The sequence below is a fragment of the Corynebacterium sp. c25Ua_47 genome (assembly GCF_039907205.1).
Classification (GTDB): domain Bacteria; phylum Actinomycetota; class Actinomycetes; order Mycobacteriales; family Mycobacteriaceae; genus Corynebacterium; species Corynebacterium hiratae.
This window is the reverse complement of the sequence record NZ_JASBOH010000010.1, coordinates 1-110129: the sequence shown is the minus strand read 5'-3', so window position 1 is coordinate 110129 and position 110129 is coordinate 1. Positions and strand designations below refer to the sequence as shown.

At 61.7% G+C, this 110129-nt stretch carries 101 protein-coding genes, 5 tRNA genes and 1 pseudogene; 70 read left to right on the top strand and 37 right to left on the bottom strand.

Annotated elements, in window-relative coordinates; translation table 11 throughout:
* The first annotated feature begins 224 nt into the window (after positions 1-224).
* Positions 225-752 carry a CPBP family intramembrane glutamic endopeptidase gene (locus tag QKE52_RS10300; protein ID WP_071409893.1) on the top strand — a complete coding sequence of 176 codons (528 nt, stop codon included), beginning with the start codon at positions 225-227 and terminating at the stop codon, positions 750-752.
* Here the strand turns inward: QKE52_RS10300 and QKE52_RS10295 are convergent.
* From QKE52_RS10295 to QKE52_RS10280, 4 genes are all read right to left on the bottom strand, one after another.
* Complete coding sequence (locus tag QKE52_RS10295) at positions 749-1048, bottom strand: hypothetical protein (RefSeq protein WP_347948736.1); 300 nt, start codon at positions 1046-1048, stop codon at positions 749-751. The two genes, QKE52_RS10300 and QKE52_RS10295, sit on opposite strands and share 4 nt — an antisense overlap.
* Before the next feature lie 118 nt (positions 1049-1166).
* Entirely contained in the window at positions 1167-2531 is a 1365-nt protein-coding gene (mgtE, locus tag QKE52_RS10290) for a magnesium transporter (protein WP_049157642.1), read from the bottom strand.
* 169 nt (positions 2532-2700) lie between these two features.
* Positions 2701-4215: a phytoene desaturase family protein gene (crtI, locus tag QKE52_RS10285; RefSeq protein ID WP_347948735.1), complete on the bottom strand. Its 1515-nt coding sequence runs from the start codon at positions 4213-4215 to the stop codon at positions 2701-2703.
* Positions 4216-4217: 2 nt separating this feature from the next.
* On the bottom strand, positions 4218-5066 hold the full coding sequence (locus QKE52_RS10280; protein WP_049157645.1) for a phytoene/squalene synthase family protein: 849 nt from the start codon (positions 5064-5066) through the stop codon (positions 4218-4220).
* A gap of 93 nt (positions 5067-5159) precedes the next feature.
* Between QKE52_RS10280 and QKE52_RS10275 the strand changes: the two genes are divergently transcribed.
* Both QKE52_RS10275 and QKE52_RS10270 read left to right on the top strand, forming a co-directional pair.
* Positions 5160-5900: an ABC transporter ATP-binding protein gene (locus tag QKE52_RS10275; RefSeq protein ID WP_070547170.1), complete on the top strand. Its 741-nt coding sequence runs from the start codon at positions 5160-5162 to the stop codon at positions 5898-5900.
* 3 nt (positions 5901-5903) lie between these two features.
* Positions 5904-8450 (top strand): FtsX-like permease family protein, encoded by a 2547-nt coding sequence (locus tag QKE52_RS10270; RefSeq protein ID WP_347948734.1) that lies wholly within the window; start codon positions 5904-5906, stop codon positions 8448-8450.
* A 5-nt stretch (positions 8451-8455) separates the two neighbouring features.
* Here the strand turns inward: QKE52_RS10270 and QKE52_RS10265 are convergent, their stop codons facing one another.
* Both QKE52_RS10265 and QKE52_RS10260 read right to left on the bottom strand, forming a co-directional pair.
* Positions 8456-8815, bottom strand: a complete 360-nt coding sequence (locus QKE52_RS10265) for a CrcB family protein (protein ID WP_347948733.1) — start codon at positions 8813-8815, stop codon at positions 8456-8458.
* Complete coding sequence (locus QKE52_RS10260; protein ID WP_070516125.1) at positions 8812-9129, bottom strand: fluoride efflux transporter family protein; 318 nt, start codon at positions 9127-9129, stop codon at positions 8812-8814. The genes QKE52_RS10265 and QKE52_RS10260 overlap by 4 nt, the downstream gene beginning before the upstream one ends.
* Before the next feature lie 83 nt (positions 9130-9212).
* Between QKE52_RS10260 and pgm the strand changes: the two genes are divergently transcribed.
* The 6 genes and pseudogenes from pgm to QKE52_RS10230 all read left to right on the top strand — a co-directional run bounded on the left by pgm (position 9213) and on the right by QKE52_RS10230 (position 13757).
* On the top strand, positions 9213-10829 hold the full coding sequence (gene pgm / locus QKE52_RS10255; RefSeq protein WP_347948732.1) for a phosphoglucomutase (alpha-D-glucose-1,6-bisphosphate-dependent): 1617 nt from the start codon (positions 9213-9215) through the stop codon (positions 10827-10829).
* A gap of 23 nt (positions 10830-10852) precedes the next feature.
* A complete protein-coding gene (locus tag QKE52_RS10250; RefSeq protein ID WP_049157654.1) occupies positions 10853-11314 on the top strand; it encodes a MauE/DoxX family redox-associated membrane protein in 462 nt (153 codons plus the stop codon).
* Positions 11315-11331: 17 nt separating this feature from the next.
* Positions 11332-11799, top strand: a complete 468-nt coding sequence (locus tag QKE52_RS10245) for a MauE/DoxX family redox-associated membrane protein (RefSeq protein ID WP_347948731.1) — start codon at positions 11332-11334, stop codon at positions 11797-11799.
* A gap of 58 nt (positions 11800-11857) precedes the next feature.
* A complete protein-coding gene (locus tag QKE52_RS10240) occupies positions 11858-12613 on the top strand; it encodes a thioredoxin domain-containing protein (RefSeq protein WP_293776058.1) in 756 nt (251 codons plus the stop codon).
* A 100-nt stretch (positions 12614-12713) separates the two neighbouring features.
* Positions 12714-12786: transfer RNA gene (locus QKE52_RS10235), tRNA-Ala, on the top strand.
* Between the two features lie 175 nt (positions 12787-12961).
* Positions 12962-13757: pseudogene (locus QKE52_RS10230) on the top strand (methyltransferase domain-containing protein).
* Between the two features lie 82 nt (positions 13758-13839).
* Here the strand turns inward: QKE52_RS10230 and QKE52_RS10225 are convergent.
* A complete protein-coding gene (locus tag QKE52_RS10225; protein ID WP_046647394.1) occupies positions 13840-14124 on the bottom strand; it encodes a cupin in 285 nt (94 codons plus the stop codon).
* 211 nt (positions 14125-14335) lie between these two features.
* Between QKE52_RS10225 and QKE52_RS10220 the strand changes: the two genes are divergently transcribed.
* From QKE52_RS10220 to QKE52_RS10205, 4 genes are read left to right on the top strand one after another with little or no spacing between them, the layout of a single operon-like run.
* Positions 14336-15301 carry an ABC transporter substrate-binding protein gene (locus tag QKE52_RS10220; RefSeq protein ID WP_046647393.1) on the top strand — a complete coding sequence of 322 codons (966 nt, stop codon included), beginning with the start codon at positions 14336-14338 and terminating at the stop codon, positions 15299-15301.
* Between the two features lie 6 nt (positions 15302-15307).
* A complete protein-coding gene (locus tag QKE52_RS10215; protein ID WP_080975080.1) occupies positions 15308-16357 on the top strand; it encodes an iron chelate uptake ABC transporter family permease subunit in 1050 nt (349 codons plus the stop codon).
* A 5-nt stretch (positions 16358-16362) separates the two neighbouring features.
* A complete protein-coding gene (locus QKE52_RS10210; RefSeq protein ID WP_046647392.1) occupies positions 16363-17442 on the top strand; it encodes an iron chelate uptake ABC transporter family permease subunit in 1080 nt (359 codons plus the stop codon).
* Positions 17439-18242 (top strand): ABC transporter ATP-binding protein, encoded by an 804-nt coding sequence (locus tag QKE52_RS10205; protein ID WP_046647391.1) that lies wholly within the window; start codon positions 17439-17441, stop codon positions 18240-18242. Before QKE52_RS10210 ends, QKE52_RS10205 begins: the two co-directional genes overlap by 4 nt.
* Here the strand turns inward: QKE52_RS10205 and QKE52_RS10200 are convergent.
* Positions 18231-18605, bottom strand: a complete 375-nt coding sequence (locus QKE52_RS10200; RefSeq protein WP_198525906.1) for an Lrp/AsnC family transcriptional regulator — start codon at positions 18603-18605, stop codon at positions 18231-18233. The two genes, QKE52_RS10205 and QKE52_RS10200, sit on opposite strands and share 12 nt — an antisense overlap.
* A gap of 732 nt (positions 18606-19337) precedes the next feature.
* Here QKE52_RS10200 and QKE52_RS10195 point away from each other — a divergent pair.
* Positions 19338-20063, top strand: a complete 726-nt coding sequence (locus QKE52_RS10195; protein ID WP_347948738.1) for a fructosamine kinase family protein — start codon at positions 19338-19340, stop codon at positions 20061-20063.
* A 16-nt stretch (positions 20064-20079) separates the two neighbouring features.
* On the opposite strand, the gene nadE is transcribed toward QKE52_RS10195, so the two are convergent.
* Entirely contained in the window at positions 20080-20904 is an 825-nt protein-coding gene (nadE, locus tag QKE52_RS10190; protein ID WP_046647421.1) for an ammonia-dependent NAD(+) synthetase, read from the bottom strand.
* A 208-nt stretch (positions 20905-21112) separates the two neighbouring features.
* Between nadE and ykgO the strand changes: the two genes are divergently transcribed.
* The 4 genes from ykgO to nrdE all read left to right on the top strand — a co-directional run bounded on the left by ykgO (position 21113) and on the right by nrdE (position 24570).
* A complete protein-coding gene (gene ykgO, locus QKE52_RS10185; RefSeq protein ID WP_003847162.1) occupies positions 21113-21235 on the top strand; it encodes a type B 50S ribosomal protein L36 in 123 nt (40 codons plus the stop codon).
* Between the two features lie 434 nt (positions 21236-21669).
* On the top strand, positions 21670-21909 hold the full coding sequence (gene nrdH / locus QKE52_RS10180; RefSeq protein ID WP_046647387.1) for a glutaredoxin-like protein NrdH: 240 nt from the start codon (positions 21670-21672) through the stop codon (positions 21907-21909).
* A gap of 9 nt (positions 21910-21918) precedes the next feature.
* The gene (nrdI, locus tag QKE52_RS10175) at positions 21919-22344 is read left to right on the top strand and encodes a class Ib ribonucleoside-diphosphate reductase assembly flavoprotein NrdI (protein WP_046647386.1); all 426 of its coding nucleotides are present in this window, start codon (positions 21919-21921) and stop codon (positions 22342-22344) included.
* Between the two features lie 63 nt (positions 22345-22407).
* On the top strand, positions 22408-24570 hold the full coding sequence (nrdE, locus tag QKE52_RS10170) for a class 1b ribonucleoside-diphosphate reductase subunit alpha (RefSeq protein WP_046647420.1): 2163 nt from the start codon (positions 22408-22410) through the stop codon (positions 24568-24570).
* On the opposite strand, the gene QKE52_RS10165 is transcribed toward nrdE, so the two are convergent.
* Positions 24567-25256: an FCD domain-containing protein gene (locus QKE52_RS10165; RefSeq protein WP_347948730.1), complete on the bottom strand. Its 690-nt coding sequence runs from the start codon at positions 25254-25256 to the stop codon at positions 24567-24569. The two genes, nrdE and QKE52_RS10165, sit on opposite strands and share 4 nt — an antisense overlap.
* A 125-nt stretch (positions 25257-25381) precedes the next feature.
* Here QKE52_RS10165 and nrdF point away from each other — a divergent pair, with 125 nt between their 5' ends.
* The 4 genes from nrdF to QKE52_RS10145 all read left to right on the top strand — a co-directional run bounded on the left by nrdF (position 25382) and on the right by QKE52_RS10145 (position 30427).
* Complete coding sequence (gene nrdF / locus QKE52_RS10160) at positions 25382-26371, top strand: class 1b ribonucleoside-diphosphate reductase subunit beta (RefSeq protein ID WP_046647383.1); 990 nt, start codon at positions 25382-25384, stop codon at positions 26369-26371.
* A gap of 351 nt (positions 26372-26722) precedes the next feature.
* Positions 26723-28414, top strand: a complete 1692-nt coding sequence (gene ctaD, locus QKE52_RS10155; protein WP_347948729.1) for a cytochrome c oxidase subunit I — start codon at positions 26723-26725, stop codon at positions 28412-28414.
* A gap of 101 nt (positions 28415-28515) precedes the next feature.
* Positions 28516-29709 (top strand): phosphoserine phosphatase SerB, encoded by a 1194-nt coding sequence (gene serB, locus QKE52_RS10150; protein ID WP_347948728.1) that lies wholly within the window; start codon positions 28516-28518, stop codon positions 29707-29709.
* Positions 29702-30427, top strand: a complete 726-nt coding sequence (locus QKE52_RS10145) for a peptidyl-tRNA hydrolase (RefSeq protein WP_347948727.1) — start codon at positions 29702-29704, stop codon at positions 30425-30427. Before serB ends, QKE52_RS10145 begins: the two co-directional genes overlap by 8 nt.
* Here the strand turns inward: QKE52_RS10145 and QKE52_RS10140 are convergent.
* From QKE52_RS10140 to QKE52_RS10130, 3 genes are read right to left on the bottom strand one after another with little or no spacing between them, the layout of a single operon-like run.
* A complete protein-coding gene (locus tag QKE52_RS10140; RefSeq protein ID WP_347948726.1) occupies positions 30424-32385 on the bottom strand; it encodes an ATP-dependent DNA helicase in 1962 nt (653 codons plus the stop codon). The two genes, QKE52_RS10145 and QKE52_RS10140, sit on opposite strands and share 4 nt — an antisense overlap.
* Positions 32386-32421: 36 nt before the next feature.
* A complete protein-coding gene (locus QKE52_RS10135; protein WP_080975094.1) occupies positions 32422-33774 on the bottom strand; it encodes a nicotinate phosphoribosyltransferase in 1353 nt (450 codons plus the stop codon).
* Positions 33775-33815: 41 nt separating this feature from the next.
* Positions 33816-34394: a hypothetical protein gene (locus QKE52_RS10130; protein ID WP_049155731.1), complete on the bottom strand. Its 579-nt coding sequence runs from the start codon at positions 34392-34394 to the stop codon at positions 33816-33818.
* Positions 34395-34482: 88 nt separating this feature from the next.
* On the opposite strand from QKE52_RS10130, the gene clpS reads away from it, so the two are divergent.
* From clpS to rdgB, 8 genes are all read left to right on the top strand, one after another.
* Positions 34483-34818 (top strand): ATP-dependent Clp protease adapter ClpS, encoded by a 336-nt coding sequence (gene clpS, locus QKE52_RS10125; RefSeq protein ID WP_049155733.1) that lies wholly within the window; start codon positions 34483-34485, stop codon positions 34816-34818.
* A 3-nt stretch (positions 34819-34821) separates the two neighbouring features.
* On the top strand, positions 34822-35358 hold the full coding sequence (locus QKE52_RS10120) for a DUF2017 domain-containing protein (RefSeq protein ID WP_046647374.1): 537 nt from the start codon (positions 34822-34824) through the stop codon (positions 35356-35358).
* Between the two features lie 22 nt (positions 35359-35380).
* Positions 35381-36325: a P1 family peptidase gene (locus tag QKE52_RS10115; protein ID WP_293777479.1), complete on the top strand. Its 945-nt coding sequence runs from the start codon at positions 35381-35383 to the stop codon at positions 36323-36325.
* 13 nt (positions 36326-36338) lie between these two features.
* A complete protein-coding gene (locus QKE52_RS10110) occupies positions 36339-37061 on the top strand; it encodes a rhomboid family intramembrane serine protease (RefSeq protein ID WP_232751589.1) in 723 nt (240 codons plus the stop codon).
* On the top strand, positions 37061-37837 hold the full coding sequence (murI, locus tag QKE52_RS10105; RefSeq protein WP_347948725.1) for a glutamate racemase: 777 nt from the start codon (positions 37061-37063) through the stop codon (positions 37835-37837). The genes QKE52_RS10110 and murI overlap by 1 nt, the downstream gene beginning before the upstream one ends.
* A 67-nt stretch (positions 37838-37904) precedes the next feature.
* Positions 37905-38672 (top strand): MBL fold metallo-hydrolase, encoded by a 768-nt coding sequence (locus QKE52_RS10100; RefSeq protein WP_046647370.1) that lies wholly within the window; start codon positions 37905-37907, stop codon positions 38670-38672.
* Between the two features lie 22 nt (positions 38673-38694).
* A complete protein-coding gene (gene rph / locus QKE52_RS10095) occupies positions 38695-39423 on the top strand; it encodes a ribonuclease PH (protein WP_046647369.1) in 729 nt (242 codons plus the stop codon).
* The gene (gene rdgB / locus QKE52_RS10090; RefSeq protein WP_070680953.1) at positions 39417-40028 is read left to right on the top strand and encodes an RdgB/HAM1 family non-canonical purine NTP pyrophosphatase; all 612 of its coding nucleotides are present in this window, start codon (positions 39417-39419) and stop codon (positions 40026-40028) included. Before rph ends, rdgB begins: the two co-directional genes overlap by 7 nt.
* 363 nt (positions 40029-40391) lie before the next feature.
* On the opposite strand, the gene QKE52_RS10085 is transcribed toward rdgB, so the two are convergent.
* A tRNA-Leu gene (locus QKE52_RS10085) sits at positions 40392-40473 on the bottom strand.
* 143 nt (positions 40474-40616) lie between these two features.
* Between QKE52_RS10085 and QKE52_RS10080 the strand changes: the two genes are divergently transcribed.
* Positions 40617-41015, top strand: coding sequence for a hypothetical protein (locus QKE52_RS10080; protein WP_347948737.1), 399 nt, complete (start codon positions 40617-40619; stop codon positions 41013-41015).
* On the top strand, positions 41012-41368 hold the full coding sequence (locus tag QKE52_RS10075) for a DUF3817 domain-containing protein (protein ID WP_046647365.1): 357 nt from the start codon (positions 41012-41014) through the stop codon (positions 41366-41368). Before QKE52_RS10080 ends, QKE52_RS10075 begins: the two co-directional genes overlap by 4 nt.
* Here the strand turns inward: QKE52_RS10075 and QKE52_RS10070 are convergent.
* Positions 41365-42135, bottom strand: coding sequence for a DeoR/GlpR family DNA-binding transcription regulator (locus tag QKE52_RS10070; protein WP_046647415.1), 771 nt, complete (start codon positions 42133-42135; stop codon positions 41365-41367). The genes QKE52_RS10075 and QKE52_RS10070 overlap by 4 nt on opposite strands.
* A 143-nt stretch (positions 42136-42278) precedes the next feature.
* On the opposite strand from QKE52_RS10070, the gene QKE52_RS10065 reads away from it, so the two are divergent.
* Both QKE52_RS10065 and QKE52_RS10060 read left to right on the top strand, forming a co-directional pair.
* Positions 42279-42581: a hypothetical protein gene (locus tag QKE52_RS10065; RefSeq protein WP_230308861.1), complete on the top strand. Its 303-nt coding sequence runs from the start codon at positions 42279-42281 to the stop codon at positions 42579-42581.
* Between the two features lie 83 nt (positions 42582-42664).
* Positions 42665-43270 carry a hypothetical protein gene (locus QKE52_RS10060; protein WP_347948724.1) on the top strand — a complete coding sequence of 202 codons (606 nt, stop codon included), beginning with the start codon at positions 42665-42667 and terminating at the stop codon, positions 43268-43270.
* 79 nt (positions 43271-43349) lie between these two features.
* Here the strand turns inward: QKE52_RS10060 and QKE52_RS10055 are convergent, their stop codons facing one another.
* Positions 43350-45272 (bottom strand): solute carrier family 23 protein, encoded by a 1923-nt coding sequence (locus QKE52_RS10055; RefSeq protein ID WP_347948723.1) that lies wholly within the window; start codon positions 45270-45272, stop codon positions 43350-43352.
* 355 nt (positions 45273-45627) lie between these two features.
* Here QKE52_RS10055 and pflB point away from each other — a divergent pair, with 355 nt between their 5' ends.
* The 5 genes from pflB to QKE52_RS10030 all read left to right on the top strand — a co-directional run bounded on the left by pflB (position 45628) and on the right by QKE52_RS10030 (position 51452).
* Positions 45628-47739 (top strand): formate C-acetyltransferase, encoded by a 2112-nt coding sequence (pflB, locus tag QKE52_RS10050; RefSeq protein ID WP_284467126.1) that lies wholly within the window; start codon positions 45628-45630, stop codon positions 47737-47739.
* 35 nt (positions 47740-47774) lie between these two features.
* A complete protein-coding gene (grcA2, locus tag QKE52_RS10045) occupies positions 47775-48026 on the top strand; it encodes an autonomous glycyl radical cofactor GrcA2 (RefSeq protein WP_039676708.1) in 252 nt (83 codons plus the stop codon).
* On the top strand, positions 48027-48896 hold the full coding sequence (pflA, locus tag QKE52_RS10040; protein ID WP_102234070.1) for a pyruvate formate-lyase-activating protein: 870 nt from the start codon (positions 48027-48029) through the stop codon (positions 48894-48896).
* Positions 48897-48900: 4 nt separating this feature from the next.
* Positions 48901-50151, top strand: coding sequence for an alpha/beta fold hydrolase (locus QKE52_RS10035; RefSeq protein WP_347948722.1), 1251 nt, complete (start codon positions 48901-48903; stop codon positions 50149-50151).
* 104 nt (positions 50152-50255) lie between these two features.
* A complete protein-coding gene (locus QKE52_RS10030; protein WP_049155768.1) occupies positions 50256-51452 on the top strand; it encodes an SPFH domain-containing protein in 1197 nt (398 codons plus the stop codon).
* 125 nt (positions 51453-51577) lie between these two features.
* On the opposite strand, the gene QKE52_RS10025 is transcribed toward QKE52_RS10030, so the two are convergent.
* The 5 genes from QKE52_RS10025 to QKE52_RS10005 form a co-directional block, all read right to left on the bottom strand.
* Positions 51578-53287, bottom strand: a complete 1710-nt coding sequence (locus QKE52_RS10025; RefSeq protein WP_049155772.1) for an ABC transporter family substrate-binding protein — start codon at positions 53285-53287, stop codon at positions 51578-51580.
* Between the two features lie 57 nt (positions 53288-53344).
* On the bottom strand, positions 53345-55315 hold the full coding sequence (locus QKE52_RS10020; protein WP_175973395.1) for an ABC transporter ATP-binding protein: 1971 nt from the start codon (positions 55313-55315) through the stop codon (positions 53345-53347).
* Positions 55312-56397, bottom strand: a complete 1086-nt coding sequence (locus QKE52_RS10015) for an ABC transporter permease (protein WP_046647355.1) — start codon at positions 56395-56397, stop codon at positions 55312-55314. Before QKE52_RS10015 ends, QKE52_RS10020 begins: the two co-directional genes overlap by 4 nt.
* Complete coding sequence (locus tag QKE52_RS10010) at positions 56398-57381, bottom strand: ABC transporter permease (protein ID WP_049155780.1); 984 nt, start codon at positions 57379-57381, stop codon at positions 56398-56400.
* A 370-nt stretch (positions 57382-57751) separates the two neighbouring features.
* Positions 57752-58534, bottom strand: a complete 783-nt coding sequence (locus tag QKE52_RS10005; protein WP_347948721.1) for an HNH endonuclease family protein — start codon at positions 58532-58534, stop codon at positions 57752-57754.
* A 37-nt stretch (positions 58535-58571) separates the two neighbouring features.
* On the opposite strand from QKE52_RS10005, the gene QKE52_RS10000 reads away from it, so the two are divergent.
* The 6 genes from QKE52_RS10000 to QKE52_RS09975 all read left to right on the top strand — a co-directional run bounded on the left by QKE52_RS10000 (position 58572) and on the right by QKE52_RS09975 (position 71034).
* Positions 58572-58742 carry a hypothetical protein gene (locus tag QKE52_RS10000; protein ID WP_347948720.1) on the top strand — a complete coding sequence of 57 codons (171 nt, stop codon included), beginning with the start codon at positions 58572-58574 and terminating at the stop codon, positions 58740-58742.
* A gap of 5 nt (positions 58743-58747) precedes the next feature.
* The gene (locus tag QKE52_RS09995) at positions 58748-67669 is read left to right on the top strand and encodes a fatty acid synthase subunit beta domain-containing protein (RefSeq protein WP_347948719.1); all 8922 of its coding nucleotides are present in this window, start codon (positions 58748-58750) and stop codon (positions 67667-67669) included.
* 97 nt (positions 67670-67766) lie between these two features.
* Positions 67767-68762, top strand: a complete 996-nt coding sequence (locus tag QKE52_RS09990; protein ID WP_347948718.1) for a substrate-binding domain-containing protein — start codon at positions 67767-67769, stop codon at positions 68760-68762.
* A complete protein-coding gene (locus QKE52_RS09985) occupies positions 68759-69817 on the top strand; it encodes an ABC transporter permease (protein WP_070702290.1) in 1059 nt (352 codons plus the stop codon). The genes QKE52_RS09990 and QKE52_RS09985 overlap by 4 nt, the downstream gene beginning before the upstream one ends.
* Before the next feature lie 2 nt (positions 69818-69819).
* On the top strand, positions 69820-70572 hold the full coding sequence (locus QKE52_RS09980; RefSeq protein WP_070516075.1) for an ATP-binding cassette domain-containing protein: 753 nt from the start codon (positions 69820-69822) through the stop codon (positions 70570-70572).
* A gap of 36 nt (positions 70573-70608) precedes the next feature.
* Complete coding sequence (locus tag QKE52_RS09975; protein WP_070509785.1) at positions 70609-71034, top strand: holo-ACP synthase; 426 nt, start codon at positions 70609-70611, stop codon at positions 71032-71034.
* Positions 71035-71047: 13 nt separating this feature from the next.
* On the opposite strand, the gene QKE52_RS09970 is transcribed toward QKE52_RS09975, so the two are convergent.
* Positions 71048-71686, bottom strand: a complete 639-nt coding sequence (locus tag QKE52_RS09970) for a TetR family transcriptional regulator (protein WP_046647350.1) — start codon at positions 71684-71686, stop codon at positions 71048-71050.
* A gap of 3 nt (positions 71687-71689) precedes the next feature.
* A complete protein-coding gene (bcp, locus tag QKE52_RS09965) occupies positions 71690-72160 on the bottom strand; it encodes a thioredoxin-dependent thiol peroxidase (protein WP_046647348.1) in 471 nt (156 codons plus the stop codon).
* 198 nt (positions 72161-72358) lie between these two features.
* Between bcp and QKE52_RS09960 the strand changes: the two genes are divergently transcribed.
* From QKE52_RS09960 to QKE52_RS09940, 5 genes are all read left to right on the top strand, one after another.
* On the top strand, positions 72359-72637 hold the full coding sequence (locus QKE52_RS09960) for a DUF3618 domain-containing protein (protein WP_046647347.1): 279 nt from the start codon (positions 72359-72361) through the stop codon (positions 72635-72637).
* A gap of 195 nt (positions 72638-72832) precedes the next feature.
* Positions 72833-74053: an ABC transporter substrate-binding protein gene (locus QKE52_RS09955; RefSeq protein ID WP_347948717.1), complete on the top strand. Its 1221-nt coding sequence runs from the start codon at positions 72833-72835 to the stop codon at positions 74051-74053.
* A gap of 2 nt (positions 74054-74055) precedes the next feature.
* Positions 74056-75171 carry an iron ABC transporter permease gene (locus tag QKE52_RS09950; RefSeq protein ID WP_232745235.1) on the top strand — a complete coding sequence of 372 codons (1116 nt, stop codon included), beginning with the start codon at positions 74056-74058 and terminating at the stop codon, positions 75169-75171.
* Positions 75162-75923, top strand: coding sequence for an ABC transporter ATP-binding protein (locus QKE52_RS09945; protein ID WP_046647345.1), 762 nt, complete (start codon positions 75162-75164; stop codon positions 75921-75923). Before QKE52_RS09950 ends, QKE52_RS09945 begins: the two co-directional genes overlap by 10 nt.
* 11 nt (positions 75924-75934) lie before the next feature.
* A complete protein-coding gene (locus QKE52_RS09940; RefSeq protein ID WP_046647344.1) occupies positions 75935-76441 on the top strand; it encodes a 2'-5' RNA ligase in 507 nt (168 codons plus the stop codon).
* Positions 76442-76528: 87 nt separating this feature from the next.
* On the opposite strand, the gene QKE52_RS09935 is transcribed toward QKE52_RS09940, so the two are convergent.
* Positions 76529-76601: transfer RNA gene (locus QKE52_RS09935), tRNA-Lys, on the bottom strand.
* A 286-nt stretch (positions 76602-76887) separates the two neighbouring features.
* On the opposite strand from QKE52_RS09935, the gene QKE52_RS09930 reads away from it, so the two are divergent.
* The 4 genes from QKE52_RS09930 to sucD all read left to right on the top strand — a co-directional run bounded on the left by QKE52_RS09930 (position 76888) and on the right by sucD (position 81080).
* Entirely contained in the window at positions 76888-78117 is a 1230-nt protein-coding gene (locus QKE52_RS09930; RefSeq protein WP_347948716.1) for an Ig-like domain-containing protein, read from the top strand.
* A 55-nt stretch (positions 78118-78172) separates the two neighbouring features.
* The gene (locus QKE52_RS09925) at positions 78173-78817 is read left to right on the top strand and encodes a hypothetical protein (protein ID WP_347948715.1); all 645 of its coding nucleotides are present in this window, start codon (positions 78173-78175) and stop codon (positions 78815-78817) included.
* A gap of 203 nt (positions 78818-79020) precedes the next feature.
* The gene (gene sucC, locus QKE52_RS09920; RefSeq protein ID WP_198525904.1) at positions 79021-80193 is read left to right on the top strand and encodes an ADP-forming succinate--CoA ligase subunit beta; all 1173 of its coding nucleotides are present in this window, start codon (positions 79021-79023) and stop codon (positions 80191-80193) included.
* A gap of 8 nt (positions 80194-80201) precedes the next feature.
* Positions 80202-81080 (top strand): succinate--CoA ligase subunit alpha, encoded by an 879-nt coding sequence (gene sucD / locus QKE52_RS09915; protein ID WP_347948714.1) that lies wholly within the window; start codon positions 80202-80204, stop codon positions 81078-81080.
* A 48-nt stretch (positions 81081-81128) separates the two neighbouring features.
* Here the strand turns inward: sucD and QKE52_RS09910 are convergent, their stop codons facing one another.
* The 4 genes from QKE52_RS09910 to orn all read right to left on the bottom strand — a co-directional run bounded on the left by QKE52_RS09910 (position 81129) and on the right by orn (position 83473).
* Positions 81129-81674, bottom strand: coding sequence for a DNA-3-methyladenine glycosylase (locus tag QKE52_RS09910; RefSeq protein ID WP_347948713.1), 546 nt, complete (start codon positions 81672-81674; stop codon positions 81129-81131).
* A gap of 27 nt (positions 81675-81701) precedes the next feature.
* Positions 81702-82562 carry a siderophore-interacting protein gene (locus tag QKE52_RS09905; RefSeq protein ID WP_347948712.1) on the bottom strand — a complete coding sequence of 287 codons (861 nt, stop codon included), beginning with the start codon at positions 82560-82562 and terminating at the stop codon, positions 81702-81704.
* Between the two features lie 156 nt (positions 82563-82718).
* Positions 82719-82791: transfer RNA gene (locus QKE52_RS09900), tRNA-His, on the bottom strand.
* A 49-nt stretch (positions 82792-82840) separates the two neighbouring features.
* A complete protein-coding gene (orn, locus tag QKE52_RS09895) occupies positions 82841-83473 on the bottom strand; it encodes an oligoribonuclease (protein ID WP_347948711.1) in 633 nt (210 codons plus the stop codon).
* A gap of 261 nt (positions 83474-83734) precedes the next feature.
* Between orn and QKE52_RS09890 the strand changes: the two genes are divergently transcribed.
* Positions 83735-85276 (top strand): alanine/glycine:cation symporter family protein, encoded by a 1542-nt coding sequence (locus QKE52_RS09890; RefSeq protein WP_347948710.1) that lies wholly within the window; start codon positions 83735-83737, stop codon positions 85274-85276.
* Positions 85277-85323: 47 nt separating this feature from the next.
* On the opposite strand, the gene cmrA is transcribed toward QKE52_RS09890, so the two are convergent.
* On the bottom strand, positions 85324-86136 hold the full coding sequence (gene cmrA, locus QKE52_RS09885; protein ID WP_049155810.1) for a mycolate reductase: 813 nt from the start codon (positions 86134-86136) through the stop codon (positions 85324-85326).
* 129 nt (positions 86137-86265) lie between these two features.
* Between cmrA and QKE52_RS09880 the strand changes: the two genes are divergently transcribed.
* Positions 86266-86451 carry a PspC domain-containing protein gene (locus tag QKE52_RS09880; RefSeq protein WP_347948709.1) on the top strand — a complete coding sequence of 62 codons (186 nt, stop codon included), beginning with the start codon at positions 86266-86268 and terminating at the stop codon, positions 86449-86451.
* On the opposite strand, the gene QKE52_RS09875 is transcribed toward QKE52_RS09880, so the two are convergent.
* From QKE52_RS09875 to QKE52_RS09865, 3 genes are all read right to left on the bottom strand, one after another.
* On the bottom strand, positions 86452-87084 hold the full coding sequence (locus QKE52_RS09875; RefSeq protein WP_347948708.1) for a hypothetical protein: 633 nt from the start codon (positions 87082-87084) through the stop codon (positions 86452-86454). It lies immediately after the preceding gene.
* Positions 87085-87160: 76 nt separating this feature from the next.
* A tRNA-Arg gene (locus QKE52_RS09870) sits at positions 87161-87234 on the bottom strand.
* Between the two features lie 39 nt (positions 87235-87273).
* Positions 87274-88206, bottom strand: coding sequence for a LysR family transcriptional regulator (locus tag QKE52_RS09865; protein WP_347948707.1), 933 nt, complete (start codon positions 88204-88206; stop codon positions 87274-87276).
* A gap of 76 nt (positions 88207-88282) precedes the next feature.
* On the opposite strand from QKE52_RS09865, the gene QKE52_RS09860 reads away from it, so the two are divergent.
* From QKE52_RS09860 to QKE52_RS09840, 5 genes are all read left to right on the top strand, one after another.
* Complete coding sequence (locus QKE52_RS09860) at positions 88283-90355, top strand: cytochrome c oxidase assembly protein (protein ID WP_046647330.1); 2073 nt, start codon at positions 88283-88285, stop codon at positions 90353-90355.
* Positions 90356-90576: 221 nt separating this feature from the next.
* Positions 90577-91167: a single-stranded DNA-binding protein gene (locus tag QKE52_RS09855; protein WP_046647328.1), complete on the top strand. Its 591-nt coding sequence runs from the start codon at positions 90577-90579 to the stop codon at positions 91165-91167.
* An 80-nt stretch (positions 91168-91247) separates the two neighbouring features.
* Positions 91248-92918, top strand: a complete 1671-nt coding sequence (ettA, locus tag QKE52_RS09850; RefSeq protein WP_070516054.1) for an energy-dependent translational throttle protein EttA — start codon at positions 91248-91250, stop codon at positions 92916-92918.
* A 49-nt stretch (positions 92919-92967) separates the two neighbouring features.
* Positions 92968-93441, top strand: a complete 474-nt coding sequence (locus QKE52_RS09845; RefSeq protein WP_046647327.1) for a thioesterase family protein — start codon at positions 92968-92970, stop codon at positions 93439-93441.
* The gene (locus QKE52_RS09840; RefSeq protein WP_070702307.1) at positions 93431-94087 is read left to right on the top strand and encodes a hypothetical protein; all 657 of its coding nucleotides are present in this window, start codon (positions 93431-93433) and stop codon (positions 94085-94087) included. Before QKE52_RS09845 ends, QKE52_RS09840 begins: the two co-directional genes overlap by 11 nt.
* Here QKE52_RS09840 and chrA read toward each other — a convergent pair.
* The gene (chrA, locus tag QKE52_RS09835) at positions 94084-95250 is read right to left on the bottom strand and encodes a chromate efflux transporter (protein WP_347948706.1); all 1167 of its coding nucleotides are present in this window, start codon (positions 95248-95250) and stop codon (positions 94084-94086) included. The genes QKE52_RS09840 and chrA overlap by 4 nt on opposite strands.
* A 128-nt stretch (positions 95251-95378) precedes the next feature.
* Between chrA and ald the strand changes: the two genes are divergently transcribed.
* Positions 95379-96461 carry an alanine dehydrogenase gene (gene ald / locus QKE52_RS09830; protein ID WP_347948705.1) on the top strand — a complete coding sequence of 361 codons (1083 nt, stop codon included), beginning with the start codon at positions 95379-95381 and terminating at the stop codon, positions 96459-96461.
* Here ald and QKE52_RS09825 read toward each other — a convergent pair.
* Positions 96458-96847: a globin gene (locus tag QKE52_RS09825; RefSeq protein ID WP_049155831.1), complete on the bottom strand. Its 390-nt coding sequence runs from the start codon at positions 96845-96847 to the stop codon at positions 96458-96460. The genes ald and QKE52_RS09825 overlap by 4 nt on opposite strands.
* Positions 96848-96849: 2 nt before the next feature.
* A complete protein-coding gene (locus tag QKE52_RS09820; RefSeq protein ID WP_347948704.1) occupies positions 96850-97851 on the bottom strand; it encodes a mechanosensitive ion channel family protein in 1002 nt (333 codons plus the stop codon).
* Positions 97852-97966: 115 nt separating this feature from the next.
* On the opposite strand from QKE52_RS09820, the gene QKE52_RS09815 reads away from it, so the two are divergent.
* Positions 97967-99127: a cystathionine gamma-synthase gene (locus QKE52_RS09815; RefSeq protein WP_347948703.1), complete on the top strand. Its 1161-nt coding sequence runs from the start codon at positions 97967-97969 to the stop codon at positions 99125-99127.
* Positions 99128-99139: 12 nt separating this feature from the next.
* On the opposite strand, the gene QKE52_RS09810 is transcribed toward QKE52_RS09815, so the two are convergent.
* Entirely contained in the window at positions 99140-101020 is a 1881-nt protein-coding gene (locus QKE52_RS09810) for an FAD/NAD(P)-binding protein (RefSeq protein WP_293777899.1), read from the bottom strand.
* 56 nt (positions 101021-101076) lie between these two features.
* Here QKE52_RS09810 and QKE52_RS09805 point away from each other — a divergent pair, with 56 nt between their 5' ends.
* The 7 genes from QKE52_RS09805 to QKE52_RS09775 are packed head-to-tail and all read left to right on the top strand — an operon-like array spanning position 101077 to position 108983.
* Positions 101077-102792 carry a TIGR04028 family ABC transporter substrate-binding protein gene (locus QKE52_RS09805; protein WP_293777896.1) on the top strand — a complete coding sequence of 572 codons (1716 nt, stop codon included), beginning with the start codon at positions 101077-101079 and terminating at the stop codon, positions 102790-102792.
* Entirely contained in the window at positions 102793-103773 is a 981-nt protein-coding gene (locus tag QKE52_RS09800; protein WP_293777893.1) for an ABC transporter permease, read from the top strand.
* A complete protein-coding gene (locus QKE52_RS09795) occupies positions 103770-104624 on the top strand; it encodes an ABC transporter permease (RefSeq protein ID WP_046647321.1) in 855 nt (284 codons plus the stop codon). The genes QKE52_RS09800 and QKE52_RS09795 overlap by 4 nt, the downstream gene beginning before the upstream one ends.
* 1 nt (position 104625) lies before the next feature.
* Entirely contained in the window at positions 104626-106272 is a 1647-nt protein-coding gene (locus tag QKE52_RS09790; protein ID WP_046647320.1) for an ABC transporter ATP-binding protein, read from the top strand.
* 27 nt (positions 106273-106299) lie between these two features.
* Positions 106300-107487 carry an alkylhydroperoxidase domain protein gene (locus QKE52_RS09785; protein WP_347948701.1) on the top strand — a complete coding sequence of 396 codons (1188 nt, stop codon included), beginning with the start codon at positions 106300-106302 and terminating at the stop codon, positions 107485-107487.
* An 18-nt stretch (positions 107488-107505) separates the two neighbouring features.
* Positions 107506-108180 carry an SDR family oxidoreductase gene (locus tag QKE52_RS09780; protein ID WP_347948700.1) on the top strand — a complete coding sequence of 225 codons (675 nt, stop codon included), beginning with the start codon at positions 107506-107508 and terminating at the stop codon, positions 108178-108180.
* Positions 108181-108236: 56 nt separating this feature from the next.
* On the top strand, positions 108237-108983 hold the full coding sequence (locus QKE52_RS09775; protein ID WP_347948699.1) for a GntR family transcriptional regulator: 747 nt from the start codon (positions 108237-108239) through the stop codon (positions 108981-108983).
* A gap of 266 nt (positions 108984-109249) precedes the next feature.
* Here the strand turns inward: QKE52_RS09775 and QKE52_RS09770 are convergent.
* A partial coding sequence (locus QKE52_RS09770; protein ID WP_347948698.1) for an HNH endonuclease signature motif containing protein occupies positions 109250-110129 on the bottom strand: 880 nt, incomplete at its 5' end.

The following is a 110129-nucleotide window of genomic DNA, read 5'->3' as shown; positions in this document are numbered from 1 at the left end:
TTTGTTTTACAACCATTGTGTGTTGCAATTGAAAGTCTATTTCTGATTCCACACGAACCACCCGAGCCGTTGCTTATATCGATACCTGGAGCCAATTTGCTAGGGTGGCATTACTTACCCCACCAATGTTGCTCAGTCCCGTTCTCACAGAGAATCGTAGAATGAGAAGCGCGAGTATTTTAGGGTCGCGTTGGTTCGCCGGTTCGCGTTAAAGGACTAGAAAAATGGTTGAGTTTCTTTTCTTCCTTGCCCCTTCAGTGCTCTATATCCTTGTCCGACGCGGGTCAATCGGGGTGTCTCGAGCTCGGGCAAATGTGGGTTGGCGCTGGGGAAACCTGCAGGCAGCAGCTTTAAGTGTCATCTTGTTCCCTGTGCTGCTTGGATTAGGTTATCTTGGTATCCGTCTTGTATCTACGGATAGTCTCGGCATGCCGGGCGTCGTTTTTGTTCAAGGGGTAAGTGTTGCCGCGATTCTAAGGGCTGTAGGCGAAGAGTTTTTCTTCCGCGGATTTCTCGGGGGTTTACTTCTTCGGCGTTGGGGATTGTGGGCTGGAAACACTTTTCAGGCGGCTCTTTTTCTTTTGCCCCATTTGGTGTTGTTGAGCTTTGATGCTCATCTGTGGCCCGTACTTCCGGTTCAATTCCTCGGTGGGTGGATACTTGGCGCGGTGAGATTTCGCTCCGGTAGCGTCATTGAGTGCTCAGTCTTACATGCTGCCCTTAACATAGGTATCGGATTGCTGGCGGGTTAGGCGAAGGATTGCATGTGGCTGCTCAGGGCGACTATTTGTTGACACTGAGCACAAAGCCGCGTGCCGCAGGCATTTTCTTCGGACGTCAGGCGGGCAACTGCTTCGCGAATGACTTCAGGACGCTTGCAGAAGGCAAGGCGCATCTTGTACTGCCACGGTTCTGGGCCGTCCGTAAAAGCGGCAAGAGAGGTTGCAGCCACACTCTTTGTGGTGGACAGTTGGATGCAGAAATCGATGGTGTTCAGCCCGGTAGAGGAGAGGGGGGTAACCGCATAGCAAGCTCTAGTGTCATGCATGTGGAAGCCCAGCTGCTCTAGGGTGCTAAGGACTTGTTTCCAAGAGGACGATGCGGCTCTAGTACGGCCGCAGGAAGGTCGGCAGGCTGTGCGATGCAGCGCCGACGCTTCTATCGGGCTAGATACCCAGGACGGACTTTGCGATGAAGAAGTAGATAATTAAGCCCGTCGCGTCACAAAACGTGGAAATGAACGGGTTAGAAAAGACAGCGGGATCCGCGCCAACCGTCTTGGCCACAATCGGCATGAGCCCACCAACTGTCGCGGACATTGAGCAGATAAGAAACAGGGTGGAGCCGATCACGATACCGATATCGAGGCCGTAGATCACCGTCGCCAAGACGAGACCAGCTAGTCCCAGTACGGCGCCGAGCAGCATTCCGACGCGCAGCTCGCGCCACATGACGGAAAGGAGGTCGCGCGTTCGGACGTCGCCAAGCGCGAGCGCACGGGTCACAGTAGTCGCTGCCTGGTTTCCAGTATTACCGCCCGTGCCGGTGAGCAGAGGGATGAACAGAGACAGTACGACTGCCTTGGCCAAGGTGTCCTCGAAGGAATCGAGAACCCGCACGGTCAGCAGAGCTGACACAGCGAGCACGAGCAGCCAGAGAATGCGGGAGCGAACGAGCTTGAGCAACGGCGTCGACAGGTATGGCTGTTGGAGTGCCTCCGTACCACCGGAGCGCGCCGAGTCCTCACTGTCCGCCTCTTCCATGATGTCCGTGGCATCGTCCCACGTAAGAAGACCGACGAGGCGGTGTGAATCATCCACAATTGGCAGAGCTAGCATATCGAGGGGCAAGAACCACCGCACGGTCTCCTCGGCGTCAGCTGTTGCCCGTGCATAGACTGGTTCCTTCATGATGTCCTCGATGAGCACGCCCCTCTTCGCAGTGAAGAGATCGCGCAGGCTGACGACGCCCACCAGACGCCGGTCCTTGCGCGTCACCGGAACGGTATAGATGGTCTCCAGTTCATCGGCCGTATCCCGGAGCGTGTACAGGGCATCTTCCATGCTCATTTCCGGGTGAATGTCGGGCACCTCTGGCGACATACGACGCCCGACGGAGCCCTTCGTGTATCCAAGGATCACTCCGGTCACGTCGCGTTGAGTCTGGGTCAGTGAACGGAGGAGGCGATCCGCAATCTCCGCGGGCAGCTCATCCAAGAGCGCCACTCGGTCTTCGGGGTCCAACTCGTCGAAAAACTCGTAGACATCGGCGTTGCCCAGCTCATCAATGATGTCCGCTTGGTGCTTTGCATCGAGTGCGTCGAAGACTGCGATGGACTTTTCCCGCGGCAGCAGGCGGAGGGCTAGCGCAGCGCGGAGAGCATTTTGCCGCTCCACAATCGCGATGAGGTCTTGACGGGGAACGCGGGCTAAGAGCTCCTGGAGACGAGGGGCCTTTTTAGGATCGATAGCGTCTTCTTGCTTCAGCCATGACTCTACGGTCTCGCTGGCCTGCTCAGTAGTTTCTGCCATCGCTTCGCCTTTCCACTCGACGTCAACCTCCTCAGACTACGCTATGCAGCGCTGCACGGCCTTTTCGTGAATTCCATGCCGTGGAGTGGGGACTGAGAACCAAGTTCTGTCACGGGGGTCAGCACTGGGGGAATTCAGCGCGAATTGAGAGTGCACTCGGGCCCAACGTTTAGCGCTGTTCACGCATCCGCGTGAGGACGTTGTGCGCAGAAATAAGGCACATTGGCACTCCCACGCCCGGCACGGTCGTTCCGCCCGCGTAGAACAGGTTCTTCAGTTTTCGCGAGACGTTGCGCCCACGGAAGAACGCGGACTGCTGCAGCGTATGTGCAGGCCCCACCGCTCCACCTGCCCACGCGTTATAGCGCTGCGCAAAATCAGAGGGCCCCACCGTTCGGCGCACGACGATGCGCTCGGCAAAGTCCGGAATGCTAAGCCATGTGCCTAGCTGGTGGATAGCGGCGTCAGCAATCGCGGCGACGCGGGCAGATTCTGTGTCGTTGTAGGCACTTCCGTGGCCAAACGCTTCTTCCGCCGGCACAGGGACGAGCACAAAGAGGTTCTCGCAGCCCTCCGGCGCCACGTCAGGATCCGTCGCGGACGTCTTCGACACGTAGATCGACTCCGAAGCACCCAGCGGGCGCGAGGCCTCCGGGCCGTGGTAGACGGCGCGGAAATCGGGCTCCCAGTCCTTGCTAAACAACAGAGTGTGGTGCTCAAGCTGCGGCAGCTCGCCGCGGACGCCGAGGAACACCAGAACCGTACCCAAACCCGGATCGCGCCGTGCGAAGTAGCTTTCCGGGTAGGTCCGCGCTGCCTCTGGCAGTAACGCGGTTTCGGTGTGGCGCAGGTCCGCCGCCGACACCACGGCCTCTGCAGAAATGAAGCGGCCGTCATCCAGCCGCACGCCAGTTGTGCGCCCGTCCGTGCACTCAATTGCCGTCACCGCGGTACCCATGAGGAAGGTTGCACCCTCCGCTTGGCGCGCAATCGCCGCGACCACCGCGGCGAAGCCCCCCTGCGGGTAGCGCACACCTTCGACCAGGTCGGTGTGGCTCATCAAGGAATACAGGGCCGGCGCGGCCTGAGGCTCGGTCGACAAAAACACCGCCGGATAGGTCAGGACCTGACGCAGGCGATAGTCCTGAAACTGCGCCGCTACCAGCCTGTCCAGCGAACGCGTCAGCAGCATCGCGAGCGTGCCCAGCCGCGTGAGCACCTCCCGTGTCAGCAGCTCAGTAGGGCGCGAAAACGTGGTGTACAAAAAGCTGCTCAGCGCCACCACGTAGACGTCGGAGGAGCGCGCCAAATACGCCCGTACGCGCTCACCCGCGCCCGGCTCAATAGACTCGAATAGGTGCGCGACCTCCTCCACGCCGCTCTCCACATCTAGGAACGCGCCGTCCTCGTTGTACACGCGATACGCAGGCGAGAGGGGGACGAGGTCCAGCTCACGCTCGGTGCTCGTCCCACAGGCCCGGAAAAATTCATCAAAAGCCTCCGGCATGAGATACCACGAAGGCCCCGTATCGAAACGGAAGCCGTCGACTTCTAGGACTCCCGCCCGCCCGCCGACGCTACGCTGCTTCTCGACGACGACCACGTCCCAGCCCTCCCGCAGCATCAACGCCGCGGTGGCAAGCCCCGCGATGCCAGCGCCGATGACGACAACCCGCTTGCCCATGTTTATTTCACCGCCGATGCAGCTGCCCGGCTCACGAGGAAGGCCTTACGCGCTGGTGACACCGACACCCTTGTCGTGAGGATCTCGGCGGCGGGGGTTGCCTCGAGCTGGTCGGTGAGCTCAGTAAAGAGGGCGGTAGCCGCCGCCACGCCCATGCGGGAGCCGCGCGGCAGCAACTCGATGGCACCCTGCGCTACAGACAGGTCCTCGCGAATATCAGCGATGATTGCCGCCTTTTTCCCTTCGTCCAAGCCGGTGGGATCGGGCAGCGCTGGAAAATACGAGCGGCCGAGGTCTGCGGAGTCCTCGCGCAGATCGCGCAAGAAGTTGATCTTCTGAAACGCCGCGCCCAAGCGCCGCGCGCCTTCCTCGATGCCGGCCGGTCGCGCCTGACCGGCGTAGAAGGCATCCAAACACAAGAGCCCAATGACTTCCGCGGAGCCGGACACGTAATTCTCGAAGGAGTCGTGTGTGTGCGTGCTCTGGGTCAGATCGCAGCGCATGGAAGCAAAGAACTCTGCGATGTGCTCGTCCTGGAATCCGCAGCGCCGCGCGGAGAGCGCATACGCGTGCACCACGGGGTCGGCGTGAAAACGCTGGGAGGGGGCGGCGCGGACGGTGGCCTCGTAGGCGTCGAGAAGCACGGCGGCGTCCTGGGGAGCAAGCCCCGCGTCGACGATCTCATCGGCCGTGCGCACCATGGCGTATAAGTTACGGATATCCACGCGCACCCTGGGTGAGAGAAGCCGCGTGGCCAGGGAAAAACTAGTGGAGTAGTGGCGCATGACCTGAGCCGCGGCTGCTTCGGCACAACGGTCGTAATGCTCTAGAGCGGAAAGGGATGCGCGCATGGAGCATATTTTAGACCACACGCGTCACATAACTTACCCAAGGCAAGATAGGGTAGTGACGTTACTTTCCCTATCTATAAGGAGAACACGTCCATGACCACCCCAACGACGACTGCCGCGGCACGCGCCGTTGACCTGTTCAAACAATACGGTCAGGGAGATACCGCAGTCACCGCGTTGGACCACGTCGACGTTGAGTTCGCGCGCAATACCTTCACCGCCATCATGGGCCCGTCGGGCTCCGGCAAATCCACCCTCATGCACACTATGGCGGGCCTCGATTCGGCGACGTCCGGCTCGGCTTTCATCGGTGACACCGATATGTCGCAGCTCAGCGATAAAGACATTACCGCCCTGCGCCGCGACCGCTTGGGTTTCATCTTTCAGTCCTTTAACTTGGTGCCCACGTTGACCGCGGCAGAGAACATCACGCTGCCTACCGATATCGCTGGCAACAAGGTCGATAAGGCGTGGTTTGATGAGGTCACCACGCGTCTTGGTCTGTCCCACCGCCTGTCCCACCGCCCAGCCGAGCTCTCCGGCGGCCAGCAGCAGCGCGTGGCGTGTGCGCGCGCCCTGGTTTCCCGTCCGGAGATCATCTTCGGTGATGAGCCCACCGGCAACCTGGATTCGAACTCCTCCGCCGAGGTGCTCGACATTTTGCGCACCGCCGTGGACAAGGATGGGCAGACCGTGGTTATCGTTACGCACGACGCCAAGGCCGCCTCGTACGCCGACCGCGTGGTCTTCCTCGCCGATGGCCGCCTGGTTAATGAGCTCATGAATCCGACCATGGAGTCCATCCACGCCGTGATGGCAGAAATCGAGGGCTAGAGCATGGCCACAAAGAACACCATGCGCACGGTCTCCGTGCGCAATATTCTCGCGCATAAGCTGCGCCTTGCCCTGACCCTGCTGGCGGTGGTGCTGGGTACCGCGTTTATCTCGGGTTCCTTCATGTTCACCAACTCGCTGTCGAACACCTTCGACTCTGCGGTGTCTACCGCATTTACCGGTGTGGATGCGGCCGTGAGCCAGAAGGAAGGCGGCCCAATCCTCGACCAGAAGATGCGCGATGACATCGCCGCCGACCCCGACGTGCGCGCAGTCAACATGCAAAGCAGCCAGACCGTCGTGGTTGCCAACAAGGATGCCGAGGCCTTTCAAACCGGCGGCGGCACCTCCAGCGTGCAGCCCTACTACCCGGAGGACCAATCCGTCGGTGAGCCCGCCACGCTTGTCGACGGCTCCGAGCCCCACGGGACCGGCGAAGTCCTCATCAACGACTCCGCCGCCGAGAAGTTCGGCATCCACGTCGGCGACACCCTCCTCGTCGTGCACCCGGACCAGCGCGATGAGGTGAAGGTCGTGGGCGTCGTCAAGCCTGTGGTGGACCAGGGCCCCAGTCTGACGTTGCTCATGGAACACGAGGCCTTCGTTGAGCGCTATGGAGACTCTTCCCAGCTGAAGGTCGCTGCGGCCGACGGCGTCGATGCCGATGTGCTCGTGGAGCACCTCAACAACACCTTCGAGGTCGAGGCGGAATCCGGCCAGAAGCTGGCCGATGAGCTGTCGGATCAGATTTCCTCTGCCCTGAAATTCGTCAACTACTTCCTCATCGCCTTTGGCCTCATCGCGCTGCTGGTGGGCACGTTCATTATCGCGAATACCTTCTCCATGATCGTGGCCCAGCGCACCAAGGAGTTCGCGCTCCTGCGTGCGCTCGGTGCTTCCCGCAGCCAGATCACGCGTTCGGTGGTGACGGAGGCCTTCATCGTGGGGCTCGTCGGCTCTGCCGTGGGTGTGGTGGCAGGTATGGGTCTCGTCGCGATCATCAAGGCAGTCTTTGAAGCTAAGGACATGCCCATGGGCGGCGGTCTGGGCCTGAGCGTCAGCGCAGTAGTCGTGCCGCTGCTCTTGGGCGCGGTGGTCACCATCGTGTCCGCGTGGGCGCCGGCGCGCCGCGCGGGTGCGGTAAAGCCGGTGGAAGCCATGCGCACCACCGAGTCTGCTGCCGGTTCTTCGCTCCTCGTGCGCAGCGTGCTGGGTGGACTGTTGCTTGTCGCGGGCATTATCTTCGCGGTCCTCGGCGTGCTTATCGACGCCTCCACGGGCATCCGTGCCTCCCTCGTGGGTCTTGGCGCGCTCAACCTCATCCTCGGCTTCTTCCTGGCTGGACCGGCCATCTCCCTGCCCATCGTTCCGGCGATTGGCCGCGTGATTGGTGCACCGTTTGGTGCGGTGGGCAAGTTGGCGTCGACGAACTCGGCGCGGAACCCGCGCCGTACGGCCGCCACCGCCTTCGCCCTCATGCTGGGCGTGGCGCTGGTGACCTCGATCGGCATGTTGGGTGCGACGATGAAGGCCTCGGTGGCCGACACCGTCGAGCAGGACGCCCGCGCGGACTTCTTGCTGTCCGGCCCGACGTCTGGAAACTTCCCGACGCCGAACGAGACCGTGCAGCGCGCCAGCGATACTGAGGGCGTCGGACAGGTCGTGGCGATGAGTACCGCGCCGTTGCAGGTCGATGGTCAGGCCTCCATGAACTACAGCCCGGAGATGGCGATCAGCCAGGTGGTTGACGGCAACGCCGATGACGTCCTTAACCTCACCCTGGTGGAAGGATCGCTGAAGACGGGCGAGGAGCCGGGCTTCATCGCCGAAGCCGATCTAGCTGCAGAGCAGGGCTGGGAGGTCGGCCAGAGTTATGAGCTGGCGGGCCCGGATCCGTCTCGTACCACGCAGGTGAAGCTCCTCGGCACGTATGAGCCCTTCCAGATGCTCCCGCGCTTAGCTGTCTCCGCCTCCGCGGCAACGGAGGTCGTCGACCCGACTAGCCTCAACGTCATGGTGGTCTCCGTGAACGCGGAGGAAGGCTACGACAAGGAAAAGCTGCGCGCCAACCTGGAGGAGTCCGTCAAGGACCTCGTCGTGGTGCAAGTGCGCACTGGCGAGGAATACGCAGGCGAGGCCGCCGGCATGATTGACCAGATGCTCACCATCCTCTACGCGCTGCTGGCGTTGGCTGTGGTCATCGCGATCCTGGGCATCGTCAATACCCTTACCTTGGGAGTGATTGAACGACGCCAGGAGATCGGTATGCTGCGCGCGGTGGGCACGCAGCGCCGCCAAATTCGCACGATGATCACGGTGGAGTCGGTACAGATTGCGCTCTTCGGCGCGCTCATGGGCATTCTCATGGGGCTGGGGATGGGCTGGTCCTTCATCTCCGTGCTTGCGGACGAAGGCCTCGACTCCACCACGGTGCCGTGGATGATGCTCGTCGTCATGCTCGTCGGCTCCGGCATCGTCGGTGTGCTAGCCGCCCTGTGGCCGGCCCACCGCGCGGCGAAGACTCCGCCGTTGGACGCCATCGCTGACTAACCTGGCTAGGCTAGGAGCGAGCCGACCCACGCCCCGCGCCACGCCAGGACGATGCCCAGGCCCACGGTCCAGAAGAGATACCGCGCCAAGCGCCACCAGCGCTTGGCCTTAATCATGTCGCCGAGCTCCTTGGCCAACGTGGACCATGTCGATAGCCCGCCCGCCACGCCGGCCGCGAGCAGGGGGAGGAAGAACTCGGGGGTGTGCGCGTGCGTGGCGTAGCCATAGGCCACGCCAGCCACCGCAGAGCCGATCAGGTTGGCGGCGAAGGTGCACGTGGGGGAGGGCAGGATGCGGGTTAACAGGTAGCGCCCGCAACCGCCCACAAAACCGCCGACGAGCACGGCCAAGATGGAGAGCATCATGCGCGCCTCCGAGCCTGGAGACGGTCACCGACCAGGTACGCCACGGTGCAGCCCAGGACCGTTGCCAGGACATATGCCCCCGCCTGCGCCGGCCCGAAACCTGAAGTGAGATACGCAAACGCGGCAAAGCTGGTAAAGCCGCCTAAGAAACCCGTGCCCCAAAACGCGGGCGGTTTGGCATAGCCCATCACAGCACTGCCAACAACGTTGATGAGCAACAGCGGCAGCGCGCCGCCCCCGAGAAGTGAAGAAAGGCCAAAGCGGGCCAGCGCCCCGAGCGCGGTCCCGCAGCCCACAAGAAGGATCTGTGGCATAGGCACCATCCTAGTTGGGATGCGAAAACGTCGTGAAGCAGGCAAGCTTGAGGTACATCCACATCCCCAAGGAGGAAACCACCATGGCACACGAGCGCGCCGGCCAACTAGCCCAGCCTTCGGATCTCATCGATATCGCGGAGTTGGTCACCGCGTATTACACCCGCACCCCCGACGCCGATAACCCTGACCAGCAGGTTTCCTTCGGCACCTCTGGGCACCGCGGCTCCGCCTTGGACACCGCCTTCAATGAGGCCCACATCCTGGCCATCACCCAGGCCATCGTGGACTACCGCGCCGAGCAGGGCACCACGGGCGCCATCTTCATCGGCCGTGATACTCACGCCCTGTCCGAACCCGCCATGGTCTCCGCCCTCGAGGTCCTCCTTGCCAATGAACTGGAGGTTCGGGTGGATGACCGCGGCCGCTACACCCCAACGCCAGCTGTTTCCCACGCCATCCTGACCAACCCAGGCACCGATGGCATTGTTATCACCCCGTCTCACAACCCGCCGCGCGATGGTGGATTCAAATACAACCCGCCGACAGGCGGTCCGGCGGATACCGATGCCACCGACTGGATTGCAGCAAAGGCTAACGACTACCTGCGCGCCGGGCTCGAGGGTGTGAAGCGCGCGCCGGTCAACGGCGTGCTGGATGAACGCTGCGTGAAGCACAATTACCTCGACTCCTATGTGTCCGATTTGGCCAACGTCGTGGACATGGCGGCCATCAAGGACGCCGGCGTGCGCATCGGCGCCGACCCGATGGGCGGCGCCTCGGTGGACTACTGGGCGGCAATTGCTGAGCACTACGAGCTGAACATGACCGTGGTGAACCCCGACGTCGACGGCACCTTCCGCTTCATGACGCTGGATACAGATGGCAAGATCCGCATGGATTGCTCCTCCCCGGATGCCATGGCTTCGTTGGTGGATAACCGGTCCAAGTATGACCTGGCTACCGGTAATGATGCTGACGCCGACCGCCACGGCATTGTTACGCCGGATGCTGGGCTGATGAACCCGAACCACTACCTTGCGGTGGCCATCGAGTACCTGTTTAGCCACCGTCCCCAGTGGGGAAATGCGGGTGTGGGCAAGACCTTGGTGTCCTCTTCCATGATCGACCGCGTCGTGGCCAGCCTGGGGCGTGAGCTCGTGGAGGTGCCGGTGGGCTTCAAGTGGTTTGTGCCGGGGCTTGTCGACGGCTCCCTCGGCTTCGGCGGCGAAGAATCCGCCGGTGCTTCCTTCCTGCGCTTCGACGGGAGCGTGTGGTCCACCGACAAGGATGGCATCATCTTGGACTTGTTGGCCGCGGAGATCCTGGCAGTGACGGGTAAGACTCCGTCGCAGCGCTACGCGGAGCTGGCGGAGGACTATGGTGCGCCGGCCTATGCGCGCACCGATGCCCCGGCTACCCGCGAACAGAAGGCCATCCTGAAGAAGCTCTCTCCGGAGCAGGTGACGGCGACGGAGCTGGCGGGCGAGGAGATCGTCGCCAAGCTCACTGAGGCGCCGGGCAACGGCGCGGTGATCGGCGGCCTCAAGGTGACGACGGAGAATGCGTGGTTTGCCGCGCGCCCGTCCGGCACGGAGGATAAGTACAAGATTTACGCCGAGAGCTTCCGTGGCGAAGAACACCTCAAGCAGGTGCAAGAAGAAGCGCAGGCGCTGGTGTCACAGGTTCTCGGAGGTTAGTTCTGCGGCTAGGCTAGTGGTTTATGACATCTCCACAATCCATATCGGTGCCTGACCTCATCAGCGCGCTCGCGCGCTGGGGAATGGCCGCCGTGTGGATTATCGCCGGCATACAGAAACTGGATGCCCGGATGGAGATGACCCAGGCCATTGAGGCCTATGGCATCTTTACCCCGGAGTGGTCCGGATACTTGGCCTACCTCATCGGGCCCCTGGAACTCATGGGTGGGGTGCTGCTGTTGTTGGGGCTGTTCTTGAGGGAGGCGTCGGCAGTCGCTGCAGTGGTCTTGGTCCTGTTCATGGTGGGCATCGCGCAGGCGTGGACGCGGGGGCTCGTCATCGATTGCGGGTGTTTTGGCTACGACCCCGCCGACGTAAGTCAGGGCATGAACTACGCACTGACGCTGCTTCGCGACGCTTTCTTCCTCGCCCTCACCGTCTGGACCATCCGCCGCCCCTACCGCCGCTATGCCCTGCACCCGTAGATTGTTAGGCTAACTCCGTGAACAAAACCAAAATCAGCGCACCTCTCGTGCTCGACATCATTAGTGCATTCGCGCGATTTTATATGGCCTATGTGTGGATCAAGGCGGGGGCGTCGAAGCTGACGGATCAGCTCGCGGTGTCGCAAAGCATCAAGGCATATGAAATCTTTACCCCTGAGTGGTCGCACTACTTGTCCTACCTGATTGGCCCGCTGGAGATATGTGGTGGCCTGCTGCTTTTGATGGGGCTGTTTTTGCGGCCATCGGCGTGGGTTGGGCAGATAGTTCTGGTGCTGTTCATGATCGGCATCGCGCAGGCGTGGGCGCGGGGACTCGGAATTGATTGCGGTTGCTTCTCCGTGAGCCCTGATGAAGACGCGCAAGTGATGAATTACATGATGACACTTCTGCGAGATGTCTTCTATTCTGTCTTAATGGTGTGGACGATCAAGCGTCCTTTCACCAAGTTTGCATTGCACCCTTAACAGCGGTGTGTAGGCTTTTCATCTGTTCGAACTTAAGTCATAAAGGCAAGGTTGTTTCATGAGTACAGTCAAAGACCCCAACTCCAAAGGCAATAGTGGATTCGTCTGGGGCCTCGCTGTTCTGCTGGTTATTATTGCCGTGGTCATCGGCTACATCGTCTACCAAGGGCGAGGCGCACAGACCGATGCGCTGGGGGACTACGCCGCCGAGGATGTCTCCCTGGAGATTTCCCTCGCGGACAATGCGGTAACCCTCAAGTCTGCGGATGCCGCAAAGGACGCAACCGAAGTAGACCTGTACGAGGACTACTCCTGCCCGCACTGTGGTGACCTGGCGAAGGAAACCGACGAGCAGATGAAGGATGCGATTGATGCGGGCGAGCTCGTCGTGCACGTGCGCACCCTCAACTTCCTTGACGGCAGCCCAAACGGCTTGGAGAGCATCAAGTCCAACACGGGCCACTCCTCCAAGGCGGCAGCTGCGATGGAGCAGGTAGCAAAGACCGGTGATGCCAAGCTCTACTGGAACCTGCGTAAGTACCTCATGGAGAATCAGTCCAAGGTGTACAACAAGTGGGAGATGGAAGACTTCGCTGCTGCCGCGAAGGAACTGGGCGCAGATGATGCCACGGTGAAGGCCATTGAAGAAGCCCCGGTTGGTGAAGGAAACCCACTGGTGACCTCGAACTACGAAAAGCTGGAGAGCGAAACCGGAAGCGTGTCCTCGCCGCGCATCATCAAGGACGGCAAGGACATTCCAGAAGACGAGAACACGTCCATCATGGAGTGGGTTGGCCTCGTCCTAGACAAGTAGCCATTGAGAAAATAACGCGCCCCAACTCGCGATTTGGTGAGTGAATGGGGAGCGGATATATTGATACGAGTTGCAATCGTGAAGGTTGTACCTCGTATGAGGGGCTATGGCGCAGTTGGTAGCGCACCACACTGGCAGTGTGGGGGTCACGGGTTCGAATCCCGTTAGCTCCACTTTATACCCTCTTTCCACTGGTCAGAAGGTTTTATTTTTGTCTGGGGAATTCTTTGTTGACGTCTAGTTATGACTGTGTTTAAAGCCAGGTGAAATCCAAGGTTGAGTGCCGGGGACGTGGTCGACGAACTGGTAAAACCGGACTGATTCATTGGGGAGGGCAATCAGGTCCTCATGAGTGAACAAATGATCGGCACATCACGTGCGGATGAATCCATGCAAGGCCACTGGCTTTTGGCCAAATTGGGAAAGTGAGTCCTTTGCCTCGGTGGGCGCAGACTAACAGATGAATTGCTCGAACTATCCGGAATTCCGAACGTTGATGTAGTTGAACCAGCGCCTAGTCTTGGGCGCACGCCGGGTAGGATTCTTGAGCTCACGCCTTCGAGTTATACAGGTGCGGATAGTGATCCGGATGCTGTGGCTGCAGTGCGCCGCGTCTTTGGCCTGCGTGCAAAGCTAATTGAGGCCGACGCCGCTGAAACTGGACTGGCCGATGAGTCGGCTGACCTTGTGATTGGGAAGCGATGCTCACCATGCAGGGTGAGAAGGCTAAGAATGCAATCGTTGCAGAGGCTGCGCGCATCCTACGTCCGGGTGGGCGGTACGCCATTCACGAACTGGGGCTAGTTCCTGAAGAACTAGCAGATGGGGTGAAGGATGAAATCCGTCAAAGCCTTGCGCGCGCAATTAGGGTGAACGCGTGTCCGCTGACCTTGGGCGAATGGACGGCAGTGTTTGAGGCTAATGGCTTTTTAAAGCCGCCAAGGTTGAGACCGCGCCGATGGCTTTGCTGCAGCCGCGTCGAATTCTTTCCGATGAAGGATTCTTAGGCACGCTGTGCTTTGTGAAGAACCTTCGGAATAACTCCGATGCCCGCAAGCGGGTGCTGCAGATGCGAAAAACCTTCAACACGCACAGCGAGCACCTCAACGCCGTGGCAATCGTGGCAACGAAGCCAGAGCGTTAGGAAGCTGGAACGCTATCTAGGCGCGATTGCGCACTACGGTCGGCAGGATTGCTGAGTCTTCCAAGGAGAGCAGTCCATGACGCTACTGAGGCACCACAGCATGCTCATCGGCGCTCAACTCTAGTGAATCGTCGTCTGCGGTAAGCCGAACTTTTCCGCTCAATACGTGCAAGAGTGCCTCGCCAGGGTTCTCGTGCTTAGACAATTCCTTGCCGTCTTTCAGGACAAGCAAGACCTGTAAAAGGGAACCACCAGGCACTGCGCGGAACACGTGGGTTGCACGCCCGCTTTCTGTCCCAGCCGCCTTATTTAGCAGTTCTTCAGCCAGCGCTTTTAGATTAACGCTGACGCTTGGTGTCTCAGCCATTTTCGAAATCTCTTCCAAATGTTAAAGGGGATTGAACTGCGCTAAGCGATGCCAGGTGTAAATGGTTGACCGTCTAGTGTCGAATCTATATCTTTGGTATATCAATCCTTACAATGAATAGTCCTACCTATTGAAAGTTAGGCAACCCTACTCAAGTGGTGTATATTTGCCATGGTTAATTGATCCCTATTCCCAGCAAAGGAAATAACAAGTGAAAAAGACGGCATTGATGGCTTTAAGTGCTGCTGCAGCCCTCGTTCTTGCGGCGTGCTCCACCTCGGGGGAAGAAGCCTCGGGGGAAGATGCAGCGACTGGCGACGGTGAGCAGCTGACTCTGTCCCACCCCAGTATTGAGGGGCTAAACATCGACTTCGAAAACCAGCCAGAAACCATCGTTATGGACTGCTACGCCTATAGCTCTCTGCACGAGTACGGCATTGAGCCGGATGCGTTGTTTGGTTTTGAGTGTGACAACCCAGCGTTGATGGGTGATGCTGACATCGAAGGTATTGAGACCATCGGCCAAGATGCTGAGATCGATCTGGAAAAGCTGGCTGAACTGCGCCCGGATGCCATCATCGGCAACGGTAACGCGAAGGGTTGGTCTTGGTTCGATGAAGACGTCAACGCTCAGTTGCAGCGCGTTGCGCCTTTCGTGCCGCTGCCATCGGAAGGCTCTATTGATCAAAGGATTGCGGATACCCGCGAGATTGCAGAGTTCTTCGGCGCAGACGTAGAAGCTGACAACATCGTGGCGGCAGATGGAGACTTCGCAGCGGCCAAGGAAGCGTTCACCGCAGCAGTAGACGGCAAGGATTACAACTTCCTGCTGACCAGCCCAACCAAGGAAATGCTCTATACCGGCGTGGGCTTCCCGCAGGCGGACATGCTGGAAGAACTTGGCGCAAACATCGCAGGCCCAGACACACCAGCGGAAGGAAACCCGTGGGGTCGAGTGGCGTGGGAAGATGCTTCGACCTACCCTGCTGATGTCATCTTGGTAGAAAACTATGACCCAGAGGCGCCATTTACTGCGGAGCTGTGGGACAACCTTCCAGCTGTCCAGGCAGACCAGGTATCCACGTGGTCTTCCAAGGGTGCGTTGACCAGCCGTAACTATGCCGATTGGCTGCAGGATCTTGCAGACAAGGTAGAGACCTACGACAAGGTGAGCTAGTCTTTTATGCCAGCAAGTTCCACCACCTCCACAGCCCCGAAGGCTGTGGAAAGGCCAGTTGCTCAGGCCAACCGGCTCATTGGTTTCATTATCATTGCGGTCTTATGTGCCGGTGCGCTGGTGTTGAGCATGATGGTGGGCTCACGCAGCATTCCACCGTCGGATATTTTTCATTATCTGATTAACCCGGATCCGGCGGATCCGGTATCGCAGGTGGTCTGGCAGTCTCGCGTTCCACGTACTTTCTTGGTGTTGGTTGCCGGTAGTGCGTTGGGGGTTGCGGGTGGTTTGATGCAGGCTGTGACCAGAAACCCAATGACGGACCCGGGGATTTTGGGCGTTAATGCGGGTGCTTCTCTCATGGTGGTTGTTGGCCTGGCTTTTTTTGGGGTTACAGATATCTCCCAGTACATGTGGTGGTCTTTTGCTGGTGCGATTGTGACCTCGGCGGTGGTCTTCGCCATTGGCAACAGTGGTCCATTGCGTGGCAGTCCGGTGCGCATGACCTTGTCCGGTGTGGCATTGGGGGCGGTGCTGGGCGGTTTTGCATCCGCGGTGTTGCTGACCAATTCAGAAGTTTTGGAACGCATGCGTGGCTGGTCAGCGGGCACCACAGCATCGCAGCCTCTCGATGCCACCTTGTCCATCACCCCATTTATCTTGGTAGGCTTGCTTATTGCGCTGGCCAGCACTCGCGCATTGGATGTGCTTTCACTGGGTGAAGCGGCATCGGTTGCTATGGGCGCGCACCCGCAAAGAACCAGGCTGGTGGTATTGGTAGCAATTGCACTGCTAGCCGGTGGCGCTACTGCGGCGGCGGGGCCCATCGGATTTATTGGGCTGTTGGCACCACATCTATCCCGCATGATCGTGGGCCCACATCAAGGGTGGATTATGGCCTATTCAATCGTCTTGGCCCCAGCGGTTTTGGGCGTGAGTGATGTTATAGGTCGCGTGATTACTGCTGGGGAAGTGCCCGTGGGAGTAGTAACTGCATTCGTTGGCGCACCGCTGTTGATTTACATGGTGCGTAAGTACCGCATTCCGGAGGTTTAAGCGCGATGGTTCACACAACGAATCCGGATACGAAGCAAGAGCTTGAATTCGGGCGAAAGATTTTCCGCATCGGTCCCAAAGAACGCCCGGTGATGCTTATCGGGGTGCGCACAGCTGTCGTCACAGGTGGACTCTTATTGGCGACTGCGCTGATTGCGGTGTACTCCTTGGTTGATGGTTCTGCATCCATCACCGTTGGTGAAGCGTTCCAGGCGTTGACCGGCAACGGTGATTCCTACACCAACATGATTGTGGTGGAATGGCGCGCACCGCGCACGCTTCTGGCAATCCTGCTGGGCGCAACACTGGCCATGAGTGGAGCTATCTTTCAAAACCTCACCGCGAATCCATTGGGCTCACCGGATGTGATTGGTTTTCAGACCGGTTCCTACACTGGCGCGCTCATCGTCATGTTGATTCTCGGCGGTGGCACCACCGCTACGTTGTTGGGGGCTCTCACTGGAGGTATCGCTACCGCGATGGTGGTGTTCTTCCTTGCCTCCAAGCGCGGATTCGCTGGTGGCGTGCGTCTTATCATCGTTGGCATTGCTGTCAGCGCCATGCTGGCCTCGGTCAACGTGTGGATTTTGCTCACTGCCACGGTGGAAGATGCCATCATGGCGAGTTTGTGGGGCGCGGGAAATCTCTCCGGCACCTCCTGGAATTCGCTGCTGCTGGCATTTTGTGGTTCTGCCGTGTTCATCCTGATGGCAGCACTGCTGGCGCGCCCGATGCGTTTGATGCAGATTGGTATTCCTTTCGCGGTTGCGCTGGGGCAAAACGTCCGCAGGGTGCAACTATTGGCAGTTGTTGCCGGCATCGGATTAACGGCGCTGGCAACTGCCACCGCCGGGCCGATTTCCTTCATCGCGCTGGCCTCGCCCCAGATTGCCCGTCGCCTGGTACACGTTGATGGCCTGGCGCTGGCCCCCACCGCAGCCGTGGGGTCTTTCCTGTTAATACTCGCCGATACGGTTGCCCAAAGAATTGACCCTGAATCCCCGCTCCCAGTAGGTATTGTCACCGTATCCATCGGTGGCGTGTACTTCCTGTGGTTGCTCATGAGAGAAGGCCGACGCAAATGACACGACTTCTAGTAGAAAACGCCCAGCTTGGATACGGCGACAAAGTTATCTGCCCAGGCGTGGATCTTCAGATTCCAGATGGCCAGTTCACGGTCATCGTTGGCCCCAATGCCTGCGGCAAGTCCACTTTGCTCAAGAGCTTGACCCGTTTGATTGCGCCGCAAGAGGGGAAGATTCTTTTAGACGGGCAGTCTTTGCACAAAAAGCCCACCAAAGAAGTAGCGCGTGAAGTGGGTCTTCTGCCGCAAGGCCCGGTTGCCCCGGACGGCATTCGCGTCATCGATCTGGTCTCACGAGGACGCTACCCGCACCAGAGTTTGTTCAAGCCTTGGTCGCCCGAGGATGAGCAGGCGGTGAAAGAGGCCATGGAGGCAACCGGAATTAGGGAGCTTTCAGGCAGGCTTGTCGATGAACTCTCGGGCGGTCAACGCCAACGCGTCTGGATGGCGGTGGCGTTGGCGCAGCAGACGCCAATCTTGCTTCTCGATGAACCTACCACATTCTTAGACGTCAGCTACCAGATTGAGTTGCTGGAACTTTGCCGCATGCTCAACCGGAAACGGGACTACACACTGGTCGCCGTATTGCATGACTTGAACCAGGCAGCGCGCTACGCCGATCACATCATCGCCATGAAAGACGGCGAAGTTGTAGCCACCGGCGATCCTGCAACCGTTATTACTGAAGAGCTCGTGCGCACCGTATTTGGTGTGGATTCTAAGATCATCGCTGACCCAGAGTCTGGAGCACCGTTGATGATCCCAACGTGGAGCCACCAAGTATCAAATTCAAACAGATAATTCTGACGTTAATTTTACCTGTTCCATGTGCACCTCAGTTTTCGCGTTGTGGACGCAATCGATGCGGGTGAGATGGTCGATCTGAAATTGACGATAAGCGGTGAGATCGGCCGCCACTATTCGCAGCATGACATCGCATTCACCAGCCATGAGGTGGCATTCCACGGCTTCTGGAAGTGGCTGACTCTCTTGAATGAATCGCTCAACAGTCTCAAGGTCCTGGCTGGTGAGCCAAACTCTGGCATAGGCGGTAAATCCTTTGCCGACCTTTGTGGGAACAAACAGGGCAACGTAACCCCGAATAATTCCAGCGTTCTCCAGTGCATGGACTCGTCGGATACAAGTGGAAGGGGACAGGTGCACGGCATCCGCGAGTTCATTGACGATTCAATCCAAGCGGAAGTCCACGCTTGAAGACCTGGTGAAACGCCTATTTGATCAAGGGCAGCTTAATCGAGTGTGTGAAGCGTCCTGGGTTTAGTTCCTCAGCTAAGGAAGGATTGAACTATGCCTAGAAGGTATTCCGTTGAGTTCAAGGAGAAGGCTGTCATCCGGCGGCGATGGAATTGCCTAGTGCTCTCTTTTGTAATGCTGTCGCTCTCGTTTAGCCAAAGGTCTATTAGCTGTTCCACGGTTGTGCTGTTTGTCAGCTCTAGCTTCTCTTTTTCAGCGGGGGAGATCCATTTAATCCCCGATGCCTCTGCCTTATCGATGTCTGCCTTATTGCGGTTCAACCAACTTTCGGCGTCCTTCTTTTCTTTAAAGGTGATCGGTGCTCTGTGCAAAATGCCTTGGTGTTTGAAACTGGCACGCCACCTATTTTTTCCGCGTTGCTCAATTCGCCCCCACGAACGATGGGGCTTATACTTCGGGCCTTTTTCTTTTCGTTTTCGTTCTGCATATTGGGGAACCTTCGGGGAACTCTAGCGCCGTTTTGTGTCATATAATGATGTTAGAAATTACCTAAAATAAATGCAGGTTAAATAGGCATAATGCCAGCTAGGCAAGGGGTAATATTTAGAAACCGATGGAATCCCGTTAGCTCCACCAGTGGCCGTCTCTGTTATGGAGCCGGCCTTTTCCTATGCTGGGAACATGGATGTTTTCACCAAGACCGTGTCCCGTCCTGATCAAGCTGGTGCCGAGGCTGCTGGGTTGAGATGGCTGGCGCAGGCGCATGGCGACGTCGTCGTGGACGTCGCCGAAGTCACCCCCACATCTATTAGCACTCGGCGGGTTGAGCAGTCGCGACCGAGTGCCCTCGCTGCCCGCGCTTTTGGTGCTGCGCTCCGTACGGTCCATGAAGCAGGAGCGCCCGCTTTCGGCGCGCCGCCGGCGGGCTGGGAGGGCGCGAATTTCATTGGACGCGTGGAACAACGCTGCGAACCATGCGAATCCTGGGGCGAGTTCTACGCCGAGCAGCGGGTGTCGCCTTTTATAGGAGGACTGCCTCAAGAGCTACAGGGGATAGTTCGACAAGCATGCGAGGCTATAAAAGCCGTTGAGTGGGACGTGAAACCGGCGCGAATTCATGGCGACCTGTGGGCAGGAAACGTATTGTTTACTGCCTCGTCGGCCGTGATGATCGACCCAGCCGCACACGGCGGACACCCGTGGACGGATTTGGCCATGCTGGAGCTATTTGGCACGCCGTACTATGGCGAGATACTGCGTGGTTATGGGGTGGGGGAGGAGTATCACCAGTGGGTGCCGGTGCATCAACTACACCCGCTGGCGGTTCATTCGATGACGCATGATCCCGCGTATTATGTACCGCTCGAGCGGGCCGCACGTGCCACGCTCGAAGCGTTGGGCGGATAGTCTTCCTTGTGAGGCGTTAGGCACTAGTGGGTCCTGGCGGCATGGCGCGCTTATGGGCGCCGCGGCGCCAGAGGCTTTCGATGCGCTCGCGGGCGTCGTCAGGCACGGCCTTGCCCTCGAGGTAGTCGTCGATATGGGCATAGGTCACGCCGAGTGCTTCCTCATCAGATAGCTGTGGGCGGTCATCCTCCAAGTCGGCGGTAGGAACCTTCTTCCACGTGGACTCGGGTGCCCCGAGGTGCTCGAGAAGTTGAGCGCCCTGACGCTTGTTGAGTCCGGCGAGCGGGATGACGTCAGCGGCGCCGTCGCCCCACTTGGTAAAGAAAGCCGTGACGTTTTCGGCGGCATGGTCGCTTCCGATAACGAGTGCGCCGACCTCACCAGCCACCGCATATTGGGCGGACATGCGCAGGCGTGCCTTTAGATTTCCACGGTTGAAATCGTCCAAATGCTCCGTGTTGAGTGCGGACGCAACGGCGCCGTCGAGAGCCGCTGTGGCGTCCGCGATGTTGATGGTGAGCCGGTAATCGGGCTGGATGAAATCGAGCGCTACTTGCGCATCGTCCTCGTCCGCTTGCGTGCCATGAGGAAGACGTACGGCCCAAAAGTGAGCGCCATCGACACGCTCGACGGCCAGCTGGGCCAAGCGACCGGCAAGGGTAGAATCCTGACCACCGGAAATGCCGAGGACAAAGCCCTGAGCGCCGGTGTTGCGTAGATACGTGGCGAGAAAGTCGACGCGGCGTTCAACCTCCTCTGCCGGATCAATGGAGGGTTTCGCCCCTAGCGCAGCGATGATCTCTTCCTGAAGCTCCCTGGATGCTTGTGTCATAGCGACCATGGTAGCCATCACGCGCGGCGGTGGTCCGAGGGTCTGCGAGGTTGGTTCGAGGAAAAGTTGGCGTGGCTACTTCTCGATGACGTGAGTGTTTTGGTAATGAGGCGCTCGTGGGGTAATATTTTTCCTCGTGTCATTGCTGGGTGTTTGCCCAGCTGTGCTTTGAACTAATCAATCGCATCAAGATTGCGCATAACGAAAGGAGCGCCCGATGAAGGTTCGCAAGTCGCTTCGGTCGCTGAAGAAGAAGCCGGGCGCCCAGGTTATTCGCCGCCACGGTAAGGTCTTCGTGATCAACAAGAAGGATCCGCGCTTCAAGGCTCGCCAGGGCTAAGAAACAAGTGTCCTTGGTCCGCCGTCCCCGCGTTGTGGGGGCGGCGGATTTTTTTATGCCTCCCTTCACGGCCGGGGGAGGGTGTCGCGGGTGATCTGCTCCCTTTTGTGGACTTTGTCACAAACTGAGTGAACGTTTGGTAAACGTGCAGGGAATATCACCCGTGTAGTTACCGCCGTGGCGGTGGGGGTTGTGGCGGGGTGTCAACATGTGGGGTCGGGCCGAGTTACATCCTGGGAATACCAGCCATGTAACTACTACATATTGTGTTAGTTGCGGGGTGCGGGCACAAAGTATAGTGTCGTTGATGTTGCTCGGGCGGCGGCCCTACATCACCGCTCAGAGCTCGCATGCAGAGCCGCTGAACGCTCTGCTCGTATCGAATTCAACAGTCACTCCGCGTGTAGTGCCGAAGGAAGCTAAAGGAACGTCACATGAGCATCACCCTCTACACCAAGCCAGCTTGTGTCCAGTGCAACGCCACCAAGAAGGCCCTCGACCGTGCTGGCCTCAAATATGAGACGGTGGATATCTCCCTGGATGATGATGCCCGCGACTACGTGATGGCTCTGGGTTACGTCCAAGCACCGGTCGTTGAGGCGCACGGTGAGCACTGGTCCGGCTTCCGTCCTGACCGCATCAAGGCACTCTCTGCGATGGCGGCGAGCGCCTAGGGCAAAACCATGTTGGTCGTGTATTTCTCTTCCGCTACGGAAAACACCCACCGCTTCGTCGAGAAGCTCGGCCTTCCCAGCGTCCGCATCCCGCTGCGCCTCAGTGATGAGCCCCTCACCGTGAATGAACCCTACGTCTTGATTTGTCCGACGTATGGGGGAGGGGCATCGATGAGCGGGCGGAACACGCGGCCTGTCCCCAAGCAAGTCATTCGTTTCCTGAATGACGAACACAACCGCAGTTTCATTCGTGCCGTCGTGGCCGGAGGTAACAGCAACTTCGGCAGTGACTTTGGCAAGGCCGGCGACGTCATCGCCGCCAAGTGTAAGGTTCCTTATGTGTACCGCTTCGAACTTCTCGGAACCGAGGAAGATGTCACAATTTGCCGTGAAGGCCTCTTGGCCAACGCGGCCGCTTTAGGTTTAGCCGCCTAAGGCCTTAATTCCTACCAACCCATCTCTCCATTTCGCCATAGCAAAGAAAGGCCCGTGAAAGTCGTGACCACGCAACTGGGTAAGACCGTCGCTGAACCTGTGAAGCCGGAAGAGCAGCTGGACTACCATGCGCTCAACGCCCTGCTGAACCTGTATGACGAAAACGGCAAGATTCAGTTCGACAAGGACCGCGAGGCCGCGAACCAGTTCTTCCTCCAGCACGTCAACCAGAACACCGTCTACTTCCATGACTTGGAAGAAAAGATGCGCTACCTGGTAGAAAACAAGTACTACGAGCCGGAACTGATCGAGCAGTATGACTTTGAGTTCATCAAGTCCCTGTTTAAGCGCGCCTACGCTTTTAAGTTCCGCTTTAAGACCTTCCTGGGTGCCTACAAGTACTACACCTCCTACACGCTGAAGACTTTCGACGGCCGCCGCTACCTCGAGCGCTTCGAGGACCGTGTATCCATGACTGCCTTGTTCCTGGCTGACGGCGACACGAAGCTGGCGGAGCGCCTCGTCGATGAGATTATGACCGGCCGCTTCCAGCCGGCCACCCCGACGTTCCTCAACGCCGGCAAGGCGCAGCGCGGCGAGCTGGTTTCCTGCTTCCTGCTGCGTATTGAGGACAACATGGAGTCGATTGGTCGCTCCATTAACTCTGCTCTGCAGCTGTCCAAGCGCGGCGGCGGCGTCGCTCTGTTGCTGTCTAATATCCGCGAGTCGGGCGCACCCATCAAGCACATCGAGAACCAGTCTTCCGGCGTCATCCCCGTAATGAAGCTGCTCGAGGACTCCTTCTCCTACGCCAACCAGCTGGGTGCTCGTCAGGGTGCTGGTGCGGTCTACCTCAACGCGCATCACCCGGACATCATGAACTTCCTCGACACCAAGCGCGAGAACGCGGATGAGAAGATCCGTATCAAGACTCTCTCGCTCGGCATCGTGATCCCGGATATTACGTTCGAGCTGGCGAAGAACAACGACGACATGTACCTGTTCAGCCCGTACGATGTTGAGCGCGTCTACGGTAAGGCCTTCGGCGATATTTCCGTCACCGAGCACTACGAAGAGATGGTCGAGGATCCGCGTATTCGCAAGAAGAAGATCAACGCTCGCCACTTCTTCCAGACCGTCGCGGAGCTGCAGTTCGAGTCCGGATACCCGTACATCATGTTCGAGGACACCGTGAACCGTGCCAACCCGGTCAAGACCGGGCGCATCAACATGTCGAACCTCTGCTCGGAGATTCTGCAGGTAAACTCCCCGTCGGAGCTCAATGAGGACCTCACCTACAAGACCTTGGGCAGTGACATTTCCTGCAACCTTGGCTCCCTCAACATTGCCGCGACCATGGATTCTCCGGATTTCGCCCTCACGGTGGAAACGGCCATCCGCGGATTGACCGCTGTGGCAGACAAGACCTCCATCAACTCCGTGCCTTCCGTGCGCAAGGGCAACGATGATTCCCACGCCATTGGCCTGGGGCAGATGAACCTGCACGGTTATCTCGGTCGCGAGCACATCGAGTACGGCTCGGAGGAAGGCCTCGATTTCACCAACGCCTACTTTGCGGCCATCATGTATGCCGCGCTGCGCGCATCTAACAAGCTGGCGCGTGAACGCGGCGAATACTTCACGGAGTTCCCGGAATCTGAATACGCGAGCGGCGAATTCTTCGACCGCTACGATCCGGCCGACTTTGCTCCCCGCACGGAGAAGGTCAAGGAACTCTTCGCTAAGTCGTCCATCCACACCCCGTCGGTAGAGGAGTGGGCGGAGCTGAAGGCGGACGTCGCCAAGCATGGCATTTACAACCGCAACCTGCAGGCGGTGCCGCCGACCGGCTCGATCTCCTACATCAATAACTCGACCTCCTCGATTCACCCGATCGCGTCCAAGATTGAGATTCGTAAGGAAGGCAAGATCGGCCGCGTCTACTACCCAGCGCCGCACATGGACAACGACAATCTGGAGTACTTCAAGGACTCCTACGAGATCGGCTACGAGAAGATCATCGATACCTACGCCGAGGCCACGAAGTATGTTGACCAAGGTCTGTCGCTGACGCTGTTCTTCAAGGACACCGCTACTACCCGCGATATCAACCGCGCCCAGATTTACGCTTGGCGCAAGGGCATTAAGACCCTCTACTACATCCGCCTGCGCCAGATGGCTCTGGAGGGAACTGAGATTGAGGGCTGCGTTTCCTGCATGCTCTAACCCTTATTCGCACGCGCCTCAAGCAAGATGGCGCGTGCGATTTTTTCTGCCTCAGGTGAGTCGCCTCGGTTGATGGCTTCTGCCAAATCGAGGTGAAGCTGGGCGGTACCGGCCGTCGGGTTTCGCTTGCGGGAACCATAGAGCGAACGCCCACGCACCATGGACAGCAGGTAGGGGCTCAGCGCTGAGAACATCTCATTGCCTGAGGCGTGGAGGACCATGGCGTGGAAGCGCAGATCTGTGGCGAGGTGCTCGCCGACGCGCCGCGTGGGCGTGACCTGGAGGCGCTGGGCCAGCCCCAGAATCTCTTCCTTATCTTCAGGGGAAGCGTGCTGTGCGGCTAAGCCCGCAGCGACAGGCTCGATGGCAAGGCGCAGATCATTAAGGGAGGTGCGCTGGCTATCGCGCGCTTTCTCCGAGCCCAGGCGCCACGAAATGATGGCGGGATCGTAGACCGCCCATTCGCTGATGGGGAGCACCGTAATGCCGACGCGGCGCGAGGACGAGACCATTCCCAGTTGCTCCAGTGCGCGCATGGCTTCGCGCGCCACGGTTCGGGAAATGCCGAAGCGTTCGCAGAGGTCGTTGAGCGTAAAACGTTCACCGGCGGGGAGGGCGCCACTGACGATATCAGTGCCCAACGCCTCCAAAACGGTGCTGAGTAGGGGAGCGGAGGGTTCAGTCATTCCATCGAAACTCGGGGTCGTGGGAGTAGGGCTTAAGTATAAAACATGCAGGAATTTTGGCCCCTAGTTTTACCGGGTACGATGGCACCAGACTCACAAATTACTAGTAAGACGAGGTGACGTGCGTGTCTCACGAGTACGACGATTACATAGCCAGCCACGAGGCTCCGGTGAAGGCAATCAACTGGAACACCATTCCAGATGAGAAGGATCTTGAGGTGTGGGATCGTCTAACCGGCAACTTCTGGCTCCCCGAGAAGGTCCCGGTGTCCAACGACATCCAGAGCTGGAAGACGCTCACGGAGAAGGAACAGGAGACCACCATGCGCGTCTTCGCTGGCCTGACATTGCTTGACACTATCCAGGGCACCGTGGGTGCGGTATCGCTGCTTCCCGACGCCGTCACACCCCACGAAGAGGCCGTCTACACCAACATCGCCTTCATGGAGTCGGTGCACGCGAAGTCCTACTCCAATATCTTCATGACGCTAGCGTCGACCCCGATGATCAACGATGCTTTCCGCTGGTCTGAGGAAAATGAGAACCTGCAGCGCAAGGCCAAGATTGTTATGTCCTATTACCAGGGTGACAATCCGCTAAAGAAGAAGGTCGCCTCCACGCTGCTGGAGTCCTTCCTCTTCTACTCCGGTTTCTTCCTGCCGATGCACTTCTCTTCGCGCGCGAAGCTGACGAACACCGCGGATATCATTCGCCTCATCATCCGCGATGAGGCCGTTCACGGCTATTACATCGGCTACAAGTTCCAGCAGGGGTACAAGAAGCTGTCGGGGCCGGAGCAGGAGGAAATGAAGGGCTATGCCTTCGACCTGCTCTACGACCTCTACGAGAACGAGATCGACTACACCGAGGATCTGTATGACGAGCTGGGCTGGACCGAAGATGTGAAGCGCTTCCTTCGCTACAACGCCAACAAGGCTCTGAATAACCTCGGCTTCGAGGGGCTGTTCCCAGCGGATGAGACCCGCGTGTCTCCGGCTATCCTGTCCTCGCTGTCCCCGAACGCGGACGAGAACCACGACTTCTTCTCCGGCTCCGGCTCCTCCTATGTGATTGGTAAGGCAGAGGAAACGACCGATGACGACTGGGACTTCTAGCTAGTTCCTCGCATTTACCTGTCGCCGTACCGCACCTCCTGGCAGGGATCATCCGAAAGGTTGATTCTTTCAGGGGGTGCGTTTTCGGGTTTTGGGGGACGGCACCCCCGCGTTCATGTGTTCTAGATCACCGTGTGCTAGGGCGTGGTGTAGGCAGTTGGCCCCGTACATGGCGTTATCTGCACCAAACGGGGTTAGCAAGGTTGGCGGAAAATAACAGAGCGCTGGAAATTAGGCCCTGAGGTGGCCTAATATAATGCGAGTAAACCTAGGTGTTTGACTACTGAGCGTGTGGCGCGAGAAAACGCGTGATGCCGATGTGGTTAAGCGCTTGTTCTTCAGGAGGATTTTATGACCGCTGTGGCGCCACGGCTCGACGATTACGTCGCGCCTACACGTCCAGAGCCGACTGGTAACGCAAAGACCGGTTCCAAGGCTTGGATGATGCTAACCACCACCGACCACAAGCAGCTGGGCATCATGTACATGATCATGTCCTTCAGCTTCTTCTTCCTCGGTGGCTTCATGGCTCTGCTGCTTCGCGCTGAGCTTTTCACCCCAGGATTGCAGTTCCTGTCCAACGAGCAGTTCAACCAGCTCTTCACCATGCACGGCACCGTCATGCTGCTGCTGTTTGCAACACCAGTGGTGTGGGCATTCGGTAACTATGTTTTGCCCCTGCAGATTGGTGCGCCGGATGTGGCCTTCCCACGTCTGAACGCTTTCGGTTTCTGGATTACCCTGACCGGCGGAATCGTGATGCTCGCGGGTTTCTTGACCCCGGGCGGCGCTGCTGACTTCGGCTGGACCATGTACATGCCGCTGGCTGACTCGGTTCACACCCCGGGCATCGGTGCTGACATGTGGATCGTCGGTGTGGGTGCTACCGGTGTCGGTACCATTGCTTCCGCCATCAACATGATCACCACGGTCCTCACCCTGCGTGCACCGGGCATGACCATGTTCCGTCTGCCGGTCTTCACGTGGGCTGTCTTCACCGCGTCCGTCATCGTACTGATGATCTTCCCGCTGCTGACCGCCGCAGCGCTGGGCGTTCTGTATGACCGCAAGCTGGGCGGCCACATCTATGACTCCGCCAACGGCGGCGCCATCCTGTGGCAGCACCTCTTCTGGTTCTTCGGCCACCCAGAGGTCTACGTCCTCGCACTGCCGTTCTTCGGCATTATCTCTGAGGTTGTGCCGGTCTTCGCCCGCAAGCCGGTCTTCGGCTACATTGGCCTGGTCTTTGCTCTGCTGGCCATCGGAGCGCTGTCCATGGCCGTGTGGGCTCACCACATGTTCGTGACCGGTGCTATTCTGCTGCCGTTCTTCTCCTTCATGACCTTCCTGATTGCGGTTCCGACCGGCGTGAAGTTCTTCAACTGGGTCGGCACCATGTGGAAGGGCCACATCACCTGGGATACCCCGATGATCTTCGTCATGGGCTTCCTGGCAACCTTCCTCTTCGGCGGTATGACCGGTATTATGCTGGCCTCCCCGGCACTGGACTTCCACCTTGCTGAGTCCTACTTCCTGATTGCTCACTTCCACTACACCCTGTTCGGTACCGTGGTGTTCTCTGCCTTCGCTGGCCTGTACTTCTGGTTCCCGAAGATGACCGGACGCATGCTCGATGAGCGCCTGGGCAAGATTCACTTCTGGCTGACCTTCATCGGCTTCCATGGCACCTTCCTTATCCAGCACTGGGTGGGCAACATGGGTATGCCGCGTCGTTACGCCGACTACCTGGAGTCTGATGGCTTCACGGTCTTCAACCAGATTTCCACCATCTTCTCCTTCGTTCTCGGCGCATCGGTTATCCCGCTGGTATGGAACGTCTTCAAGTCCTGGCGCTACGGCGAGATCGTCACTGTGGACGATCCGTGGGGCTACGGCAACTCCCTCGAGTGGGCTACCTCCTGCCCGCCGCCGCGCCACAACTTCGTATCCCTGCCGCGCATCCGTTCCGAGCGTCCAGCCTTCGAGCTGCACTACCCGCACATGGTCAAGCGCATGCGCGAGGAAGCACACGTCGGGCACTAAGCACTCACTAGCTGAGTACTCCTGAAAACGCCGCCTCCCCATCACCGCGATGGGGAGGCGGCGTTTGCCGTAGGTCAGGCAGTGCTGACCAATGTGAGATAATGAGCCCCGTGGATAATCAAAGTGAACAAGTTTTCGCCGTTGTCACCGCCTCAGGTCCTGACAAACCAGGCGTGTCTGCCGCCTTCTTCCGCGTTCTTAGTTCCCATAACGTAGAGCTTGTCGACGCCGAACAGGCCATCTTCTCCGGCCGCATCTCCCTCTCCGCGTACATCCGTGTCAGCGCCTCGCGTCTGGAGGCCATGGAGCAGGGGCTGCGCAACACGTTGAGCATCTATGCGCAGTCCATCTCCGTGGAACCTCGGGAGGAGGAAGCCACCTCACGCCCGCGCTCGACACACGTCGTCGTGGTGCTGGGCCGTCAGGTCAACGCGAGCCACATGTCGGCCATCGCCAAGGAGCTGGCCAACCTCGATGTCAACATCGACCGCATCCGCGGCCTGTCCACGTACCCGCTCAACGGCCTGGAGCTCTACATCACGATCGATGGCTCCTCTGACCCTGTTCGCGCCATGTTGGCACGCCTGGCTACCGAGCAGGGCGTGGACATCGCCATCGAGCGCTCCGGATTGCAGCGCCGCTCGAAGCGCCTCATCTGCTTTGACTGCGACTCCACCCTCATTACAGGCGAGGTCATCGAGATGCTGGCCGCCCACGCGGGCAAGGAAGCGGAGGTCGCCGCCGTCACGGAACGTGCAATGCGCGGTGAGCTGGACTTTGAAGAATCCCTCCGCGAGCGCGTGGCCACCTTGGCAGGTCTGCCGGAATCCGTCATCAAGGAAACCGCCGCCGATATCCGCCTCACGCCCGGCGTGCGCACCACCATCCGCACGCTCAAGCGCATGGGCTACCGGGTTGCGGTGGTGTCGGGAGGATTCATCCAGGTCCTCGAGGATCTAGCTAAGGAGCTCGACCTTGACTACGTGCGCGCCAACACCCTGGAAATCGAGGACGGCAAGCTCACCGGCCGGGTCATCGGGGACGTGGTGGACCGCAAGGCCAAGGAGATGTTCCTGCGAGAGTTCGCTGCGGATTCGGGCCTGAGCATGCGGCAGACCGTTGCCGTGGGCGATGGTGCCAACGATATCGACATGATTTCCGCTGCCGGCCTGGGCATTGCCTTCAACGCCAAGCCCGCCCTGCGCGAGGTGGCAGATACCTCTGTTAACCACCCCTACATGGACGAAATCCTGCAGATTCTCGGCATCCCCATGGAGGAAGTCGCTAGTGAATAACCTCCGCGAGGCCCATCGGCGCCTCGTGGATGCGTGCAGTGAGCGCAACTGGCGCGATGATCCCGAGGATCCCGACAAGCCCGAGACCATCCAGGCGATGCAGATAGCGCTCAACCTGCCCAAGCAGGACCCGCCGGCGCGCACGGAGGTGCTGGAAGCGGCGGCGAGGGGCGTCGTCAAGCTCTGCCTCGACGATCGGGCCGGGCAAGATGGGGCCTTCGCCGAGGCCTTGGGGCAGTGGTATGGGCACCGCATCCGCAAGGTGGCGCGCCGCGCCCGCAACAAGGCCTGGCGCGATGTCCAGGCTCTGCCTGGGGTCACGGTTGCTGACCGCGCGCGAGTGTTCGTTCCTTCGGCGGTACAGGACGTGCATCCGCTCGTCGCCAAGCTGCAGATCGGCCATACCGATCTCCCCCAGGATGCCCCGGGCTCCGCGCTTGCCGACGCCCCCGTGATCTACATCGACGCCTCCCTCACCATGAGCGCCGGAAAGGCCGCCGCGCAGGTGGGACACGGCTCGATGCTCCTGGCCGCGGCGATGAGCGTTAAGGAAGTAGAAGGTTGGGCGGCGCAGGATTTCGCGCTGTCCGTGCGCGAGATTGCCCCAGCGGATTTTGCCGCGGCGTGCGCGCGCCCCGATGCGGTGGTGGTGCATGACGCAGGTTTCACTGAGGTCGCCCCGGACTCAGCCACGGTGTGCGCGCTGCCTCGCCCCTAGCGGGCCTCGACCAGGCGCTTGAGCGCCCCGCGCACGACCTGCGGGTCGCTCGTCGGCCACATCTGCGGCATGGAGGCCCGCAGGTAAGAGCCGTAACGCTTGGTCTCTAGGCGGCTATCGAGCACGGCGACGACTCCGCGGTCCGCAGTGGAGCGCAGCAGGCGGCCCGCGCCTTGGGCCATGAGCAGCGCCGCGTGTGTCGCGGAAACCTCCATGAATCCATTGCGCCCTGCCGCCTTTGCAGCCTCGGTTCGGGCTTGCATGAGTGGGTTATCCGGGCGGGGGAAGGGGATGCGATCGATGAGGACCAGGGAACAGGAGGGGCCGGGCACATCGACGCCCTGCCAGAGCGTGAGCGTGCCGAAGAGGCAGGAGTTTTCGTTCTTCGTGAACTTGTCCACGAGCGCACCGATGGAATCCTCGCCCTGGAGGTAGATGTCGAAGGGGATAGTGGGCTTGAGTTCTTCGGCTGCCTGCTGCGCGGCCCGCCGTGAGGAGAAGAGCCCGAGCGTGCGCCCGCCCGCGGCCATGATGAGCTCGCGGATCTCTTGGAGGGTTTGGGGGCTCAGCCCATCGCGGCCCGGCTGCGGCAGGTGTGCTGCGGTGTAGAGGATGCCGCTGCGCGCGGGGTCAAAGGGATAGCCCACGTCGAGGCTGTCCCACGTGCCTTTCGGCAGGCCCCACTGCGCGGCCATGGCGTCGAAGCGCCCGCCTAGGGCCAGAGTGGCGGAGGTGAGCACGACGGTCTGCTCGCCGAAAAGCTTTTCGTGCAGCATGCCGGCGATAGAGAGCGGGGCGACGGCCAGGGTGTCGTTCAGCGTGCGCTCATCGCGCTCCAGCCACACCACGTCGGCGTGTGCTGCGGGGTCACCGGTGGCGAAGACATCGAGGATGCGGGCGATGGCCTCGACGAGGCTGGCGAGGTGGTTGGCCAGGTTCTGGCGCTCGGCGAATTTTTCCGGGTCTTGGGCCTGTTCGCCCTCGGGGGTGCGGGCGATGGTCTCGCGGCAATCGGCCAGGGTATCCGCGAGGCCCATGAGTTGCTGCTTGGCCTCCTCTGGAAGGTCGGTCCAGCGGCCCGGTGCGAACCCTGCGAGTAGTTGGCTCAGCTCGTTGGCTTGCTCGCTCAGCCGCTGGTCTTTGCCGTTGGCGCCGAGGGACTTGGCGCGGCTGGCCGCCATCTTGAGCGCGCGCCCGGTGATCTCGGCGGTAGAAACCGAGGTGATGCGGCCGTCCAGCTCGTGGGCCTCGTCGATGATAACGACGTCGTGTTCGGGCAGGATATTGATATCCGCCACCGCGTCGATGGCGAGCAGGGCGTGGTTGGTGACGACGATATCGACGTCCGCCGCGCGGCGTCGTGCTAGCTCCGCGAAGCAGTCTTCGCCGTGCGGGCAGCGCGTGGCACCGAGGCACTCGTTCGAGGTGACGGATACCTGCCGCCACGCTAAGTCTGGCACGCCCGGTTCCAAGTCCTCGCGGTCACCAGTCTCGGTGTCTTCCGCCCAATCGTAGACGCGCTGGACGTGGCGGCCGAGGTGGGAAACAGCGTCTTCGTCGAGCAAGGCGTCCTCGTCCTCAAGCTCAGCGGCGCGGGAGACTTTGTTGAGGCAGACGTAGTTGGAGCGGCCCTTCATGATGGCGAAGGTCGGCTTCTTTTCTAGGTGCGGCTCGAGGGCCTCGGCCAGACGTGGAAGGTCCCGCTCCACCAGCTGGCGTTGGAGCGCCAGCGTGGCGGTGGAGACGATGACGGTGTGACCGGTTTCCTGTGCGTGGCGGAAGGCAGGCACAAGGTAGGCCAAGGACTTACCTGTGCCTGTTCCTGCCTGCACGGCGAGGTGGCGCTCTTTCTCCAACGCAGTGGTCACGGCCGTCGCCATGCGCACCTGGCTGGGGCGCCGCGAGCCGCCGAGGGCGGAGACTGCGGCGTCAAGGAGGTCAACCGTTGTGTCCTGCATTGGTGCCAGTGTAGTCGGTCTTCCCCCGCGTACTTCCTAAGCGTCGAAGCCGATAAAGCGGGTGGGAACCGCGGGTTCATCGCGGGTGAGTGCGAGGCCCTCCCACGGCAGGGTGGTGATGGCCTGGGCCAGGTACTCGCGGGATTCCTCGAGGGTAGGCAGATTGTCGAGGATCTCGCCGTCGCGCATCAGCGGCACCGTCATCTCGCGGGTGCGCAGCGTCCCGGTCTCTGGGTTCTCGGAGGAGAAGGGGAGCACGAGCTCCTCGACGGCCACCCCGGAGGAGCGGTAGGTGCGCAGGGCGCGCTTTGACCCGCCCTGCGACTTCTTCGAGGAGGAACGCTTGGCCACTGGATGGCCATCGACCTCGACGACCTTGTAGACCATGCCAGCAGTCGGGGCGCCCGAGCCGGTGACCACCGAGGTACCCACGCCATAGACGTCGACGGGATCACCGCGCAGACCGGCGATGGCGAACTCATCCAGGTCGGAGGAGACCACGATCTTGGTGTTGTGGTTGCCCAAATCATCGAGCTGCTTGCGCACACGGCGGGTGACCGCGGCCAAATCGCCGGAATCGATCCGCACGCCGCCCAGCTCGGGTCCGGCCACCTTGACGGCGGTTTCCACGCCCTTGGTGATGTCATAGGTATCCACCAACAGGGTCGTATCCACGCCGAGAGTTTCGATCTGCCCGCGGAAGGCGGCCTCCTCGTTCGGGGTGCCGTCCTCGTTGACGTGTGCCAGCGTCCACGCGTGCGCCGCGGTGCCGGAGACCGGAATGTCATAGCGGTAGCCGGCCTCCAAGTTGGAGGTGGCCTGGAAGCCTGCCAGATAGGCGGCGCGGGCAGCAGTCACCGCAGCGTATTCGTGCGTGCGGCGCGAGCCCATCTCAATGATGGGACGGCCGTCCGCGGCAACCACCATACGGGAGGCCGCGGAGGCCACTGCGGAATCGGAATTCATGATGGAGAGGATCACGGTTTCCAGGATGAGACACTCACCGAAGGTGCCGCGCACGGTCAGCAGTGGCGAGTTGGGGAAGTACAGCTCGCCTTCCCGGTAGCCATCGATCTGCCCGGAGAAACGGTAATTGGCCAGGTACTCCTGTGTTGGAGCATCCAGGAAGTCCATCTCCGCCAGTTGCTGGGCGGTGAAACGGAAGTCCCGGACAGCGCGGAGAACGCGCTCGGTGCCGGCAACAACGCCGTAGCGCCGTTCGTTGGGAAGGCGGCGGGCAAAAACTTCGCAGGCTACCTGGCGGTGCGCAGAGCCATCGCGCAGCGCCGCTTGCAGCATGGTCAGCTCGTACTTATCGGTAAGAAGGGCCGTGGAACGATCTGCAGGGTCGTTTCCGGCATCCCGGACGTTATCTGAGGTAGTAGTCACATCGAAGATGCTACTCAGGGCGTCCTAAAAAATCAGCTGTTCTATTCCTCAAGCTGAATGACGACGTACACCTCGCCGTCGTTATAAGCCACGCCAACGGCCGCGGTGGTCATCCGGCGATCCCGCAGGGCGGCCACGTGGTCGGGGGAGGCCCGGAAGGCCTCGACGAATTCATATGCGCTGGCCTTGTCCACGGGCAGGTGGTGCTGAACCATCTGCACATTTTCTTCCGATGGCTCCTGCGTCTTGGTCACCGCGTTGCACTCTGCCTTTTCGCGGGCTGCGGTTTGGCGGTCGATCCAGGGCACCAGTGGGGCTTGGCCGTCTTCCTTACGCCAGGTGTTGAGCGCACCTATCAGCTCCTCTTGGATGGTGTTGAGCTGACGTTGGACGGAAACGTCGGGAAGCTCGTAGTCGCACGCCTCCGACATTGGGGGTTCCGCATCCGTCGAGCTGCCGTCGTTCGACGGGTTGGTCAGGCTCAATACGGCAGCCACGAGCGTGCCGCCGAGAACGAGCACGGTCAGCACTCGTTGCAGGAGGAGGACGACATCCTCCTTCGCCGGTTGGCGTCCCGTGAGAATGTCAACAACGGCTGGGGGAAGGGAGAAAGAATTCATTGATGCCACCTGGAAACGATAATCAGGTTAAGGGTCGCTGACAGTATAACTGCTCGCGACGCGGAGAATTTTAGCTAGTGTAGAGGGCATGAAAGCGCACAACGAAACGTCCGCGGGCGTGGTGATGAGTTCACCCATGGCCACCCCGGAGCTGGATGAGGCGATTGACGTCGACGTCGCCACGAGCGAAAACCTGCCGTGGATGTGCATTGTCTGGGATGATCCAGTCAACCTGATGAGCTACGTCTCCTACGTGTTCCAGACCGTTTTAGGTTATGACAAGAAGCGAGCCAACGAGCTGATGATGCAGGTCCATACCGAAGGTAAGGCAGCCGTGTCCTCGGGTGAACGCGACAAAGTCGAAGCCGACGTGAAGAAGCTGCAGGTCGCGGGCCTCTGGGCCACAATGCAGCAGGCAGGGTAGGTTATGCAGGCTTGGAAGAAGAAAAAGTCCTTCATGCGCGGCGCCAAGTACACGGCTGTTTTCGAGCCGATGGAGCGCGAAGTCTTGGGTGACCTCACCGCGACGGTGTCTGAGGCCATCATCGCTCGCGCGCAGTCGGCGCCGAAGGATGAGCTGGCGGACATGCTCGACATGCCCACCGGCCACACCGAAGCCCCCGAAGACCCGTCGCTGGCCCGCCTCTTTCCGGACTTCAAGAAGCCGGGGGATGAGGAATTCGATGGAGACAATTCCCTCATGCGCTCGCTCCATGAGAACGACATTGCGCGCGCCAAGCTGGAGAACCTACAGGTCATTAACACCGCGCTGGGGCCGACTGGCGGGGTAGAGGTAGCTATTAGTGAGGAAGAGGCGCATGCTTTCCTCGCGGGGCTTAACGATCTGCGCCTCTATATCGCCGCCGGGGACGTGCCGGAGGATACCCCTGGGGCGGACCGCGATACGCTCGTGGAATGGCTGGCATTCTGCCAGGATTCGCTGCTCGACGTTCTCATGGACTAGCACCGTGCGCACACTTCCCGACATGGGCTTTTCCGTCGGCCACGTCACACGTGAGGATACCGGCGTCACCGTCATTTACTGCGGCGAGCAGGGGGCCGTGGCCGGCGTCGACGTGCGGGGCGGCGGCCCAGGCACGCGCGAGACGGATCTTTTAGAGCCACACAACACGGTCGAGCGCGTTCATGCGTTTCTTCTGGCAGGCGGCTCGGCCTTTGGGCTGGCCGCTGCGGATGGCGTCATGCGCGGGCTGGAGGAGGCAGGGATTGGCTTCCCCGTCTTTGGGGAGGAGATCCCCGGCCCGCGCGTTCCTATCGTCCCGGGCGCGGTCATCTTTGACCTGCTCGCCGGGCCGCAGCGTCCCTCGGCGGCAGACGGCGAGGCGGCTCTACGCGCCGCGTTGGCAGGACACGACGCCACGAGTGGCAGCGTGGGTGCGGGCACCGGAGCCTGTGCCGGCAAGGTGCGGGGTGGGGTGGGCACCGCGCTTGTCGACGTCTCCCCCTTCTCCGTCGCCGCCGTCGTCGTGGCCAACCCGGTGGGCCAGGTGATCGATGCTGAGACCGGGCGCTTGTTTGGCGCCCCGGGTGCACCAGCCGTCGACGTTGAACGGTTTGCCGCGGCCCGCAGCTTGGCCGAGTCATTCGCGGAATCCTCGCGGCTTAATACCACCATTGGTGCGGTGTTGACCGATGCTCCTTTAAGCAAGGCCCAGATCAAGCGCCTGGCGCTCGCGGGCCACGATGGCATCGCTCGCGCTGTGCGCCCAGCGCATTCCCCGCTGGATGGGGATACGCTGTTTGCTGCCGCCTCGGGAGTCCGCTCAGCGGAGAAGGGCATCGGCCCGGCGGAGTTGGCGTCGTTAAGCGCAGCTGCTGCCGATGCCGTGGAGGCAGCCATCGTTGACGCCGTGGTGAGTGCAAGCCCAGGGCTGGGTTTGGAGGCGTATTCCTCGCTGCGGGCTTGCTAGAGTTGGAGGCATTATGACGACGAGTGGACCCTTTGGCCAGCAGCATTCGCATGAGCCTAACCCCTTCCAACCCCGCCCCGCTGCCGCGGGACAGGGACAGCAGCCCCTCCTTAATACAGGCGATTCGAAGAACTACACGCGGGCCGGCCGCCTCAAAACAGCCGCGTCTCTCACGGTGGGATTCCTCGCCGTCGAGTGGATCATCCACATCATTAACTTCCTGTTCTTTGGAAGCGAGCTGGGGCAGTACGGCATTCATCCGCTGGACTTCAACGGCATCTGGGGGATTTTCACCGCGCCGCTGCTCCACGCGAACTTCGAGCACCTCATCGGAAACTCGTTGCCTGGTGCGATCTTTTGTTTCCTGATCGGCTTGTCAGGCCGCAAGGCATGGTGGGAGGTCACCATCATCGTGGTGCTCATTGCCGGCGTGGGCACGTGGCTGCTGGGCGGGCCGGGGACCTCGCATATCGGTGCTTCGGGCATGGTCTATGGCTGGCTGGCCTATCTCATCGTGCGCGGCATCTTTAACCGCTCGCTGGGGCAGTTCCTGATTGGTGTTGGTCTAGGGTTCGCCTACTCCGGCCTCATTTGGGGCGTGCTGCCGATCTACGAGGGAGTCAGCTGGCAGGGCCACCTCTTCGGCGCCATCGGTGGCATCGTCGCGGGCATGGTGATCACCTCCGATGACCCGATTAAGAAGGTCAAGCCCGCGCCTCGGGGAGCGATGCGTTAATGCCTGACGCAACCTCTCCGATCGGGATTTTTGATTCGGGCGTGGGCGGCCTGACCGTCGCTCGCACGATCATCGAGCAGCTTCCCGACGAATCCATCATCTACATCGGCGATACCGCCCATACCCCCTACGGCCCGCGGCCCATCGCCGAGGTGAGGGAGCTGTCCACCGCCATCGCCGACGAGTTGGTGGAGCGCGGCTGCAAGATGCTGGTGATCGCCTGCAACACCGCCACGGCCGCTTTCCTACACGATGCCCGCGAGCGCTATGCCATTCCGGTCGTGGAGGTCATCCGCCCGGCCGTGCGCCGCGCCATCGCCACCACCCGCAACGGCAAGATCGGCGTGATTGGTACGAAGGGAACCATTAACTCTGGGGCCTACCAGGATTTGTTCGCCGTCAACCCGAATGTTGAGTGCACGGCCGTCGCGTGCCCGGACTTCGTGAACTTTGTCGAGCGCGGCATTACCGCTGGGCGCCAGATCCTGGGTGTGGCCGAGGGCTACCTCGCGCCGCTGCAGTCGGCGGGCGTCGACACGCTCGTTCTTGGCTGCACGCACTACCCGCTGCTGACGGGCGTCATCCAGCTCGCTATCGGGGATAACGTCACCTTGGTGTCCTCGGCGGAGGAGACTGCGAAGGATGTGTTGCGCATCCTCACCAACACGGACATGCTGGCCCCGGCGGGGCAGGCACCCACACGTAGTTTCGAGTGCACTGGCGACCACGCCGCCTTCGAGCGTTTTGCCGCGCGCTTCCTGGGGCCCAAGATTTAGAGCGGGTGAGGATGTACAATCGACCCAAATCCCGCATCCCCCATTGTTTCGTGGAACTATTGAACGCATGAAGCTGACCATCCTAGGCTGTTCCGGCTCGGTGCCCACTGTGGGTAATCCGGCCTCTGGCTATCTCTTGTCTTTCCCCTCTGCTCCGTCCATCATCATGGATTTGGGCCCGGGTACGCTTGCACGCCTGCAGGAACTCCAGGATCCGTGCGATGCACACGTGGCGTTAACTCATCTCCATGCCGATCACTGCCTGGACTTTCCGTCTTTGATGGTGTGGCGCCGCTTCCACCCCACAGAGCCCGCAGCCTCCCGCAATTTCTGCCTCGGGCCGTCGACGACTGAGACCCACCTGGGCCGGCTGTCCTCGGATACTCCGGACGGGGTGGATGACATGAGCGATACCTTTGCGTTCAGTCCCTGGGTGGATCGGGAACGCCAGCTTGTCGACGATGTCTATATCACCCCCTTCCGCACAGTTCACCCGGTAGAGACATATGCCTTGCGGGTTGAGCACGCTAAAGCCGGCTCTACCCTGTGCTATTCCGCGGATTCGGCCTATACGCCCGCGCTCATTGAGGCTGCCCAGGGCGTGGATGTTTTCCTCTGTGAGGCCGCATGGGGCGAGACCTCGGAGGATAAGGCCCCGGACATGCACATGTCGGGGGCAGAAGCTGGCCGCTTGGCGCGCGAGGCGGGCGTGAAGAAGCTGGTGCTCGTTCACCTGCAGCCGTGGGGCGATGCCGCCGCCACCTATGCCGCAGCTGCCCGTGAGTTCGACGGTGAGATTGTCGTCGGTGCTGCTGGGATGGAGCTCGACTTTTAGCACGCGCGGTAAGGTAGGGGGCATGACTGATTTCACTCGTGCCGATGGTCGCGCGCTCGACCAACTCCGTAGCGTTCGTATTACCCGCAACTTCACCACCAACCCGGCCGGGTCGGTCTTGGTGGAGTTCGGCAACACCCGAGTCATGTGTACGGCTTCCGTGGAATTCGGGGTGCCGCGCTTCAAGAAGGACTCCGGCGAGGGCTGGCTGACTGCTGAGTACGCGATGTTGCCTGCGGCCACCCACGACCGCATGCCGCGCGAGTCTATGAAGGGCAAGGTCAAGGGCCGTACCCACGAGATTTCCCGCCTGGTGGGCCGCAGCCTGCGCGCCGCCGTGGACCTGTCCGAGCTGGGGGAGAACACCATCCAGCTGGATTGCGATGTGCTGCAGGCAGATGGCGGTACCCGCACGGCGTCGATTACCGGCGCGTATGTGGCGCTGGCTGATGCGATTGCTTACCTCAAGGAGGAGGGCGTCGTCCCGGGCGAGCCGCTGCTGGATCCCATCGCTGCGGTTTCCGTGGGCATCATCGATGGTCACGTGTGCTTGGACCTGCCCTATGAGGAGGACTCCCGCGCGGAGGTTGATCTCAACGTGGTGATGCAGGAAGGCGGGGACTTCGTCGAGATTCAGGGCACCGGTGAGCACGGGCTGTTTGGCCGCGCGGAGCTCAACGACATGTTGGACGTTGCCCAAGCCGGCTGCGCCCAGCTTATCGACGCTCAAAAGGCGGCCCTCGGATGGTAAAACTCCTCGTCGCTTCGAATAATGCCAAGAAGCTCAAGGAGCTAGAGAAGATCCTCGCCGACGCCGGCATTGAGGGCATCGAGCTACTCCCTCTCTCCGCGGTGGAGGCCTACCCAGAGCCGGTGGAGGATGGTCGCACGTTTGCTGATAACGCACTGATCAAGGCGCGCGCCGGGGTGCAGCACACCGGTTTGGCGACAATCGCGGATGATTCCGGCCTCGCGGTGGAAGAACTCAACGGCATGCCAGGTGTGCTCTCTGCTCGGTGGTCGGGCGGCCACGGTGACGATGAAGCCAATAACCGGCTGCTGCTGGGGCAGATGTCCCACGTGCCCGCCGAGCGCCGCGCGGCTGCCTTCGTGTCGGTCTGCGCGCTGGTGACCCCGGATGGGCAGGAACACGTGGTGGAGGGCCGCTGGCCAGGCTCCTTGCTCACCGCCCCACAGGGCGAGAATGGCTTTGGCTACGATCCGCTCTTCCAGCCCGAAGGTGAATCCCGCTCTGCTGCGGAGATGTCCCCGGAGGAGAAGAACGCCGTCTCGCACCGCGGCCGCGCGCTGGCGCAGCTGCGCGAACCCCTAGCGGCCCTCGCCGGCCAAGCCTAAGCCTCCGCCCGCCATCACCACGAGCTCCAGCGTCCGCCGAGACATCACCGCAAGCCCGGCATCCGCTAGCTGGCCTGGTTGATGGGGGACCAAACTAGAAGGACCATCTGCGCATATTCTGCGAAGACCACCTGGGGAAATGCAGAAGCTACCTCGCAGATGGTCCTGTGGCTTTGGTCTCTCCGCACATGGTTCTACTCATATGGTTCGCCTGCCCCCAAACGAACCTTCTGTAGTGCTTTAGGTGGTTTCTTTGCCCCCAAAAGAACCCGATGAGGGGAACTGTCTGAAAAGAACCATGTAGGATCGCCGAGCGCTGTGGCGACAAGACCCCACACGGAAACCGTGCGGGGTCAGACTATGTGCGCCCGGTGAGACTTGAACTCACACGTCATAAGACACTAGAACCTAAATCTAGCGCGTCTGCCAATTCCGCCACGGGCGCTGGTTTCGCTGCTATGGAGCACTCTTTGCTCTGCGCAACGGTCACTAGCCTACAGGGCGGCAGGCCATAGACGGAAATCCACTTTTCTGGGCGTGGTGGGTAGGCTGTTCAGAGTGAGCACCAACCCAGCACCGAAAAAGCGGATGAAGGTTCGATGGTGGCACATCGTCCTCATCGTGCTCTTCGTCGTGCTCTTTTTGTTCCTTGCTTACTGGCAATGGACGCGGTTCCGCTCCGGTTCGGGAACCTTCCAGAACTTGGGATACGCCTTCCAATGGCCGCTGTTCGCGATATTTGTTGTTTACGCTTACCGCACCGCCATGCGCTACGAGAATGAGCGAATCGATGCCGAGAACGAAGCCCTCCAGCGGGGAGAAGAGCCAGCCCAATATGAGGCAGAGGACGTGCGCGCGGCCAAGGAGCACACCGAGACTAAAATCGACGAAGATTTCCTACCGCCCCGTCCGCAGATTGATGTGGAAACCTTCAACGCTATGAACAAGCAGCGCCGCCGTCGCGGCACCGAAGAGGAGAATTTATGAGCAACCCAGTGAACAACGCTGTCCATCCTGACCGCCAGGCGCGTATCCGTGGCCCGCTGAAGTTCTTTTCCATTGCCGCCACGATTACCGGTATTTTCCTTCTCATTCTCGTCGCGCGCATGATCCTGCAATACGGCGTGGGCATGGAGATGCCATCGTGGGCTACGCTCATCGCCCAAGCGCACGGCGTGGCCTACATGGTCTACCTCGTATCCATCCTGGTCCTCGGTCCGCGTGCAATGTGGCCGGTAGGCAAGCTCTTTACCACGGCGCTCGCCGGTGTTGTTCCGTTCCTTTCCTTCTGGATGGAGCACAAGCGCCGCACTGAAGTTGTTGAGCAGTTCCAGCTTTAAGAGTCTTCTACCGGCACCATCGTGAGGTTGGCGCCAAAATCGACCACGTCCTGGGCTATGTCCGGGGATAGGTCAGTTGTTGTGATGACCGTGTCGACCTGGTCAAAGGTGGCCACTCGGTGGGCCGACATGCGGGTGAACTTCTCTGGTGTGGTGACAACGATGACACGTCGGGCCGCTTTAAAGTAGGCCCGTTTGATGGTGGCCTCGGTAAGGTTCGGGGACATAAGGCCCACCGACGGAGTGCACGCGCAGACACCCACGATTGCTAAGTCGAAGCGCATGGACATGACTGTGTCAACCGCTTCTGCCCCGTACACCGCAAGATCGTCGCTATTGACGGTTCCGCCTGGAATTAGGACGTCGCTGCCCGGCGTCTTGGCTAATGCTGCGCCCGCGTACAGAGACATTGCTAGTGCTGTGATGTCCATGCCGGCGAGGTTGCGGGCAACGGCTGTCGGCGTGGTCCCTGAGTCAATGAGCACGCAGGAGCCTGGTTCAACAAGACGGGCAGCCTCCGCAGCGATCGCACGTTTGCCGGCGGGATCTTCTTTCCGGCGAACCTCTAGGGGATAGCGGGCACCCCGTCGCACAGCGGGGCGAGCGCCGCCATGAAAGCGCGTGAGTGCCCCAGCTTCTTCCAGCTCGGTGAGATCTCGGCGGATGGTAATCGCGGAGGCCCCAGTGAGTTCTTGTAGTTGGTTGACCGTTTTGCTCCCCGAGTCAACCGCCCAGATGATTCTGCGCTGACGTTCTTCCTTGTCCATGGCCCTGATCATATAGAACTGAAACGACCATATACAGTGAACGTTTCAATCTTTATTCTGTGGCTAGGCAAGGTAAAAGCCCTTGTCACAAGGCTTCAGGACAGGTGATTGAAATGCGTATGACAGTAACTCTCGGGCTTTTAATGAGCGAGCGTTTGGCTGCGGATGTGGCACGCTACGCACCACACGGAGTGCGTGTTCGGTGGATCAGTACGGAAGAGGAAGCACGCGCGTGCGATGGTGTGGTTCTCGACGCCACAGAATTCGATGGCGTCCTCCCCGGCCACGTGGTGCTGGTGCTAGGCGACGTCAACGGGGTTGCCGAAGAACGGCTTCGGCGTTCTGGGGCGGTGGTTATGCACCGCCACTTGCGCACGGAGCTTGACACCTTGTTGATGGCCTTTGGCGCCTTCGTGGATCAGCAGGCCCTCATCAGAGCAAGGTAAAAGCATTGTGTGTGGGGCTGGGTTCAGATCGAAGGGCTAGTCTAGAAGGCATCTTTTTCTGAATCACACAAAGGACGGGCTTTATGTCTCCTCGCAAACTAAGCACCACCCTCATCGCCCTCGTGGTGCTGTTGTCGCTGGCCTGCGCTGCGCTTGGTGTCTACGCCGTGCGCCAGCCGCACGAGGTTTATACCGCGCCGGTGCAGTCAACCAACACGCAGGTGGTTAAGGCCGTCCAGCGCGAAGAGCAGGTGGTCTTGCTCAGCCTGGGTATCCAGGGGCTGGCGGAGAAATCTTCCGTGGGTCAGGTCTTAGGCGTGAAGGTTCCGTGGACTAGCCGAACACAATTTGTGCAGTATTCCTATAAAGCCAAGCTCGGTATCGAAGGCAAGGACGTTCGCGTCACTGAGACCGGCGAGCATGCCTACACTGTCCACATCCCGGACTTCATCTTCATTGGGCATTCCGATGAGGAGTTCAAGACCGCCGTGGAAAACAACGGCGTGCTCAGCTGGACCACCCAGCCGATCGACGCCGCATCTACAGTGTCGGATGTCCTCAGCGCCGATAAGAAGCGCGAGGACATCGACGACAACCGCGAGCTCCTGCAGGATCAAGCTCGCAATTTCTATGAGGGCATCATTCACGGAGTAGACCCTGACGCCCAGGTGACCATGGAGTTCAGCTAGACCTCACGTCGAGTGCCCTTTTGCGTGGAATGATCCTTTTTCTACGTCGAGTGTCCCCCGTACGTGGAATGAACTATGTTCATTCCACCTCCGTGAACTTGCGGTCCCAATAAGCCCGTACCGGGTTAGCGTCCGCAAGGAGGATATCGAAGCGGTCATTGGCAATCTCGATGATTTCGCTCAAGACCACGCGCTGCTCCAGCTCATCCGAGTTGGACAAGCGGCGCACGCCCGCATCGATAACCCGGTCGGCCGAGTCGTTGGTGTCCAGGTATGCCACGAACGGCATGTCGAAGCGCTCGCGGTAGGCCTGTGAGACGTCGATAAGCTGCTGCGTTTGCACGTCATCGAGGTCGTCCAAGGCCAAGGAACCGCGGTCGGCGGAGATGGTGGCGGCCGTGTCGGAATCGGCCAGCAGCAGCTCATCCATCGCCGGGTAGTCGTGGATCAGTGCACGGCGCTGGTCGCTCGGAGCGGTGAGCACCGTGACCTGGATTGCCTCGCGCAACTGGCTGACGTCCTGGAAGGGGCGCAGTTCCCAGGCGGCTTCGAGCGGCCAGATTTCGTTGTTGAAGAGCGGGCGCAGAGCGCTGACGAAGCTCTCGCGGTCCATCTCGTTGAGCTCCTTGAGCGAGACGCCGGCGCCGTCGAGGCGGCTGACATCATCGCCGGACTGCGAGCCGACGTGGAAGAAGAGCAAGTTGAGCAGGATTGCGGTGATAGCGCCGATGGACATTCCGGAGGAGACGAAGATCTGCGCCCACTCCGGGAAGGCAGTCGCTACGTCCGGCTTGAAGGTGACGAGCATGGCCAGCCCCAGCGCGGTGGTAACGATGGCGGCGTTGCGTCCGTCGGCGATGTCTTCCTTCGCGATGGTCTGCAGGCCGGCCCAGGCAACGTTGGCGAACAGAGCGAGGGAGGCACCGCCGAGGACCGGGGAGGGGATAGCCGCAACGATCGCTGCGGCCTTGGGCAGCAGGCCCAGGATGATCATGAAGCCCGCTGCTGACACCGCGACCCAGCGGGACTTCACACCGGTGAGACGGACGAGGCCGACGTTCTGCGCGAAGCAGGTGTAGGGGAAGGAGTTCATCACGCCACCAAGGGTGGTGGAGAGACCGTCGGCGCGAATGGCGCGCACAACGTCATCGCGCTTGATGCGCTTTTTCACAATCTCACCGGTAGCGAAGACATCGCCGGTGGTTTCCACCATGGTGATAATCATGACGATGATGAGGGAGAGAATCGCCATGATGTCGAACTTCGGCATACCGAAGTAGAAAGGCGTCGTCATGCCGATGGCATCAGCCTCACGCACGCCGTCAAAGGACGTATCGCCCAGCACGAAGGCCACGCCAGTACCGATGACCAAACCAAGCAACACAGACAGCGTGCCCAGGAAGCCGCGGAAGAAACGCTGCACAACAATGATGATGGCCAGCGTGCCGAAACCATAGAGCAGATCGCGCGCGGCCGGGACCCCGTCAGCGTAATTGACAAAGTCATTTGCTGAGACCGCCAGCAGCGACGTACCCATGACCAGAAGCACGGTGCCGGTGACAATCGGCGGGAAGTACTTGAGCACGCGTCCAAAGACCGGCGCGGCGAAGAAGGTAAAGATACCGGCAGCAATAATCGCACCATAGATCGTGGGCAGTGGCTGGTCACCAGCGCTCATGCCGATGGCAATGATGGGGCTGACCGCCGTGGTGGTTACGCCCTGGATGATGGGCAGCCGGACGCCGATGTGCTTGCCGACGCCCACCGCCTGGATCAACGTCGCCAGACCACAGGTCAACAAGTCAGCGTTGATGAGGTGGATCGTGGTGGCCTCATCCAGCCCCAGCGACCCCGCGATAAGCAGCGGGACGATGACCGCGCCAGCGTAGAAAGCGAGGACGTGCTGCAGACCGAGCGCAGCTAACTTGGGCGCTGGCGGGACAACATCAACGGGGTGCGTTGGGGGAGTGGCAGGGCTAGCGGTAGCGGCGGTGTCGGACACGCGGGGAGGCTCCTTGCTAAAAAGCGAGACGAGGATACTGCGCATAACAATAGAGCGCGGCGCGGACAGGCACCAAGAACTTGCCTGGAAGGTGTGGGAAAGGCCACGTCAGGGGGTGATTTACCCCCGCATCTAACCGTACGGTCGTTACCTATGAGAGAGCTGACCAGTGTGGTGCTAAAACCAGCCCGTTCGGTGGCATGGGGCCCGCATTTGCCGATGTGAGGTTATGCGGTTGTACCCCTACTATGGGCTACAGAGAGGGGTTCGGTGACGATACGTGTTGACCGAATTGCCCGTGAGCCGAAGTCACCCACAGCCCTTCTGCGACTAAGTGTTACGCGTCGTGCGAACTATGAAGGGAGTCAAAATAGTGACCACCGCAACGGAACAGTCTGTGCAGTTCGAGGCATGGAAGGGCTTTGAGCCCGGCCCGTGGACTGAAAACATTGACGTTCGTGATTTCATCCAGCGCAATTACACCCCTTATGACGGGGACTCCTCCTTCCTTGCTGGACCCACCGAGAAGACGCAACGCGTGTGGGATCATTTGGAGAAGAATTACCTGTCCGTCGAGCGCCAGAAGCGCATCTTCGACGTGGATACCCACACCCCGAGCGATATCGATGCTTTCCCGGCCGGCTACATCTGTGAGGATGACAACGTCATCGTGGGTCTGCAGACGGATTCTCCGCTGAAGCGCGCCATGATGCCCAACGGTGGCTGGCGCATGGTCAAGCAGGCCATTAAGGAAGCCGGTAAGGAAACCGATCCGGAGATCGAGAAGATCTTCACGCGCTACCGCAAGACCCACAACGATGCAGTCTTCGATATCTACACCCCGCGCATCCGCGCAGCGCGTTCCTCTCACATCATCACCGGCCTGCCGGATGCTTATGGCCGCGGCCGCATCATCGGTGACTACCGCCGCGTGGCTCTCTATGGCGTGGACTACCTCATCGCCGAGAAGGAAGCATCCAAGAGCGCAGTCGGTGATATCGGATTCTCCGAGCACTGGGCCCGCTACCGTGAGGAGCACGCCGAGCAGATCAAGGCCCTGAAGAAGCTCAAGATCATGGCTGAGTCTTATGGCTTCGATATCTCGAAGCCGGCGAAGACTGCCCACGAAGCAGTGCAGTGGACTTACTTTGGCTACTTGGCCTCCATCAAGTCCCAAGACGGTGCAGCGATGTCCATCGGCCGCCTTTCCGCCTTCTTCGACTGCTACTTTGAGCGTGATTTCGCCGCAGGCATCCTCACTGAGGAAGATGCCCAGGAGATCATCGACCAGCTGGTGCTCAAGCTGCGCATCGTGCGCTTCTTGCGCACCGAGGACTATGACCAGATCTTCTCCGGCGACCCGTACTGGGCAACCTGGACCGATGCAGGCTTCGGTACTGATGGCCGCCACCAGGTCACCAAGACCTCCTTCCGCCTGCTGCAGACCTTGATTAACCTGGGCCCATCACCGGAGCCGAACATCACCATCTTCTGGGATCCGCAGCTGCCGGCGGGCTACAAGGAATTCTGCGCCCACATCTCGATTGAGACCTCCTCCATCCAGTACGAGTCCGATAAGCAGATTCGTGACCAGTGGGGCGATGACGCCGCGATTGCGTGCTGCGTGTCCCCGATGGCCGTCGGCAAGCAAATGCAGTTCTTCGGTGCCCGCGTGAACGCCGCCAAGGCCCTGCTTTACGCCATCAACGGCGGTCGCGACGAGGTCAGCGGCAAGCAGGTCGTGGATGGTTATGAGCCTATCCAGGGCGATGGCCCGCTCGACTTTGACGAGGTCTGGCAGAAGTACGAGGAGATGCTGGATTGGGTCGTCGGCACCTACGTTGAGGCCCTGAACATCATCCACTACTGCCACGACAAGTACGCTTACGAGTCCATTGAGATGGCGCTGCACGATTCCGATATCGTGCGCTCCATGGGCTGCGGTATCGCCGGCCTGTCCATCGTGGCTGACTCGCTTTCCGCCATTAAGTACGCCAAGGTCTACCCGGTGCGCGATGAGACCGGCCTCATCGTGGACTACAAGACGGAAGGTGACTTCCCCTTCTACGGCAACGATGATGACCGCGCCGATGACATCGCCGCTACCATCGTCCACACCGTCATGGCGAAGATTAAGGCCATCCCGATGTACCGCAACGCCATTCCGACCCAGTCGGTGCTGACCATTACTTCCAACGTGGTCTACGGCAAGGCAACTGGTTCCTTCCCGTCCGGCCACGAGGCAGGTACCCCGTTCGCCCCGGGCGCTAATCCGGAGAACGGCGCGGATAACCACGGCATGGTCGCCTCCATGCTGTCGGTGGGCAAGTTGGATTACAAGGATGCCCTCGATGGCATCTCGCTGACCAACACCATCACCCCATCCGGATTGGGCCGCACCCCGGAGGAGCGCATCACCAACCTGGTGGGCGTCCTTGATGCCGGCTTCATCATGGATTCTGAATAGACCACGTCCACACCACTTCCTAAGGAGAACACATCATGGCAACCCCAACTTTTGACGAGCGCCTCGCCACCATGAAGGCCAACCGCACCGCCAACAACATGGACTCGGGCCTCTACCACGCCAACATCAACGTCCTGGACAAGTCCACCCTGGAGGACGCCGTTGAGCACCCGGAGAAGTACCCGAACCTCACGGTTCGCGTTTCCGGCTACGCGGTCAACTTTGTGAAGCTCACCCGCGAGCAGCAGCTGGACGTCATCTCCCGTACCTTCCACCAGGGCTCCTAAATGGCAGATGGCATTACCGGCGTCGTGCGCCTTACCCCAGAAGAAGGGGAGAAGGTGCGCGGCGCCGCCGCCGGTTTAGGAACGGACAACGACCTCGAGGGCTACACCCGCCCGGAGTTGATGCAGGCCCGCCGCTCCGGCGACGTCGCACTGGTGCACTCCTGGGAGCTGGTGACGGCCGTGGATGGGCCTGGAACCCGCATGACCATGTTTATGTCCGGGTGCCCGTTGCGCTGCCAGTATTGCCACAATCCCGACACCATGGAGATGAAGGTCGGAACCTTGGAGCGCATCGAGGATGTGGTCAAGCGCATCAAGCGCTATAAGCCCGTCTTCAAGGCCTCCGGTGGTGGGCTGACCATTTCGGGCGGTGAGCCGCTCTTCCAGATCGCCTTCGCACGGCGCTTGCTCAAGGAAGTCCACGATGCAGGCATCCACACGACGATCGACACCTCGGGTTACCTCGGGGCGCGCCTGCGCGATGAGGATCTAGACAACATCGACCTGGTGCTGCTCGACGTCAAGTCCGGTGACGAGGAGACCTATAAGAAGGTCACCCGCCGCGAGCTGCAGCCGACGATCGATTTTGGGGATCGCCTCAACGCCATAGGCAAGCCGGTCTGGATCCGCTTCGTGGTGGTGCCGGGGCTTACCGACGGCCCCGAGAATGTCGCCAACGTAGCCAAAATTGTCTCCCGCTGGAAGAGCAACGTTGAGCGCGTCGAGGTGCTGCCCTTCCACAACATGGGCGCGGACAAGTGGCACGAGCTGGGCTACCCGTACACCCTGGAGGATACGAAGCCGCCGAAGCCGGAAGACGTGGAGGAGATCCGCGAGGTATTCCGCAAGGAAGGTTTCGTGGTCTACTAGAAGCATGAAACGCTTCGGCCACACCATCAAGGAACACATCATCACCGTCCCCTGGGACTATGACAATCCCGCCGCGGGGGAGTTCGAGCTTTACGCCCGGGAAATCATCCCTCCCGGCGGTGAGAATTACCCGGCGCTGCTCTATAACCAGGGCGGGCCGGGTTTCCCGGCGCCGCGGCCGACGGGTGCCACCGGGCTCATCGGAAAGGGCTTGGAGCGCTACCGCTGGATACTTATGGACCAGCGCGGCACCGGGCGCAGCCACCGCATCGATGAGCTCAGCCCGGCTGAGGATCGCAGCGCTGCGCGCCTAGCGCAGCTGCGGCAGGAGAATATCGTGCGCGATGCCGAGCACCTGCGCGAGCACCTCGGCGAGGATTCCTGGGATCTCTTCGGCCAATCCTTCGGCGGCTTCATCATTACCGCCTATGCCTCGATGTTCCCCGATTCCATCGGGCGTGCCTTCCTCACCGGCGGCCTGCCCACCCTGACCAAGGGCGCGGATGAGCTCTACCGTACGACCTTTGCCAAGCTCAAGGTCCGCCACGAGCGCTTCTATGCCCAGTTCCCGTGGGCTCAAGCTCGCGTCGAGGAGATTATCCACCACCTGGACAACTCGGAGGAGCTGCTGCCGACGGGGGAGAGACTGTCCTCGCGCCGCTTCCGCACCATCGGCATCGAACTGGGCCGCGGTACCGGATTCGATTCTCTGGGTTACCTGCTGGAGGAACCTTTCCGCACCGTGAACGGTGAGAAGCGCTTGCGTTCGGACTTCCTCAACGACGTCGGCAGCCGCGTGAGCTTCCAGGCCGGCCCGCTGTACGCGGCGATTCATGAATCCATCTACGGTGGCGTCGGCGGCCAAGCCGTCACCGGCTGGGCGGCGCACCGCATACGCGAGGAATTCCCCGAGTTCGCCGAAGGCGGCACCTATCTGACCGGTGAGCACATTTTCCCTTGGCAGTTCGATGAGGACCCGGCGCTGCGCCCCTTCAAGCAGGCTGCCGAGGAGCTCGCCGCCCACGAGTGGGCAAGCTCTCCGTACGATGCTGCCGCGCTTGCCGACGCCCCCGTTACCGCCTCCGCCGCCATCTACCTCGACGATATCTTCGTGCCCTTCGAGGATTCCCTAGCCACGGCGGAGACCTATCGCGACTTGCGCCCAGTGGTGACCAACCGCTTCCAGCACAATGGGATTAGTGAGGACGGCGCGGGGATTCTGGGTGAGCTCTTCCGAGTAGCTGACGAGCATTAAAGGCTCCGAGTGAGCTCGGGGAGTGATCTCCCTCGAGATGTGGTGGTGGTCACCGTGTGGCACACTGGTTAGGAAAATCTGAATCGAGCAGAAAGGATAAGCCTATGGCCGGTCTCATCGTCATTGGCGTGATTCTCCTACTTATTATTGCCACCGCCTTCGACGGTTTCTTCATCGTCCGGACGAAGGAAGCCGCCATCATTGAGCGGATGGGTAAGTTCGTGAACGTTGCTCACGCGGGCTTGCACTTCAAGCTGCCCTACGTCGACCGCGTGCGCGCCAAGATCAGCCTGCAAATCCGTCAGCTCGATGTCATGGTGGAAACCAAGACCAAGGACAACGTCTTCGTTCAGATCCCCGTTGCCGTGCAGTATGAGGTAGTCCAGGGCAGCGAGCGCCAGGCCTTCTACACCCTGTCCAACCACGAGCAGCAGATCGTGGCCTACGTGCAGGACAATGTCCGTTCCTCCGTGGCAAACATGAATCTGGATGATTCCTTCTCTTCCAAGGACACCATCGCCCGCAACGTGGCGATGTCCCTGCGCGATAACATGGCCGCCTACGGCTGGAACTTCGTCAATACCCTGGTCACCGATATTCGCCCGGATGCCCGCGTGCGCGAGTCCATGAACTCCATTAACGCGGCGCAGCGTGAGCGCGAGGCAGCCGTAGCCCAGGCGGAGGCCGAGAAGATCCGCGTGGTCAAGGAAGCCGAGGGTGCGGCCGAGGCTAAGAAGCTGCAGGGTCGCGGTGTGGCTGACCAACGTAAGGAGATCGTCGAAGGTATTGCCCAGCAGTATGAGCTGCTGCGTGCTGCCGGCGTGCAGGAGAACCCCGAGACCCTCATGCTGGTCTCCCAGTACCTCGACGCCATGGTGGATGTGGCCGACCGCGCCCACACCAACGTGCTGTACATGCCGTCTAACCCGGGCGGCATGCAGGATCTCTTCGGTGGTATGCGCGATACGTTGCTGTCCACTAACGCTATTAATGAAGCCCCGAAGCCGAAGGTGCCGGCCGGCGAAGCAAAACACAGCCGCGAGAACGCCGCTGCTGAGCGTCGCCGCCGTGAGGAGCAGGAGCGCCGCGAGCGCGATGAGCGTGCCCGCCGCGATGCTGAGCTGATGGAGCAGGCGCAGCGCGCCCAGCAACAGGCACAGGAGCAGGTGCAGAACGCACAGCAGGGCCAGGGCTTTGGTCAGTTCTCCGGCTTCCCGGCCCCGCCGCAGGGCAACAACCAGCCGCAGAGCGCGCGCGACTACTTTGACCAGCTGCGCAACCAGCTCAACAAGGACAACTAAAGACAGCTAAAACACACGAAGAGGGCCTTCCCGCAGTTTGGGAAGGCCCTCTTGTCGTTGCCCCTACACGGCGTATGGAGTGGCTAGGCACTGCGAATAATGAGACGCGGTGCCTGGCGCGCTACTTACTTGGTGTAGCCGATGTTCTCCACCTCGATGACGGCGAAGGAGTTGGCGCCGAAGTTCGCGATGTCCGGGCTGGTAGCCACCATGGCCGGGCCGTTGTAAATCGGCATAATGCCGAACTGACCCAGTGCTTCCTTCTCCAGCTTGTTGGCTTCCTTGATCTGCTCGTTTGGATCGGCGATCTGGGAGAGCTCGTCGATCTTCTTGTCCATCTCCGGGGTACCCGTGCCGGAGCGGTTGAGCTGGGAGCCGGAGCGGTAAATCTGGCCGAAGTAGGCCACACCGAACGGATCGCCGGAGGAGAAGCCCATGGGGAAGACATCAAAGTCATAGGAGGAGGTGATCTTGGAGAAGTCCGCGGACGGGCGCTCCTCCACCTTCAGGTCCACGCCGATGTCCTTCATCATCTTCTGGGTGGCGGTGGCCAGGGCCTTGCTGATGGAAGAATCACCCAACAGCGTGTAGCGCATGGACAGCTTCTTGCCGTCCTTCTCGCGGATGCCGTCGCCGCCTTCCTTCCAGCCGGCCTCGTCGAGCAGGGACTTAGCCTTCTCGGCATCGAACTTCACCACAGACCCGAAGTTGTCCTCGTAGCCCTCCTGGGTCTGGTACAGGTTGAAGGATCCCGGCAACTCCTCGGTGTAGCCGTTGAGGCCGTTGAAGCGGATGCCGGACAGCGTGGAGCGGTCGATACCGGTCATGATGGCCTCGCGGACCTTGGCATCGGAAAGAATCTCGTTCTTGGAGTTGAGAACGATGAGCGAGTTGGACGGGGCCATGGCGGTGCGGATCTCAATGCCCTGCATGTCCTTGACTGCAGCCAGGCGCTCCTTGTTGCCCACGCCGGTGGCGTCAATCTCGCCGGCCTTGAACGCGTTGATGGAGGCCTGATCCTCCATCTGACGGTAGGTCACCTTGTCCAGGAAAGGCTTATCGCCCCACCACTTCTCGTTCGGGACGAAGGTAGCGCTGCCGCTCTGGAAGTCAACGTTTTCAACCTTGAACGGGCCCGCGCCCCACTCTGGGTGGACCTCACCGAGGTAGGCTTCGTTGAACTTCTTGGCGGAGTCAATTTGCGGCGGGAGCAGGATGTTGAACAGACCCTGCCACCAGGGGTATGCCTGCTTGAAGGTGATGACGGCCTGCTTGTCGTTCTCACCTGGCTCGACGGACTCGATGAGCTCGTAGCCATCGGTGGAGGAGACGTTAGCCTCCTCGTCCTCACCGTTGTTGAACTTCCAGGTGTTCTCGAAGGCCTTCCAGTCAATCGGGGTGCCGTCGTTGTACTGGGCCTTCTCGTGGATGGTGTAGGTGACGACGGTCTTGCCGTCCTTCTCCTCGTCCTTGACGTCCGTGATGTAGTCATTGTTGACGTGGAACTCGCCGGATCCGTCGAAAAGACCGATCTGCGGGTTGTAGAACTTCCAGACGTCGCTGGTGTAGCGGGTACCGTCGGCCTGGAAGGGGTTCTGCTGCTGGGAGATCTCGGTGATGGCCAGGCGCAGCTCGCCGCCCTGCTTGAGCTCGGAGCGGTCCTTGGCGTTGTAGGAACCGTCCAGCTTGACGTCCAGCTTCTCGCCGGCTGCGGAGTTGCTGGAGTCCTTGGAGCCATCGGAGCTGCCGGAGCCGCCGTCGGAGGCGCAGCCGGTGAGAATGAGGGCAGAGGCGGTGACCACTGCGAGGGCGGTCCTGCGGAGCTTCATGTTCATTTTTGTGTCCTTTCGAGAGGAAACATGGAGACGGGGAGTATTTAGTTATAAGTCTTGCTAAGCCGGGGTTTCGGCGGGCTGGTAAATCTCGCGCACCCGGTCACGTTCCACGGCTGGATCCGGCACCGGGATGGCGGAGAGCAGCGCGCGGGTATAGGCGTGTTGCGGGTTGTCGAAGACCTCGTCCGTGGGGCCGTATTCCACGAAGTCGCCCTTGTACATCACGGCGACCTTGTCGGAAAGGTGGCGCACCACGGAGAGGTCGTGGGCGACGAACACCAGGGAAATACCGAGGCGGTTCTTCAGGTCATGCAGCAGGTTGATGATGCCAGCCTGGATGGACACGTCGAGGGCGGAGACGGGCTCGTCGAGCACCACGATGGAGGGGTTGGTGGCCAGAGCACGGGCCAGGCCGATGCGCTGGCGCTGTCCGCCAGAGAAGTGTCCGGGGAAGCGGTCCACCTGGTGGGATTCGAGGCCGACGAGTTTCATCAGCTCAGCCACGCGCTGGCCGACGTCCCCCTCGTACCCCAGCGATTCCAGCGGCTCAGCGATGATCTCACGGATGGTCATGCGCGGGTTGAGCGAGCTCATTGGGTCCTGGAAGACGATCTGGATGTCCTTGCGCAGCTTGCGGCGTGCCGACGCACTCAAGCCGGAGGTGTTGGTGCCGTTGACCACGATGGTGGAGCCCTCTGGTGGGTTGAGGTCCATGATTTCCAGCAGGGTGGTGGTCTTGCCGGAGCCGGACTCGCCCACGATGGCGAAGCACTCGCCCTGGTGTACGTCGAAGCTGACGTTCTTGACCGCATGGACGGTGCCGACGCGGCGCTTGAGAATCGCTCCCTTGATGAGCGGGAAGTCCTTGACCAGGTTCTTGACCTCCAAGGTGACGGGGCGCTGGTCGTAGGGCGTATCGCCCAAGGTATCGGCGGAAATCTTCGGTAGTGGGTACATGCGCTCGCCGCCAATCGTGCCGTCCTCAATTTCATCGGAGCGTAGGCAGGAGGCGTAGTGGCCGGGGCCGTCGCCAAGCTCACGCAGCTCCGGCTCCATGGTGCGGCACTCGTCCATCACCACTGGGCAACGGTCGGCGAAGGGGCACTCGGCGGCGACCTCAATCAGCCGCGGCGGGGTACCCGCTATGGGGGTCAGCGGCTCATCGGTGGCCTTGTCGACGCGCGGCGTCGACCCGAGAAGACCCACGGTGTAGGGCATCTTGGGGTTGTTGAAGATGGTGTCGACATCGCCCAGCTCCACCGGGCGACCGGCGTACATGACGAGGACGTCGTCGGCTGTGCCGGCCACGACACCCATGTCGTGGGTAATCATGATGACCGCGGCGCCGGTTTCGCGCTGCGCCACCTTGAGGACCTCCAGGATCTGAGCCTGGATGGTGACGTCGAGGGCCGTGGTGGGCTCGTCGGCGATGATGACGCGCGGGTTATTCGCCATGGCGATGGCGATGACCACGCGCTGACGCATACCACCGGAGAACTCGTGCGGGAAGGACTTCACGCGCTTGTCCGCCTCCGGAATGCCGACGAGTTCGAGCAGGCGAATGGCCTCCTTCTCCGCCTCCTTCGTGGAGACATCGCGGTGGGTCTGGATGGCTTCGATGAGCTGGTCGCCGATGGAGAACACCGGGGTCAGGGAGGAGAGCGGGTCCTGGAAGATCATGGCGATGTCCTTGCCGCGGATCTTCGACATCTCCTTGTCGGACTTGCCGATGAGCTCGGTGCCGGCATAGACCACGGAGCCTTCCACCTTGGCGTAATCCGGCAGCAGACCCATAACCGCCATTGAGGTGACGGACTTACCGGAGCCGGACTCGCCCACAATGGCCAGGGTGCGGCCCGGCATAAGGTCGAAGTCAACGCCACGTACGGCGTGGACGGAGCCGGCCTCCGAGGGGAAGGTGACGGACAGATTGCGTACGGACAGAACCGGGTCGGCGGACGCGGCGGGATCGGTAGCGCGGCTGGCCGGGACGGCGTTGGCGTTATGCGCAGTATTCTGCGGGGTCATGCTCGGCCTCCAGAGTTCGAGTTGGGGTCAATGGCGTCGCGCAGACCGTCGGCGATGAACGCCATGGAGACGGTCAGCAGCGTGAGGATGCCTGCAGGGAAGTAGAAGAGCCAGGGTGAAGCCTCGACGGCGTTGGCGCCGCCGGCCAGGAGGGTGCCCAGGGAGACGTCGGGAAGCTTCACGCCCAAGCCCAAGAAGGACAGCGCGGTCTCCGACATGATGGTGGACACCACGCCCAGGGCCGCTTGGATGATGAGCAGCGAACCGATGTTGGGCACTACGTGGCGGAAGATGGTGCGCAGGCGCGAAACACCCATGTAGTCCGCGGCGCGGACGTAGTCGTTCTCGCGCACACTCAGCGCCATGGCCCAGATGACACGCGCCGGGTACATCCAGCCGAAGACGATGAGCACCACGATGAGCAGCTTCCAGTCACCGCCGGAATCGGAGACCACCAGAGCGATGAGCAGGAAGGTCGGAATAGCCAGCAGGAAGTGGATGACGGCCAGGATGACCTTTTCCACCGCGCCTCCGTAAATGGCCGCGGCCGCGCCGATGAAAGCGGACAAAACCGTGGATGCTATCGACACGATAAGCGCAATGATGAGCGAGCGGCCCAGGCCGTGGACGGTTTGTGCGAAGAGATCGTTACCGGAATCGGTCGTGCCGAACCAGTGCTCGGAGGAAGGTCCGGTGGACAGGTTGAAGAAGTCCGGCTCATCGAAACCCCAGGGGGTCAGCAGGCTGCCAAAGATGGCCAGCAGGGTGAGCAACACGAAGATGACGAGGCCGACGGCCGCGAACTTGTTGCGAAAGAAACGGCGAACGTACAGCTTGAGCTTTGAGGTGCCGCGGAACTCGTTGCTGGAGAACTGCTTGCGCTGTGCGTCATCGACATCGACGCCGGAACCAAGTGCGGACTGTGCGCTGGGTTCGGTCTGCGGTGAAAAGTCAGCAGTGGCGGTATGCGGGCGCACGCCAAGGTTGTCCGCGGCGGTGTCGATGGCGAGATCGTTGCGGCGGTGGCGCTCGGTGTGGCGTGCTTCTGAGCGCGGCGACGTGGATTTCTTTTCTGGAGACATTTAGCTCACCCTTACTCGCGGATCGAGGGCTACGACGACGAGGTCAGCCAGAATTGCGGAGAAAGCAATCATGACGGCACCGAAGGCGGCGACGGCGGTGGTGCCGTTGACATCGTTGCGGCTGATGGTTTCGATGAAGTACTGGCCCATTCCCTTCCACGCGAAGATGGTTTCCGTCATGATGGCGCCGGTGAAAATGCCGGGAACGGAGAAGGCCACGGAGGTCGCAACCGGGATGATGGAGGTGCGCAGGGCGTGCTTGCGAATAGCCTGCGCACGGGTCAGGCCCTTGGCGCGGGCGGTGCGCACATAATCGGCGTTCAGGTTATCCAGCAGCAAGGTGCGCTGCATCATGTGATACCCGGCGTAACTGATGATGATGAGGGAAATGGACGGCAGGATGAGGTGCTGCGCCATATCCAGAAGTTTGGGGAAGAAGCCCTCGACACCGAGGCTGGACGCGCCCGTCACGTAGACCACGCGGTGGCCGGTGACGCGGTTGATCCACAGGCCACCGGCAACAACCAGAATGGAGGCGACGACCACGTGGGTGTTCATCGTGATGATGGAAACGCCCTGCCAGAAGCGGTCAGCCGCTTTGTATTGGCGGGAAGCGGTGTAGACACCGAGGCCAACGCCGATGATGACGGAGAGGATTGTGGCGACGAGCAGCAGCTGCGCCGAGACGAGTGCGCGGTGAGCGATTTGTGCGCTGACCGGGTCGCCGAGAGGGGAGGTACCCCAGTCCCAGTGGAAGAGAATGTTAGAGAGCCAGCCCCACCAGCGCTCAATAAGCGGGGTCTCAGGATTGAGTCCGAGCGGAGTGAGGATGCGGCCGATTTCTTCCGGCTCGAGCGGTGGGTTGCGGCCGACATAATTTGATCGGGGATCAAGGAAGGTTGCGGCCAGGAGATACGCGATATTAGTCGCGAGGAAGATGACTACCAGCCAGCTGGCGGTCTTCTTGATGATGTACTTGAACATCACTATTCCTTCGCAGGGTTTGTCTCGGCAGATTCGGTGAGTATGGCGGCCGATAAGAGTTAACGGCACTCATGTGACCTAGACCTCAGGCTAGGTGCTGTGTCACATATTAAAAGAAATGTGAGACAGGAGAGGAATAATGATTGTTTTTGTTTCATGGGGGTACTCCCCGCGTGTGAAAACTTTGTATTAATTACATATTAATTGGCCTATAGAAATCTGCAAGCAGGGGAGTGTCGGTGCAGGGACTGAAAGCTTCTTTGGGCTCACAAATCGTGCCTGATTGCCTGGGTGGGAGTGAATAATATGCGCATAGTTTGGGGGTAGTGTGCAGGGGGATTGCGCTGAATAGATAAGGGGTAAGGAACGCTCAGCAAGCATGCAGGAGCCGGCTTAGCGCATCTTTTTCTGCCTCCGTGACCCAGATTTCATAGACTGCTTTTACCTCGACGATGCGACGCGCATACTCACAGCGAAAACCTTTGTTGGGCGGCAGCCACGTGGCGGCATCGCCAGCGCCTTTCTGCTGGTTGAGAGGACCATCGACGGCAAGGAGGTTGCGTGGGTCATTGGCAAAGTTGCGGCGCTTTTCGGGTGACCATTGCTGGGCGCCTTTCTGCCAGGCGTCGGCCAGCGCCACAACGTGATCGATCTGCACTGCACTCGAGGTCTGCGCCCCACGCTGAAACTCAATGTCCTGGCCTGAATAGGGGTCATGCAAAGTACCGGCGAGCGCCACGCAGTCGTGGGTTCCTTCCTTGAGCACGAGGCTCTCCGGATCCAAGTCCCTGCGGAGGATATCGTTGCGGGTATCGCAGCCGTTGTGGCCAAACTCCACCGAGACGTCATCAGACCAAGCTTGGCCGAATTCCTCGCGTTCATAACCGGTCATGGGGGCGCGGCCCTTGACCTCCAGGGATTCTAAGGCGGCGAGCGTCTCGGCAATGTCCGGCGCAATGCTTGGCGCGGGCGTGGCCTCGTCGGTCTGTTCTTCTGCGGGGGACTCTTGCGCGGGCTCCGCTGTCGTTGTGGAAGCACTCGGCCCCGCCGCTGGGGGAGCAGCCGGGGAGGGGAGGAGCAGGCCGATCGCCACGAGCACAGCCACCGCGGCGTTGAGCAGCGCGGCGATGAAGAACGGGGTACGAGAGGCCATGACGCATTGATCCTAGTGGGTAGAATCGGCACACGGTATGAGTATCGATATGTTCTTTGACGAGTACCTCGCCGAGCGCGGCCTTACGCGCTCGGCGGAGGTCATCCCGGATCACGCCTGCCAGGTCTTTTGCGGTATGCCGAAGCCGACATCGCATCCTTCCCTCGATGAGGCCGTGCAGCTTGTTGTGCGCACTTTGGGGGAGTAGCGCAGGTGTCTGATTTCCACGTCTCTGTGCCTTTGTCCGCGCGCCTAGACGCCGAGCCCTTCGCACTCTCCTTCTCCGGACAAGGCTATGCCTGGCTGCCGACGCTGCGCAGTGCCCTCGCTGCCGGCGTCCGGCCACTCATAGCGGAGTACCTCGCCGAAGCCGAGGAACTCCTTGCCCCGCTGGAGGACGAACTCTTGCCCACCGCGCCGCGCGGGTTTGCGCCACTGGTGTGGGCGGACGAGGAGCCAGGGAGGGCACATGCGCTGGACGACGCCGCACTCTCCACCCCCGGCATCCTCACCGCGCAGCTGGCCGTACTCGAATGCTTGCGCGCGCACGGAGTAGAACTCGACGACGCCGTCACCAGCATTGGTCACTCCCAAGGCGTACTCGCCGCAGCGGTGGTGGAGAAGCGCATGAGACCAGCGGAGGCCCTGGCGCTGGCACGCCTCATCGGTGCAGCCATGACGACTACCGCGCGCAGCGCTGGGCTCATACGCACCCCGCAGGGCGCGCCCATGGCGGCGGTGACGGGCGCGACGAGACAGCAACTGCGCGAAGTCGGAGCACACATCGGGCTCGACAACGGCCGTGGGCGCTTCGTCATCGTTGGAACACCGGCTGAGCTCGCCCGAGTGAAGGCCACGCTGCAGGAGAGCTCGGACCTCAAGGAAGGGCGGGAAGGGGAGTCAGCCGCCATCGCTGTCACCGACCTTGAGGTTTCAGCAGCGTTCCACCATCCCACCATGCAGTTTGCGGTGGAGCAGGTGGAAAGCTGGGCGGAGCGAATCGGCTTGGACCTAGAAATCACCGCGCAGCTCGCGCGGGCCGTGCTCACGGATTACGTGGATTGGCCCGAGCGCATTGACTCGGCGCTCGAAGCCGGGGCTCGCTGGATATTAGAAGTGGGGCCTTCCCGCGGGGTGGAGCCGTTGACGCGCGAGCTCGTTGCCGGGCACGGCGTGAGCACGCTTGCCGTGGGGACGGCGGAAGGATTGGCCCAGCTCGTGGAGCCGGGCCGCGCACCGTCTCTGCCCCGCGCGTGGTCCGAGTGGACACCGCGCGTTGAAAGCGGGCGTCTGGCGACTGCCTTTACACGGGCCACCGGCTACTCACCAGTCATGCTCCCCGGGATGACCCCCACCACGGTGGACCCAGGCATCGTCGCCGCAGCCGCCAATGCCGGGCACTGGGCGGAGCTGGCCGGCGGGGGTCAGCACACCGATGACATCTTGAAGGAGAGCCTGCATACCCTGGGCCGGATGCTGCAGCCCGGGGTGAATGCCCAGTTCAACGCGCTGTACCTTGCGGCTTCCCAGTGGCGTCGCCAGATTGAGGGGCCGAACTCGATTCTGCGAGCACGCGCAGGAGGAGCACCCATCAACGGCGTGGTCGTCTCCGCTGGCATTCCGCCTGTGGAGGAGGCCGTGGAGCTGGTGGAGAAGCTCCACGCCGCGAACATCCCGTGGGTCGCCTTCAAACCGGGAACTTCGGCGCAGGTGGAGGAGGTACTCCGTATCGCCGATGCTCTCCCCGAGACCACCATCATCATGCAGCTGGAAGGCAGCGCGGCTGGAGGTCACCACTCCTTAGAAGGTCTCGATGAGGTCCTTGTTGCTACCTACGCGCGGATCCGTGAGCGCGACAATGTCCTCCTCGCCGTTGGTGGGGGAATCGGCACCCCGGCGCGCGGTGCGGAGTACCTGATGGGTACGTGGGCGCAGCGCTTCGGTCTGCCCGCGGCGCCAGTCGATGCCATCATGATGGGCACCGCTGTCATGGCGGCGAAGGAATCCACCGCATCCGAGTCGGTGAAGCAGGCTCTTGTCGCCGCGCACAGCGGGGACGTTGTGTCGGGCCGCTCGGACCTAGGGGCGGACATCCATGAGCTGGATAATTCCTTCGCCCGCGCCGGGCGGCTCTTGGATGAGGTGGCCGGCGATGCCGCGGCCGTGGAGACCTGCCGCGCGGAGATCATTGAGGCCATCGGGCGCACGTGCAAGCCCTACTTCGGCGACCTCGATGAGATGTCCTACTCCGAGTGGCTGCAGCGCTACCTTGAGCTGTCCTACCTGGACGGCTGGGTTGATGAGTCCTGGTTTGATCGATTCACGCGCATGGTAGCGCGGGCTGAGGCCCGGCTTCACCCGACCGATCACGGCGAGATCGAGTTGCGCGTTGAGGTTGACCGCGAGAACCCGGCTGAGGCGATTAATCAGCTGACCGAACTCTACGGTGACGCCGCGCTGCACCCGACCGACGCCGCGTGGTTCATTCAGCTCGTGGATGGTCCCGGCAAACCCGCAAACTTTGTGCCGGTCATTGATTCCGACGTACGCCGCCGCTGGCGCCGCGACACCTTGTGGCAGGCTCACGATGAGCATTACGAGGCCGACGAGGTCTGCATCATCCCCGGCACGGCGGCGGTCGAGGGAATCGAGCAGGCCAACGAACCGGTGGCACAGATACTAGGCCGCTTCGAGCAGGCGGCGCTTGCGCTTCTCGACGGGACTGACGATGACTCTGGCGAGCCCGCTTTCAGCACTGAAGAGTTCATCCGCCGCGCCCCGGGGCTAAATTGGGCGGGGCGCGAGCAGCCCAACCCCCTGCGTCTTGGACTTGATGGGGCCGAGCTGGACACTGCGGTCGACGGCACCATGTGGTTGACCGTTCCTTTTCACTCCGGAGCTGAGCTGCGCGTTCGCATCACTCCGCCGCGCGTTCCGGGTGCCTCACCACTCGTTAAGGTCGAGGATGCCGAGACCGCTATGTGGGAGCTGCTGCGCCAGGCCGTCGGCGGTGACCTTCCGGACGTTAGCTCCGGGACCGCGACGGTCAGCGCTCACCTCAGCGCCACCGACATTGCTCACTACGTGGCGGTGACGAGCGGGGAGATGAGCGCTGCTGTCTCGCCCGATGTCCTCGTCGGCCCCGCCTGGCCTGCGACCTTCGCTGTCCTGGCCAGTGCCCACACGGAGTCGGGGGAACCGGTGGTGGAGGGCTTCCTTGACCTGGTCCACCTCGAGCACTCGCTGAGCCTCAAGTCAGACACCTGGGAGCTGCTTCGCAGCAGCGTCGCCCTGGGCTGCGAGCCCTTGGCACTGAACTACACCGCAGCACTGAAAGACGCTCGCGATACGCCCTCGGGGCGCCTCATTGATGTGAGCGTTGCTGTCGCCGCCGCGGTAGGCGGCGGCGACCATGACTTCGCGCAGATGCACGAGCGCTTCCTTATTACCGGGCGGCGTGGTGACGCCCCGCTCGAGACCGTGGGCGCCACAGCTCAAGGCTCGCAAGAAAACAGCGCAGAGCCGTCCTTCCGGGAGACTCCGCGCTCCTTCCGCCACCGCACCACCGCGGTGGCACCGGAATCGCTGCGGCCCTTTGCCGTGGTAACAGGGGATAGGAACCCTATCCACCTGTCTGCGAACGCAGCGGCATTGGCGGGGCACCGTGAAGGCCCCATCGTCCACGGCATGTGGACCTCGGCGCTGGCGCAAGCAGCCGCGGCTTTCGACGGCGCTCGCGTTCTCGAGTGGTCCGCTACCTGGCTTGCACCCGCGCTGCCGGGCAGTGAGGTGGAGTTTGAGGTGGATCGGGTGGGCGTCGACAAGCGCGGCGGCTACGGCGAGGTCCGCAGCGTGACCGCCACCAGCCAGGGCGTGCCGGTGCTGCAAGCGCGAGCGACGATGAGCAGTCCGACCACCTTCTATGCCTTCCCCGGCCAGGGAATTCAGTCCCCGGGGATGGGGATGAAGGACTATGCGGAATCCGCAGCGGCGCGCGCGGTGTGGGAGCGCGCGGACAAGCACACGCGGCAGAGCTTGAGCTTCTCCATCCTGGAGATTGTCCGCCACAACCCCGACACCGTGGTGGTGGATGGTGAGACCTTCACGCACCCGGACGGGGTGCTTTATCTGACGCAGTTCACGCAGGTGGCCATGGCCACGCTGGGCTGCGCACAGATAGCAGCGCTCAAGGAATCCGGGGGCCTCGAGCACGGTGCTTTTTTCGCGGGCCACTCGGTGGGCGAGTACAACGCCCTAGCCGCTTATGCCGAGGTCCTGTCCTTGGAGGCGGTCCTGAACATCGTTTATGTCCGCGGCCTCACCATGCACCGTCTGGTCGAGCGTGATTCCGCGGGCCAGTCGCTCTACGGTTTGGCAGCGCTGCGCCCGCACAAGATGGGGATGAGCGCGGGCGAGGCCTTCGCCCATGTCGCCCGCGTGGCCGCAGAGACCGGCGAGTTCCTTGAGGTGGTCAACCACAATATTGCCGGGCGCCAGTATGCGGTCGCCGGCACGAAGGCGGGCCTGGATGCGCTGGCGAGCGACGCCGAGCGGCGCGCCCCTGGGCAACGTGCCGTCATCCCCATCCCGGGGATTGACGTGCCCTTCCACTCCTCCCGCTTAGTGGGCGGCGTGGCAGACTTCCGCGCGCACCTTGACGCGCTCATCCCTGAAGACACCAACCTCGACGCACTGGTGGGGCGCTATATTCCTAACCTCGTGGCGCGGCCCTTCACGCTCAGCCGCGAGTTCGTGGAGGACATCGCAGAAGTGGTGGATTCGCAGCCCATCGCGGAGATCCTGGCGGATTTCGATGGTGCCATGGCGAGCCCGGCGCGCTTGGGACGAACCCTGCTCATCGAGCTATTGGCTTGGCAGTTTGCCTCCCCGGTGCGCTGGATAGAGACCCAGGACCTGTTCCTTGGGCAGCTCGGCGTGAAGCGTTTCCTCGAGGTCGGCGTTGGTGCCGCGCCGACGCTGACCAACATGCTGGGCCAAACCCTGCGCCTGCCCCAGTACGCGGGCAGCGCAGGCATCGAGGTGCTGAATTACGAGCGCGACCGGGGCCGAGTCTTTGCCGAAGACGCCGAGCCGGTGCCCGACTCAGCAGCGGAGGTGGCTGCGCAGCCGGACGCTGCCGAAACGGGACCGGCAGAATCTGAGTCGAGGCAAGCAGTCGACAGGGCACACCAGGAAGAAAACGTGCAGGCACCACGTGAGGAGGCGCCGGCCGCCGTTGAGGACCTCCCTCTGAGCGTGCACCAGGCCCTCGAGATGCTTATCGCGCTGTGGACCAAGGTCCGCCCCGACCAGATCGCGCCGACTGATTCGATCGAAACCCTCGTGGAAGGCGTGTCCTCCCGCCGCAACCAGTTGCTCGTTGACCTTGGCGTGGAATTCGGCATCAGCGCCATCGAGAATGCCGCGGATGCTGCCATCCCGCAGCTGGCGGAGAGCGTGGCGCAGCGCGCGCCGGGTTATGCAACCTTCGGGGAGGTCCTCAGAGAGCAGGTCGCGCAGACTCTCAACCGGCTCACGGGACCGGCGGGCAAGAAGCCCAGCTACGTGGCCGAGCGCGTGAGCAGTACCTGGGGATTGGGGCCGGGCTGGGTCGACCGCGCGACCGTGCAGATGGTCCTGGGCACGCGCGAGGGCTCCTCGCTGCGCGGCGGGGATTTGGCTAGCTTGCCCATGACTGCCGTGGTGTCGGTAGCTGAGCTCGATGAACTGATCGACTCCGCGGTGCGCGCTGCCGGCGAGTGCGAAGGAATCGCGCTGCAGAAGGCCGCAGCGGCAACGCCACACGAGACCGTGGACCCGGAGGCGGTGCGCGCCTATACCGAGCGTCTTGAATCGGCGCTGGAGGACTCCGCCCGCGCCGCACTCGCCGCCCTCGGCCGTGAGGAGACCCCGATTGAGCAGTGGGACAGCGCAGCACACACGGAGCTGGAGCAACTCGTTGCCACGGAGCTGGGGCCGGACTGGCAGCAGCGCGTCGCCCCCGCTTTTGATGCGCGCAAGGCAGTGCTTCTCGACGACCGCTGGGCCAGCGCCCGCGAGGACATCGCCCGCGCGGCCGCCGCCGGAGAAACAGATCCCGAGTTAGACGTGTTGGGCGCCGGCGAGGAGGTTGCGCTCCTAGCCGAGCACTTCGGCTATGAGGATCTGGCCCGCGATGCCCGCACCCCGGCCGACGGGTTGCTCTTCGCTGACCAGGTGGCGGTGGTGACGGGTGGCTCACCAGGCTCAATCGCCGCGGAGTTCATCGGGGAATTGCTTGCGGAGGGCGCAACCGTGATTGCCACAACCTCCCAGCTGGGCCACGAGCGCCTCGAGTTCTATAAGCAGCTCTATCGTCACCGTGCCGTCGGCGCGGCGGCGCTGTGGGTCGTTCCAGCAAACCTCAATTCCTTCGCGGACGTGGATGCGCTCGTGGAATGGATTGCGGCGGAGCACACCGCCACCGTAGGTGGCGAGTCCGTGCAACTGAAGCCGGCCTACGTGCCGGACCTGCTCTTGCCCTTCGCCGCGCCGCGCGTGGCGGGCACCCTCCAGGATGCCGGGGCAGGGGCGGAGTCCCAGATGCGTCTGCTGCTGTGGTCGGTGGAGAAGCTCATCGCGTCGCTGTCCGCCGTGGGCGCGGATACACATGTTGGCCACCGGCTACACGTGGTGCTTCCGGGCTCGCCGAACCGCGGGCGCTTCGGCGGCGACGGCGCCTACGGCGAGGCCAAGGCGGCCCTCGACGCCTTGGTTAACCGCTGGTCTTCCGAGCAATCCAGCTGGGGTGCGCGGACCTCGCTGGTGCATGCCCACATCGGGTGGGTGCGCGGCACCGGCCTGATGGGCGGCAACGATCCATTGGTTGCTCAGGTGGAGGCCCGCGGCGTGCGGACCTTCTCGGCGAAGGAGATGGCGGTGCAGCTTATCGACGCCACCGCCTCCCCCCACATTCGCGCCCAGGCAGCGTCTTCACCGCTGAGTTTTGACCTCACCGGCGGGCTGGCCGAGGCCGAGCTAGACCTAGCCGCGCTTGCCCGGGATTCACAGTCAGAGGATGCAGATGCATCGAGCGCAGCTGCTAGATCGGGCGAAGAGAAGGCTCCGCGAACGGCGAAGGCCCTGCCGAATGTGTTGAAGCCTGCAGAGTGGACCAGCCCCGACTTCAACACGGTGACGCAGTCCCTCGAGGACATGGTGGTCATCGTTGGCGCGGGAGAGCTCGGTCCGCTGGGCTCCTCGCGTACCCGCTATGAGGCGGAGGTCGGTGGAGAGCTCTCTGCGGCTGGCGTGCTGGAGCTGGCGTGGAGCCGCGGGCTCATCAGTTGGGATGAGCACACGGCCGGCTGGTTGACTGCCGAAGGCGAGGAGATAGCCGAGGAAGACGTCTACGCGCGCTTCCACGACGAGGTGCTCGCCGGGATTGGTGTGCGGCGCTTCCACGATGACTTCGGCCCGCACCTGCCCATGGTGGATAACCTCGCGCCCGAGCTGACCACCATCTACTTGGAGAAGCCGCTGAGCTTCACTGTGCAGGACGAGGAGACGGCGCGCAGCTTCGTTGATAGCTGCGAAGGCGCTACGCTGCGCCGCGTCACTGATCCGAACGGTGAGGTCGAATGGCAGGTCACACGGCCCGCAGGCTCCGCGGTGCGGGTACCGCGGCGCGTGGCCATGACCCGCTTTGTGGGCGGCCAGATACCGGAGGGCTTCGACCCACAGGTCTACGGCATCCCGGCGGACATGGTGGATAACCTCGACCGCCTCGCCCTGTGGAACCTGGTGTGCACCGTGGATGCCTTCCTCTCCGCAGGCTTTAGTCCGGCCGAGCTCTTAACCCACGTCCACCCGGCGCGCGTGAGTTCCACCCAGGGAACCGGCATGGCGGGTCAGGAGGCGCTGCGCTCGCTGTACGTCGATAAGCTCTTGGCCCAGCCGCGGCCCAATGACATCCTGCAGGAAGCGCTGCCCAACGTCATTGCTGCGCACGTGATGCAGTCCTATGTCGGCGGCTATGGCCAGATGGTGCACCCGGTGGCCGCCTGTGCCACGGCGGCGGTGTCGGTGGAGGAGGGCGTCGACAAGCTGCGCCTGCACAAGGCGGACTTCGTCGTGGCCGGTGGTATCGACGCCCTGTCCATCGAGGGGATTACCGGCTTTGGTGACATGGCGGCCACGGCCGATAGTGCCGAGATGGCGGCGAAGGGGATTGAGCACCGCTTCTTCTCCCGCGCCAACGACCGCCGCCGCAGCGGCTTCGTGGAATCCGAAGGCGGCGGGACCATCCTGCTTGCGCGGGGAACCTTTGCGGCGGAGATGGGGCTGCCGGTGCTTGGCGTGGTGGGCTTTGCCGAGTCCTTCGCCGACGGCGCACACACCTCCATCCCCGCGCCGGGCATGGGCGCGCTCTCCGCGGCGCGGGGTGGGCAGGACTCCCGCCTTGCCCGCTCGCTGAGGGCCCTCGGCGTGGGCGCGGACGATATCGCCGTTGTGTCTAAGCACGATACGTCCACCAACGCCAACGACCCCAACGAATCGGATCTGCACGAGCGCATCGCCGCCGCACTCGGCCGCAGCCCCGGCAACCCGCTGTATGTGATTTCGCAGAAGAGCCTGACCGGGCACGCCAAGGGCGGTGCCGCCGCCTTCCAGCTTGTGGGACTGTCGCAGGTGCTGCGCAGCGGAATTCTCCCGCCGAACCGTTCGCTTGATTGCGTCGACCCCGTGCTGCGCCGCCACCCGCACCTGGTGTGGCTGCGCCAGCCGCTGGACCTGCGCCGCACCCCACCCAAGGCAGGCCTGGTGACCTCCCTGGGCTTCGGGCATGTTTCCGCCCTCATCGCGCTGGTCCACCCGGGTGCTTTCTTTGCCGCGTTGGCCCGCGAGCAGGGTGAGGGCGTGGCCGAAGCCTGGCGGGCAGCCGCTACCGAACGCGAGCGTCGTGGTCTGCGGCGCTTGGAAGAGGCCATGCGCGGTGGAGCAGCGCTGTACGAGCGGCCGACGAACCGCAATTTAGGGCCGGGCACAGCCGCCGAGGTGACCGAACGAGAGGCCGCGGTGTTGCTGAGCGACTCCGCGCGCCTGCGCGATGGCATCCTGGATCCGGAGGGAGGAGGCACAACGCAACGGGGGTAGCACGCGGTGGTGAATCCCCAGCTCGCACCCTCTGGAACGATAAAGAAGCAGGTCAGACGGGTTGGAGAAGTCCTGACATCTGGGGCACCATGCAAGAGTGAATAAAGCTAAGAAGCCTCTACTAGGCCTTATTTCGGTCGTCGCCGCCACTCTGCTTGCCGCCTGCTCCGCCACCGGTGGCGCGCCCCGCCCCGAAGCGGACGGCGAGCTAGCCGGTGGCGTCGACACCGAGCGCCTTGTCGTCGCCATGATTTCCCATGGCGCGCCGGGTGATACGTACTGGGATCTCGTGCGCAAGGGTGCGGAGGACGCCGCCCGCAAGGACAACATCGAGCTGCGTTACTCCTCCGACCCGGAAGCGCCCAACCAGGCTAACTTGGTGCAATCCGCCATTGACTCCGGTGTGGACGGCATTGCCGTAACCATGCCCAACTCTGCGGCGATCGGGCCGGTAGCCAAGAAGGCCGCGGATGCCGGCATCCCCACCGTGGGGCTTAACGCCGGCATGGATGATTATCAGAAGTACGGCATGAGCGCCTTCTTCGGCCAAGAGGAAAAGGTGGCCGGTACCAAGGCCGGCGAGCGGCTCAAGGACGATGGCGCCAAGCACGTTCTGTGCGTCATCCACGAGCAGGGCAACTCTTCACAGGAGTCGCGCTGCGCCGGCGTGAAGGAAGGCCTAGACAACGGCAAGGTGGAAATCCTCTATGTCAACGGCAAGGATCTGACCTCAGCGCAATCCACCATCAACGCAAAGCTGAGCCAAGATCCTTCCATCGACTGGATCATGGCGCTGCAGGCCTCCGTGGCTATGCGCTCCGCCGACGCGGTTGCCGACGCCTCCTCCAAGGCCAAGGTCTCCACCTTCGACACCAACGCCGAACTTGTCGACGCCATCGCGGACAACCGCATCGAGTGGGCCGTCGATCAGCAGCCCTATATGCAGGGCTACCTCGCTGTCGACTCGCTGTGGTTGGCACACCGCAATGGCTCCACCATGGGCGGCGGCCGCCCCGTGTATACCGGCCCCTCCTTCGTGGATTCCACGAACGTGGACATCATCTCCGAATCCGCTAAGGCAGGTCTGCGATGAGCGAAACCGCTACTGCATCAGACGAGGCTCTATCTAGCCCCGCCGATACGCGCCTGACCCGTCGCAGCGGTTTCGCGCGCCTCATCCGCCGCCCAGAGTTGGCCAGCCTGCTCGGCGCGGTGGTCATCTTCGTCCTCTTCATGATCGTGGCGCCCGCCTTCCGCTCAGTGGAGGCCTTCTCCACGGTGCTCTACGCCAGTTCCACGCTGGGTATCGTGGCCCTGGCGGTGGGCCTGCTCATGATTGGTAACGAGTTTGATTTGTCCTCGGGCGTGGCGGTGACCTCCGCGGCGCTCGTGGCCACCATGCTCAACTACAACTTCCACCTCAACTCGTGGGTGGGCGTGGGGCTGTCCCTCATCACCGCACTGGCCATCGGTGCGCTCAACGGCTTCCTTGTGGTGCGCACCAAGATTGACTCCTTCCTCATCACCCTGGCGGCCTTCCTCATGCTGCAGGGTCTCAACCTGGCGATTACCAAGCTGGTCACCGGCCAGGTAGCAACCCCGATTATCTCGGACATGGAGGGCTTCGGCTCTGCTCGCGTCATTTTTGCCGGCACTATCCACATCGGCAGCTTGAGCATCCGCGCTACCGTCATCTGGTGGATCCTCTTCGTCGCTATTGCCTCGTGGGTGCTCTACAAGACGCGCTGGGGAAATTGGATCTTCGCCGTTGGTGGCGACGATGAAGCCGCCCGCGCCGTCGGCGTTCCCGTGCGCCGCGTCAAGGTGGCGCTGTTCATGCTCGTCGGATTTGCAGCGTGGTTCGTGGGCATGCATACCCTTTTTGCCTTCGACTCCATCCAGGCCGGCCAAGGCATTGGTAACGAGTTCCTCTACATCATCGCTGCGGTCATTGGAGGCTGCTCCATGACCGGTGGGCGCGGTACCGCGGTGGGCACCGCCATCGGCGCGCTTATTTTCGGCATGACCAACCAGGGCATCGTGTACGCCGGCTGGAACCCTGACTGGTTCAAGTTCTTCCTCGGCGCGATGCTGCTCTTTGCTGTGCTCACGAACACCTCGGTGGCCAACTTTACGAGGAAGCGATAACCATGATTGAGCTGCACGATATTTCCCAAACCTTCGGCAACTTCCATGCCCTGCGCGGTATCAACCTCCGCGTCAAGGAAGGCGCAGTGACCTGCGTTCTGGGTGATAATGGCGCGGGCAAATCCACGCTGATCAAGATCCTCGCCGGCCTCAACCAGCCCACCGGCGGCACCATCACCGTCGATGGGGAAGAGGTGAATTTCACCAGCCCGCGCGATTCCCTCGATGCTGGTATAGCTACCGTGTACCAGGATTTGGCGCTGGTGCCTTCGCTGTCGGTGTGGCGCAACTTTTTCTTGGGTCAGGAGCTCACCGGGGCGCTGGGGAGCTTGCGTGAAGAAGAAATGAAGCGGATTACGCATGACCAGCTGGCCGAGATGGGCATTGAGCTTGGCGACGTCTCCGTGGAACTCTCAGCTCTCTCCGGCGGCCAGCGCCAGGTGGTCGCCATTGCTCGCGCCATTTACTTCGGCGCGCGCTACATCATCTTGGACGAGCCGACCGCCGCGCTCGGCGTGAAGCAATCGGGCATGGTGCTGCGCTTTATCGACGCCGCCCGCGAACGCGGCATGGGCGTGGTGTTCATTACGCACAACCCGCAGCACGCCTACCTCGTGGGCGATCATTTCATCGTGCTCACGGTGGGGCAGATGTCGCTGGATGCCTCCAAGGAGGAGGTCACGCTGCCGGAGCTGACCCAGTGGATGGCCGGCGGCGACGAGCTGGAGGAGCTCAAACAGGAGCTGGCGCGCTAGGCCACAGTTGGCGTAACTAAGCTGGCCTGCATGACTATGAGTGGCGTGAGCGTGGGCACCGACCTGGTGCACATCCCCTCCTTTGCCCAGCAGCTGGAGCTTCCCGGCACGCACTTCGCGCAGGTTTTCAGCGCCTCCGAATTGCGCGTGGCGCAGGCCCGTGGACTGAGCGGTGCTGCCCGCGCGCAGCACCTCGCAGGGCGCTGGGCGGCGAAGGAGGCCTTCATCAAGGCGTGGTCGCAAGCGCTCTACGGGCATCCGCCGGTCCTAGCGGAGGAGGCCGTGGACTGGGCCGAGATTGAGGTCCGCCCCGATGCGTGGGGGCGCGTAGCACTCGAGCTGCGGGGGGAGATTGCCCGCCTCGCGCGGGAGTCCTTGGGGGATTTTTCACCGGCGTTGTCCATCAGCCATGATGGTGATTACGCCACCGCTATCGTGCACCTTTCGCGGCACACGCCATAACCCACGCCATGATCTAGGCGCTGGTGGCGATGGCAAAGAGATAGGCGATGAGCATGCGCTTAATTTCTTCCACCACGCCATCGAAGCTCTCCTCCGAGCGCATGGTGCTGTAGTTGAGCAGCGAGACTACGGTGTGGACGAGGAAGGCCGCAATTTCCACTCGGGCGGACTCGTTCATGCCTTGGGCAAGTGGTTCGATGATCTCGGCGATAGGTTTGAGCAGAGACAGCTCCGTATCAGCGGCCGTGGCGCGGGTGGCCGGCGTGGACTGCACGGCATGCCACACCGCGCGGCGCGAACGGTCCTCGCGCCAGACCCGCGCCATGCGATCAATGAACTCCTCGAGAAAGTCCGGCCACTGCAGGGCCGGCACGCGCTGGGAGAATCGCTCTACCTCCGCCAGCATTTCGGCGGTGTCCTGGCGGTCAAGCTCGCAGATCAGCACGTACTTGTTGGCGAAGTATTGATACAGCGTGCCAATCGGCACTTCTGCGCGGCGCGAGACCTCATCGAAAGTAAAAGACTCGAAGCCATGGTCCACGAGCGTCTGACGCGCGCAGGACAAAATCCGGTCATACTTGGCCCGGCTACGCGCCTGCGCTGGGCGACGCCTCGGGACCAGTATCTCCGGAGACTTCGAGCTAGATTCCACGGTTTAGTTGAGCCCCTTGAGCACGCGGGCGACGTGGCCGGTGGCCTTGACGTTGTACATGGCTTGGCCAATGGTGCCGTCTTCCTCGACGAGGAACGTGGAGCGGATAACACCCTGGACGATCTTGCCGTAGTTCTTCTTCTCACCGAAAGCGCCGTACGCAGTCATGACCTCCTTATCGGGGTCAGAGAGCAGCGGGAAGTTCAGCTCGTGGTCCTCACGGAACTTAGCCAGGGCCTCGGGCTTGTCGGGGGAGATGCCCACCACGGCGATGTTCATGCCATTGAGCTGCTCTAGGCTATCGCGGAAGTCGCAGGCTTCCTTCGTGCAGCCAGGGGTGTTGGCGCGCGGGTAGAAGTAAACCACGACGCGCTGGCCGGCATAGTCGCTCAGGCTTACGGTGTTGCCGGCATCATCGCTGAGGGAAAAAGCGGGGGCTTTGTCACCCACGGACAGTCGTTGTGCTTCAGTCATGGTGTATAGCCTACCGTGCTCTCCCTTAGGACTCTTTGGTGAATCTCAGTTCGCTCGCCGCAGCACAGCTGAGACAAAACTTGGCCAACTCTGCAGGGGAGCTGGTGGTCAATGTAGAATGTCCACGTTAGAACCTCAACGGTTAGAAAGACACTAACCGCAACAACACCGAACGAAGCCAAAATTCAGGAGATTCACGTGGCACGCAACATTGATGATATCCAGCGCGACATCGAGCGCACCCGCCGTCAGCTGGCTAGCACCTTGGATGAGCTGGCTGATCGCAGCAAGCCGCAGAACCTCGTCGAGGACGCCAAGGGCGCGGCCACCCAGAAGCTGCAGGAGCGCAACGTGCAGATGGCGCTCGCCGGCGTGGGCGCTGCCGTCGTAGGCCTCATTGCTTTCTCCGTGTTCCGCTCCAAGCGCCGCAAGTCTGACATCAAGGAGCTGCAGCGCCTGCTTGCTGAGCGCCGCTAACGCCGGCTAGCGCCATTGGGCGCGATTGCGCGCGTAGAAGCCCTGCCTTGGGAAATGTCCGGGGTGGGGCATTTTTGCGCTCGGTATGCGTTAGTAGAAGTATTGCCTATCCTATCTAAGCTTTGGGTAGCCTTACCTACCGGTGTAGTATGAGCCTCCGTGCAGACCACAAGACGAAAGTTTGAAGGAGAAATCGTGCTTCACGTATCGACGCCTGCAGCTCAGGCATCCCGTCACCGCGCGGGGCGAGTGGTAGGAGCGTGTGCCATTGTGACGGCGCTGGCTGGCGCGCTGGCAGGCTGTGCTTCCGACAATGCCGATGCCGGCAGCGAGCAGTCAACGGGAGCGCAAGGGACCGCCGCTGTGAGTTTCACAGACCTTGCCGGCCGCCAAGTGGAGCTGGACCACGAGCCAGAACGCGTAATCCTGGGAGAGGGCCGCAGCGTCTTTGCCACCGGCATCCTTAACAAGGAAGATCCGCTGGACAAGGTCGTGGCCATCGGATCGGACCTGAAGCAGAACGTGCCCGACTACTACCACGAGCTGGAAAAGGCCACGCCCAAAGTCAACGAGCTGCCCGAAATCGGCGGCTTCACCAAGGGCGACGTCACCGTGGAGGAGCTCATCAGCCTCGACCCGGACCTCATCGTGCTCTCCAAGGATCAGTACGAAGCCTCCCAGACCGCTGGGCTCACTGACAAGCTGGACCAGGCCGGCCTGACCTATGCCGTCACAGACTTCCGCGCCAAGCCCTTGGAGAACACCGTCCCCACCATGGAAATATTCGCCGATATCTTTGGCCACGAGGACCGCGCGGAGGAGTTCATCGCGGACTGGCAAAAGAACGTGGACCTGGTGACCGAGCGCGCAACCAAGGCGCAGGGCAAGCCCTCTACCTTCGTGTGGCGCGCAGCAGGTATTTCCGACTGCTGTGGCTCGTGGAACGACTCCAACATTTCTGAGCTGGTCAACGTCGCCGGCGGGAAGAACGTGGCAGACGGCATCATCGAAGGTGAGTCCGGCGCGCTGACCCCGGAGAAGGTCATCGATGCTGATCCCGACATGATCATTGCTACCGGCGGCGACTGGTCCGCCAAGGCTGATAACGCAAAAGGGCACACCGGATTCGCTGCCGTCGGCTATGGCATCAGCGATAAGGATGCCCACGACAGCGCTGCCACGTTGGCCGGCGTCCAACCTGGTTTTGAGGACCTCTCCGCCGTCAAGGGGCACAACCTCCACGGCCTGTGGCACCAGTTCTACAACTCGCCCTTCAACTACCTAGCACTCCTCCAGATCGCCGCGTGGCTCCACCCGGAGGATTACGCAGACGTCAACGTGCAGCAAGAATGGGCAGAAGCCCAAGAGAAATACTCGCCCGTCCCAGGCGACGGAACCTTCTTCAGCACCAATTAGTCATGAGCATTCTCACATCAACCGGGCGCTCGGCAAGCCCTGAACGGACCACGCGCGCAGAAACCGCAGTTCTTCCCGTGGAGGCCCTGGCATGCGAGCACTCCCGTGTAACACGCCGCCGCATCGCCATCGTCGCCGGGCTAATCGTCGTGGCTCTCGCCGCCTTCGTCGTCAGCGTTATCGTCGGCGCCATCGACCTCACCCCGGGTCAGGTGCTGCGGGGGATGGTGGATCCGGGAGGTGTCGACAAGCAAACGCGTACAGTCCTGTGGAGCCTGCGCCTGCCTATGGCTGTCATGGCGCTGCTTATCGGCGCCAGCCTGTCACTGGCTGGCGCACAGATGCAAACCATCCTGGATAATCCGCTGGCGGAACCCTTTACTCTCGGTATTTCCGCGGCGGCTGCCTTCGGCGGAGCCAGTGCCATCGTGTTGCGTTGGCAGCTTTTGGCCCAGCCGCAGTTCAACCTCGCGCTCATCGCGTGGCTGTCGGCGGCGCTCGCCACGGCCATCATCGTCGTTGCCGCCGTTATCCGCGGCGCGAAGTCCGAGACGATGGTGCTGCTCGGCATCGGCCTCGTCTTCTTCTTTCAGGCTATGCTGGCGCTCATTCAATACCGTTCTTCCAGCGAGGCTCTCCAGCAGATCGTTTTCTGGTCCATGGGCTCGCTCACCCGCGCCAGCTGGCAGGCCAACGCCGTGCTAGCCGGCGTGCTTGCAGTGGCGCTGCCCATCCTGGGCGCGCTGTCGTGGCGGCTGACGGCGCTGCGGCTTGGCGATGCCCGCGCCACCGCCCTCGGTGTCAACACCTCCCGTCTGCGCGTGATCGTGCTCGTCGTGGTCTCACTCGTCGCGGCCACCACCGTGGCCTTCGCTGGCATCATCGGCTTTATTGGCCTAGTAGGCCCTCACATCGCGCGCATGCTGGTGGGGGAGGACCAACGCTACTTCGTGCCGGCATCCATGGCCGCGGGCGCGGCGGTGATGTGTGCCGCCCATGCGCTGAGCCTCGTCATTAAGCCCGGGCTGGCCATCCCCATTGGCATCGTGACCTCACTATTGGGCGTGCCGTTCTTCATCGCCATCGTCATGACCCGGAGGAGGGCATTGTGGACGTAGAACTCACCATCGCTGATCTGACCGCCGGCTATGGTTCGCGCACGGTGGTAGACGGGCTGAGTCTCCCCACGCTGCGCGGCGGGCAGGTGGTGGGCTTGCTGGGGCCGAACGCGTCTGGCAAGACCACCACCATTAAGGCGCTCGCCGGCGTGCACCGCGCGCGGGGTGGCACGGTTGATTTTCGTGTCGACGGCCAAGCCCCGCGCGGGCAGCGGCGCCGCCAGCTCATTGGCTACGTGCCGCAGGGCCTGCCGCACACCGCGGCGCTGCGGGCGTTTGAGGCGGTGCTGATTGCGGCGCGGCGCGAAGCATGCGAGGACCCAATCACCCGCACAGCCGAGGTCCTGCACTCCATGGGGCTCGATGAGATTGCGCAGCGCTACCTCAATGAGCTCTCTGGAGGCCAGCGCCAGCTCGTCGCCGTGGCGCAGATGCTCGTGGGGACCCCTGGGCTCATGCTTCTCGACGAGCCCACTTCTGCCCTCGATCTCAACCGCCAGCTCTTCGTCTTGGGCCGCGTGCGGGCAAAAGCTCGGGAGGAAGGCAGCCTCGCGTTGGTGGCGATTCATGACATCAATCTGGCCGCCCGGATGTGCGATCAGCTTGTCGTGCTTCACGGCGGCAAGGGACGCGCTCACGGCGCGCCGGGGGAGGTGCTCACGGAGGAACTCTTGCGCGAGGTCTACGGCGTAGAGACGGATGTGCTGGACCACCGCGGGCAACCCATCGTGGCGCTGCGAGAGGTTAGTTAGACTCGGGCCGTGTGAGCCGAAATTCGCCCGAGAACCTCCTGCTGTACCTCACCCCGGAGGATGAAGACACGATCCGGGAAGTCTATGCTGCCCTGGCTCAGCGTGGCTTTCCGGTGCAGCACCAGCGCCCGCACATTACGGTAACGTTTGCGCCGGCGCTCGAGACCGCAGTCGTCGACAAGGCCCGCACTCTGTTGCCGCCGCTACTGCCGGCGCTGTTTCATCGCGTCGGGACGGTGGTATTCGGGAGGAAAAGCAAGCAGACCGTGGCCTGGCTTCTGGAGACCACCGATGAGCTAGAGATTGCGGCGCGCCAGATAAGTGCCGCGAACCCCGAGGGGCGCGGCCCAAGGTGGACCCCGCATCTGACGGTGGGGCTGCGCCTGCCTCGGACGCTGGTGCCTGACTATATGCGTGCCCTCGATGAGATTGCCGGGCCGGAGCATAAAGAATTCACTGCCGAATATGCCGCCTGGTGGCGGCCCAAGACGCAGCGCTTGGAGGTCTTCGGGTCTTAAAGGCCTAACCCCCTTAACCCCTTAACGCGGTCGTCGGCTTAAGGGACGAAGAAACCCCCTTCATCTAGGATGAAGGGGGTTAAATTGTGCGCCATCAGGGAATCGAACCCCGAACCCACTGATTAAGAGTCAGTTGCTCTGCCAATTGAGCTAATGGCGCTGGTGTTTACCTAGCTGGCTCTGATTTCCTCAGTGCCTGCCGTGCAACGAGATGTAACTTTAACACCCTCTTCCTGAAAAGGTAAAATCGCCAGGTGAATAAAGGTTTTTGAGCTCCTTAGGTCGTGGCTACTTGTCGCTTCATTGAAAGCGTGGAGCGTGGGAGTGGGGAAGGCCGGTAACGAAACGGTTAAAGGCGGTGGCGCTAACTAGTGAGAAGGCCGTGCGGGCGGTTAGGCTTAGTGCACTCTTGTTCTTGTTTGTCCTTTTATGAGCTAGGGGTTTGTGTGCACTCTCTATTCCCTTCTGCACGTCCCGCAGTGCTTCTCTCGAGTCTCATTGCGACTGCCTCCCTTCTGACCGCCTGCACCATTGGCGGGGTCGAGAACTCCAGCCCGGCCGATAGCCACTCTGAGGCAGACGCCCAAGCGAGTGCGGCGGCGGATGCGTCGGCGTCGGCAGCCGCTAAGGCGAAGCAACTACAGTTCTCTGTCAAAGACGGTGCTAGTGATGTCGATCCTTCCGAACCGGTCGAGGTCACTTCTCCTGCGGGCCTGAAGTCGGTGACGATGACCAACGAGGCTGGCAAAGTGGTGGAGGACGAGCTGTCGAGTGATTCGACCACGTGGAAGAGTGCCGAAGTTTTGGGGTACAACCGCACCTACACCATCGATGCCACAGACAAGGATGGCACCCACAAGACCATCACCTTCACCACCCCGCAGGCCGCGGCGGTGTCTGAGGTGGCGTTGAGCCCGCTGCCGGACTCCGAAGTAGGAGTGGGCCAGGTTATCGGCGTGCGTTTCGGCAACTACGTCACCGACCGCAAGGCGGCCGAGAAGGCCATCACGGTCAAGACCGAGCCTGCCGTTGAGGGGGCGTTCTACTGGGTAAATAACCAGGAGGTGCGCTGGCGCCCGCAGAACTACTGGGAGCCGGGCACGAAAGTGACTGTCGACGTCGACCTGTACGGTCGCAACCTCGGCGGCGGTGTTTACGGCGGCGAGGATGCCTCCACCAACTTCACTATCGGTGACCGCGTCATCACGCTGGTCGATAACAACACGAAGATGATGTCGGTGTTCAAGAATGGCGAGGTGCTGCGCCGCATTCCGGTGTCGATGGGCAGGGATGGCCAGTGGGACACCCCGAATGGCGCCTACATCATCGGTGACCAGTACCCGTCCCTCACTATGGACTCGACTACCTTTGGCCTGGCTCTCGACGCCGGCGGTTATAAGACCGACGTTCAGTGGGCGACCCAGATGTCTTACTCCGGAATCTATGTCCACGCGGCGCCCTGGGCTGTGGGTGCGATGGGCAGTTACAACCAGTCCCACGGCTGCATCAACGTGACTACTGAGGCTGCTCAGTGGTTCCAAAACACGGTCAAGCGCGGCGATATCGTGAGGGTTTCCAACACCGGCGGTGGCGTGTTGAGCCCGCTCGACGGCCTGGGGGATTGGAACATGGACTGGGAGACGTGGTCTGCGGGGAACGCTACCGCTAACCAGTAGCCCGGTTGATTGCCGGGGTAGCCTTGCGGAAAAACTGCCAAGGAAAGGGACCCGGATGAACTGGTATAAGCGAGCTGCGATAGTGCTACTAGCGCCGTTGGCGTTGGTGGCGTGCTCCTCGGAAGGCGGTAGCGCGCATGAGGAAAGCGAAAGTGCAAGCCCGTTTGTATCAAGCGTTAGCGCTGCCGCTCCAGCTGAGGAAGGTACGTGCGCGACTGAATTCGATGTCCCGGCGCTGTTGGAGGCGATGCCGGAGGAATTCGCTGGCCTGGCGCACGACCCCACATATGACGCGGGTGAGCCTGATGGCTGGGGGCGCTTCTATCAGGCGGATGGGCTGCAGTTTATGGTCGGTTCCAGCTATCTAGATGAGAAAGAAACTGACCCTTGTCCACAGGACAATGAGCAGGCCGCGCGAGACGTGCGCTCATTCGTCGCCGAGGACTATCAGCGTCAGGAGCGAGAGAACGGCGAAGAAGTCAAACCTTTTGAGGACCTCGACTTCACTGAGGGTGGACGGTACTTTGCCTGCGCGAAGCATCCGGAGGCGGACCTGCGGCAGTTCTTTTGCGTGACCACCGTGGGTAATGCGGAAGTGATTAACTACATGTTCCGGCACTCGATGGGTGATGCGAAGGACGTGGAAGATATGAAGAGCGCATCGAAGGAATTGGCCGCGATTATTGACAGCGTTGCCTAGGGTTACCGTCTAGGGTGCCCCCGAAAGTGAAGTCAGTTAATTCATTATTGGCATACTGTGGCCTTGCAACGGGCGGCGTTGCGTCATGCCCGCACACTTTGTGAAGCACTGCGCAGGCGCGAATGTTAAGTGGTTTGCATCACGTCTCTGTTTTGGTGAATCTTGTGGAGAACTAGTTATTCACTGCAAAGATGGAGGCAGAAGTGGATCTCTACGAGTACCAAGCTCGAGACCTCTTTGAAGCTCATGGGGTTCCCACCCTGAAGGGCATTGTTGCGACCTCGGCCGTGCAGGCTGAGGAAGCAGCCACGAAGCTGGGCACGCCGGTGGTTGTGGTCAAGGCACAAATCAAAACCGGCGGGCGCGGCAAGGCCGGGGGAGTCAAGCTAGCGCACAGCCCCGCGGAAGCCGCGGAGAAGGCCAACGAGATCCTGGGCCTGAAAATCAAGGGCCATACCGTGCGCAAGGTGATGGTGGCAGAAGGCGCAGACATCGCTGAGGAATACTACTTCTCGATCCTCCTCGACCGCACCAAGCGCCGTTACCTGGCCATGCTCTCCAAGGAAGGTGGCGTGGAGATTGAAAAGCTGGCTGAGGAGCGCCCAGATGCCCTGATTAAGCGAAGCTTCTCCCCGCTCGACGGCATGACGGACACCCTCGCTAGGGACATGGCATATGAGGCGGGGTTTGATGAGGGGGACGTCGCCAAGCTCGTGCCCGTGTTCAAGAAGCTTTACACGGTCTATACCGAGGAAGACGCCACGCTGGTGGAAGTTAATCCGCTGGTCAAGACGTCAAGCGGCGAAATTATTGCGCTCGATGGCAAGGTCACGCTGGATGATAACGCGCAGTTCCGCCACCCCGAGCACCGCGACCTGCAAGACCACGGTGCGACCGACCCACTGGAGCTTAAGGCGCAGAAGATGGGGTTGAACTATGTCAAGCTCGATGGTTCGGTGGGTGTCATCGGCAACGGCGCTGGCTTGGTGATGTCAACGCTCGACGTCGTGGCCTACGCCGGTGAGGACCTTGCATCGCAGCCGAAGCCCGCGAACTTCCTGGATATCGGCGGTGGTGCTAATGCGGAAGTGATGGCTAACGGGCTTGAGGTGATTCTCAGTGACCCGCAGGTGAAATCTGTCTTCGTCAATGTCTTCGGTGGCATTACCGCCTGCGACGAGGTTGCTAAGGGCATCGTGCAGGCGTACAAGATTTTGGATTCTGAGGGGATCGAACCCAAGCCGCTCGTGGTGCGCCTCGACGGCAACAATGCCGAGCTGGGACGCTCGATTCTTAATGACGCACGCCTGCCCAAACTGGAGCAGGTTGAAACCATGGATGCTGCTGCCCGCAGGGCTGCTGAGCTGGCGAACTAGGAGTAGATATGTCGGTTTTTCTCAACAAAGACTCGCGGATCATTGTGCAGGGCATGACGGGTTCGGAAGGCATGAAGCACACGCGCCGCATGCTGGCGTCCGGCTCCAACATCGTAGGTGGCGTCAACCCCCGCAAGGCCGGCGAACGCGTGGACATTGATGGGCGCGAGATCCCTGTGTTTGGCAGCGTGCGCGAGGCTATGCAGGCGACAGACGCCAACGTCACCGTCATCTTCGTGCCAGCAAAGTTCACCAAGGATGCGGCGGAGGAGGCGATCCGCGCTGGCATTGAGCTCGTGGTGATTATTACCGAGGGAATCCCAGTGAAGGACACGGCGGAGCTCTATGCGTTGGGACGCGAGTCCAAGACGCGCATCATCGGCCCCAATTGCCCAGGGCTGTACACGCCGGGTGAATCCAATGCGGGCATTATCCCGGCGGAGACCGCTCCGAACCCGGGAAAGATTGGCTTGGTGTCGAAGTCGGGCACGTTGACGTACCAGATGATGTACGAGCTCTCTGACATCGGCTTTAGCACGTGCGTGGGAATCGGTGGTGACCCGATCATCGGCACGACGCACATTTCTGCTATCGAGGCATTCCAGAATGACCCGGACACCGAGGCAATCATCATGATCGGTGAGATTGGCGGCGACGCAGAAGAGCATGCTGCGGCTTATATCAAGGACTACGTGACGAAGCCGGTCATTGCCTACATCGCTGGATTTACCGCACCAGAAGGCAAGACGATGGGCCACGCCGGTGCCATCGTCTCGGGTGGTTCCGGTACGGCAGAAGGAAAGAAGGCAGCACTGGAGGCCGCCGGTGTAAAGGTAGGAAAGACCCCGTCCCAAGCAGCAGAGTTGGTGCGAGCAGCCTTGTCGTAGTTGGGTGAGGGGCATGGGGCGGTTCGCCCCATGCCCCTCACATAAGAACTAGCGGGGGAGACCGCGGCGTCGCGACACCGTCTTGTCAAAGGGGATCCAAAAGCGCAAGGCTGCGTCTTGGTTCTTGGAGATTCCAATGCGTGGGCCGCGAACCCACTCCGGCTCCCCTTCGCGCTCGCTGAGGAGTACAGGCGTGCCGTTGTCCTCGATGCTGAAGCCAAGGGCCTTGCCCACATTGCCAGGGCCGCGGGCGAGATTATGAAACTCCGTGTCGCCCCTCCGCTGGTAGGCGAGGTCTATACCGTCGATCACTTCGCCGGCCCGCAGCAGGCAGCCCTGACCGGTGCCTTCGGGTGCACAAACGATATTGCCGTTTCGGTGGATGCCATAGGACACATAGACGTAGAGGCGGCCGGGTGGACCGAACATGGCGGCGTTGCGTGGAGTACGTCCGTTAAAGGTGTGCGAGGCCTCATCGTCTGAGCCGAGGTAGGCCTCCACCTCTGTGATGCGAACGGAGACGCCGTTGTGCGTCAGCACCATTCCCAGCAGTTGGGGAGCGACAATGTCTGCGGAGGCGGTGAAATCGATCATTACCGCAGTCTAACGCGCGAGCGAGATTTAGGCTTTGGCCTTGTCTTCTTCGGCTTCAATCTCTGCGTTGAATTCGCGCTTGGAGGCCTGCCACTGGTCCTCAGTCATGCCGATGCGCCAGTAGCCAGAGATAGAAACGTCTTCCTTGGGAATTCCAGATTCCACGAAAAGGAAGCGACGCAGCTCCTTGATCATCTCGGCGACACCGTGGATGAACCAGCTGGTTTTCTTCCCCGTAGGGATACCAGCTTCGCGCACCACGCGGGATAGCTCAGTACCGGGGGTAGCTCCATTGCGGACCACCCAGATGACCTCCACGCCCTCGCGGGTGGGGAGTTCAAACGTGCGGTCTTCGGCCGCGATCTCGATGTATGCAGTTGCAGTCGCGCCTTCGGGGAGACGCTTCAAGCCGGCACCGATGGCCGGTGCCGCGGATTCATCGCCAGCGAACACAAAGTGCGCATACTCTTCGGTGGGTCCCCACGCGCCACCTGGGCCGAGGAAACCGATCTTCTCTCCGGCCTCAGCTACTCGTGCCCATGGACCGGCCAAGCCGGAATCACCGTGGGTGACAAAGTCAACGTCGAAGTCCCCGGTTTCCGGGTTCAGGTTGATCAGGGTATAGGTGCGGAGAATCGGTTGTTTATCACGCGGCTGTTCTTCGCGAATCTGTTGGACATCAAACGGCCAAGAGTAGTCAGCGCTTTGTGGCACGAACAACAGCTTGATGTAGTGATCCGTAAACTCCAGCTCTTTGCCCACAAATGCTGGAGAGTTCATGCTCAACCGAACCAAATCCGGAGAAACCTGGTGACGACCAAGCACGGTCGCTTCATGCGCCTTGCGGGGCTTGCGCTTCGGCGCCGCTTCTTTAGTTTGGGCAGCCATTGCTATCACTGTCCTTCGGGATACTTGAGTTGCTGTGAGGGCGGGAGCCTACACAATACTAGATTAGGTAAGGCTAACATATCCAAGGCTAGGGTGGGTTCGGCGCAAAAAATTAACCCCGCATCCTGCTCAAGCAGGATGCGGGGGTCTATTCGGGGTGGCTGACGGGGCTCGAACCCGCGACACCCAGGATCACAACCTGGTGCTCTACCAGCTGAACTACAGCCACCATCGTTGCCCGAAAGCAACGAGATACAGGTTAACCCACGTCGTCGGTTTTACAAAAACGCCTGGTAATCGGCGGTTGTAGCAGCCTTTAATTCCTCGGCTTCCGTGGAGGAGGGGCCGTCGTCGGTGCGGAAAACACTGCGACGGTAAAAATCGAGCTCGCGGATGGACTCGATAATGTCTTGCAGTGCCCGGTGTGCCATTCCCTTTTCCGGTTGGTTGTAATAAGCCCGCGGGTGCCAGCGGCGGGCGAGCTCTTTAATAGTGGAAACATCAATCATTCGGTAGTGCAGCGCGGCATCCAGACGTGGCATGTAGGTGCGGATAAAGGCGCGGTCTGTGGCGATTGAATTGCCCGCCAGGGGAGCGGGGTGGCTCGGATCGCAGTGCTTTTCGACGAGCTTCAGCGCTGCGTCCTCTGCTTCTTCGATGGTGAGCGTGGATTCCCGAATTTCCTTGTCCAGTCCCGAGTTTGCGTGCATTGTGGTGACGAAGTCGTCCATCTCCGCGAGCTGTTCCTCCGTGGCGTGCACGACGAGGTCGATGCCTTCGTCAAGGATGTTCAGCTCGGCGTCGGTTATCACGGCGGCAACTTCCACGATGACGTGGCGTTGTGGTTCCAGTCCGGTCATTTCCAGATCGATCCAGACAAGGCGATCGTTCTTAGCGGGGATATCACTCATGGGTTCCACCATAGTTTCTCCTTGAGCGAGGTTCGGGAGGTGCCAGCGCGGGGGTAGATGGGGGTAGACCAGATCTGTTGGTAGGGGAGGCGCTCCTTAAACGATGTGAACTGGTGATTTGTGGTGATTGTGGAGGTTACGGTACGCCCTTTTCTCAACTTTTTCATGATTTCGCTCACGAAAGCCTCAGTCGATGGGACATTATTAGGACAGCCTTTAACGTGATGGCACTCACATATTGCGAAGGATGGTTACCCACCGATGTCAGCCTTTCTCGACACCCTCAATGCCCTTATCTGGTCACCAGCGCTGGTCTTTCTATGTCTCGGCGCGGGCATTTACTTCACGCTAGCGACTAAGTTTCTGCAGATACGCTGCATTCCGGACATGATTAAACAGCTCAAGGACGGCGAGAGCTCCGAATCGGGTGTCTCTTCCTTCCAATCGCTCATGATTTCACTGGCCGGACGCGTCGGCGTAGGCAACATCGCCGGCGTTGCGACGGCTATCGCCTTCGGTGGCCCGGGCGCTGTGTTCTGGATGTGGGCGGTGGCGCTGCTGGGTTCCGCAACGTCCTTCGTGGAATGTACCTTGGCGCAGGTCTACAAGGAGAAGGATCAGGACACCGGCGAGTACCGCGGTGGCCCGGCCTACTACATCGAAAAGGCCTATAAGCACACCAAGGCCGGCCCGTTCATGGTGGTCTATGGCATCGTCTTCGCTATTGCGATGATCCTTGCTACCAGCTACTTCCTGCCTGGTATCCAGGCTAACGGTGTGGCTGCCGCCGTTAAGAATGCTTGGGGCATCGAAGTTGGTTGGTCTGCGCTGGTTCTGGGCGGAATTCTGGCCATCATCATTATCGGTGGCGTCAAGCGTATCGCTAACTTCGCGTCCCTCGTGGTTCCGTTCATGGCGGCTGCGTACATTCTCTTCGCCATCATCATTCTGATCATGAACTTCAACCAGATCCCTGAGGTCTTCGGCATGATCTTCAAGTCCGCCTTCGGCGCCGAGCAGGCCTTCTCTGGCCTGTTGGGCTCGGCCATCATGTGGGGCGTGAAGCGCGGTATTTACTCCAACGAGGCAGGCCAGGGTACCGGCCCGCAGTCGGCCGCGGCGGCAGAGGTTTCCCACCCAGCGAAGCAGGGCTTCGTGCAGGCTTTCTCGGTGTACATTGACACCCTCTTCGTGTGCTCCGCTACCGCGTTCATCATCATCTCCACTGACATGTACAAGGTCTTCGAGGGCGAGTCGGAGGAAGGCCCTGTGCGCTACGCTGGCTCCCTCCCGGATGGCGTTGAGGTTGGACCGGGCTTTGTCCAGCACGGCCTCGACACCTTGCTGGCAGGTTTCGGCCCGAGCTTCGTCGCCATCGCCATTGCCTTCTTCGCCTTCACCACCGTCCTGGCGTACTACTACATGGCGGAGGTCAACCTGACCTACTTCAACCGCTGGATCAGCAACAAGACCACCCGCCGCGTGCTCGTCTGGATTCTGCGTATTCTCCTCGTAGTGTCCGTGGTCGTTGGCGCGACCACGACTCCGGGCGCGGCCTGGGCTCTGGGTGATATCGGTGTTGGCGCGACCGCATGGCTCAACATCATTGCCATCCTCTTCCTGCAGGTTCCGGCGCTCAAGTGCCTCAAGGATTACAGTGCGCAAAAGGCTGCCGGCAAGGACCCGCAGTTTGACCCAGAGGCACTGGGAATCCAGAACGCTGAGTTCTGGGTCGAGCGCAAGCTCGCCCGGGAAGAGGCCGCGCAGAAAGCCATTGCGCAGGACTCGCCGCTCCAGGGTTAAGTAACGCAAAAGCCCGCTCTCCCAAAGAGAGCCGGCTTTGTCGTGTCCTAGGCCATCTTGGAATAGAAACTGCCGATGATCGGCGCAACAATCGGGGTCGGCACAATCTTGCCCAGTGCATTCATTACCTTGGAGAGCGGGCCGGGGACCACGCGCCGCTGGTTGCGGGCCATGGCCTCGAGGGTTTCTTCGGAGCAGGACTCGTAGGTGGTCCACAAGAAGTCCGGGACGACCTTATCCACGATGGACTGCTCCTCCTCGGGGATAACAGCATCGCGCACCGGGCCAGGAGCCAGCAGAGTGCAGGTCACCCCCGAGCCCTTGAGCTCATAGTGCAGGGCCTCAGTAAAGGCATTGACACCTGCCTTGGTGAAAACATAGGTGGCGTTGTTCGGAATGGAGACGTTGCCCGCAGCCGAGCCCACGTTACAAATAGCGCCGCTGCGCCGCGGCAGCATCTGCTCCAGTGCGGCACGGGTCAGACGGTGAACGGCCTTGCCGTTGAGATCGAACTGCCGGGTTTCATAATCCCAGTCCTGATCCATGAACTTGCCAAAGCTGGCGATGCCCGCCGAGTTAACGATGATGGAGATTTCCTTGCCCGCCATGAATTCGATAACGCGGTCAACGTCCGCCGCCTCGGAGAGATCCGCAGCCAGCGCAATGGCATCAACCTCGTGACGGGAGCGTAGGTCCGCAGCGATGGATTCGAGGACCTCTTCACGGCGAGCAACGAGAATGACGTTGTAGCCGCGAGCGGCCAGATCTTTGGCCATCGCAGCGCCAATGCCCTGGCTGGCACCAGTCAGCAGTGCATACGAGGAGCGGGTAGGGGCGGGCAGCCCAGGGGAGTGAGCCATGAAACGGCGTCCTTTCTCTCAGGGGTGGGAAGTCTCCACCCAGCGTAGAGCACTCAGGGTCTAAATCAGGGTAAACACTGATGTCTCCTCGGCCCCAACTCTGGATAATAGAAAGCGAAAGGAGACATCATGACCAACCAACGTTTAATTCGTTCCACTACTGACACGATGCTCGGCGGCGTCTGCGGCGGCATCGCACAGACCTACAACCTCGATCCGACCCTGGTGCGCATTCTCTTCGTTGTTGCGACTCTGCTGGGCTTCTCAGGAATCCTGCTCTATCTCATCCTCTGGGTTGTTATCCCGGTGGAGTAGCTACTGCAGCGGGCCGAAAGCCATAAACCTCTTCCACGTTTCCCACTCCTCCTGCAGACGCAGCAAGGCGCTGGGCGGGGTGGCGGAGGCGTCGACAAGCACGGCGTCCTGCATACGTACGCCGTTGTCGAAGAAGAGTGCTGTGTGCCCGGAGGCGCCGTAGCGGAGCACCGGAACCAGATTGAGACCGTCGAAGGACAGCGGGGCGTTGGGGCGCACATCCAGCCCCGCGATTGCCGCGAGCGTGGGCGCTAGGTCGAGAGGGGAGACGAGTTCTGCGCAGACCCCAGACTCCGCTACGCCGGGCCATAGGAGGGACATCGCGGACTTCTCGCCCTGTAGGGAACAGACCGCCACGACGCCCTCCAGGTCACCCAGCAGCTGGGGATGCGGCTGCTCGAGGAGGCGAAAGACCGGTGAGGACGCGGGGAGGGCATCTTCTCGGACCTCGAAGCCGGCGGCCGCGAAAATCTCCGTGATACGGGTGGTGGCGCCGCGCTGCGGGTACTGTCCCGTGAGCACCCCGCGGCGCGATTCCGCATAGCTTGGCGACGGCACCCAGGCGTTACTGAAACGCAGTCCGCGCAGCGCGGATTCCGGGGCGTAGTCAAAAGTGGCGAGAGTAATGTCCATAGGAGTGTGCCCAAAAGGTGCCTAAAGGCCACTTTTTGACGTTATGGCAAATCTCAAAAAGTGGCTCTGAACTGCGTGCCCCCAGCAGGATTCGAACCCGCGACACATGGGGTAGAAACCCACTGCTCTAATCCACTGAGCTATGGAGGCGTACCGAGCCATCATAACGCACCGGAGAGCGAAGTCAGACTATCGGGCTACTGCTGGCGTTGATTCGGTGCTGGTGCTGAGGAGGGTGGAGACCAACGTGCGCGCTGCCGGGCTCAATGCACGGTCCGTACGGTGGATGAGAAGCGCCTGCATAGTAGGCAGCGTTTCCGCAACGCGGCGGAAATGAACGCCGCTTTGGCCCAAAGCCTGCGCGGTGTGCGGCATGAGGCTGATGCCATAGTCGCCGGCAACGAGCGGCAAGCCTGTTTGCAGCGTGGAAATTTCCTGGACGCCCATAGGTTTGCTGAGCGGGGCCGCGGCCCATACCTGGTCCAACACTTCGGGCAGGCTGCTGAGCTCCGGACAGCGCGGCGGCAGGAGCCACGTTTCGGCGGCAAGATCGGAGAGCTGGACGGGGTCGGGTAGGTCCGCCAGGCGTTGGGGGAGTGCGACGCGCAGGTCCATCTCGGCGGCGCAGTCAATGGTGAGCTGTGTGCCGTAGTCTTGGCGGAACCGCTGTGGGTTGGTGGTGAGGATGATACCGATCTCCACGGAGCCATCCAGGACCTGCTTGAGCGTGGCGGTAGGTTCTAAGTCCTTTAAGGAAACGCTTACCTCTGGCGCCCGTTGCCGCATGCGGCGCAGAGCCGCCGGCATATACAGCCAATTGAACTCGGGCGCGGAGCACAGTGTGACTGACCCGGCACTGCCCGACGCAATCTCGGCTAGGCGCACGGCAGCGGTGTTGAGGAGGGAATCGATCGAGGTCGCGACACCATAGAGGTAATCCCCAGCCTCCGTTGTTTGGACTCCGCCGCGCCCGCGGGAGAGCAGCTTCACGTTGAGATCTTTTTCGAGTTTGCGCACGGTAAGGCTCAGGGAAGGTTGTGTGAGCTGCAGCGATTCCGCGGCCTGCGTAAACGAACCGTGGTCCACGACGGTTCGAAAGTGATGAAGCTGGCGTGAGTCCATAAGTGAAGACTACCCGAAAGCTGAGAGTTGTCTACCTTTTAGGTAAGAGAACATGTGTGGCGGTAGACTGCCCACCATGCACACTGAGAAGGAAAACACCAGCTCACAGTACTCGCCGGGGCTGGCGCACTCGGCGTCGGGAGCGCGGCCCTCCCGTTTGTTGAATCTTTCTTTCGTCGTCTTCGCCGGTCTTGTGGGCGGGATCATTTCCCTGTTCTTCCTTGCAGATTCGCTCGCTGCCCTCGGTATCCCCGACCCAGGGCGCGTCACGACCTTTGGTCTGCCCTTCTTCCGTGCCGTCGCCTGGATGCTGATGGCCCTGTCCATCGGCTCATTCATGTCCAGCGCATTCTTGATTTACCCGGCCGTGCCAGATAAGGACAACGAGCGTTTGATCAAGGCGCGCCTCACCGTCGACGGGCACATCGCTGCGCGGACCGGTGCCTGGGCCGCTGTGGGGGCCGCGGTGGTGTCCTTGCTCGAGGTTCCCCTTGTCATGTCGGATCTCACCGGTACCCCGTTGCGCCAGGTTCTTAACCCGGAGCTGATGGGCATGGCGGTGGGCCAGATTGCGGCGTCGCAGGTCTGGCTCCTTACCGCGGGGATCGCAGCGCTCGTCGCCGTAGCGGGGTTTGTTGCGCGCACGTGGGCGGGACAGGTCGCTACGTTCTTCCTGTCCCTGTTGCTCACGGTGCCCCTCGGGATGGAGGGGCACTCGGCCTCCGGCGGCGACCATGACTACGGCACGAACTCACTGCTTTTGCACCTGTTCTTCATCATGCTGTGGGTCGGTGGGCTCATGGGCCTCATTGCGCATGGCCGCCGCCTAGGGCCTGACATGGGCGTGGCGGTTCGCCGCTATTCTACGGTTGCGCTGCTGTCCATCTTGGGGTTGGCGGCGACCGGTGTGGTCAACGCGCTCATCCGCGTTGAGTTAGGGGATTTATTCACCACTCGCTATGGCTTGCTGGTGTTGAGCAAAGCGGTGCTCACGGTGGTGCTCGCGGCCATAGGCTTTGTGCATCGCCGAGTCACCATTCCCCAGCTGAAACGCGCACCGCGCCTGTTTGTTCGAGTGTCTGTGGTGGAGGTTCTCATCATGGCGGCCACAGTCGGCGTGGCCATCTCGATGGGCCGTACACCGCCCCCGCCGCCGCGGGATCCGAACCTCAACGCCATGCAGATTCTGGTGGGCTACGAGCTTTTCGACGCCCCGACAGCCACCAACGTGTGGACCATGTTCCGCTTCGACCTCATGTTTGGCTCGCTCGGACTCGTGCTAGCCGGCTTCTACTTGTACGCGCTCTGGCGTCTGAAGCGGCGTGGGCTGACGTGGTCGGCGGGGCGTACGACCTGGTTCCTGGTGGGCTCCTTGGGCATGACCATCATCATGAGCAACGGTATTGGCCTGTACATGCCGGCGCTGTACTCCATGCACATGCTCGTGCACATGATTTTGTCCATGGCGATTCCGCTCTGCCTCGTGTTGGGTGCCCCAGTGACCTTGGTTATGGAGGCGTTTGAACCGGGTGAGCCGGGCAAGCCCACGCTTCACGACGCCGCTGTCGCCCTCACCAAATCCACCACGCTGCGCGTCCTGACGCATCCGGCGGTCAATGTCCTGCAGTTTCTGGCCATTCTCTACGTGCTCTACCTCTTTCCGAGCTTCTACGAGGTTGCCATTTCGGAACATGCCGGGCACGTCATCATGAACTGGGTCTTCCTGATTTCCGGCTACATCTACTACTGGGAGGTTATTGGCCCGGATCCGTTGCCGTGGCGCGCGCCCACTGGCGTTCGCCTACTGATCCTGTTTGTGTCGATGCCTCTGCACCTGTTCGCCGGTGTCTACCTCATGCAGATGCAGGTTATTCTGGGCTTGGATTTCTATGAATCCTTGAACCTGCCGTGGAACCCGGATTTTGTCACGGATCAGCGGACCGGCGGTGGCATTTCGTGGGGCTTTGGCCAGTTCCCGCTGGTGATCGTGTTTGGTTCACTATTCCTGGATTGGCTGCGAGAGGATCGCGCCACTGCTCGCCGCCACGATGCTAAGGCGGATGTTGACGGCGATGCCGACTTGGCAAGCTACAACGCCATGCTCAAGCAGATGAACGAAGGCGACGATTCCAGCTTCCGCCAGCACTAGGGGCGCCAGCACTAGAGAGCTGGCGCGTCCAGGGTGATGGAAAAGGGTCTTTGAACTGTGCGAATGGATATTTTGTTGATTCTTTCAACGAGTTATCCACAGGTTGGCGGTGACGCCATTGCGGGTGCGGTGATCGGTGGCGATGATGCGAGGTAAGGGAGGCGTATTGCTTCCTCGCACTCAAGAAGATCACCAACCACACATGGCAAAGGAATCACGCAATGTCTCAATACCCAATCTCACTCACTGGGCGTCTGACCCATGACCCGCACCTGACCAAGATTAGCGACACCATGTACAAAGCCCGCCTGCGCTTTGCCTCCTCCCGCAGCGTTCCGGAAAAGGATGAAGAAGGCAAGACGGTGTGGCGAGAGCTGGACCTCAACTATATCGACGGCGAGGTGTGGGGCCAGTGTGCCATCAACGTCAAGAAGTCCCTGTTTAAGGGCATGCCGGTCTTTGTTATGGGCTCCATCGTCACGGATCGATGGGAGGATCAGCACGGAGCGAAGCGCTCCAGGACCTATATCAAGATTGCGCACGTGGGGCTCGACCTCAACCGCTTCTGCATTACCTCCACCAAAATTGGCACCTCCTACGGCGAGGAGGGCAGTGAAGCCCTCTGGCTGGGGGAGAATCCACCGGTGCCGGACGTAGATTACACGGCGCCACCCAGCACCACGGAGAATGAAGCAATGCCGGCTGCCCTGCAGTCGGGAGATACTCCGCAGGACACCGCGGCGGACCGTCAGCAAGCGCAGTCCGCGGCCGAGTCACACGTCGAACCGGAACCTGAGGACGCGATGGTCTAAGGACAGAGGACCACCGCCGCCCATGTGATGTAGTCTTTGTACTGTTATTTACCAATCCTGACAGAAGCAAAGGGTGAAACATGGGCGAATTCATCTACACGATGAAAAACGTGCGTAAGGCCATCGGTGACAAGGTTATTTTGGATAACGTCACCATGGCTTTCTACCCGGGCGCCAAGATTGGCGTCGTGGGCCCCAACGGTGCAGGTAAGTCCTCGATCCTGAAGATCATGGCCGGCCTTGATCAGCCTTCCAACGGTGAGGCTTTCCTGGATCCGGGCAAGACGGTCGGCATCCTCCTCCAGGAGCCGCCGCTCAATGAGGAGAAGACGGTCCGCGAAAACGTCGAAGAAGGCCTCGGTGAAATCTTCCAGAAGAAGCAGCGCTTCGAGGAGATCGCGGAGGAGATGGCCACCAACTACTCCGACGAACTCATGGAGGAAATGGGCAAGCTGCAGGAGGAGCTCGACGCTGCCGATGCCTGGGAGGTCGATTCCAAGATCGAGCAGGCTATGGAAGCACTGCGCTGCCCGCCGTCCGATGCCCCGGTAACCAACCTCTCCGGTGGTGAGCGCCGCCGCGTCGCGCTGGCCAAGCTGTTGCTGAGTGAGCCCGACCTGCTGCTGCTCGACGAGCCCACGAACCACCTGGACGCCGAGTCTGTCCAGTGGCTGGAGAAGCACCTCGAGTCTTACCCGGGTGCGGTCCTGGCCGTGACCCACGACCGTTACTTCCTCGACCACGTCGCGGGCTGGATCTGTGAGGTTGACCGCGGCAAGCTCTATCCCTACGAGGGCAACTACTCCACCTACCTGGAGAAGAAGGCTGAGCGTCTGGAAATTGCCGGTGCCAAGGACAAGAAGCTGCAGAAGCGCCTCAAGGACGAGCTCGCATGGGTTCGCTCCGGTGCGAAGGCCCGCCAGGCCAAGAACAAGGCCCGTCTCCAGCGCTACGAGGAGATGGCTGCGGAAGCCGAGAAGTACAAGAAGCTGGACTTTGAGGAGATCCAGATTCCGACCCCGCCGCGCCTGGGCAACAAGGTGGTAGAGGTCAAGAACCTGACCAAGGGCTTCGATGATCGTGTGCTCATCAAGGACTTGTCCTTCACCCTGCCGCGCAACGGCATTGTCGGCGTGATCGGCCCGAACGGTGTTGGTAAGTCCACGCTGTTCAAGACCATCGTGGGTCTGGAGCAGCCGGATTCCGGCAGCGTGGACGTCGGCGAGACCGTCAAGCTGTCCTATGTTGACCAGGGCCGCGAGAACATCGACCCCGAGGCCACCGTGTGGGAGGTAGTCTCCGACGGGCTGGATTACATTCACGTCGGCCAGAACGAAATGCCGTCCCGCGCCTACCTCTCCGCTTTCGGTTTCAAGGGTGCCGATCAGCAGAAGCCTTCCAAGGTTCTCTCCGGCGGTGAGCGCAACCGCTTGAACCTGGCCCTGACCCTTAAAGAGGGCGGCAACCTGATCCTCCTCGATGAGCCGACGAACGACTTGGACGTGGAAACCCTGGGCTCGCTGGAAAACGCCCTGGAGAAGTTCCCCGGCTGTGCCGTGGTTATTTCTCACGACCGCTGGTTCCTCGACCGCACCTGTACTCACATCCTGGCCTGGGAGGGCAACGTGGCAGAAGGTCAGTGGTTCTGGTTCGAGGGCAACTTCGGTGACTACGAGAAGAACAAGGTTGAGCGCCTCGGTGAGGAAGCTGCCCGCCCGTCTCGCGTTACCCACCGCAAGCTCAGCCGTTAGGGCGAACTGGCCCTAACACTCAGAGGAAGAACTCCGAAAGGAACCTGGAATGTCCGCTCAAAAGGTTGTGTCGGAAAAGACCACGGACAATGTCCATGCGCTCACCGTAGGTGTGCGCTGGTCGGACTTCGACATGTACGGCCACATGATGAACTCCAATTTCATCGAGCTGGCGCAGGAGGCGCGCTTGGCTTTTGCCATGCACAACTTCTACGCCCGCGGTGTCAACATGGTGGCATTCGTCCGCCATATCGACGCGGACTATGTCCGCCCCATCAAGTGGGATGGACGCCACGGCACGGTGACGGTGGAAACCACGGTGGTGCGTCTTGGCACCACCTCCTTCACCACCCGCCAAAAGATTAAGGACGCCCAGGGCCAGGTGGCTTGCGTCATCGACTGCGTGCAGGTCGCCATCGACCCGGGTACACAGATGCCGCGCGAGGTTACTGAGGAGGAGCGCAACATCATCCTGGAACACGCCGTCGTCGAGCTGGATGAGCAGCGCGATCATGGAGAGTGAAACTCTCCGGGTGCGCAGCGGTGGGGGAGGGCTGCGTGCTCTCCTCGCCCGCGCGACGGGGCTCGATGCCTCAGCCTCGGTGCGTCTGCGCCAGCATGACGCCAACCAGGTCGAGGTCTTTGTCACGACGCCCTTCGATGTCGTTGTGGCACGGCGGTGCGGAGGCACCGTGGGCCGCGACGGGGCAGTGGTGTCCGCGCAAGCGCTTGCCGACGCCCTCCACACCGCCCCCGACCCTGTCCTTGCGGAGGACGGAGTGGAGCTTTCGCTGGGGCCGGCGCGCGATCCATCGTGGCCAGGCGCGTTGCCGCCGGCGCAGGGATTCCGCGAGATCGATTCCTTGCCGGTCGACGTCGTGCGCGAGCTCGCAGACAAAGGCCGGCAGCTGGCCCGCCAGTTTTCAGGGCCGATGGGCCCGCCAAAAAGCCTGTTGAATCAGACAGTGCTCACCGTGGAGAGCTCGGAGGCGCAGGTGGAGATTCCCATGCGGATGATCTTCGCCTGCACCAGCCTCGGCCTCATTCCGGGGTTTGCCGCATCACTCAAGATCCCCCGTCACTTGCGCGTGTCCGGCAAGGGGCGCTGGGTTCGCCTAGACGCGCCCTATGGCAGCGTCTACCACTCGACGCGCCTGTCACTGTTCTAGAGCAGTACGAATCCCGCCAGTGCGGCGCCGACGGCGACCGTCCACGGCGGGGCCTTGCAGAAGAGGGCTATGCCCGCGCCGACTGCAATGAGCGCCGAAGCCCACCCTGTCACCCCGTGGGTGATGATGGGATCCCAGAGCGCCGCGATGAGCAGGCCGACCACGGCCGCGTTGATGGCCGAGAACGCGCCGCGCAGCCAACCGAGATGATTCCAGCGCGCCCACAAATGCAAAGCCGCGAGCGTGAGTAAGGCGCCCGGCACGAAGATAAGAACGGTCCCCAGGAGCGCTCCGCCGATCCCGCCGTCGACCGCCCCAAGGTAAGACGCGAAGGTAAACAGCGGCCCCGGCACGCCCTGGGCTACCGAGTAGCCCGCGAGAAACTCCTGCTGGCTGAGCCAGCCCGCGCCGACGAATTGTTCCTCCAGCAGTGGCAGGACCACGTGCCCGCCGCCAAAGACCAGGGCGCCGGACTGGTAGAAGGCGTTGGCGCGGGTGATGAGGTAGGCGTCGCTAAGCTGTGCCCCCACCGCCAACCCGCCCAACAGGAGGAAGAACGCTGCTACACAGCCCCACGCCAGGCGGGCGGGCACCGCGCGCGGGCCACTATCGGCGGCGGGCGCCGAGGTCGTCGGCAGCCATGTTCTCAACACGGTGGCTCCCAGCAGCCCAGCCACGGCGAGGACAGCCAGCTGCCACGCGGACCCGGCGACGAGCAGCACGGCGGCGCTGATGAGCGCAAGCGCCCACGCGGTGGGGGTAAGCAGGAGCTTCTTTGCCATCCCCACGATGGCGTGGACCACCACACCGGCGGCGGCAGCGAGGAGTCCCCCTAAGATGCCCTGGATCCACCCACTGTTGGGCGCAACGAGGAGCCCAAACAAGGCGAGGATGAGCGCGGAGGGGACGGTGAACAGGAACCATGAATAGATGAGGCCCAGTAGGCCCGCGCGCCCGTAGCCCAGCGCCATCCCGACCTTCGAGCTAGCCGGGCCGGGGAGAAACTGGGACATGGCCACGAGATCTGCATAGGCGGAATCGCTGAGCCACTTCCGGCGGCTGACAAACTCAGCGCGGAAATAACCCAGGTGGGCGGCCGGCCCGCCAAACGCAGTCCACCCGAGGGGGAGGAAGGAGCGCCGTACATCGCCTAGTGTGCTCATGCTCCGCATACTAATTCTTTAAGAATCACCCCGCTCGGTGAACAAGAGCGACGCACGCAGGAGGTGATCTGCGTTACTCTGAAGGGGTCGAATTCAGTTTTCTTCAACAAAAGGAGATGGCTCTCACCATGCGTATTGCTGTACCCAAAGAAATCATGAACAACGAAAACCGCGTCGCCCTTACTCCTAGTGCCGCGGACATCTTGATCAAGGACGGTCACGAGGTCCTGGTGGAAACAGCGGCCGGGGAAGGCGCCTCATTCCCGGACTCCGACTATGAAGCCGTCGGCGCGACCATTGTCCCTTCCGCTGCGGAGGCCTGGGCGGCGGATATGGTGGTCAAGGTCAAGGAGCCTCTCGAATCCGAGTACGGCTACCTGCGCGAAGACCTCCTGCTGTTTACTTACCTGCACCTGGCTGCGGATCGCCCGCTGACGGAAGCGCTCATGAAGGCCGGTACGACGGCCGTGGCCTATGAAACTGTGGCCGATTCCCGTGGCACGCTGCCGCTGCTGACACCGATGTCCCAGGTGGCTGGCCGCCTGGCGGTTACTGAGGGCGCGCACCACCTGCTGTCTACTGAGGGCGGGCGCGGATTGCTGGTAGCCGGTGTGCCGGGCACGCGCCCGGCCCGCGTTGTCGTCATCGGTGGTGGCCAGGTGGGAGCTTCGGCGGTGGCGATGGCGCAAGGATTGCGCGCGGAGGTAACCGTGCTGGACCTTGACCCGCACGTGCTGCAGCGCTTCGACGAGCAGTACCATGGAAACGTGCGCACGATTGTCTCGGACCCCGCGGCGCTGGAGTCCGAGCTGCTGGAGGCAGATCTGGTCATCGGTGCAGTCCTGGTTCCGGGCGCGGCGGCCCCGAAGCTGGTGCGCGAAGACGTGGTCCAGCGGATGAAGAAGGGGGCAGTGCTTGTCGACGTCGCCATTGACCAAGGCGGTTGCTTCGAAAACTCCCGCAAGACGTCCCACGACGATCCCACCTTCAAGGTGCACGACACCATCTTCTATTGCGTGGCCAATATGCCCGGCGCGGTGGCGAACACCTCTGCCCGTGCGCTGGGTTCTGCCACTCTGCCCTACATTCGCGCAGTGGCTGCCGACGGCTTCGACGGTGCTGTGGAGCGCTTCTCGGGATTGGCCGATGGGCTTATGACCCGCGGGGGAGAACTGGTCTCCCAGCCGGTGAAGGAGGCCTTCGGGCTTTAAGGGGCGCGGTTGATGAGCATCGCCGCGACTCGCTCCATGTGGTCCCAGATCATGGCGCGGTAAGCGGGCGGGATGGTGTCCTCGTCGATCTGCGCCAGGGAGTTGCCCATGAGTTCGAGCCAGCGATCATGGGCAGCTATGTCGATGGGGTAGGGCGCATGCCGCATGCGCAGGCGCGGGTGGCCGCGCTGTTCGGAGAAGAGCTGCGGACCTCCCCAATACTGCACGAGGAACCAGGTCAAGCGTTGCTGTGCGCCTTCCCAGTCTTGCTGGGGGTACATCGGCCCGATGAGATCGTCTTCGCGCACCTGGGCGTAGAAACCACCGACGAGTTTCTCAAAGGTCTCCATTCCGCCAATGGCCTCGTACACGCTCGTTGGCTGCACGTCTAGTCTTCCTTTCGCGTCAGGCCGGGTTCTTCCAGATCAAAGATAGCCATCCCGCGCGGGTAGGGGGTGGTGATCCCCTCTTCGTGCATGGCTGTGAGGATCTTCGCCTGCATCGCGCGCTGCACATCCCATTGCTTGCCTGGCAGCGTCTTGACCGACACACGGTAGGACATGTGGTCGACCTCAAGGCCGGACATGCCGTTGACCGTGGGCGTGGCCAGGATGTAGTCCTTGATTTCGGGATCGCGGGCGGCCTCCTCGGCTGCGGACGTGATGACGTCGACTGCTCGCGTGGGATCGTTGCTCAGCGCAATCGGGACCTGGACGCGGGCCACGGAGTAGCGGTCGGAATGGTTGGCCACCTGCAGGATTTCGCCGTTGCGTACGTACCACAGCGCGCCGTCGATATCGCGGACGGTGGTAATGCGCAGGGAGATGGACTCGACATCACCGAAAACCCCGTTGCCGAGGTCGATGGTGTCACCGATGCCGTACTGGTCCTCCATGAGCATGAAGATGCCGGAGAGGAAGTCCTTGACCAACGCCTGCGCGCCGAAACCAAGGGCGACACCAACCACACCGGCAGAGGCCACGAGCGGGGCGACGTTGACGCCGAGCTTGTCCAGGATGGCGAGCACGGCCCAGACCCAGACGAAGATGGAGACCGCGGAGCGGCCCACCCCGGCGAGCGTCTGGATGCGGGAGGTGCGCCGAGCCTCCTGTGTTTGCTCGAGGACCTTGTCGGTTGTTCTGTGCGCTTTGCGCGGGGAGAGCGGCGAGCTGAGCTTGCCCTTCTTGATGCTGTTATCAGCCAGCTTGGTGATGAGTCGGCGCAGCAGCCAGCTGCCGATGATGGCGACGATGAGGATGAGCGCGATGCCGATGGGTTTGTCGATGAGCCAGGACTGCATGTTTTCTGTTTGCCACCAGCGGGTGACCGCGTCGACAGCCCCGTCGGTTGGCTCGGAGGAAGCGCTTAGGTATGCGGTTGGTCTGGTCACGTGTGTCCTTTCTGCTATCGCTCACGACTGACGCTTACCGATGGTAGGGAAGAGAACTGAATATAAAAAGCTCGTCTTTCTCCCGACTGAACAGCTTGGTCTAGACTTGTGCCTCATGACTGACAACCGCACTCTTGGCTTTTCCTCTCGTTCCATCCATGCCGGTTACCAGCCGGATCCCCACATGGGATCCATCAACGTACCGATCTACGCTTCCACCACGTTCCAGCAGGATGGCCTCGCGCAGCTGCGCGGCGGCTACGAGTATGGCCGCGTGGCCAACCCCACCGTTCACTCCCTCGAGAAGACCCTCGCGGCGCTAGAGAACGCTGACTACGCCCGCTGTTTTGCCACGGGCATGGCGGCAGTCGATACCCTCATCCGCATCCTCGTGCGCCCGGGTGACCACGTGATTCTGGGCAACGATGCCTATGGCGGCATGTATCGCTTGCTGCACCACGACTATGGCCAGTGGGGCATCGAGCTGTCCATCGTCAACACCGCCGATACCGCGGCGGTAGAGGCGGCGCTGCAGGAGAACACCAAGCTGATTTGGCTGGAGACCCCGACCAACCCGGCGACAACAATCACGGATATCGCTGCGGTCACTAAGGCAGTCAAGGCGGCTGGCGACGCCCAGATCGTCGTCGACAACACCTTCGCCACGCCCTACCTGCAGAACCCTTTGGAGCTGGGCGCGGATCACGTGCTGCACTCCACTACAAAGTACCTGGGCGGCCACTCGGATGTGCTGGGCGGCGCGGTCGTGACCAACTCCGCGGAGATGGACGAGCGACTGCTGTACTTCCAAGGCAATGTCGGTGCGGTGTCCTCGCCTTTCGACGCCTACCTCACCGCCCGCGGTATCAAGACCTTAGAGGTGCGCATGGATCGCCACTGTTCCAATGCGCAGGCCGTGGCTGAGTTCTTGGAATCCCGTCCGGAGGTCAAGCAGGTGCTCTACCCGGGCCTGCCCTCGCACCCGGGCCACGAGCTGGCTAAGAAGCAGATGCGCGGCTTCGGCGGCATGATGTCCGTGCGCTTCCACAGCGAGGAGCACGCCCGCCAGATTTGTCTCAATACCAAGCTCATCTCGCTGGCTGAGTCCCTCGGTGGCGTGGAGTCCCTCATCGAGCACCCACAGAACATGACGCACATCTCCGCGGAGGGCTCCGAGCTCGTGCCGCCGGCAGACCTCGTGCGCATCTCTGTGGGCATCGAGTCCATCGATGACCTGCTCGCGGACTTGGAGCAGGCCCTCGACGCCCTGGATTAAACCGCCGCGTGATTAGAGGGAAGTGAGCAGCGAGCCGGCCGTGCGGTCGGTCTCCTGCAGCATGAGCGGATCCGTGCCCGGCATGGGGGAGATGGTGGTATCCGGCCACTGCGAATAGGTGGGGATACCGACGATATGCAGACGCGGGTCTTCGGCGCCGCCCGGGTTGACCACGCGGCGGTTCCATGTCGTCTCCGGCGAACCGGTGGCCTGGCCGTGGTCGACGAACGCACGCACGCGCCCGTTGAGGGACACCGCGAGTGGATCGCCGGCGCGGCGGACGTCGGGGGAGTGCATCCAGGCGTCGATCAGCCAGGTGGAGGAAGACTCGCCGTGCGCGGTGCGCAGCGTGAACTTCTCGCCGATCTCCAGCTGGGGGCGCTGGCCTAGGAAGGTGACGAGGCCGGCGTCGACAAGCGCGAGCAGCTGACGGGTGCGGAAGAGCGGCGGGCCGGAGCCCACCATCTGCCCGAAGGCCATGAACTCCTTGTAGGTGCTGGTGCGGGACTCCCACGTCATCCGGCCTTCCGAGCCGGCGATGGAGGAGGGCTTGCGCGCGGCCGAGATGGCCCACAGCGCGGACTTGAGCGGGGAGTCGGCGGCGGCGACGGCCTCCCGGATATCGTGGGCGAGGCCCTCGGCGATGTACTCGGTCAGCTCCGTGCCGTTGAAATCCGCCAGCGGGTGCGCCCAGTGCGCTAGGTCGAGCGGCTCAGTCGATGCGCCGTCGAGCGCGACGCGCAGCTGGTCCGCCATGCCCCGAAGATCCGGGGCGGTGAGCTCCGTGGAATCGATCGTGGTGAGGATATCCTCGAGCGGGCGCTGCAGAGCATCCGGTGCCACCCGCGCTTGGTTCTCGTAGTACTCGGCGTAGGCATCGCGCAGGATGTGCGGCAGCAGCTGCGTGCCGAAGTCCAGCTCCGCCTCCGGATCGAGCGCGGCGACCGCGGCGCGGAAGCGGGTCAGCGCGGCCTGCGGTGGCAGCGCGTGGTACTCCGACTTCGGGATATAGGGGTAGCCGCGGCCGGAGGAGACGATGAAGTGCGGTTCCTCGCCGTTCGGCTCGTAGCGCAGGCCGGAGCGGGTGGAGGGATCCTCCACAAATTCGCCGCCACGGTCGATGGTGAGCAGCGCCATGACATCGAAGAAGCCCATGCCCAGGCCGCGGACCAGGACCTTCTCGCCCGCAGGGACCTCAGATACCGGCTGCTCCACGGGGTTATCCGGGCGCACCCAGTGCAGGCCGGAATCCGCAGCCTCCGCCAGTGCGCGCTCGGATTCGTTCAACGCAGGCACCTGCCAGCCATAGGCCAGGACGGTGGCGTCGGCGGTGACGGTGGTGCCGTCGGAAAGCTCGATGGCGTCCTGCTCACCGTGCTCCTCCACGGACAGTGCGCGGGCGCGGTGCTGGACGACGTCTACGCTCTCCGGCAGCTGAGCCAGCGCCACCTCGAAGACCCACTCCAGGTAGGCGCCGTAGAGCGCGCGGGAGGGGTTGGATTCCGGGCGGGTCTGCGCGAGTTCTTCGGCAAAAGAGGCAGCAAGCCCCTCGCGCGGCGGGTGGGAATCGTAGAGCTCCAGCTTGGCGGGGGAGATGGAGGGGCGCTCGCCGCGCAGAAGCTGGATCCACTCATAGAGGATGGGGCCTTCAAGTACCGGCGCGGTGGTCGTGGAGCCGGGCTCGGTAAACAACGTGACCGCGCCGGCCAAGGTGTTCATGCACAGCGTGCGGGTCTGCTCGGTATCCCAAATGCGGCCAGCGCCCAGCGGGGCATCGTCGATGATGTGGAGCCGCAGGGGTGAATGAAGGGGGGTCGCGCGCAGGTGGGCTGCAAGGCGCTCGACCAGCGAGATACCACGCGGGCCGGCCCCGACGATGGCGATGGCGGGCATATAAATCAACCTCAAACTTTTAGACTGTGCTGTCTAGTGGAATAATACCGCTCAGTATGCGTTGTGTTAAATCCAGAGACGCACTGCACACCGACTATCTACTTTCTGAAAGCAATACCGTGAAAACCTTACGCGCACTCGCCGCCACCTTGGCAGCAGCCCTGGCCCTAGCGGGCTGCTCTGCTGCGGACCGGCCGGACGGTGAGGACAACGTCCTTACCTACCTCGAGCCGCAATTCTTCCGCACGCTCTATCCGCCAGCCGCGGGCTTTTATCCCAACGGCGGCGTGGTCAACCAGCTGACCGACCGCCTCCTCTACCAAGACCCCGAAACCCTCGAGCTCTCGCCGTGGATCGCCACGGAGATGCCCGAGGTCAACGAGGATGCCACGGAATACACGTTTAACATTCGCACCGACGTCACTTACTCCGATGGCTCCCCGCTCACCGCCGAGAACGTCGTGGCCAACTTCGATCTTTTCGGTCGTGGCGACAAGTCCCGCACGCTGACCAGCTCCGAGCAGATCGCCAACTATGACCACGGCGAGGTCGTGGACGAGGACACCGTGAAGTTCTACTTCACCCAGCCTTCTCCGGGTTTCCTCCAGGCCACCTCCGCCTACAACGCCGGGCTGCTCTCCGATTCCACCCTGGCTTTGGACAACGAGGGCTTCGGCCCCGGCAACGCGATCAACGTCATCGGCTCTGGGCCCTTCGTGGTGGAATCGGAAGAAATCGGCACTGACCTCAAGCTCAAGACCCGCGAGGACTACGACTGGGCCCCGCCAGCGGTCAAGCACCAGGGGCGCGCGGAGATCGACGGCGTCCACTACATCCTCGCCGCCGAGGAATCCGTGCGCACCGGCGCTATTCTCTCCGGTCAGGCCGATATCGCCCGCCAGATCTCCGCCCCGCAGGAGTCGCTGCTGAAAGAACAAGGCGTTGACATCGTCTCGCGCGGTACCAACTCCATGAACAACCAATTCGCCTTCCGTTTCGACCACCCGCTGCTGCAAGATAAGCGCGTGCGCGAGGCCATCATCCACGGCGTGGACCGCGAGGAAATCCTCCGTGTGCTCTTCTCCGGGTCTTACCCGCTGGCCACCTCCTCCGTGGCGGAGACCGGCCTGGCTTACAAGGACCAGTCCGCCGCCTACACCTTCGACCCCGAGGAATCCAAGCGCCTCCTCGACGAGGCCGGCTGGGAGCCCGGCCCCGACGGCATCCGCGTCAAGGACGGCCAGCGACTCGTCCTGCGCACCAACACCGCCTTGCCACAGCCGCGCTCCAAGGAAGTCATGACCATGGTCCAGGACCAGCTGCGCGCCCTGGGCATTGGCATCCAGGTCAACGCCGGCGACCAGGCCACCCAGAACGCCGATGCCAAGGACATCAACAAGGTGCAGATCTACCACTCGATGGTGGGCCGCGCCGACTACGACGTCATCACCTCGCTCTACGGCATCAACAACCGCGATGCCTTCCTCAACCAGGACGCAGAGGGCAATCCCATCGACGAACACCTGCAGGAGCTTCTCGACGCCGTCCTCGACACCCCCGACAAAGAAGGCCGCATCAAGGCCACGGAAGAGGTCCAGGACTACCTCACTGAGCAGGCCTACGTGCTTCCGCTCTTCGAGGAACCTGTGGTCTACGCCGTGCGACCGGGCATCACTGGCTTTAGCCCGGAATCGGTAGCGCGCCCGTGGTTCTACGAGGTCAGCATCGACGCCGCGCCGCAGCGCGCAGCATCGAATGAGGAGGAGAAATAAATGACAACCCGCCAGATTCTGAGCCGCATCGGACAGGCCCTCCTCGTGCTGCTCATTACCTACACCGTGGCCTTCCTGCTTCTCTCGGCGTTGCCGTCGGATGCCGTGCAGTCGCGATTCGGCGATCCCGCCCTGGGCCTATCCCAGGCGGAGATTGAGGCTATTCGGGAGGAGATGGGCGTCGACAAGCCGCTTGTAGTGCAGTACTTCACCTCCCTGGGCGGCTTCCTCACCGGGCACTTTGGTAACTCCACGCAGTCCGGCGCCCCGGTGGCTACGCTGCTTGCCGACGCCCTTCCCCACACCCTCATCCTGGCCATCAGCGCCATCGGCTTGGCACTCATCGTGGCCGTATTCGTCGCCTTCCTTGCCACGCTGCCCGGTCTCGGCGCCATCGGCTCCTTCTTCCGGGGTCTGCCTTCCTTCATGGTCTCGCTGCCCGGCTTCTGGATCGCGATCCTGCTCATCCAGTTCTTTTCCTTCCAGCTGGGCTGGGTGCGCGTTATCGAACCTGGGTCTGTCGAAGGCCTCATCCTGCCGACCTTGACGCTGTCCGTGCCCATGGCCGCACCGCTCATCCAGGTTCTGATTCGCTCCATTGATGAGACGCAGTCGCGGCCCTTCGTCCAGGCGGTGCGCTCTCGTGGTGCCTCGGAGTCCTGGATCTTCTGGCGCACCGTCCTGCGTAATTCGCTGCTGCCTACCTTGACCATGGCGGGCCTGCTCTTTGGTGAGCTCGTCGGCGGTGCCGTGGTGACCGAAACCGTCTTCGGCCGTACCGGCTTGGGCTACATGGTGGCCCAAGCGGTGGCTAACCGCGATACCCCGGTGCTGCTGGCGGTGGTTCTCATCGCCGCAACTTCCTACATCATCATCAACCTCGTCGTGGATCTGCTCTACCCGGTACTGGATCCCCGCCTGCGCGCCGGTTCCCCGAAACGCCGCGCTGCCGCCACTGAAGAAAGGACGGTGCGCTCATGAGTGTGACGTTCACCAAACCCCTGCGAACCTCGCGCCGCGCTCCCGCGGGGCAGGCCAACCCATGGCTCGCGCCGGGTTCCGTCATCGCCATTATCGTCCTCGCGGTGGCGTTCTTGGCCGCCCTGTTCCCGAGCCTGTTTACCTCGGCTGACCCGTACGCGGGCACCGACGTAGCCCTGTTGGCGCCGGGGGAGTCCGGCCACCTCATGGGAACGGACGCGGTGGGCCGAGATCTCTACGCGCGCATCGTCTACGGTGCTCGCCAGTCGCTCCTCGGCGCGCTGATCGCCGTGGCTGTCGGCCTCGTCGTCGGGACGCTGATCGGTCTTCTCGCCGGCTCCCTGCGAGGAGCGGTGGATAGCGTGCTCATGCGCGTCGTCGACGTGCTGCTGTCCATCCCCGGCATCCTGCTGTCGCTGTCGATCATCATCGTGCTGGGCTTCGGCTCCGTGCAAGCGGCGGTGGCCGTCGGCGCGACCTCGGTCGCGACCTTCGCGCGCCTAGCTCGCTCCCAGGTGATCACCGTGGCCAGCTCGGACTACATCGAGGCCGCATACGGCGCTGGCGCCACCCACGCCACCGTGCTCTTCCGCCACATCCTTCCCAATTCACTCACTCCGGTTATCGCCCTGGCTACCCTGCAGTTCGGCACCGCGATCCTGCAGCTGTCCATCCTCGGCTTCCTGGGCTACGGCGCCCCGCCACCCACTCCGGAATGGGGCCTCATTATCGCCGAGGGCCGCGACTTCATGGCCACCGCCTGGTGGCTCATCATCCTGCCCGGCATTGCGCTGGTCGCCGTGGTGATGTCCGCCAACCGCCTGTCCCAGAACTTCCCCGTGGAGGCCTAACATGACTGTTATAAAAAATGCAGCGCAGCCCCTGCTCAGCGTGCGGGATCTGAACGTGTCCTATTCGACCGCAGGTGGTGACGTTTCCGCCGTGCAAGGCGTCAACCTCGAGGTGCATCCGGGGCAGATGACCGCCATCGTGGGCGAGTCCGGCTCCGGTAAGACCACCTCCGCCATGGCAGCCATCGGCTTGCTGCCCTCGAATGCCACCATCGATGCCGGAACCATCACCTTCGATGGCCGCGATATCACTTCGCTGCGTCGCCGCGAGTGGCGTGAGCTGCGTGGGCGACGCATCGGGCTGATCCCGCAGAACCCGAACAACTCCCTCAACCCAGTCCAGACCATCGGCGCCTCGGTGGAGGAGGGGCTGCGCATCCACAAGGTTGGTACTGCGGCCGAGCGCAAGGCAAAGGCGTTGGAGTTGCTGGAGCGCGTCGGCATCGATGACCCTGCGCGCCGCTATCACCAGTACCCGCACGAGCTGTCCGGCGGCATGAAGCAACGCGTGCTCATCGCCGCCGCTGTGGCGCTGGAGCCCGACCTCATCATCGCCGACGAGCCGACCTCCGCGCTCGATGTCACCGTGCAGAAGATCATCCTCGACCTCCTCGATGACATGCGCGCGGAGCTCGGCATGGGCATCCTCTTCATTACCCACGACCTCGCCGTGGCCGGTGACCGCGCCGACCGCGTCGTGGTCATGGAGTCCGGCCAGCTGCGCGAGGAGGGCCTAGCCGCCACGGTGCTGACGAACCCGCGCCACGACTACACCAAACGCCTGCTTGCCGACGCCCCCTCCCTCACCGTCGCCGACGCCGGCGCCGCAGCTAAGGCCAACGCAATCACTGACCGCGCGGCGGTCGAGCCCCTAGTGCGCGTCGAGGGCCTGACCCAGCGTTTCGGCGACTTCACCGCGGTCGATGACATCTCCTTCACCGTGGCCAAGGGCTCGACCCACGCCATCGTGGGCGAATCCGGCTCCGGCAAGACCACGACGGGGCGCAGCATCGCCATGTTCAACACCCCGACATCGGGCAACATCACCGTCGGCGGGCGCGACATCGTGGGTCTGCGCGGTAAGGCCTTGCGCGAAGAGCGCAACAACATCCAGCTGGTCTACCAGAACCCCTATGGCTCCCTGGACCCCAAGCAGACGATTGGCCAGACGGTGGCGGAGCCGCTGCGGAATTTGAAGGGGGAGCGTGCAAGCGCGGCCAAGGAAAAGGCCAAGGAGTTCTTGGACCTGGTGGCGCTGAACCCGGACTACTACGACCGCCGTCCGCGCGAGCTCTCCGGCGGTCAGCGCCAGCGCGTGGCGATTGCCCGCGCCATGATTGTAGAGCCGGAGCTGGTCATCCTCGACGAGGCAGTCTCCGCCCTCGACGTCACCGTGCAGGCCCAGATTCTGCGGCTGCTGGCCCGGCTGCAGGAGGAGCTCGGTCTGACCTACATTTTCATCTCGCACGACCTCGCGGTGGTCAACCAAATCTCCGATACCGTATCGGTGCTCTCGAAGGGCCAGCAGGTGGAGTGCGGGCCTACGGCAGAGGTCTTCAGCAACCCGCAGTCACCGTTTACCCGGAAGCTCATCGAGGCCATCCCCGGCTCGCGCTACCGCGCCGGCGACCTCAACCTGGGCCTGTAGCCTGGGCGAAAACGAAAGGATTAATTCATGGCAGACATCATAAACCTGTTGGCGGGTGTTGAGGGAGACGTGGCTCAGCTGCGCGAGCGCCGGCCCGAAGCAAAGGAGAACGCACAAGCCTCCTTCGCCGCGCTCCTCGAGCCTTCAGCGCCCGGCACGTTTAGCTATGCGGAGCGCTACGCTATCGCGACGTTTGTTGCGGGCGTGTATCAGGCGGCTCCTGCCGTCGCCTTTTATTCTGACCTGCTGGCGGAGGAATCGGAGGAGCTCGCCGCCGAGATAGCCCGCGCTGTAGAGCGCGGCATCACCAGCGGCCCGTACATCGATGGCGGCTTCACGCTTTTCGAGGGCTCACCGCGCCTCGCCGCCGCCCTTGACTTCGCCCACCTGCTGGTCTTCCACCCCAAGGACGCCTCCCCGGCCGCGATTGGTCACCTGCAGGCGGCCGGCTGGTCTAACGACGACATCGTGACGCTGGCGCAGCTGGTCAGCTTCCTGTCCTTCCAGCTGCGCGTGGTGCACGGCCTCTCCGTGCTTGCCGGTACTGCACAGCCCGCGCCCGTGACTGAGGTGCCGCGTCCCACCCAGACCCCGGAGTGGGTACCGGGGGAGGGGACGTTGGTGCCGGACGTCGCCAAGCCGCAGGGCTTTGTGGCGCACTCGCTGGGCTGGAAGCCCTGGGTGCCGCCGCAGCCGAAGGAGGAGTTCACGGACGCACAGCGCGATGCGCTGATTAAGCCCGAGCGCATCGACATGGAGTACTTCCGCCTGCTCGCCCGCGACCCGGCAGCGCTCAAGGCGCGCACGCTCACGGACCTGGACATCTTCTACAACACCGACGGCGGTCTCGGCCGCGCCGAGCGTGAGCTGGCTGCCACGGTGGTCTCACGCCTCAACGGCTGTGAGTACTGCGCGTCGGTGCACCAGCAGCGCGCGAAGGAAGAGGGCGGCGACGCGGCAGCTGTTGACCGCCTGCTCGAGGAAGGCGTAGATGCTGACCTGGACTCGGCGCAGTGGTCCGCCATCCGCGATGCCGCTCTGGCCCTGACCGAGTCTCCCTTTGCCTTCGACGCCTCCCACGTTGAGCGCCTCGAGGCCGTGGGATTCGATACGCTGGCAATCATCGACGTCATCAATTCCTCCGCGTTCTTCAACTGGGCCAACCGCCTGATGCTGACGCTGGGGGAGCCGGATGTGCCGAAGCGTTTCCGCTAACGAGAAGGAGGAACAACCATGGTGAAGACTGCCGTTGTAACTGGTGCGACGGGTGGAATGGGCGCGGAGATCATCAAGGACCTTGCCCGGGACCACCGCGTGTATGCCCTGGGGCGGCGCGCCGGGGAGCTGCCGGAGGCGGAGAACATCGTGCCGGTGGAAATCGACTTGCTGTCGCTTCTCGACGGCTCAGCGCTTCCCACCGAGCTTTCTGAACTGGAGCGCGTGGATGTGCTCGTGCACGCGGCGGCCCGGGCGGATAAGCGCTCGGTGGAAAGCGCTAGGCCTGAGGATTGGCGTGCGCAGATGGACCTCAACGTGCACGTACCAGCCGAGCTGACCCGCCTGCTTCTGCCCGCGCTGCGTGCGGCCGAGGGTCTTGCGGTCTTCATCAACTCCGGTGCCGGCATCCACTCATATGGTGACAACGTCATTTACGCCGCCACGAAGCACGCTTTGTACGCGCTTGCCGACGGCCTCCGCCTCGGCGAGCTCGGCATCCGCGTGTCTACCGTCGCGCCGGGCCCGACGGATACCCCGATGCTGCAGGGCCTGCAGGACTACAACCCGGAGCATGTCATCGCCCCAGTCGAGGTAGCGAAGGCTATCCGCGCCACCGTTGATGCCGGCCCTACCACGCAGCTCACCGAGATCCGCGTACGCCCGCGCATTGAGTTGAATCAGCGCAAGTAGGAGCCGCGTTTTCTCTCAAGATGCGAAAAACGCAGCGCACGGTACAGTGATGAGGCGTGTCCACCTCTCAACGTCGCCGCCCCGCCTATTTGGTGATCGCGGATTCGCTGCGGAGCAAAATTGAGTCCGGCGAACTGAAGCCGGGTGACCGTTTTCCCACGGAGCGGGAATTAGTCCAGGAATACAAGGTGGCGCGCATGACGGTGCGCCACGCGCTGGATATCGTCCAGATCGAAGGTCTCATTGACCGCAAGCGTGGCCGCACCGGTGGCACCTTCGTGCGTGCCACCCCGCCGACGTTGAGCCTGACGAGCGGGCGCAGCGCCCTCGACCAGCTGCGTGAGCATGGCCTTGAGGTTGAGGTGCGGGTGCTGTCGTTGGCGTTGATTGAAACACCCGGGCACCTCGCCTCCACCTTTGGGATTGAGGAGGGTGATGCCGTGTGGGAGTGCCGTACGGTGCAGATGACTGAAGGATCGCCCATCATGGTCTCCACGCTTCTTATCCCGCAGGCCTTGGCACCGCACCTCACGGAAGAGGAAATGCAGAAGCCGCTGACTGAACTATTGACGGAGCTTGACCTGGCACCCGTGTTTAAGCGTGATTCCCTCGTGGCCGCGACCGCGCGCACGGAGGAGCAGAAAGCCCTGGGCGTTGGACGCAACCAACCGGTCTTGCGTATTACGCGAACCGTCAAAGCAGAGGGCGGCATCGTAGCCGCTCAGCTGGAGGAGACCCTGCGCCCTGATGCGGTCACGGTGGAGGTAGTCATCGGCAAGGACCCCACGCCGGCACTCGACTAACCACCTCTGGCCTTCGCCCCAACGCGGTCAGCCGCCGCAAGGCTCGGCCTGCTCAAGCTGCATCAGAGCACGACAGCAAACCCGTCAACCATTTTCCGGTTGGCGGGTTTCGTTCTTTAAGGGCTTAACTCCCGGCGGGAAGCGCGTGAATCGTGGTTAGGGATCGCCGGTATCCCCGTCAGCGTGGCTTCGACTGACGGGTTCGAACCGTTATAAGGAGCGATGAGGTGGTTGGTGGTGTCCTCTCTGTGTTTGGTGGCGGGGTGTTAGCTGCTGTCGGGTGGCGGGTCTGGTGGTCGTCCTGTTTGCTCGGCGGCGAGTCTGGCGACTGCTTCTTGGTATTCCGGCATCGCGGTTATCGGGGTACCCCAGGGTGGGATGAAGCTGACGCCGGTGTTGAGCCGGTACATGTAGCCGCGCCCAGTAGGCCTTAAAGGGTCATCGTCGTTAATGCCGTTGTGGTAGGCGCACAGAAAGGTCAAGTTCTTGATGTTGGTAAAGCCACCAGCCTGCCAAGGGATGAGATGGTGCACTTGGCAGTAATCAGCTGGCTTATTGCACCCTGGTCTAGAACACGTGTGGAATTCAGCGTGCAGGGTAAGGCGTTGCTTGAAGTTTGCCCCGCGCTCGAGCCGCCAAGTATTGATGGGGCCTTCGACAGGGTGGACGATGGTGGCATACCCGATTTCGGCAAACTTGTGGGTGAGGAATTCTGCCCCTGTCATGCGCGCACCGTTGGTGAGGTTGAGTTCGATCTCGTCCCCGTCACCGTTGATGATTTGGTCCAACTCGTTCAGTGTGACGATGACTTGGGTGCGCACCGCAGGCTTGGTGCCGGTGGCTTTGTTGAAGAAGACGTCGTTGGCGGCTTGAAGCAGGTCGGTGTTGGTGGATTCTAGGACTGCGCGCATGTTGGCAATCGTGGTGGCGTCATCGGTAATCGAGAGGGTGTTAGGGCCTTGTTCCCGGTAGGTGATGCGCACACCTGGTTTGGCGGTTCTTTTACGCTTGAGTTCTTTAAGCCGTGCGGTAGCAACGGTGGGGATGCGGTGTGCGGGAGTAGCGGCGAGTTTTGCTCTGAGGTTCCATGCATCCAGGGTCTTCTTGACCTTCGACACGTAGGTTTCAATCAGTGTGAGGGTACCC

Coding starts and splice junctions, on each gene's coding strand:
- QKE52_RS10300 (WP_071409893.1), top strand. CDS start 225: ATGGTTGAGTTTCTTTTCTTCCTTGCCCCTTCAGTGCTCTATATCCTT.
- QKE52_RS10295 (WP_347948736.1), bottom strand. CDS start 1,048: ATGCATGACACTAGAGCTTGCTATGCGGTTACCCCCCTCTCCTCTACC.
- mgtE (WP_049157642.1), bottom strand. CDS start 2,531: ATGGCAGAAACTACTGAGCAGGCCAGCGAGACCGTAGAGTCATGGCTG.
- crtI (WP_347948735.1), bottom strand. CDS start 4,215: ATGGGCAAGCGGGTTGTCGTCATCGGCGCTGGCATCGCGGGGCTTGCC.
- QKE52_RS10280 (WP_049157645.1), bottom strand. CDS start 5,066: ATGCGCGCATCCCTTTCCGCTCTAGAGCATTACGACCGTTGTGCCGAA.
- QKE52_RS10275 (WP_070547170.1), top strand. CDS start 5,160: ATGACCACCCCAACGACGACTGCCGCGGCACGCGCCGTTGACCTGTTC.
- QKE52_RS10270 (WP_347948734.1), top strand. CDS start 5,904: ATGGCCACAAAGAACACCATGCGCACGGTCTCCGTGCGCAATATTCTC.
- QKE52_RS10265 (WP_347948733.1), bottom strand. CDS start 8,815: ATGATGCTCTCCATCTTGGCCGTGCTCGTCGGCGGTTTTGTGGGCGGT.
- QKE52_RS10260 (WP_070516125.1), bottom strand. CDS start 9,129: ATGCCACAGATCCTTCTTGTGGGCTGCGGGACCGCGCTCGGGGCGCTG.
- pgm (WP_347948732.1), top strand. CDS start 9,213: ATGGCACACGAGCGCGCCGGCCAACTAGCCCAGCCTTCGGATCTCATC.
- QKE52_RS10250 (WP_049157654.1), top strand. CDS start 10,853: ATGACATCTCCACAATCCATATCGGTGCCTGACCTCATCAGCGCGCTC.
- QKE52_RS10240 (WP_293776058.1), top strand. CDS start 11,858: ATGAGTACAGTCAAAGACCCCAACTCCAAAGGCAATAGTGGATTCGTC.
- QKE52_RS10225 (WP_046647394.1), bottom strand. CDS start 14,124: ATGGCTGAGACACCAAGCGTCAGCGTTAATCTAAAAGCGCTGGCTGAA.
- QKE52_RS10215 (WP_080975080.1), top strand. CDS start 15,308: ATGCCAGCAAGTTCCACCACCTCCACAGCCCCGAAGGCTGTGGAAAGG.
- QKE52_RS10210 (WP_046647392.1), top strand. CDS start 16,363: ATGGTTCACACAACGAATCCGGATACGAAGCAAGAGCTTGAATTCGGG.
- QKE52_RS10205 (WP_046647391.1), top strand. CDS start 17,439: ATGACACGACTTCTAGTAGAAAACGCCCAGCTTGGATACGGCGACAAA.
- QKE52_RS10195 (WP_347948738.1), top strand. CDS start 19,338: ATGGATGTTTTCACCAAGACCGTGTCCCGTCCTGATCAAGCTGGTGCC.
- nadE (WP_046647421.1), bottom strand. CDS start 20,904: ATGGTCGCTATGACACAAGCATCCAGGGAGCTTCAGGAAGAGATCATC.
- ykgO (WP_003847162.1), top strand. CDS start 21,113: ATGAAGGTTCGCAAGTCGCTTCGGTCGCTGAAGAAGAAGCCGGGCGCC.
- nrdH (WP_046647387.1), top strand. CDS start 21,670: ATGAGCATCACCCTCTACACCAAGCCAGCTTGTGTCCAGTGCAACGCC.
- nrdI (WP_046647386.1), top strand. CDS start 21,919: ATGTTGGTCGTGTATTTCTCTTCCGCTACGGAAAACACCCACCGCTTC.
- QKE52_RS10165 (WP_347948730.1), bottom strand. CDS start 25,256: ATGACTGAACCCTCCGCTCCCCTACTCAGCACCGTTTTGGAGGCGTTG.
- ctaD (WP_347948729.1), top strand. CDS start 26,723: ATGACCGCTGTGGCGCCACGGCTCGACGATTACGTCGCGCCTACACGT.
- serB (WP_347948728.1), top strand. CDS start 28,516: ATGAGCCCCGTGGATAATCAAAGTGAACAAGTTTTCGCCGTTGTCACC.
- QKE52_RS10140 (WP_347948726.1), bottom strand. CDS start 32,385: ATGCAGGACACAACGGTTGACCTCCTTGACGCCGCAGTCTCCGCCCTC.
- QKE52_RS10130 (WP_049155731.1), bottom strand. CDS start 34,394: ATGAATTCTTTCTCCCTTCCCCCAGCCGTTGTTGACATTCTCACGGGA.
- clpS (WP_049155733.1), top strand. CDS start 34,483: ATGAAAGCGCACAACGAAACGTCCGCGGGCGTGGTGATGAGTTCACCC.
- QKE52_RS10120 (WP_046647374.1), top strand. CDS start 34,822: ATGCAGGCTTGGAAGAAGAAAAAGTCCTTCATGCGCGGCGCCAAGTAC.
- QKE52_RS10115 (WP_293777479.1), top strand. CDS start 35,381: ATGGGCTTTTCCGTCGGCCACGTCACACGTGAGGATACCGGCGTCACC.
- QKE52_RS10110 (WP_232751589.1), top strand. CDS start 36,339: ATGACGACGAGTGGACCCTTTGGCCAGCAGCATTCGCATGAGCCTAAC.
- murI (WP_347948725.1), top strand. CDS start 37,061: ATGCCTGACGCAACCTCTCCGATCGGGATTTTTGATTCGGGCGTGGGC.
- QKE52_RS10100 (WP_046647370.1), top strand. CDS start 37,905: ATGAAGCTGACCATCCTAGGCTGTTCCGGCTCGGTGCCCACTGTGGGT.
- rph (WP_046647369.1), top strand. CDS start 38,695: ATGACTGATTTCACTCGTGCCGATGGTCGCGCGCTCGACCAACTCCGT.
- rdgB (WP_070680953.1), top strand. CDS start 39,417: ATGGTAAAACTCCTCGTCGCTTCGAATAATGCCAAGAAGCTCAAGGAG.
- QKE52_RS10080 (WP_347948737.1), top strand. CDS start 40,617: ATGAAGGTTCGATGGTGGCACATCGTCCTCATCGTGCTCTTCGTCGTG.
- QKE52_RS10075 (WP_046647365.1), top strand. CDS start 41,012: ATGAGCAACCCAGTGAACAACGCTGTCCATCCTGACCGCCAGGCGCGT.
- QKE52_RS10070 (WP_046647415.1), bottom strand. CDS start 42,135: ATGGACAAGGAAGAACGTCAGCGCAGAATCATCTGGGCGGTTGACTCG.
- QKE52_RS10065 (WP_230308861.1), top strand. CDS start 42,279: ATGAGCGAGCGTTTGGCTGCGGATGTGGCACGCTACGCACCACACGGA.
- QKE52_RS10060 (WP_347948724.1), top strand. CDS start 42,665: ATGTCTCCTCGCAAACTAAGCACCACCCTCATCGCCCTCGTGGTGCTG.
- pflB (WP_284467126.1), top strand. CDS start 45,628: ATGAAGGGAGTCAAAATAGTGACCACCGCAACGGAACAGTCTGTGCAG.
- grcA2 (WP_039676708.1), top strand. CDS start 47,775: ATGGCAACCCCAACTTTTGACGAGCGCCTCGCCACCATGAAGGCCAAC.
- pflA (WP_102234070.1), top strand. CDS start 48,027: ATGGCAGATGGCATTACCGGCGTCGTGCGCCTTACCCCAGAAGAAGGG.
- QKE52_RS10035 (WP_347948722.1), top strand. CDS start 48,901: ATGAAACGCTTCGGCCACACCATCAAGGAACACATCATCACCGTCCCC.
- QKE52_RS10030 (WP_049155768.1), top strand. CDS start 50,256: ATGGCCGGTCTCATCGTCATTGGCGTGATTCTCCTACTTATTATTGCC.
- QKE52_RS10025 (WP_049155772.1), bottom strand. CDS start 53,287: ATGAACATGAAGCTCCGCAGGACCGCCCTCGCAGTGGTCACCGCCTCT.
- QKE52_RS10020 (WP_175973395.1), bottom strand. CDS start 55,315: ATGACCCCGCAGAATACTGCGCATAACGCCAACGCCGTCCCGGCCAGC.
- QKE52_RS10015 (WP_046647355.1), bottom strand. CDS start 56,397: ATGTCTCCAGAAAAGAAATCCACGTCGCCGCGCTCAGAAGCACGCCAC.
- QKE52_RS10010 (WP_049155780.1), bottom strand. CDS start 57,381: ATGTTCAAGTACATCATCAAGAAGACCGCCAGCTGGCTGGTAGTCATC.
- QKE52_RS10005 (WP_347948721.1), bottom strand. CDS start 58,534: ATGGCCTCTCGTACCCCGTTCTTCATCGCCGCGCTGCTCAACGCCGCG.
- QKE52_RS10000 (WP_347948720.1), top strand. CDS start 58,572: ATGAGTATCGATATGTTCTTTGACGAGTACCTCGCCGAGCGCGGCCTT.
- QKE52_RS09985 (WP_070702290.1), top strand. CDS start 68,759: ATGAGCGAAACCGCTACTGCATCAGACGAGGCTCTATCTAGCCCCGCC.
- QKE52_RS09980 (WP_070516075.1), top strand. CDS start 69,820: ATGATTGAGCTGCACGATATTTCCCAAACCTTCGGCAACTTCCATGCC.
- QKE52_RS09975 (WP_070509785.1), top strand. CDS start 70,609: ATGAGTGGCGTGAGCGTGGGCACCGACCTGGTGCACATCCCCTCCTTT.
- bcp (WP_046647348.1), bottom strand. CDS start 72,160: ATGACTGAAGCACAACGACTGTCCGTGGGTGACAAAGCCCCCGCTTTT.
- QKE52_RS09950 (WP_232745235.1), top strand. CDS start 74,056: ATGAGCATTCTCACATCAACCGGGCGCTCGGCAAGCCCTGAACGGACC.
- QKE52_RS09925 (WP_347948715.1), top strand. CDS start 78,173: ATGAACTGGTATAAGCGAGCTGCGATAGTGCTACTAGCGCCGTTGGCG.
- sucD (WP_347948714.1), top strand. CDS start 80,202: ATGTCGGTTTTTCTCAACAAAGACTCGCGGATCATTGTGCAGGGCATG.
- QKE52_RS09910 (WP_347948713.1), bottom strand. CDS start 81,674: ATGATCGATTTCACCGCCTCCGCAGACATTGTCGCTCCCCAACTGCTG.
- QKE52_RS09905 (WP_347948712.1), bottom strand. CDS start 82,562: ATGGCTGCCCAAACTAAAGAAGCGGCGCCGAAGCGCAAGCCCCGCAAG.
- orn (WP_347948711.1), bottom strand. CDS start 83,473: ATGAGTGATATCCCCGCTAAGAACGATCGCCTTGTCTGGATCGATCTG.
- QKE52_RS09890 (WP_347948710.1), top strand. CDS start 83,735: ATGTCAGCCTTTCTCGACACCCTCAATGCCCTTATCTGGTCACCAGCG.
- cmrA (WP_049155810.1), bottom strand. CDS start 86,136: ATGGCTCACTCCCCTGGGCTGCCCGCCCCTACCCGCTCCTCGTATGCA.
- QKE52_RS09880 (WP_347948709.1), top strand. CDS start 86,266: ATGACCAACCAACGTTTAATTCGTTCCACTACTGACACGATGCTCGGC.
- QKE52_RS09875 (WP_347948708.1), bottom strand. CDS start 87,084: ATGGACATTACTCTCGCCACTTTTGACTACGCCCCGGAATCCGCGCTG.
- QKE52_RS09865 (WP_347948707.1), bottom strand. CDS start 88,206: ATGGACTCACGCCAGCTTCATCACTTTCGAACCGTCGTGGACCACGGT.
- QKE52_RS09860 (WP_046647330.1), top strand. CDS start 88,283: ATGCACACTGAGAAGGAAAACACCAGCTCACAGTACTCGCCGGGGCTG.
- QKE52_RS09855 (WP_046647328.1), top strand. CDS start 90,577: ATGTCTCAATACCCAATCTCACTCACTGGGCGTCTGACCCATGACCCG.
- ettA (WP_070516054.1), top strand. CDS start 91,248: ATGGGCGAATTCATCTACACGATGAAAAACGTGCGTAAGGCCATCGGT.
- QKE52_RS09845 (WP_046647327.1), top strand. CDS start 92,968: ATGTCCGCTCAAAAGGTTGTGTCGGAAAAGACCACGGACAATGTCCAT.
- QKE52_RS09840 (WP_070702307.1), top strand. CDS start 93,431: ATGGAGAGTGAAACTCTCCGGGTGCGCAGCGGTGGGGGAGGGCTGCGT.
- chrA (WP_347948706.1), bottom strand. CDS start 95,250: ATGAGCACACTAGGCGATGTACGGCGCTCCTTCCTCCCCCTCGGGTGG.
- ald (WP_347948705.1), top strand. CDS start 95,379: ATGCGTATTGCTGTACCCAAAGAAATCATGAACAACGAAAACCGCGTC.
- QKE52_RS09815 (WP_347948703.1), top strand. CDS start 97,967: ATGACTGACAACCGCACTCTTGGCTTTTCCTCTCGTTCCATCCATGCC.
- QKE52_RS09810 (WP_293777899.1), bottom strand. CDS start 101,020: ATGCCCGCCATCGCCATCGTCGGGGCCGGCCCGCGTGGTATCTCGCTG.
- QKE52_RS09805 (WP_293777896.1), top strand. CDS start 101,077: ATGCGTTGTGTTAAATCCAGAGACGCACTGCACACCGACTATCTACTT.
- QKE52_RS09800 (WP_293777893.1), top strand. CDS start 102,793: ATGACAACCCGCCAGATTCTGAGCCGCATCGGACAGGCCCTCCTCGTG.
- QKE52_RS09795 (WP_046647321.1), top strand. CDS start 103,770: ATGAGTGTGACGTTCACCAAACCCCTGCGAACCTCGCGCCGCGCTCCC.
- QKE52_RS09790 (WP_046647320.1), top strand. CDS start 104,626: ATGACTGTTATAAAAAATGCAGCGCAGCCCCTGCTCAGCGTGCGGGAT.
- QKE52_RS09785 (WP_347948701.1), top strand. CDS start 106,300: ATGGCAGACATCATAAACCTGTTGGCGGGTGTTGAGGGAGACGTGGCT.
- QKE52_RS09780 (WP_347948700.1), top strand. CDS start 107,506: ATGGTGAAGACTGCCGTTGTAACTGGTGCGACGGGTGGAATGGGCGCG.